Genomic DNA, 115,343 nt, shown 5'->3' with positions numbered 1-115,343 from the left:
AATCAGATGTTGGAAAAACTACCTTAACATTTTTCCATAGGTGGCCAAAGGAACCGGAAAAAACATACTTTAATGAAGTTGTAAAAGAATTTGAAAAACAAAACCCCGATATCAATATTAAAACCGAAGCAGTGCTAAACGATTCGTATAAAGACAAAATTAAAGTAATGACAGGTACGAATAATCCACCTGATGTTTATTTCTCATGGAGTGATGAATTTGCCAGTCAGTTTGTGCGAGGCAATAAAGCTTTGGATTTAACTTCTTATTATGAAAACGATCCGGAATGGTCTTCTCAACTCGTTCCATCCCAAGTCAAACCCTATACATTTAATAATAAGGTGTATGGTGTCCCCGTAACAATGGATGGGAAAATGTTTTTCTATAACAAGGATGTCTTCGAAAAATTGAACATAAACCCGCCTAAAACCTGGAATGAATTAATCGACGTGTTAAAAGTGTTAAAAAAGAATAACTACACAGCCCTTCAATTCGGCAGTCAAGACACTTGGACAATTTCACATTATTTGGGCACATTGAATCAACGCCTTGTTAGACCGGAAGTGCTGGCGATGGATTATAATCGAAAAACCGGAAAATTCAAGGATGACGACTACATAAAAGCGCTTAAAAAATTCCAAGAGTTGTTACCTTATTTTAATGAGAATACGAATTCAATAGATCACGAATATGCTAGGCAGCAATTTTCAGATGGTAAGGCACCTATGATTTATGCAGAAACGGCAGAAATCAAGCTATTTGGACCCACTAAGTTTGAACTTGGAATGTTTAACTTTCCTGAAGTAGAAGGCGGAAAAGGCAATCAAACAAATCTAACGGGTTCGCCTGAGGGCTTTATGATTTCTTCCAAGACAAAGCATCCTAAAGAGGCGATGGAGTTTTTAAAGTTTTTAACGACTAAACAGATGGGAGAGAAACTAGTCACTGATGTGGGCAAGTATAGTGCAGTTGAAGGTACAGTGAATGAAAATAATTCTTCCCCGGAACAGCTGGAAGCGGTTCAAAGCATATTAAACGCCAAGGAAATGGCCCCATGGTTTGACATGAGCATTGATGCGCGTATTGCAGATGCCTATTTAACAGGAGCACAAATGATGTTAAATGGAGATAAAACACCTAAACAAATCATGCGTGATGTTCAAAAAGCTGCCGATACTGTTAGAATCGAAGCGGGGAAATAAGGGAAATCATTTTTCCGTTTTATTAAGGGAGTGATCTTTTAATGATAAAACTCGATAAATTTGTACCTTATCTATATCTTCTTCCAGCATTAGTTTTTTTACTGTTAGTTTATATCCCCATTTTCCAGAATATTGGCGACAGTCTGTATAATTGGAGTACTTTTTCACCAAATAAAGCATTTGTAGGGTTGGACAACTACTTTACTTTGTTTAAAGATCCCGTATTTTATGAAGCTTTAAAAAATAATATTCTTTATGCAGTCATTTCAATTGTTTTCCAGGTATTTGGAGGGTTAATTGTTGCAGCTGTTTTAGAAGATAAATTAATCCGTAAATTTTCACCCATCTTTCGTACAGTCTATTTTTTACCAGTCGTCGTTTCAATGACAGTCATAGCCTTGCTGTTTTCATTTTTTTATAACCCGGAAGTGGGGTTGTTAAATCAGTTTCTTAAAATGATTGGATTGAATAATTTAGCACTGCCATGGTTGGGTGATAGTGATACGGCAATCTATGCAGTCATTGCTGTCTCACAGTGGCAATCGATTGGTTATATAGCCATGTTATATATCGTATCCATTCAAAAAATTTCACCTGAGCTATATGAAGCAGCTGAAATGGATGGAGCGAATAAAATAAAAACGTTTTTTCACATTACGGTTCCAGAAACGAAGGAAATGACATTTGTAGCTGTAATCTTAACACTGACAGGTGCTTTTACAGTGTTTAATGAGCCCTATATCTTAACCGGAGGGGGGCCGGGAACTTCTTCGGAAGTCCTAAGTACCTATTTATATAAAACGGCTTTTTCAAAAGATATGATGGGATATGCTTCAGCCATTGCAACGGTTATCTTAATTATTACGTTACTTATTTCTCTTATTCAAATGAAAATATTTAAAACAGGAAAGGAGGACTAATAATGGAGATGCCTAAATCAACGATCAGAGTACCGGAATTAGTTGTGAAAAATCTAAAATATGCAAGGAAAAGAAAAGACTATAATATGAGAGTAGCACTAGTCTATGCAGGTTTGATCGCATACTTTCTTGTTGTTGCCTATCCCTTATTATGGATGGTCATCAGTTCTTTTAAAAGCACAGAGGAAATTTTTAACCATAGTTGGTCCCTTCCTCATGCATGGTTGTTTGAAAATTATGTAACAGCCTGGAATAGTGGGATTTCTTCCTACTTTTTAAATAGTGTCATGGTTACTGGCTTGACCTGTATTCTAACGGTATTAGTAAGTGCGTTAGGTGCCTATGGATTATCTCGCTTTGATTTTCGTGGAAAGGCTTTCATTTTGGTCATATGCTTAGGGGGGTTGATGCTATCTCCCCAAGTAAGCCTGATCCCTTTGTATAATATAATTCAGAAGCTAGGTATATATAACACCCATTGGGCGTTAATTTTACCTTATGTAGCATACAGAATTCCGCTAACCATCTTGTTGATTCGGGCCTACTTCCTGTCCATTCCGAAAGAACTGGAAGAGGCTGCCCGGTTGGATGGATGCACAAACCTTGGAATCCTTTTTAGAATTTTCATTCCCATGAGTAAGCCTATTTTATTAACAACGATAATTTTAACAGCTTACTATACATGGAATGAATTCATGTTCGCGATCATCTTTATAGACGATGATAGTTTACGTACGATACCTGCCGGTTTAATGCAATTTCGAGATGCACTCCAAACCGATTGGGGAGTGTTACTTTCTGGATTAACGATTTCAGCGGCACCTATCGTCATTTTATTTTTATTCATGCAGAAGTACTTTATCCGTGGAATTGCTAGTGGAAGTGTAAAATGATAACAGGGGGAACAGGCATGAAATTAATTGGAATTGGAGATAACGTAGTAGATTTTTATAAAGATCAAGGAAAGATATATCCTGGCGGCAATTCATTAAACGTGGCAGTATTGTGCAATCGTTTAAATGATGAGCAATCTTCATATATTGGCATTGTAGGAAATGATGGGGCAGCAGACCATGTGTTAGAGGTATTGCAAAAGGAAAAGATAGAGATTAGTAGAGTAAGACAAGCAGTAGGAGAGAATGGTATGGCAGTCGTCGCGTTGGATAAGGACGGGGACCGAATTTTCATTGGTTCCAATAAAGGGGGAATTCAATCCAGATTGGGGATTGTACTGAATGACAAGGATTTGGATTATATTCGGCAACACGACCTTCTTCATACAAGTGTATATAGCCGTATAGAGCATAACCTTCCAATACTAAGCCAATTCATTGACATTTCTTTTGATTTTTCGACAAATCAAGAGGATCCCTATTTACAAAAGGTTTGTCCGTTTGTGAATTATGCATTTTTTTCCGGAAGCAATTTAAACGAGGCAGAGTGCAACGCACTGATTCAAAAGGTTCATTCGTTCGGCACAAAGGTGATATGTGTTACTCGCGGGGAAAAGGGAGCACTTTTATCAACTGAAAATCAAATATATGAACAAGCTATTATCCAAACCAAAGTTGTAGATACGTTGGGGGCGGGAGATTCCTTTATTGCTGGTTTTCTCTCATCGTACGTCCAAGGACAAGATGTATATAAAGCTTTACAAAAAGGAGCATTAGTCGCCTCCCAAACCTGTCAGGATTATGGTGCTTTTGGGTATGGCAAAGTATATAATCCTGATCATATGATGGTTTAAAATGATGCATGGATGAATAAAGGTAACGAGATCCCGGATTAGGAGGGGGATTCGTTACCTTTTTCTTGCGATATAGAACTATCAATCGTAAAGGTCACGCGATTAGCAGGATAATATAGGAAGGATGAATGGATAGGCTGCTTTTTAGCGTCATATGCCACTTTCTCCACTTTGAAAAGGGGATCTCCCACTTCGCACTCTAAATATTTTGCTTCATCTGCATTTGCCAATACCATATTTAAAAGTTTCGTGTTATGAACAGGAGTTATATTATATTTATGCTTTATGATATCATACATGGAAACAGAGTTATGGACATGCTGATTTAAATTTGGCAGAATCTTTAAGGAATAATGTGAAATTTCTAAGGTGAGAGGTTGATTATCATAGTATAAGATCCGTTGTAATTCAAGAACATCACTTTCAGGAGTAATCTCCAAGGATTTGGAAATATTAGCCGGTGCAGGCAGTATCCCAAATGAAAGGATTTTAGTTTGAGGTATCTTCCCTAATTCTGACATATATTCAGCATGACCATTTACAGCAAATAATTCTCTTTTTACTTTAGGATATTGGACAAATGTTCCCTTTCCCTGTTGGCGTATTAAAAGCCCCTCTTCCACCAAGTCCAAAACCGCTTTTCTAACAGTAATGCGACTTACTCCATATATCTCACATAATTCTGTTTCGGTTGGTAATCTTTCGCCAGAAGAGTAAATCCCTTTGTTTATATCTTCGATAATAGATTGTTTTAATTGCATGTATAATGGCGTAGAACTATTAGTGTTTAGTTTCATATTTTCCCCTTTCTCGTATTTTTCCTTTTTATTATAACGTAATGTGATGTTATAGTACAAATCATCAATTCGACAGACCGCCAGCAACTACAATCCTCGATAAAAATGTCACGGATCTTTTTGCGTGGAACTTAAAGTGGATGCCCGAATCATTAAAAGTCATAATACGACATCAAATTCCAACTTATTTCTACTTTGCCATTTTGTATAATGAGATAGAAAAATATTTTAAGGGAGTGATTGTTGTAATATGAAAAGCAGGAAAATTATTTCAACTCTAGGAGTTGCCGTTTTATCGGTGAGTATTGCTGCACCAACATTTGCAGCTAATGAAACATCACCGGGAACACCCATTCAACAAACTTATTCGGTTTCAGGTTTTACAGATCATGCTGAACTAGGGAAAAAGCTAGAACAAATTGCGAGCGATAGCCAAGGTAAAGTAAAAGTGGATGTAGCTGGATACTCCAATAGAAATAGAGAAATCTATAAAGCAACCGTGGGAACAGGCGACAAAGTCGTTTTAATTCAAAGTGAGATCCATGGAAATGAGAAAACCGGTACGGATGCCATCTTGAATATCTTGAAGTTTTTGGGGACCAACTCTCCTGAAGCGGAGAAAATTCGTAAAGAAATTACCCTTGTCGCTTTGCCTAAAATGAATCCGGATGCTGCTGAATTGAACCGTCGGGGAAATGATATGGCCTGGGCAGAGGTCGTGGAACAGTTTCCACAGTTAGCAGGAGCGAGTCCATCTTGGAACTATTATACATACAAAAATGAATCATTCGATTATGAGTCCAAACCTGGTTTCGATGTCAATCGTGACTTTAATCCTGATTTAAATTATATTCCCCAAGCTAAAGACTTCCCTGGAAAATCATCCACCCCTGGTTGGTTCATAACACCTGAATCACAAACAACACGTGATGTTTACAAGTCTCTACTGAAGCAATACGGAAAGGTGGAGATTTTTGTGGACTTGCATCACCAAGCTCCCTATTATGAAGTTGATGGAACGGATGATTTAGTCACATACTCGATTTCCGCTCAATTTGTTCCAGATCCAAGCTCGCCTTCAGGACAAGATTATGCCAAATATGCAAAAAACTATAATTATGATTTTTCCAGACAATTGAATGTAGCGGTATATAATGCAATGAAAGAACAAGGTAATTCTCCATATGGAAATATATCCTTATATCCGCAAAACCAAAACCTTCCTGGAACGGCTTTAGGAGCCTTTGCTTTAAACGGAAGTGGGACAGTGCTCTTTGAAGTTAGAGGCCAAACACAGTCCTTTGGCCAAAAGAAAAAGGGCATGCTCATTAAAGCAGTTGAAAGAGGGTTATATGGAATAATTGATGGAGTTACTGATGGCTCTGTATATAAAATCAATCCGGAACGATACGAGTCAATTCCACTGACGGAGGGCAGGCAATAATAAATATTTAGTGAGGAAATGATATTTTTATCAACTTCCAGCCTAGGTTGAAGTAACCAGACGGGTGTCCGCCTGGTTTTTCTTCATCAGGAACATTTGAATATCGCCTTTTTAGAAGTAATTCCTTTCAAGTTATATTGTGTAAAAGAAAACCTATTTGGAAACATAGTTATTTTTCACTATTAACATAAAGTAGTAAAAATGTCAGAATATTATTAATAGTTATTTTTCTGGTTATTATATTTGATAAGGAGGGTTTTTATTGAATTTTAAAAAGAAAGTTCTATCAGTTTCATTATCTAGTTTAATGACCTTAAGCGCTGTAACAGCTGTTGCGCTACCAGTCGGAGCGGTTGGAAATGGCCCCAGTGCTGGAAATGGACAAGTGACAACTTCAAATCTTCATACATATGAAAGCCTGGTAAGCTATCTTGAAACGCAGGATGCAAAACAAGAAAGGCTGGCACTGGAAGTAATCGGGGAAACGGTAAAAGGGAGGGATATTTACCTAGCGAAGTACATGTCAAATCCTAAGAATCCTACTATACTATTTTTAACTCAACAGCATGGAAATGAACAACTGACTACTGAGGGTGCACTCGAATTCATTAAACATCTAGGCACGAACAAGACTAAAGGTATTTTGGAAAATGTTAATATACTGATCATTCCCATGTTAAACGCAGATGGGGCCATGGGAGATGTTAATTTCCCTCTTGATGACTATTTAGCAAAAGGTGATCGGCACTTAACACGGGCAAATGCAAATGGAATCGACTTAAACCGTGAGCATGATAAAAAAACTGATTCCATGCAAGTAGAGGTAAAGGCTTTACACGAAAATGTATTTGCGAAATACGATATTGATTACATGATAGATTTACATCATCAAGGGACGCTAAGCGAAACAGACGGTGAACTTGTTTCAGGTTCAATTCTTTATCCTACAAACGCAAACGTAGAACCTGAAGTGTTAGAAGCGTCAAAAAAACTGGGTGCTGTTGTATATAACTCCATTGAACCAACTGGTTGGGGGCATATTGGTAGGTATGATGGCGGTTCTGGAGAAAATATAGGCCGTAATGGTGCAGCCGTCCGTTATGATATTGCTACACTGCTCTTTGAGATGCGAGGTATGTCGGATCACAATATCGAGTCAGTAGCGCTTGGACAAAAAAGTAATGGCTATCTAATAAAGCAAACAGTAACCACTTTGGATGCAGCGGTCAGAGCAATTGCCGATGATTCAATTGAAACTGCTGATGCAAGCTTTTGGGACACCCTGCCAACACAATACAATCGTCCCGGGATAGAATCGGACGAATAAATTGAAGACACATTCCATTCTTTCAGATGGGATGTGTTTTTTTATTTTCCTACACCCAAAGTAGTTTGAACTTGTTCATCAGACTATATGAAATGATTTATAGTGGAAATAGCAGGACAAGATAAAAGATTATATAGAAAAAAGGCATCTGCTTTCACTAAAAGCAGATGCCTTTTGAACGATTACAGTTTGGACCTGAAATGTCCCTTCATTAATAGTTAGTGTTTGCTCCTATAAGCTTTTTTCGGTTGAATTCTCCTTTTTTTGTTCTTCTTTTAGTTGTAAGGCTACTAAACTGGCAAAGTCATGAATGATGGTGGCTGCCAATAGTGAAGTAATTTGTGTTGGATCATACGGCGGGAGGACTTCCACCAGGTCGAACCCAATAAAGTTGAATCCTTGCAGAGAGCGTATCATCTCCAGGGTTTCAAAGCTATTTAGACCGCCGACCTCCAATGTGCCAGTTCCTGGAGCGCAGGATGGATCAACAAAATCAATATCAAAGGTCAAGAAACATGGTGTATCCCCAATGGTTTTCCTGACTTCCTTCACGACATCTTCGATTCCTCTCTTCTTCAGCTCTGGCGTAGTTATCACATTGTAGCCTAGATCTGTGCTTGAATCTATATCTCCTGGATGATTGAGCGTACCTCTGATGCCAATCTGGAAAACTTTATCCGTTTGGAGCAAACCTTCCTCATATGCACGGATAAACGGGGAACCATGCCAGTATTTTTCATCATAATAAGTATCCCAGGTATCTGTATGTGAATCAAAATGAAGAAGTGCAACAGGACCGTGTATTTTTGCGGCTGCTCTTAGATTAGCCAATGTTACTGAATGATCTCCTCCGATGCCTATTGGAATGATCCCGTTTTTCATCAAGTCTGACATAGCCTTTTCAATTAACTCATAGCTCCGATGTATATTATGGGGAATCACCGAAACATCCCCAATATCAATTGCATTACATTCGTCAAACGGAAATACCTTGTGAATGGGATGATAAGGAAACAACGTCATGGATGCTTGGCGGACTGCTTGTGGAGCAAACCGGGCTCCTACCCTGAATGAAGCAGCTGTATCAAAAGGCATACCTACCACTGCCAATTTGGCATTTTCTCTTGTAGAAGGTAAGCGCATAAATGATCCTGTGGTACAAAACTCTGGTTTAACATCAGGTGATAAAGGATATTTCATTTTTCTACTCCTCCATTTTCTTATAACTATAATAGTTTAGAACTCATATAAATGAATTCTTATAGATGATTAATCAAGCAATTATCATGCCAAGTCACAGTAAGTGATTTAATGAGGGTTTTTACCAGATAACATTGGCTTTGTGTATGCAAAGGCGAATAATTTATGGGAAATTGAATCGCCGATGGAAGAGATGCTGAAAGACTTCATTTCTATAAATCAATCATTTGCCGTTAAGAATACAGAATTAAGTAGCATTTTAGGCGTTTTTTCGTTTGTCGAAGTGAATCGAAATCATGTGGCACAGAAATTGCATTAAGGTATACAGGTAAAACTTTTAAAAAAGAGGGAGGCATGGAGATTTATCTAGTAAAGAAAATGAACCCAATAGTTTGAAAGCGGTTTCAAGGAGGAATGATAGGTGGAAAATGAGGTTACATTGAAAAGATCACTGAAATTATGGCAAATCGTTATGATGGGGTTAGCATATATGACCCCCATGGTCGTATTTGATACATTTGGCATTGTATCTGGGATTACGGGCGGCCATGTGCCGACTGCCTATATCGTTGCATTGGTGGGGATGCTTTTTACAGCTGCCAGCTATGGAAAACTTGTAAAGGTTTTTCCTACTGCAGGTTCTGCCTACACTTATACGCAAAAGGCCATGAACCCTCATTTAGGATTCTTGGTAGGATGGTCTTCGTTGTTAGACTATTTGTTTTTACCTATGGTAAATGCATTGTTAACCAAAATTTATCTGACAGCATTATTTCCAGGAGTTCCTACATGGATTTGGGTAGTAGTGTTCGTAGCAATCGTCACCATTCTCAATCTTCGGAGCGTCAATGTACTTGCTAACTTTAATGCGCTTTTTGTTTTAATTCAGATTGCCATCATGGCAGTGTTCATCATTCTTGTTGTCAAAGGTTTGAATAATGGAGAAGGTACAGGAGAAGTGTTTACAATAATACCTTTCGTAAAAGAAGGAATGGACTTCTCGGCCATAATAACCGGGGCCACGATCCTTTGTTTTTCCTTTTTGGGATTTGATGCGGTAACGACACTATCTGAGGAAACGCCGGATCCGAAAAAAACGATTCCAAAAGCGATATTTTTAACTGCACTTTGGGGTGGAATCATCTTCATTACCGCATCTTTCTTTATTCAGCTCTTTTTTCCGGATATATCCCGTTTTAAGGAACCGGATGCTGCATTACCGGAAATCGCCCTTTATGTAGGCGGGAAGCTATTTCAATCCATTTTTCTTTGTACGACTTTCGTCAATACGCTAGCCTCGGGACTAGCATCGCATGCCAGCGTTTCCCGTCTTTTGTATGTTATGGGCCGTGATAAAGTGTTTCCGGAAAAATGGATTGGATTTATTCACCCTAAGTGGAAGACACCAGCCATTAATGTACTCATAGTCGGAGTCATTTCATTGTCGGCTTTATTCTTTGATTTAGTGACAGCAACGTCACTGATCAACTTTGGTGCATTAATGGCATTTACCTTTGTAAATCTGTCAGTGATCAGCCATTTTATCATTCGGGAAAAGAAGCATCGAACGATAAAGGGGTGTATTCAATACTTAATTATGCCTTTAATTGGTGCTATAGCAATTGGCATTCTTTGGATCAACCTTGAGACAAGTTCCCTAATAATGGGGACAAGTTGGTTCATTATTGGTTTTTGTTATCTAATATATATCACAAAGGCATTCCGGAAGGCTCCGCCCCAATACCAAGTTGAAGAAATTCAGCTATGAGATTTTCCAATAAAAAACGCATCCGATAAGGATGCGTCCGACTGTAGACAAACTCGATGAAAATCAAGTTTGTCTACAGTTTTTTTTGAGGGTTTTTAAAAACTCGAACGTAGGTTTCCACTCCAGGCACTCGCTTTCCGCGGGCGGTCCGGGAGCCTCCACGGTGCCTTTGCGCCTGTGGGGTCTCCCTTGGACGCGCTTTTCCCGCAGGAGTCTCGCACACTCGCTCCAATCAACTTAGTTTAACAATGAGTTTTTTGTTTTAAAATAGAAGTATTAAACTTGAGGTGTTAAGGATGCTTTCTAACATGATTCTATTCGAGAAAAACTTGAAATGATTACTTTAGATAAACTGATACCATCGAACCATTTAGCGCGTAAATTTTGTCCTTCATTTATAACTTGGTGAAAGATATGTATTCAGAGGTAGGGCGCCCAAGTATGGATCCTGTTATTTAAGTTAACATTTATTCAATATAACTTCGGTATCCTCTCGATGCGCGACCGTTGAAGATATACAAACGAACATGGACTATCGCTAGTTTTAGGTTACTGCTTTCATGATAAAGTACCTCACTTTCTACCTTTTGAAAAAACTATGTGCGTTTCTTTAAAGACGATTGTAACACCAGGTAACACACATGATAGTAACATCCTAGAGCCAATGTGGAAAACGTGATTAGAAGAGTTGGAAAACCTAAAGCTGTTGCCGTAGATGCATCTTATTAAACACTTGCGATTACGAGATGCTTATTTGAAAATGAAATTACTTCGAAGAGGTCAACTATTCTCCATGACTGCTTTAAATCCAATAAAAAATCAAAAAAATTTCGGAATGAAACCATTCCGAAAACTTTTTATATACAAACTGACGCATCCTAATAAGGTTGCGTTTTTTATGTATTTAATCATTACTGTTTATATATGCAAATCTGAATTGCTTATGAATTAATACATATTTCCTGATGATTGCATGATGTTGTTGATGATTGGGAAATGGCGGTATATTGCTATCCACATAATATCCTCAAAGCTGGCACGAAAGTTGCTTAATAAGTTATAAGAATATAAGTGAGGTGCTAAAATGACAGAGAAAATTAAGGGTATTGAAAAACGTCAATTGGATAATCCACTGCAAGAATTCCAGGATATCTTAAAAGAAGCGATTCATGTTTTGAACTATCCAGATCAGGTTTTTGATTTTCTAAAAGCGCCAATGCGTTTTCTGGAAGTCTGTATTCCTATTCAAATGGATAATGGGGAGACAAGGATGTTTCAAGGGTATCGGGCTCAACATAATGATGCAGCCGGTCCAACTAAAGGGGGGATTCGGTTTCACCCGGATGTCACTCCCGAAGAAGTTAAGGCATTGGCCGGGTGGATGAGCTTGAAATGCGGAATAACCGATCTTCCATATGGAGGGGCGAAAGGCGGCATTGTGTGTGATCCCAGACAGATGAGTTCATCTGAGCTTGAACGATTAAGCAGAGGGTATGTCAGGGCAGTAAGTCAAATAGTGGGACCTACAAAAGATATTCCGGCACCTGATATGTATACGAATTCACAAATCATGGCCTGGATGCTGGATGAATACGATCACATCAGGGAATTCGATTCACCCGGCTTCATTACAGGAAAGCCTCTGAGATTAGGGGGATCGAAGGGCAGGGAAAAGGCCACTTCCAAAGGAGTATTATACACACTTCAAATGATATGTGATTTAAAGGGGATTCCTATTGAGGGCATGCGGGTAATCATTCAGGGATTCGGGAATGTTGGCAGTCATTTGGCCATGTATTTACATGATATGGGGGCTAAGGTTGTCGGAATAGCGGATGAGCTTGGAGGTTTATATGATCCGAATGGCTTGGACATTCCTTACCTTTTGGAGAACAGGGACTCGTTTGGGGTCGTTTCGAACTTATACAAAAATTCGTTATCCAATCAAGAATTATTGGAAAAAGAGTGTGATGTGCTGATTCCCGCAGCCATCAGCGGAGTGGTGAATAAAGATAATGCAACACGATTAAAATGTGAAATCCTGATTGAAGCAGCAAATGGTCCGACGACAAAGGAAGCAATCAAGATTCTTGATGATAAAGGTATAGTGCTAGTTCCGGATATTTTGGCGAATTCAGGAGGGGTGATAGTCTCGTATTTTGAATGGTGCCAGAACAACCAAGGTTATTACTGGACGGAAGAGCTTGTGGATGAACGATTGAAGGAAAAGATAACGGCCAGCTTTTTGAATGTCTACCATACTTCACAAAAATATTCCGTGAACATGAAAGTGGCGGCTTACATTGAAGGGATTCGCAAAATAGCTGAAGCATCCCAGCTACGAGGTTGGGTCAGGTTCTGAACGAATTAGGGCTTACAAGAAAGGAGGCAATCCGTTGAATTTTGATATTCTTTCCGAAAATAAAGAAAACCAGGCTATTCATCATTATTGCTTATTGTCACAAGATTATAGATATGATGTGACCATTGTATATTCGGGCCAGTTTTTCGGTAAAGCAATGGTGACTTCCATGCAAAGCGGAAGAATGATCCTGCTTTGTGCCAATGATATTAATTTAGATCAGTACTGGGCTCCGATCCTGGGCATTGAACAAGAAGATATACCTGAGTTCCAAAACTTTCTCAAGTTAGTGTTACAAACCCCATTTCATTTTGAAGAATACTGAAGGAAGGAATGATGTAAATGTACGTTGATGTGATTCTAAGCCCTTGTGATGGCAGGATTGAAAAAATTTCAATATCCAAAAATTCCAGGTTTTACGAATGGGAACAATTATTTCAGATTAAGAAGGCAGATGGATGTGTGGAAATCATTGATATTGGTGTCAGCGGAAAGATAGAATCATTGGAGGTATTGGAGGGCGAACCTGTTGTGGCCGGCGAGGTCCTTGCCTATTTCAGGGAAGATTTATTCGTGACCGGCAGCGATTAATATAAAAACGAAAAGAAGATGAAATGATTCATCTTCTTTTTCGGCATATCCGATAATCCACCGCTGCTCGCTTATTCATGGTCCCCTATACCCCAATTTTGCAGAAACCCGATTGCCAGTTTCCATCACATTCTTAATGAGGAAATCAAGTCTTTCTTCTGTCAGGTTAAAGCTGACAAAACCTATGCTCACCGCACCGTGAACCTCCCCAAAATGGTTCAATATCGGCACGGCAACAGAACATGTTCCCTCTGTTCTTTCACTGTGACTGATTCCATGTCCCTTCATTTTAGTCTCTTGCAATATATCCCAAAAAGCTGCTCTTTCTTGAGTTGGCAGAAGAGCATCTACAATTTTTTTCGCTTGTTTATATGGCATATAGGCGAGCATCGCTTTATTGGCGGCCCCAATATGCATAGGAACTCGTGAGCCAAGCTGGTCATAAACCCGGATTTGGCTTTTTTCACTGTCGATTCGTTCGATAACGAGTGATTCCATTCCGATTGGCTGGCTAAGATAGACGCTTTCCTCCACTTTGTTCATCAGTCTTTCCAGTTCAGGCCTTATTTGGCTGATGTAATCCATTTTGTCATACATACGTAAACCGTATTCGAGCCAAATATTCCCCAAACCATATTGTTTGGAGTGCCCGTCCTGTTGGATTAATCCATGCGAGGACATCGCTTTTAACAAACGATGCATGGAGCTGACAGGAAGATCGCACTCTTGAGAAAGTTCTGTAATTGACAGCCAGTTTTCCGATGAATTGGAAACCAGCACCTTTATAACGTTCATGGCACGGTCGATCGATTGCATAAACAAACCACCTATCTTTCATTCCAAGTTGTATATAACGCTAATTTATTTGAATATTTAAAACATATTGACATTATACCAAAACTAATTTTATAATAAAAGAAAAATTCCTATTGGCGGAAATGTTTTCCGCTATGCGGAAAAGGAGGGGGAGGCAGTGACATATTGTTCGTCCATGTACAAACCATTGGAACGTGTCATTGTAAAACATCCGAAAGAAGCTTTTATTAGTCAAGAGCATTTAAGCCAAGCATGGCGGAACTTCAACTTTGCGGAAGAGCCAGATTTCAACGAAGCGCTAACAGAGTATGGTGACTTTATTTCCATTTTGGAGAAATATGTTCCAAACATTGATTATTTGCCAGCATCTTCGGTAGTCGGGATTGACTCCTTATATGCGCATGACCCGGTCAAATTCACAAGTCAAGGGGCCATTATTTTAAAGTCAGGGAAAGAATTGAGGCAGCCTGAAGCTAATGTATACAAGGAATTTTGCAAGGAAAAGAACATACCGATTATTGGGTATTTAACGGGTGATGCGGTCGCGGATGGCGGTGATATCATTTGGCTTGATGATAAAACCCTGGTTGTCGGACATGGTTATCGTACAAACGCAGAAGCCATTCGGCAATTAAAGGAAATGACCGCACATCTTGTGGATGATTTCATCGTAGTTCAGCTGCCGCATGATCAAGGAGAGGGAGAGTGTCTCCATCTTATGTCTTTCATCAGCCTAGTCGACCATGATTTAGCCGTAGTTCATTCCCGCCTTATGCCTGTCTTTTTCAGAAAACTGCTTATTGAACGAGGCATTCAGCTTATCGAAGTGCCGGTTGATGAGTACTTGAACTTGGGCTGTAATGTGCTTGCCATCGCTCCGCGGGTTTGCGTGATATCTTCTGGTAACGCTTACACGAAGCAAAAGCTTCTTGATGCCGGAGCAACGGTTTATGAATACAAAGGAACTGAAATCAGTTACAAAGGAACTGGCGGTCCAACTTGTTTAACCTGCCCGGTGGTGCGTACAAAGGGGGATTGATAATTGTAAAAACACCAGGAAAAAGCTATGTAAATGGATTAACGGCATCCGACCTTTGCACACCTGATTATGAAAAAGTAATGAAACAGATGCGTCTTACGTGGAAGCTTCGTTTTGAAGTGATATGAAGAGACGGCCCGTCAATTGAATGAAGCTGGATATAAAACGATTGAGCTGCAAATGTCGGAGTTAAAAAATCAGGACGGTGGATTGAGCTGTTTGTCACTGCGGTTTTATATATCGGGAATTTCCGTTAAGTGTTTCTTCCTGCTATTACTCTAATATTTGATGAAAATCGGAAGGGGGATTACAATGAGTCAATTACTATGGGGTACTCCAGAAACGCTCCGTGCTTTGCTATGTGAACTTGTTAGCTGGGAAAGCCGTACTCTAACATTGGGGGAACGGACGTTTCCTTATAAGGTTCAAGAGAAATTGAGGGAGCTTGAATATTTTAAAAGGAATCCGGAGTACTTATCGCTTCACGAGGCTGATTTAGGGAGGAATTTTGTCACTGCCTTTTATAAACATCCCGATAGCAAGGAGACCGTTGTATTAATCAGCCATTTTGATACGGTTCATACTGAAGAATACGGTGATCTTGAGACTCTTGCTTTTCAGCCGGAGGAGCTCACAAAAAAACTTCATGACCGAAAAGATGATCTACCGGAAGAAGCGCGCATTGATCTTGAATCAGGAAAGTACTTGTTTGGTAGAGGAACAATGGATATGAAAATGGGGCTTGCCCTTCATATGGCTATCATCGAAAAGGCAAGCATTGAAAAATGGCCGATCAATCTCCTGCTGTTAACCGTTCCTGATGAGGAAGTGAATTCTGCGGGAATGAGGGCTGCAGTTAAAGAACTTGTGTCTTTACGTGATAAATATGACCTTTCCTATAAAATGTTTTTTAATAGTGAACCTTCCTTTTCACAGAAGCCGGGCGATAATAGCCATTATATTTATTCCGGAACTTTGGGGAAAATCATGCCCGCTGCCCTTTTTTATGGGAAAGAAACTCATGTGGGTGAGCCATTAAAGGGCATAACGGCTAACTATATAGCCTCATTCCTCACGCAGCACATGGAGTGGAACACTCTTTTTCAGGAAAGTGATCTTGGCGAGGAAACACCTTTACCAGTATCGCTTCAGCAAAAAGATCTGAAACTACAATATTCAACACAGACACCTTATCGTGCAGCAGCGCTTTATAATGTGTTCATTATGAAAAGGACAGCTGCAGAAATAATGGATTTATTCGAGCAGGTTGCAAACGAAGCCGCGATAAAATGCAATGAATCTTATAAAGCTCTTTGTCTGCGTGAACAAATTGAAGGTATAGGTGAAGTACAAGTATTGCGCTACGAAAAGTTACTTTCATATGCCGAGGGCAAATTTGGCGGCAGTTTTGTTGAGCAAATAAAGAGTGAAGTTAAAGGAAACATGGATTTGGATGAGCGGGAAAAATCATTTAGGATCGCTGAAAAATTGATGATACAATGTCAGGAGCTTTCACCCGCCATTGTATTGCTGTTCGCACCGCCATATTATCCAGCCGTCAATACGTCCGATGATCCGCTTATCATGGAATCTGTGGAATTAATGAAGGAAACTGCCAGCTTGCTTGATGAAGAAGTCAGCCAAATTCATTATTTTAATGGCATTTGCGATTTAAGCTATGTTCAATATTCTGATGAGTCTGATGGCTGGACGGCTTTTGAAAAAAATACACCGGTCTGGGGCGATACTTACAGCATTCCTTTTGCTGATATGCAAAAACTTCAGGCACCCGTACTTAATGTGGGTCCATTCGGCAAGGATGCACACCAGCGTACTGAGCGCCTTCACATCGATAGTGCCTTCGTCCATACGCCCGTTATGCTGGAGAAGTTAGTAAAGAGTATGTTTAAGTGTTTGGTTGAGAAGTGATGGTCCGACAGGAAAACTGGATTAATCGTATTAAACTTTAACTGGGGGTATTTATATGAATGACCTGCCTAATGGTCAAATCACTTCCGAGCCTCTTAATCAGAATAATAAGCCACTTAACCAACTAACGGAGTTACCGGAAAAAGGGATTAATCCTTTTGTCTTAATGTTTATCGTAATTGTAATCGTGACGGTTTTAACCTATATCCTACCTGCAGGCCAATATGAAAGAATTGAAAAGGATGGCCGAAGTGTAGTCAATCCCACTTCCTTTGAATTCGTAGAATCATCACCAGTGGGATTATTGGAAATGTTCAGCAGTATTCATGCAGGGATGATTGAAGGAGCATCAATTATCTTGTTCGTCTTTTTGTTTGGCGGAGCATTGGGAATCATGCAGGCAACAGGAGCACTGGATTCTTTCATTAAGTTTGTGGCTGTCCGATTCGGAACAAAAGAGAAATTGCTTATTCCGTTGATGGTATTGATCTTCGCTTCATTAGGGACACTGATCGGATCTGCTGAAGATGCATTAGTTTATATCGCGATCATTGTTCCGATGACGATTGCATTAGGCTTTGATGCACTTACGGGTTTTGCGATCGTCATGCTTGGGACATTGGCGACTGGATTCATTTCGGGCATTACGAACCCTTTTAATGTAGGAGTTGCGCAAAGCATTGCAGAACTGCCTATGTATTCGGGAATGGGATTGCGAATCGCTCTTCTTGCAGTGTTTTATGTCGTTACAGTATTGTACATCTATTTCCATGCAATGAAGGTTAAAAGAAACCCTGAACTGGGGGAGTATGGGAAATTCAGGCGTGAAGATCATGCACATTTTGATAAAAACTTTAGGATAAGTAAGAGACATAGCGCCGCTTTAATTATTTTATTGGTGAATTTTATCCTATTAGTATATGGAGTTATTAAATTAGGATGGTATATAAGTGAAATTGGCGGCTTGTTTTTATTAAGCGGGATCATTATGGGCATAATTGGAGGCTTAACTCCATCCAAGATGGCTAATGGTTTTATTTCAGGAGCAGGCGATATGGTTTCTGGGGCATTGATAATAGGAGTTGCGCAGACAATCCTAGTCATCATTACAAGTGGAGGATTGCTGGATACCATTTTATATTATGCTGCAGGATTGGTTGAACAACTTCCTCCCGCCATAAATGCAATTGGAATGTTCATTATCCAATTATTTCTTAACTTCATTGTTCCATCCGGAAGTGGGCAAGCTGCATTGACGATGCCGATCATGGCTCCATTAGCGGATTTAATGGGTGTGACAAGACAAACAGCAGTATTAGCTTTCCAATTAGGGGATGGGATTTCGAATATGGTATTTCCGACTTCTGGAGTGCTATTGGCTGGATTGGCAGTGGCAGGCATATCATTTACGAAATGGGTAAAATGGGTGTTTCCATATCTTCTGATTCAGTTTGCGATAGCGATTATCTTTTTGATCATTGCTCAAAGCATACAGTATGGCCCTTTTTAAAGATCTGAAAAATCTGAATATTGGCACTAAGAGGAGGCGTTTATGATGAAGACAATACAGGAGACGGTTGTGGATGAAGTGATTTCATGGAGACGTCATTTTCATGAAAATCCGGAGCTCTCATATCAGGAGCACCAGACTTCTGAATTTATCTACAGGAAATTAAAAACCTTTTCAGGATTGGAAGTGACGAGACCAACCGAAACGAGCGTTTTAGCGGTTCTTAAAGGAACTAAAAAATCTGCCCGAAAATCGAATACCATATCTTTTCGTGCAGATATTGATGCTCTCCCGATTGAAGAGGAAGCAGAAATTGAATTCAAATCAAAAAATCCTGGGGTTATGCATGCATGCGGACATGATGCACATGCTGCGATGTTATTAGGTGCTGCTAAAGTCCTATCCGGAAAAAAAGATGCGATTGATGGAGAAATCAGGTTTATTTTCCAACACGCAGAAGAGGTACTGCCTGGGGGAGCTCAGGAATTGGTGAAAAAAGGGGTCATGGAAGGAGTGGATTATGCATTTGCACTGCATGTTACTCCTTATGAACGAACAGGAACAATATGTTTAAGGGAAGGGGTATTCTGTGCTGCAGCCGATGATTTTGAAATTAAAATTATTGGTCAGGGCGGTCATGCGTCAACTCCGGAATTAACGGTAGATCCGCTGATCATTGGTGCAGAAATTACGACGAATATTCAACATATCGTTTCCAGAAAAATTTCAGCACTTAGGACACCAGTCATTTCAGTCACTCAGTTCCATTCCGGAAGTGCGCTCAATGTCATACCAGAATATGCGGAAATCGGTGGTACAATTCGTTCCTTGGACTCTGATAGCCGTGTGAAAGCAAGGGAGCATCTTGAGCAAATCGTTAAGGGGATTTCGGAAGCGCATGGGGCAAAATGTGAAATTACTTGGTATTTAGGCTATCCAGCAGTGATAAATGATAAAGCTGCTGTTGATATTTCAAGAACGGTCATGGAAGGTATTTTTGAAGAGAATAACATCATCAAGGTTGATGATCCCATGTTTGGAACAGAAGATTTTTCGGCTTTTTCCGAAATCGTTCCCTCTTCCATGCAATTTCTAGGCGTCCATAATAATGAGTTTGGAAAAGCTTATCCTCTACACCATCCTAAATTTAAAATCGATGAGAAGGCTTTAGGGTATGGAGTAAGATATTTTGTAGGAATAGCGGATAAATTGTGCAGTCATTAAAATAATTGAGAAAGCATGGGCTAAGAAGGGGCACCCGTTATAGTTTAAGAGAGGAACTCGGTTGTCTCTTCTCTAAATCATACCTATATAACTATAATTTCCGCTTCTGGAATAAAAGAAACTCCATTTAAATTACAACAGGAGCAAAAAGGTATTCCACATTTTAAAAAGATAAACTACCTATTTAGGAGGAATATATATGTTTAATCACGCGATTGTAAGAAAGATTGGAAAAAGTTTTGTAAATGGCTTAACAACATCGGATTTAGGAAACCCGGATTATGAAAAAGCGCTTGTCCAACACGAGGCTTATGTAGAAGCATTAAAACGCTGCGGTGTGAAAGTGACCGTTCTCGAATCGGATGAAAGATACCCTGATTCTACGTTTGTAGAAGACACCGCAGTGTTGACCCCGAAATGTGCACTTGTAACCAATCCTGGTGCAGATAGCCGTAATGGTGAGATTTTTGAAATGAAAGAAGTATTAAAGGACTTTTATGAAACAATCGAATATATTCAATCACCAGGTATCTTAGATGGCGGAGATGTAATGCAAGTTGAAAATCACTTCTATGTTGGCCTTTCAACCAGAACGAATGAAGCAGGTGCTCTGCAGTTCAAAGATATCATGGGTAAGTATGGTTATGATACGACCATCATTCCCCTTAAGAAATTCTTTCATTTAAAAACGGGTGTCAATTACCTGGGAGACAATAATTTATTAGTGGCAGGGGAATTCATTAATCACGAGGCTTTTTCTAGCTTTAATCAAATCACCGTAAAAGAGGAAGAAGAATATTCGGGTAACTGCATTAGAATGAACGACTGCGTTATTGTCCCAAAAGGGTTTGATGGTACAAAGAAAAAAATTGAAGATTTGGGATACACAGTGATTGAAGTGGAAATGTCGGAATTTCAAAAACAAGATGGCGGCCTTAGTTGTCTCTCATTGAGGTTCTAAGATGGTTTGGGAGAAGGCATAGGCTAATAGATAAGATAAGGACGTGATTATATGGGGTATGGACTGGAGAATAATGATCAGCTGCAACGTTCAATGAAAAGACGCCATTTATTTATGCTTTCACTTGGCGGTGTAATTGGTACAGGCCTTTTTTTAAATGCAGGCTATACAATTAACCAAGCGGGGGCAGGAGGAGCCCTGATCGGTTATCTAGCCGGCGGTCTTATTTTGTATATGGTCATGGTCTGCCTTGGCGAGCTAGCCGTTCATATGCCGGTTACTGGATCATTCCAAAAATATGCTGCCGAATATATTGGGCCTTCCGCTGGTTTCTCTCTAGGATGGATGTATTTCGTAGGTTCAGCCGCAACTGCAGGAGTTGAGTTTACGGCAGCAGGAATATTGATGAAACAATGGTTTCCCCATAGTCCTACCTGGATTTGGTGTGCTGTGTTCATAGTGATTTTATTTACATTGAATGCATTAACTACAAGAGGTTTTGCAGAGGCGGAATATTGGTTCGCTGGAATAAAAATCGTTGCAGTGATTTTGTTTATCTTGATTGGGATCGCTGGCATCTTTGGTTTTGTCTCTTTATCTGATCGTCCAACCCCATTCTTTGAGAATTTGGCTCCTTCTGGTCTTTTTCCAGCCGGCGGGATTACAATTATCTTTGTGACAATGATGAATGTAATATTTTCTTACCAAGGCTCAGAACTAATAGGAATAGCGGCAGGGGAAAGTGAAAAACCTGAAGAGAACATCCCTAAAGCCATTCGAAATGTACTATTTAGAATCATTGTTTTTTACATTTCGTCCATTATCATCCTTTCCGCCATATTCCCTGCTTCGGAATTAGGCTTATTGGAAAGTCCTTTTGTAACTTTGATGAAGATAGCGGGGATACCTTATGCAGCAGGTATCATGAATTTCATTATTTTGACAGCCATTCTTTCTGTGGGGAATTCATGTCTTTATGCTTCCACGCGTTTGCTTTGGTCGATGGCCCATGATGGAATGGCACCTAAGGTGTTTGGTCTATTGTCCAAAAGGAAAGTGCCATTGAATGCCCTTCTTTTTACGATATGCTTTTCGCTTCTATCGTTATTGACCAGCTTCATTGCGGCGGATACTGTGTTCGTGATACTCATGTCCATAGCGGGAATTTCCGTCACGATCTCTTGGATGGGAATTGCTTTATCGCAATATATGTTTAGAAGGAAGTTTATAAAAGCGGGGGGTAAAACGGAAGATTTACAATACATAGTACCATTTTACCCATTTGTCCCGTTATTCTGTTTAGGCTTTTGTTCGCTGATTCTAGTATTCCTTGCCTTTGACCCTACTCAACGAGTTGGACTGTTTTATGGAATAGGATTTTTGGTAGCCTGTATATTATTCTATAAATTTAAATTGGCGAAGAAAGTAGAGTCAAACACTAACTATGAAAATGAAAAAATATTGTAATGAAGTTCTTTATCGATTGCCGGTTCGTATTAAAAGGTCAGCCAGTTTTTACTGGCTGATCTTTTTTTAATCTTGAGGTTGCGGTCACTGTGATGATTATTTACAGAATCGGAAGGGAAATACTGACATTGTGACGAAGTAGAAGGAATATCTTACAAAAGAGGAAGGAGGAATTAACATGTCTGATAACAAAGTGACTAACAACATCACAACGGGCGTAGAGGGGCGGGATCTCGTCATGGAGCGTATATTTGACGGGCCGCGGGGCCTTGTTTTTAAAGCATTTTCAAATTCTGGGCGTTTGGCTAGCTGGTGGGGACCGCAGGGATGGCAAACGGAAATTCGGGAGTTTAATTTTAAGCCTGACGGCGTATGGCATTATTGCATGCGGTGCACAGATGAAAACCAAGGTGAATTTCATGGCCAAGAATCTTGGGGTAAAGCTGTTTATCAAGAAATAATCGTGCCGGAGAAGATTGTCTTCACGGATATGTTTGCAGATGAAGAAGGCAACGCAGCCGACGGTATGCCAGTTACACTGGTAACGTTGACGTTTGTTGAACACGAGGGTAAGACAAAACTTATCATGCGTTCTCGATTCGCATCAGTCGAGGGACTTCAGCAAGTAATGGAAATGGGTGTAGTCCAAGGGTGTGCCTCACAATTTTACCGCCTCGACGACCTTCTCGAAAAGATTCAAAAAAGATAGGGTAATAAGCAATCTATTAAACAAGTATGATTCTTCCGTAAGCGGGATCGCTTTTCTAATGTCGCTAAGGGCAGTAAAGCATTTGAAAATTAACTTTCTTACCAGATTGAAATGGAAAAGAAAACAATAATATTAAAATTGGGGGAAGTTATGAAGATCAATCACATAAATTTAACAGTTAATGATGTTACAGCTTCACGTGAGTTTTTAGAAAAATATTTTGGACTGACATGTGCAGGAAGTCGTGGAGATGGGTTCGCCGCAATGAAAGATGATGATGGATCCATATTGACACTAATGAAAGGAAGCGATATACAATACCCCAAGACATTTCATGTTGGTTTCATACAAGAAAATGAAGAACAAGTTAACAGGATCAATCAGCGGTTGAAAGATGATGGATTCAAGGTAAAACCCCCACAACACTTACACAGATATACTTTCTACGTAGAAGCGCCCGGAGGATTTAATATTGAAGTACTGAGTTAAATTGGAGTAAAAAACGCAGTTCAGTGAGGTACGGTGAACCGTATCACAAGTTAAGCATTTAACAACTGATATATTCCTTGTTTTTCAGTATCAGTCGCTTTAAAAGAAGCCCAATTCCTCAATTTAAATGGTGAGAAATTGGGCTTTTTATATTGGAATTTTCCTTAATGTTGTAAATCCGCATTTTCCTGACGCTACCCGTAATAGTGACAAAAAATTATTATATATTTAAATATAGACCTCGCTAGAATATTTAATTTAATATATACACAAAGTGGTGGTTTGTAAATATGTAAGGAGAACAAAGTGTTGACAACAAAAGAGTTAAGACAAAACATCTTTGGTAAAATTCTATGTCCATTAATGCGTGAATGGGTATTGAGTCAGCGGATTGTTACTGGTAAGGGTGTCTTCATGATCCACAATGTGATCTTTGCTTGTTTTCCCTCAGATGTCACCTCAATCTCTTTTTCCCGTTTTATCGGAGGAGACGTAAAGGATGTAAATCGGACGTTGTTCGCAAACTAAATCTATTCATGATAAGATAAATAAATCAAATACTAGTAAGGCGGGGTGGAGTCAGTCAATTCTGGCTCCTCCCTGCCTTTTTTGCCCACCCGATATTGGAGGTTTTACTTTGAATGTTATCGTAAATAAAATTAAAAAAATGGGTTACAAGCATGTTTCTTTGTACGCCGTCATAGCACTTTGTTTTGTTGCCTCTGTTTTCTTTGTTCATCACAATTATTCATTGTATGAACTTCCAATAGCCAAAGTCATCAAAACAAATCTGGAAAATACAACTGAATTGAATGATATGTATCAAAATGAAGATCGACTATTTACCCAGAGTATAATAGCTGAAATAAAAAATGGAGAAGAAAAAGGAAAACTTATTCATTTAAAGAATGAATATTCCTCATCCGGAGCTTTTGATCAAGAATATCGAATTGGAAATGATTTATTTGTTTCGATTGATACAAAGACAGAAGAAAATTCAGAGTTAACTGGAACCATAAAAGACGTAAAGCGTGATAAATTTGTGTTGATTGTAGCATGGGTTTTTATCTTCACATTACTTATCGTTGGAAAAAAGCAAGGCCTGTTTTCAATTATAAGTTTGGCAGTCAATTCCATATTGTTGTCATATGCATTAGATTTTTATTTGAATTCATCAGACATTGGTTTGGTATTGATATGCAGTATTAGTATCATTCTATTTACGGTCCTTTCCCTTTTACTCGTTAACGGTTTTAATGAAAAAACATATGCAGCTATTATTGCGACACTGTTAGGGACTTTTTTATCGCTGTTCATTACTTATCTTGTTATGTGGGTAACTTCCGAAAATGGCCTTCGATATGAAGAAATGCAATTTATCACTCGTCCTTATAAAATGGTGTTTATGGCAGGGTTATTTATCGGATCTTTAGGAGCCGTAATGGATATAGCCATTACCATGTCTTCTTCGATTTTTGGGTTGTATGAAAAGAATAACCACATACCAGTAAAAGCACTTAAAACTTCAGGATTAGAGATTGGAAAAGACATTATGGGAACCATGACAAATATTTTGTTTTTTGCCTATATAAGTGGCTCAATACCTATGATTATTTTATATTTGAAAAATGCTTCTGCATTGGGATTTACCCTTTCCATGAACCTTACATTGGAATTGGCCCGTGCCCTAGCTGGTGGTATTGGAATCGTGTTAACTATTCCGATAGGTCTATATGTCTCTATTTTTTTCATTAATCGAAAGAGGGAAAGACAATGAATGTATTAGTGTTGCTAGCGTTTATACTATTAATATTGATGATCTTGATTGGCGGAAAAAAAGGGGCACGATCATTTTTTGCTTTGTTCCTAAACTTTGGTGTGTTACTTTTTACCACCATTTTTATGACAAATCCAAATAATGATCCGTATATCTTAACATTGATTGCATGTACGGTGATTAGTTATATTAATTTATTTTTTATTAACGAAGTGAACAGTACAACAAAAACAGCATTCATTTCTACTATTATCACGATTGTTATTGTACTCATTTTTATTGTCATTGTGACGGAAAATGCGATGATACAAGGTTTCGGTGAAGAAGAAATAGAAGAGCTTAGCATCTTTTCCCTTTATATTGGAGTAGATTTTGTTAAAATTGGAGCTTCAGTAATTATTATGAGTACTATTGGTGCGATTATCGATACAGCCATGGCCATTTCATCTCCCATGCGAGAAATGTTTCTTCACCATCCATCCATTAGCAAGAAAGATTTATTCACATTTGGATTAGGTATTGGAAGGGATATCTTAGGTACATCTACGAATACACTATTTTTTGCTTTCTTTGGAGGCTATTTGGCACTGCTTATATGGTTTAAAGATTTAAACTATTCTGTTGGAGAAATCGTAAACTCAAAAATATTTAGTGCTGAAATGATCACTATATTTTGTGCTGGAACAGGTGTAGCCCTGATAATTCCTATTACTGCCTTGATTACTGCTTATTCTTTGGTGAAAAATAGAGAAAATAAAGAGAAAGTTATTTAGGCTTTATGGCAAAAAGGCTTATGAGCACTCATTTGTATAATAGGAATAAGTCATTGGGTTGTTCCGTTAAAGCATTGCAATGAGTATCCATATGCTCTGCCAAATCCTCTTAACAGTTTATATTTAGTGGAAGAACAACATATAATATTGCCTATATAAGCGTGGTAATTTGGGAAAACCAGTTAGATCAAAAAAATGGGTGGCATTAATGCCATTTTAATTCCTTCATAACGTTCATGATGTATATGGTTAGATAATAACGAAAAAGCTGACTGCAAAAGACCGTTCAAGACGGCTCCTGTAATCAGCTTTTTTTTACCCTAGTTTCCAGCCGGTCTGATAATGGATGACTGCATTCCGAAATCAAACATGTATGTTGAGTTGCTTACGGAGACGCTGCATTTCCGAAGTGAAATAGGCTTTGCTGTAATCACATCCGACAATAGCTACGATATTGCCGTCATCATCAATGATTGGCGCAAAGCTTGTTTTCCACTCACCGTACCTGTCTTCGTATATGGGAGTAACACCCGCTTTACCATTAAACGCCTGATAAGCAACATTAACCATTTCCGGGGGACCCATATATTCTTCCCCCGGTTCAATTACAAAGCCTTTGTCTGCAACGAGGTGAATCAGACGTCCATCATCCGTCATGATAAATATAAAGACCCATTCAATTACGCCTTCCTTTTCTTGAATCATGGTAAGTTTTTGTTTTAATTTCTGGGAATAGGAAGTTTGCCGGTTCATATTTTTTTGTAGACTGATAACCTCCTCAGCTGGAATTATAGCTGCGGTTACAACGGCAATGGATCGAAGCCGCTGGTTTATTTGTTCTTCTAAAATGGCCCGTTTATCCACTGGTGAAAAGCTTGCCTCTTCAATTTTATTACGTAATTTTTTATATTTCCTGCTCATCGTCGGCTGGCTGACTTCCAATACCTTTGCCGCTAGTTTTAATGATTTGTATTGTTCCATCGCCATGTTGATCAGCTGTTCCTCCACAAGGTCGACTGCTTCCTGCAAAGGCATTAGAAAATCGATGACAGGTAGTGAAGTGGGTTTGTTGGGCCCTTTAAAAGGAAGCACCTCTCTAACCAACGCAACATCCACTTCGGGTATTCCGCTAGTAATCACAAGCCTTTCAACTGTATTTTCAAGTTCGCGCACGTTGCCGGGCCATTGATAGATACATAGCAAGTCGATTGCATCCGGTGTGAAAGCTACCTTTCGATTGTACAGTGTATTGTACTTTTGTAAAAAAAACTGAACCAGGTGAGGGATTTCATCTACACGATTCCTAAGCGGCGGAAGATGGATAGGCACGACATGAAGACGATAATATAAGTCTTCTCGGAATTCTCCTTTTTTCACCATTTTTTCGAGCGATTTATTTGTTGCGGCAATCACTTGAATGTCAACAGGGTGCGAGGCCGTGCTTCCAATTGGTGTGACAATGCGCTCCTGAAGGACGCGAAGCAGTTTTACCTGAACATTAAGCGGTAACTCGCCCACTTCATCCAAGAATAAGATACCTTTATGGGCAAGTGTGAATTTTCCCTTGGCGCCGTCTTTCCGAGCGCTGGTAAAAGCCCCTTCTACATAGCCGAACAGTTCGCTTTCAATCAGGTTTTCCGGGATGGCGCCGCAATTGACAGGTATAAATGGACCGTCACTTCTATTACCCATATTATGTATGGCCCTGGCGGCTATTTCCTTTCCTACACCGGATTCCCCCAATAATAGGACGGTTGCGCTGACATCACAAACCATTTGCATTTTATGCAGAACATCAAGCATCGGTTTACTGCGGATCACAAATGGAAAAGATGGTTTCTTCGATTCCAATAAAGGCCCCGATTGCCCCCTTGATGTATCTGGATAAGAGTCTTTGAGTTCTTTGTAAGCCCAGACCCATGCCCCGGATTCAATCGGGTATGCTGTCATCAGCAGCTCTGGACCCTGCCATGAGGACTGCATGAAAGATATTTTCTCATTTTTGCCCATTATCTCTTCTGCAAAGTTTGTAGCAAATAAATCTTGTTCAACATCCTTGATGGAACCACCGGCATTGGCGGATTTGATTGTATGGAATAAGGTATTCCCAGTTCCGGTCGATTTCAGTATGATGCCATTTTTATCTGTCACAATAAGCTGATCGTAAATAGACAAGAGTGCAGAGGTGAAGTGATCCATTTATGTCTACCTGCCTTTCATTTAACTTCCTAGTTTTTATATTACAGAAATTTCACAATTGTTCAATAGTTTCAAAATTGAATATTCTTCCTATTGAAAACCCTGTTAGCATAGTATTTTCTGATTGGCATGGTTATTGCAATAAAGTAAAGAGAAGGGACTAGAAAGCATGATTGCAAAGGAGGGAGAAGCGATTTTGAATAAAGAGAATCAGTTTCAACAGAATATCAATTCAGAAGATCCCTTTATTAAAAATCTATATTCAGATTTGAATGAGCGGATCAATGCGTATGAGCAGGAAGAAGCCGTGAAAATCGACAAAATGAAATGGAGTGATGCTACAGGTTCTATTTTTTTCATGATTTTAATCATCGCCTACCTAATCTATTCACTTGTCTAATGTAGTTGTTTCAATCACCCAGAACTAAATCAGCCTTATTCCAAGTAATACAATCATTAATCTATAGTTGGGAGAGAAGCGTGTGAGCAAAGAGAATTCCTCCATTTCAAAGGATGTGGCCTTTGGGTTTTTACCGGCAAGTAAAAATGACCGGATTTTTAACCTTCGGGATTTAATTTTAGTTCAAGTTGTTATTGGCCTCTCATCTTTTGGGCTGTTAACTGGTGGATACACAGGTACAATGCTTGACGCGAAGCAGTCACTTGCAGCGATTTTATTCGGTAACGCCTTCCCTATGCTGTTGATAGTCCCCATTACCCTTTATTTTGCGCGTTATGGCATAGACACCTTTGTAGGGTTTCGAAGTTCACTTGGGTATTTAGGATCGAATATCTTTTTCTTTGTTTTTCTTATTTTAACTCTCGGCTATATTTCCATTGCTCTTTTTATGTCCGGCCAGGCGTTGGCAGAGGCGGCTAAGTGGATGGGCATGCCCGCGATTTTCTCAAGCCAAGCAACGGGAGCGCCGTTTTTCTCGATTTTGCTCTTCATCTGTGCATTCCTTGTAACGGTGAGGGGACCGGTAGCGATTCAAAAATATACCGCAGTAGCCGTTCCGGTTTTTATGGTTCTCATGTTTGGCCTTCTTGCAATAGTCTTGTTTGGACAGGGATTCACGAAAGTTGCTCATATACTTCCTTCTGAACCATTTGAAACGACTTCTCGTTCATTCGCGACAGCCCTGGAGTTAAACATCGGTCTCGGCTTTTCATGGCTTCCGTACCTTGGCCAATACAGCCGTTTATCTAAAACAGAAGGAGGAGCATTTAAAGCGGGATTCTACAGCTATGGAATCATTGTCTGTATCGCTGCTTTAGTTGGGGCCCTTGCTGCATTAGTCACTGGTTCTCTTAATCCTTCTGACTGGATGTTTTCCATCGCAGGAAGTTGGGGCGGCTTCATTGGCTTGATTTTACTTTCGGTAGGGAATGTCGGTGCAGCCATATTCCTTATGTACTCACAAGCTGTCAGCTTTAAAACTGTATTCCCGAAAAAGTCATGGATGATTGCTATGGGTACAACCGTACCGACTATCTTCTTACTTCTAAGCTCAACGTTCTACGATGCCTTTGGTTCATTCATTGCTGTCATTTCTTTTATTATGGCTGTACTTGGCGGCATTGTCGTCGCAGATTACTTTTTTGTAAAGCGCCAACGCATTTCAATAAGGGATTTGTATGACATGCAAGGCTCTTATACTTATTGGAAAGGCATTAACCCGTCGGCCGTTCTCACGGTGGTTATCGGAACGATCGTTTACTGGGCACTCTATAATCCATTGACTTTTGAAGCAAGTGACTTTTTCCTTTATACAGCTGCCGGAATTCCAACATACTTTGTCGCTTTAGTCACCTACTATGTTTCATCTAAATACATTTTTCGTTTTGAAGTTGACATGGAGCGTCCATCCGTGGAATTAAAGGAAGCTAAATAGAAAAAACCCACTTTAAAGAATCTAGGGAACGAGAGGAGATTGTTCAATGTTTACACAAAGTTTAGATTTCAAAACAACAGATTTAGATACATTCCCATTTCCATTCACTTCAGGTAACTATCGTTATTCAAACGACTTGAAAAAACTCTCAAACGTTAACTGTATTGAAGTTACACCAGAATACAAACTCCAAGTGGAAACGAAGCGTCGTCTCCTTCAAGAACAGCCGCATATAAGATTTCAATCTTTTTCACACACAATGGAAATGCAATGGGAAGTGTTGGAAATGCTCATCGACATGGCAGCTGATCGCTATCCTGAGCATTTCGAGGTCATTAAAGATGGTGACAACTGGACTTTCAAGAACCACATTTTCGGGGAATCCGATTCATTCGTGTATGGCGATGCCAGCACGCTTCCAAATGAGCCGCTTGATTATATAGGCCGCCATTTCCATAATGATTTTGTTTTAATGGTTCATCGCGATAGTAATTTCTATTTGGAAGTGGGGCAAGTTTCATACGCCGCACTCTTCTCGGCTAACTGGAATAAAGGCATGTCCTTTGATGAGATCCATGCACCTGTTCCATTTGTATCACGGAAAGGTGATGAACTGGCAGATCGGGTTCGTAAGTTTTTATTATCCATCGAACCAGGAAAGCCATGGACACGCATTAACTGGAACCTGATGGCGGACCGTTGGGATGTCAACTATGAAACGATGGATGTATGGGGACCGCAGCGTTCTGAAATAACACCGGAAAATGCAGGTAAACTTGTTCGTTTGCGTGTTGAAGAACAAAAATTTTATCGCATGCCACGAAGCAACGCTATTCTATTCGTATTGAATACCCAGTTCCTGCCGCTGGAGGATTTGACATTGCGCCAGGAGTGGTTCGATCTGACATATAGCGTACTGCAGGATATTCCGGAACCTATGGCTGAATACAAAGGAATTGCCCCGTTTCTTCCGCAATCGGTCGAATATTTGAGGAGTATTGATGAAAAACAAAAAAGTGAAGATAAACAATAAGTAGGAGGATAGAGCCTTGTACAATAGTCCAGTATTGTTTGATAAATCCATTACGATCGTAAATAAATTTACTCCCCGGAATGAACGAAGAAAGTTTGTCGTCATTTCTGATCAAGCCGGATATGAAAAGGCGAAAAGTTTCACTTCCGAAATCGCAGGAACAGTGCCTGTTGAATGTCTTTCCATTAATGGAATGGAAGATAAAGAGGAGATTAAGAGAGTCATCTTGTCACAAAAGATGGGCACCCAATTTTATATTGCGGCTGCTTGGAACAATGCCGTAATGATCTTCTCGCTCGGGGTGGAAGCTGGTCTATCTGAAGCTGAGATCCAGACGGTGATTATCGGCCCTAAACGGCGGTACGTATATTGCATGAAATGTTTCGAAGTGTCGGAAATCGCAGAAGAAGCCGAGATTGCAGAATGTGACCATTGCAGGGCCAGTCTTGAAATAGGACCTTTTTATTCAATCGTACGGGAAGGTTATATTGGTTACCCATTCATCCCAATCGGAAAAGAAGAAGTAGGGAGCTGATCATCATGCGGGTAGTAGGAAATATTCAAATGAAAGTAAACAAGATCATTCAAGAAACTCCATTCGTAAAACAGTTCGAGTTGATTCCAGTTGATGGAAAACCATTGCCGGCTTTTACTGGCGGTTCGCATTTGACCACTTTCATGCCAGCCGGGGATACGATAATCGAGAGAGAATATTCCATTATCAGTAACCCAAGGGATCGTAAAAAATATGCAATTTCCATTCGGCGTGATGAGGCGTCACGCGGAGGTTCCGCTTTCTGGCATGATCATGTAACGATAGATTCCAGATTGGAAGTCAGCTTCCCTAAAAACAACTTCCCTCTCAGCTTTCGAGCTAAGCATCATGCATTTTATGCAGCTGGAATCGGCATCACCCCATTTCTGGCAATGATGGAAGACATGGCTGCCGAAGGCCAAACCTTCGAACTTCATTATGCAGCACGCACACCGGAATTATGTGCTTTTTATGATCTGTTGAAAGCCAAATATCCTGATCAATGCACCTTTTATTTTTCGCAGGCGGAAGACAAACGCAGAATGAAGCCTGAGTCGATGATGGATCATCGCGTTGGCACGCATGTATATTTTTGCGGACCAATCGAGATGGTACAAGAGTACCGAAAAGCTGCCAGTTCATATGGTTATCCGGAACATGCGATCCACTTTGAATTATTTGCGACAAAACATGACGGGCCGCAAGAACCTTTCATTGTCGACCTATCAGACAGCGATCGGTCCATTCACGTTCATGAAGGCGAAACACTGCTTGATGCGCTTCTAAGGGAAGGCATTGATGCACCTTATTCTTGTAAAGTGGGCGGGTGCGGAAGTTGTGAGGTAGATGTTGCAGAAGGTGAAGTGGATCACCGTGATTTCTTCCTTAGCGAAGAAAACCGTCAAACACGCAACTCAATCCTGACATGCTGCTCACGTGCGAAGGACGACAGACTCGTTATAAAACTTTAATGATTCCGTACATGTAAAATTTAAAAAAATAATGAAAACCGGAGGCATAAAACATGACAATTTTAGAAACGGCAGTTTTAGAGCTTAAAAATTACATCGGCGGTAAGTGGCAGACCTCATCTTCAAATGAAGTAATCCCGGTAATCAATCCTGCAACACAGGAAGTCATTGCAAGGGCTCCGCGTGCTACCAAGGAAGATACAGAAAGGGCAATCTCAGTTGCGAAGGCAGCTTTTGAAAGTGGAATCTGGTCAGGCCTGACGGCACAGGAGCGTGCTTCCTACCTATATAAAATCGCTGATAAAATTGATGAGCGTGCTGAAGAGTTAACGATTCTTGAAACAATGGACAATGGGAAACTTAAAGCTGAGGCAGGTTTCGATATTGCCGATGCCGCCGCGTGTTTCCGTTACTACGCTGGGTTGGTTCTTCATCCAGAAGGGGAAACTTACCAAGTTCCCGCTCCAGTACAAGCAATGGTCGTTCGTGAGCCAGTAGGTGTAGCCGGTTTGATTGTACCTTGGAATTTCCCTCTTCTAATGAGTGTCTGGAAAATCGCACCTGCACTTGCGGCAGGTAACACCATTGTATATAAACCGGCTGAAGTGACACCTGTTACAGCAATGAAATTATTTGAAATCCTGGAGGAAGTAGGCATCCCTAAAGGTGTGGCTAACATGGTGATGGGCCGCGGCACTGTTGTCGGTCAAACCATTGCAGAAAGCAAGGATGTTGACATTGTTTCATTTACAGGAAGTACTGATGTTGGCCGAACAATCATGAAGGCGGCCGCGGGCAACTTAAAGAAAATTTCCCTTGAACTTGGCGGTAAATCACCTAACATCGTTTTTGCAGATGCAGATTTAGAGACGGCCGTCGATTACGGATTATTCGGAATCTTCTTCGGTGCCGGCCAAGTATGTTCATCAGGCAGCCGCATTCTTGTTGAAGAAAGTATTTATGATGAATATGTAAAACGCTATGTGGAACGCGCAAATAAAATCAAAGTAGGACCAGGTCTTGCAGAAGACAGCAACATGGGGGCAATTGTCAGCGAAGCGCAAATGAATGGCATTTTGAATTATATTGAAATCGGCAAACAGGAAGGTGCGACGCTTGCAGCAGGCGGTTACCGTCTTGTTGATGACGGCCTTGACAAAGGATACTTCATTGCGCCGACTGTATTCACCGATGTAACACCTGACATGCGCATCGTACAAGAGGAAATCTTCGGTCCAGTCGTCGTCATTCAAAAGTTTAAAGGTGAAGAAGAAGCTATTAAACTTGCAAATGATACAGACTACGGCCTTGCAGGCGGCGTCTTTACTAACGATGGGGCAAAAGGATTGCGAGTGATCAAGAAGGTACGTGCAGGCATCACATGGGTTAATGATTATCATCCAACATATGTCGAAGCGCCATGGGGCGGTTACAAACAAAGCGGGATTGGACGAAGTTTAGGAAAATACGGCTTGGATGAATACCAGGAAATTAAACAAATCAACATTAATCTCGATGTAAAACCGGTCGGCTGGTTTCCAAAATAATCATATGATTAGAGAGGAGACAAACAACTTACCTTAATTAAAACAAAGGGGTGCGGAAGTAAAAAATTCCGCACCCTTTCCTTTGGAATTTTGTCCAAGGTTAATCAATGGCAGGTTCGCTGGCTAAAGTAATCATTTCAAGTTGAACTCCCTGAATAGAATCATGTTTAATAAGCATACTCATCACCTTAAGCTCTAATCCTACTAAAAGAGTTCTATCAAAGTTGATTTGAGAGGAAGGTAGAGACTCCTGCGGGAAAAGAGTGTCGAAGGGAGACAACGAAGGCGCAAAGAGCGCCGAAAAGGCTCCCGGACCGCCCGCGGAAAGCGAGTGCCTGGAGTGGTAATCAGATCAGATTTTACAAACCCTCAAAAAAGTTCCAATTGATTTCAGAAATCCAGAAATCCAGTAAGGTTTCATTACTTATAAAAAGGTAAAAAATCATGTAGTATAACCAAATTTTCTATTAAAACCATGGGTCAGAGTGAGAGCATTCGGCCCGCCAGACAATAAACTAATTCGAAGAAAAGTCAGTTCACTTAGATTTTTTCTAAAAAACATTCCAGTTGATTGGAACGGAAAGCGAGTGCCTGGAGTGGAAAGCAACGATCAGATTTTACAAGTCATAAAAAAAACTATAGTGAAACCTAATCCAAATACGGATTAGTTTTTTTCAAACTGCCGAGAAACTTTTTAAAGCACTTAACAAATTGTTCTTACGATTAAAATAACTGAGAATTAAACAATCTCAAGGAATTAGCCATTTCGCAGGCATTTTTATTATGCAACAATAGGACAAGTTTCTGTGATGAGTGAAAATGGATTTGAGCATAAAAAACACCATAGATATGATAAAAGTAACATACCAATGCCATTCATCACTATTAATCAGAAATAGCATATTGAGATTGAATCGTTTTTACCGGTGTAGCATTTATTCTTGGTGTTGTTGATTGTCGTACATAGTATCATTAAAAAGGAAAAGACATTACATAATGCTCACAAATAGAGAGGAAGTGCCTTGACTGTCAAAGATTACTTCAATCAAGGAAGAAGTGTTCTATCAATGTTAAGACCAGTCAGGGAACACGTTAGGAGTGAAGATTGATGACTAAGTTTTATTCGGATATGACAGTGGAGGAAGCGATATCATGTTTTCCGATAGGAAGCACTGAAGTGGAAGTTTTGGATGATTCAGAGGATTTCATCGGATTTTTGACTATAGAGGCGTTATCTGCGGCAGTGCAGCAGAGTGATTTGACGAAGCCAATTTCTCATTTCATTACCGTTAATGCACCGCTGCAAAATTTACGAAATTACTCAATACCCTATGAACAATTTCAAGCATTCTTCGAGAGTGATTTATGCAGGGTTGTATTTAATGCCCTGTATGATGGCGTGTATATCACGGATGGGGATGGAACGACATTATTTATCAATCAAGCGTATCAGCGTATTACTGGAATAAGAGAAGAGGAAATCATCGGAAAACCGATGAGTTATTTAGTTGAGCAAGGCATGATATCCGTTTCAGCTTCATTGGACTCCATTCGAACGAAGAATCAAGTTACTTTAACACAAAGAATTCGAAATGGAAGAAAGATTATCGTATCGGCCACACCTATTCTATCGCCACAGAATGAAGTCATATTTGTCATTAATAGTGTTAGGGATATTACTGAATTAATCCGGATGAAGTATACGATCGACAGCCAAAAGTTATCTTTTCAACCTATTTCTCAATTATTGCCTGGCTCGGAACAGGTGAATTTACAGGAAATAATCATTGGTCCCTCTACAACTCCTTTATTCAAATTGGCTGATAAAGTAGCTAAAACGGATGCGAAGGTCTTGTTGCAGGGGGAAACGGGAGTAGGGAAGAGTTTAATCGCCAAGTACTTACATGCCAAAAGCTCCAGGAAGGAAAAAATTTTCCTTGAATTAAATTGCGGAGCCATCCCAGCGAACTTGGTGGAATCTGAACTTTTTGGATATGAACCAGGGGCATTTACCGGATCCCTTAAGAATGGGAAAATGGGGATTTTTGAGAAAGTGAATGGTGGCACGTTATTTTTGGATGAAATTGGAGATTTACCCTTAGAGCTACAGGTAAAACTTTTGAAAGTGGTAGAAGAAAACAAGTTTATGAGAGTAGGTTCTACCGAAATGAAAGAAGTGGATGTCAGGTTAATTACAGCCACCCATCGCGATCTGGCCTCCCTCGTGCAAGAAGGATCTTTCCGCGAAGATCTTTATTACCGGCTTAATATCGTTTCCTTTGAAGTCCCGCCTTTACGCCAGCGAAAGGAAGAAACGATCCCGCTTTTAGAAATGTATTTGAAAAAATTCAATGAAAAATATAATGAAAAGAAAAAGATGACACCGGAATGCTATGAATGGCTGACGAACTATTCGTGGCCAGGCAATATACGTGAGCTTGCGAGTCTTGCAGAGCGGCTGGTCGTCACGACTTATGATGATACGATTGATTTGCCTAATTTACCATCTTTCATCCAGCCGGTCTTATCAAAAAAACCGACAACACATTCTTTGAAGGAAGCCGTTTCCGAGCTGGAGCGTTCCCTGATCCTGAATGCGATGAAGAAGTATGGGACTACAAGGGCCGCTGCCATCTCTTTGGATATCAGTCAAAGCGCTTTGGTGCAAAAAATGAAAAAATTTCACATGCGATTAGAAAACGAATCAAATTAGTTTTTTTGATTTGATTTCTACTCATTATTTATACTGTTACCCATGAAAAAAAGGTTATCCCCCTTAAGAATTAAGCGTTTTCACACTTTGGCATGATTCCTGCATTAGTAAATACATGAAAGGGGAGATAACCATGAATATTTCTATTTTTTCTATGGCTAACAAATTGGTGACAGGAGCAGATTCTTTACAGCAGCTGACTGATGAGGTTACGCGATTAGGGATGAAGAATCCGTTGATAGTTACAGATAAAGTTTTAGTGGGTGCTGGGGTTGTGCAAAGGGTTAAGGATTTACTTTCTACAGAATGTGGTATTTTTTCGGATGTGAATCCAGAACCGGAAATTGAAATCGTTGAGCAATGTGTACGGTCAATCAAGGATGGAAAACATGATGGACTGATTGCGGTAGGCGGTGGAAGTGCGATGGATATTGCGAAAGCTTCTTCCGTCATGGCTACGAATTCAGGTAGCATCGAGACATATTTCGGTACGAACTTGATTGAAGTTCCAGGTCTACCTTTAATAGCCATACCGACGACGGCAGGAACCGGTTCAGAAGTGACGAATATTTCGATTTTATCGGACAAAAAAGAACAGGTTAAGAAGGGGATTGTAAGTCCGTATCTTTTACCGGATGTAGCGATTGTATCGCCTGTCATGACGTTGACTTGCCCGCCAAGTGTGACTGCTGCGAGTGGAGTGGATGCACTTGTTCATGCGGTCGAGGCTTATATTTCCAAATTTTCTTCTCCCGTTACGGATGCTTTGGCAATTGGGGCCATGAAGTTAATCGCAAAGAATTTACCAAAGGCTTATGCTGCGCCAGATAATCTGGAAGCACGGGAAGCGATGATCACTGGAAGCCTTATGGCAGGGTTAGCTTTTGGCAATGCTGGTGTTGGAGCTGTTCATGCCTTAGCTTATCCGCTTGGAGGCCGCTTCCATTTATCACATGGCGTCAGCAATTCATTATTACTGCCATTTGTCATGAAGTGGAATAAAATTGCATGTTTGGAAAGGTTCCGCGAGATTGCTGAAGCACTTGGAGAGAAAGTCAATCATTTAAATGATGATGAGGCAGCGGATAAGGCTATAGAAGCGATGACCAGAATATGCCGTTATGTTGATATACCACAGTCACTAAGTGAATTTGACATTCCTGAATCGGCTTTAAGTGAAATGGCTGCTGAGGCCATCAAACAAGTCCGTTTACTTCGCAATAATCCCCGTGCGTTAAACGTCCGGGATATCGAAAAAATCTACCGTTCAGCCTATTGCTTTTAAGTGGAGGAAACAATATGAAATGGAAAAACCGTCGCTATGGAGAAGAGACATCGTATATACCTGCGGGACCTTTTAAAATTAGACTGCCAATTGTCCATTATCGTTTTGAGTGGCCTGACTATGTTCAAGGCTTATTGATGTGCGCAGTTGACCTTGGAGCGATTACACTGCTTGCAGACCATCTGGGTATGCCTTTTGATGTGGCTCTAGCCGTCGTTGTCTTGAATGGATTATTATACTTGGCACATCATTTACTCGGGGACCCAGTTATACCAGGTTGGATTACACCTGCGGTGCCATTGCTTGTATTGTTCGTCGGGCAATTTCCCGAAGGACCTGATCGGGTCTATGCACTCGTTGCATTTCAACTAACATTAGGTATTTTATCGATATTGCTAGGAATGACCGGACTTGCCAGTAAGGTCGTGCGATTAGTGCCAAATGCAATCAAATCAGGCATTATTTTAGGAGCGGGTATAGGTGCTGTCGTTTCCATTTTTGAAGTGGGTGGAAAGTTTGATTTATTTCCTTATACAATAAGCATTTGTATCGGCTTTGCCTTTTATCTACTTTTTTCGAAAAGTTTTGGAAAATTGAAAATGCGAAATAAAGTTTGGATATTCATAGGAAATTTAGGGATATTGCCAGCAATTTTGCTTGCGGTCTTTGTAGCCCCAATTTTTGGAGAAGCAAAATGGCCTGATATCCAATGGGGATTCAGCAGTCCGGATTTTGCTACACTTTGGTCAGACTATACTGTTTTCGGTTTAGGTTTTCCTGCCTTGACCTTCTTTGTAAGTGCGATTCCAGCTGTTTTTGCTACTTATTTAGTCGTATTCGGGGATGTACTCAAAACAAAAGCGCTGCTTTCTGAATCCGATGAGATCAGGGAAGATGAAAAAGTGGACTATAATCCAAACAGAGCTCATTTAATTTTTGGTGGCCGAAATGTGATCATGAGTTTTATCGGACCCGATATAACAATGTGCGGTCCCTTGTGGGCAGCCATGCAGGTCGTGGTTGTGGAACGGTTCAAGAATGGCAAGAAAGCCATGAATTCTTTCTTCGGCGGTGCAGGCTCGTTCCGTTGGGGTACGAATACAGGTTTATTCTTATTGCCGGTAGTCAGCTTGGTGGAACCAATTCTCGGTGTGGCCTTGGCCTTAACGCTTTTGGTTCAAGGATATGTTAGCGTACGCGTAGGCGTGATGCAGGCGAAGAGCCAACGCGACCTGGGAATTGCAGGGGTCGTTGCTGCCATCCTTGTTATAAAAGGTGCTGGAATGGCGTTTGCAGCAGGAATTCTATTATGTGCCCTTTTATATGGCAAGGACTTTTTCAAAGGAGAGAATGATAAGACTTTTACAGATCATGAAGATGAAGAGGAGATTAAAGCAGGATGAAAAAAGTAGTGGAAAAATGGCCAATTTATATAAACGGGGAATCTATTCATACAGAAAGTCATTTTGTAGTGGAAAATCCAGCAACATTGGAGCCTGTGGGCTATGTTCCGGACGCTAACGAAAAAGAGGCAAAGGCTGCAGTGGATGCAGCTCAGGCTGCTTTTCTGACTTGGTCGAAAACAAGTGCATACCATAGGGCGGAATTACTTGAGAAGTGGTACACGATCATTGAGAACAGGCTGGATGAAATTGCAACGGTCATGACACTGGAACAAGGAAAGCCATTGGCAGAGGCAAAAGGTGAAATGAAATATGCTTCAAGTTTCGTGAAATGGTACGCTGAAGAAGCAAAGCGCAACTACGGGGAAATCATACCAGCCTCTGTTGCATCAAAGCGTATTTTTGTGCAAAAGCAGGCAGTCGGTGTCGTTGCTGCCATTACCCCTTGGAATTTTCCTGCTGCCATGATTACGAGGAAAGTGGCGCCAGCCCTTGCCGCAGGATGTACCGTGGTCATCAAACCAGCGGAACAAACGCCTTTGACCGCTTTGCTATTAGTTGAAAGTGCCCATGAAGCAGGCATTCCGGCAGGTGTGATAAATATTGTAACTACACAGAAACCGGGAGATGTATCAGACGTGTGGATGAATGATTCACGTGTTAAAAAGATCACATTTACCGGCTCCACTCCTGTAGGGAAACATCTAATGAAAAAAGCCGCAGAAACAGTAAAAAAAGTCTCGCTTGAACTCGGTGGATTGGCTCCGTTCATCATTGCTGAGGATGCGAATATCGAAGAAGCTGTAAATGGTTTAATTCAATCGAAATTCAGGAATGCTGGACAAACATGTATTTGTGCGAATCGAATATTCGTCCATGAGACAATCGAACAGCCGTTTTTACAAGCTTTTGAAGAAGCCGTTTTAACTTTGAAGGTTGGAAATGGAATGAAAGGAACCGATCTTGGTCCATTGATAGATGGAGCCGCAGTTAAAAAAGTTCAGCTTCAATTAGAGGATGCAGCAAGTAAAGGGGCTATCATCCATAACACTTCTAAAGTCGATGAAAAACAAGGCCATTTTATCGCACCAGCCATACTTTCCAATGTAACGGATGATATGCTGTGCATGCAGGAAGAAACGTTTGGGCCGATTGCGCCAGTCAGTACATTCAAAACCGATCAAGAAGCGATAGATCGAGCCAATAACACGAATTTTGGCTTGGCAGCTTACGTGTATACCGAGTCATTAAATAAGGCAGTTGCCTATTCGGATGCTCTTGAATATGGGATTGTCGGTATTAATGACAGTGCCCCATCCACTGCCCAAGCACCATTTGGAGGAATGAAGGAAAGTGGTTTAGGCAGGGAAGGGGGACACTATGGCATGGATGAATATTTAGAAGTGAAGTATGTATCCATGCAGCTTGGCCAGTAAAAAATCTGAAGAGTCGGCCATGATTCTTTAGGTGAAAAAAGAGTGGAAGGCACATCTAATATCGATGTGCCTTTTACTCTTTTTAAAGGTTAAAAAAGCATTTTTGCGTCCCTTCAGATATGAAGGAGGGAAGGTCATGTTTCCAAGGGTGACATCGAAGTCAGCACCGGAAGCATTGGGAACGTTACTTGTATTACCATGGAAAGTCTCATTTGCAAGTAAGGCAAAGGCCACCGCTTCCTTCGCTTCAGAAGAGTATCCCAACTCTTCTTGAGTCAAAACTTGAATAGAATTTCCAAGCAGTGATTGAATCATATTTAATAACATTTTGTTATAGCTGCTACCGCCGCCAATAATCACTTCTTCAATATAGGTTTTTGGAAAGATGAAATTTCGATAGTTCTCCACAATCGACTTTGCTGTAAACTTCGTTACTGTTGCTAAAATGTCATGACTGGGAAGTGATTCAAACATCTTTAATAGTTTTACTACATATTGCTTGCCAAACAATTCCCTGCCGGTTGATTTTGGCGGAGGGCTCATAATATAGGGGTGACTGAAAGTAGTAAGAATCGCGTTCTAAAAAACCCCCTTGCCCAAATGGACAAAGGGGTTTTTTAAAAGAATATCATCTTTCAAGTTTGAGAGTTTCCAGGGGTCGAAAAGGAAAGATACAAATAACAATCCCGAACTTTAATTATTTCGCTAAGCTTTCTGTCAATCGGTTTTCTTTCCAAATGACTGTAATGCCAAGGCCAATGACGATAATGACAGCAGCGAAAAGATAAGGGTAGTGGATGTTTACGTCAAAAAGCAATCCTCCCATAGATGGCCCGGCGATATTCCCTAAGCTCGTATAGGTGGAGTTCATTCCAGCAACGAATCCTTGTTCTTTCCCGGCAGCTTTTGATAAAAATGTCGTCAATGCCGGACGAAGCAGGTCAAATGCAAGGAATATGAAGCAAGTTACCACTAGTACTGCCAAAAAGCTAGAAATCATAGTGGACGCTACCGCAAAAATGGCACCAACGATTAAACATAATTGGATAAGCTTCTTTTCGCCGAGAATATCTACCAGCTTTCCAAACATAAATACCTGTACAACAACTCCGAAAATAGAGCTTATTGTAATGATAATTGCAATATCCTTCGGCGTGAAACCGAATTTATGATCAGAAAATAGGCTAAACACAGTTTCATAGGCTGATAAGCCAAAAGCGAGTACAAATACAATGATGAATGCAATAAAGTAAAGCGGATTTAGTGATTTTTTTAAATCGCCCATAAAGTTTGTTTGCTTTGTATTAGCAGAAACTTTTGCAAGCTGTTCCTTTGTAATCGGCTCTTTTAAAATGAATATTGATGAAAGGCATGCTAAAAAAGCAATGGCCGCCGCAAGGAAGAAGGGCAAGCGTATACCATATTCTGCAACAAAGCCACCGATCCCGGGTCCTATTATAAAGCCCAAGCTAATTGCGGCTGAAATATAGCCCATTGCTTTTGGCCTTTCCTGAACGGATGTAATATCTGCAACATATGCCGTAACACCTGGCATGATGAAGGCAGCACTGATTCCCCCAAGGATCCTTGATAAATAGAACACGGATACGTTTGTCCCTACACCGAAGATAAGTTCTGAAACACCAAAAAGGAATAAGCCGATGATGATGATTTTCTTTCTGCCGTAACGGTCAACCCAACGACCTGCGAATGGTGACATAACAAGCTGTGAAACAGCAAATACGGCAACCAGATAGCCCATCGTACTTCCTGATAAATGCATGATATTCATAAATGACGGCATAACGGGGATGATGAGACCAATTCCCAGAAAAGCAATGAATATATTGCTTAGAAGAATAATTAATACCGCCTTTTGTTCTTTAATTGGTTTATTCATGTTTTAACACCACTTTCTTTGTGAATCATTCTTGTGTTATACCTCTCCAAAACACTTTCCAAGAGGCTGCTAATTTATCCTTCAGCCGTTTCTCATCATTGCCGTATACAAGCTCAAGCAAAATGGAATCCACAACTCCCAAAAAAGCATAGGTCGGCGTTATGGCTTCATCTTCGACGATTAATTTGGCATTGATCCAATCATGGAATTTGCATTCAAGGATCGCCTGCACTTTTTCCTCGATATCCATCACTTCCTGCCCGATTTCTTTTTCAAGATGCGCTGGCGGAAAAAAGGACATACGCAGCCAAAACTTTATATGCTCATTTTCTTGGAAAAGATCGATGACCAATTGTAGGAATCCATATAAATCTTTTTCAGGATTTTTTGAATCAACTTTACTGAAATATTGGAGTTTCGAAGATAGCTCCGTCTCTTTCGCATCACGTAAAACTTGCAGAAAAAGATCATCCTTGCCTTTAAAATGAGCGTAAATGGATTGCTTTTTCATGCCGACTTCTTCAGCTATTTGAGAAAGCGACGCTCCTTCATAACCATGAATCGTAAAATATTTTAGAGCGGCGTCCTTAATTTCATTACTTTTCAATATTATCACCTCATAATTTAACGAACGTTCGTCAGTTATAATAGCAAATTAAATAAATATATGCAAGCGAATATGTTTATTAAAAGGTATTATGCCCAGACCATCATTCATAATTAGGCGATATATTTGAGAAGGACAATATTGTTGTTTCCAGCAATGGATATGCATTCAAGGCTATTCACTAAATTCCCGCATATAATTCTATATTGATAATAAAGAGACAGGTGGGATGAAGTTGGATACGCATGACATCAGAAAAGTGATTCATTACTATTACACAAAAATACAAGAAACGAATCACCCTTATTATTGGTACTGTTTGGCTGAGACTCAAAGCAGGGCCGGGTTAACAAGTGAAGCAATGCAAACGATTGATAACGCCTTGTTGTTTCCAAATCCTTATCCTTCAAGGCAGGAACTGCAAGACATGCAACTGAACCTCCAAACTGTTCTTACAAGGGAAATGAACTCCAACAGAACAGTCATAGTGACCTCAAAGCAAGGCGACATTGATGGGGACGGGATAAAGGACAATGTTTTTCTAACCGCAAACAAAACCCCTGATAGCCCTTTTTGGAGGGATATAACTTTGGTTATCCAAAATGGGAGGACTCATCAATATCAACAAGTTCCCATGAAAAATAACGCAGGATATAATCCGACCTTTTTTCTTGGTGATTTTACAGGTAATAAGGGGGATGACATTTTAGTGGTCATTGATACAGGAGGAAGCGGTGGTTCGATTTATGCGTATGTTTTTGCATATCTTAACGGTCAACTCAAGACCATTTTTAATTCAGATCCATTCAATGAAACCTATAAATACGATGTGAATTATGAAAACCATTACAAAGCAAAGGTGAACAGTACTTACCTAAAAGAAAGGTACATTCTTGACCTTACTTATAAGGATAAGGACTATTTAGCTGAAATATATAACAAGGATGGTGTACTGAAGGCGCCAATAGAAGGATGGGTCAATCCTTTATCTGGTTTATATCCGGTTGATTACAATAGGGATGGCATATATGAGCTTGAAGCGTATCAGAGGATCGCAGGGAGATTCAATGCCGACTCACTGGGATTTGTACAGACCGTTTTAAAATGGAACGGACTGGCTTTTGCTCCTGACCGGCAGAATGTGGCTATTTTTGGAGGGGAAATATAGCATAATGGAATAGAAGGTTCATGAACAAGGTACGGGCGAAATCTTCGCCCTAATGAAACCTGAAAATATTCTTGGCAATGGTTAAGCTGATTGTGTGCATTTACGAAAAGGGTACCTGTTTTTATATACGGACGTGATGGTTTCTTTACTTCATCTAAAATTAAACAAATTTTTTCAAAGGGGAGTATCGCTAATTGGAATTATTAGTAGGCAATGCCTACACGTGATTTTAAATAATCGCTACTTTTTATTTGGCTGAATGCAAATTCTGCTGTATCCGGCACGGATATTTCAACCCCATCTTCCGGCAAAAAGTCACCTTCTACACGATATATACCAACACTTTCTCCATCGGGCAAATACGTAGGACAGACAATCGTCCATTGAAGTGTTGACTGTTTAAGCATATCGTAAACTTTATGATGTTCTTTCGCTGCGCGGGTAGACTTTTGCTTTGATTCACCAGACTGATAACGCAGAGAATTGGGGGTTGTTCTGCTTTGCAGGATTCCTGCTGTTCCAATTGTTATAATTCGTTGTATTCCTTCGTTTTTCATTGCTTCGATAATCAGGGGCATACTTGCTGATAAAGTGGTTGTCCCATCAGTATTAAGCGCACTAATAACAACATCAATCCCATGCATGGCACGAACTATATCTTCTTTATTTAAAACATTACCTTGAATAATGGTTAAATTGGCATTGTTTATTCCAATCTTCTCTGGAGTGCGAACTAAAACTGTAACATGATGCTTATCTTGCAGACCATAAGTAACTAATTGACCCCCAACTCGTCCAGTTGCACCCAAAATTAAAATATTCATAGAAACGAACCTCCTTTTTTCGAATACAATCATTCCACTAACATTATAACGTCATTTTCAACTAATGAAAGCTTTAGTGCATTAAGACAACATAATTGAGAGTCTTGCTGTTAAGGAAAATATGCGTTGATGAAATACAAAATGGGCCGCTCAAATGCTTAATGAGGGGCCCATTTGTAATATAATAACAACATTTCTTAAACAAGACATTAACGACCACAATTCCTCCTCTAATATTCCTGTTCTTTTTTCGATTTTAGAAAAGAATCAACTGAGTCATCTAATAATTTCTCCCGATTAGGATCTTCATTGACATCTGTATCTACTTCCATCACTTCGTTTAATCGACTAACCTGACTTTTTTGTTGAGCTGGATTATTTTTTTCGTTTGGCATATAAACTCCTTCTTGAACAGTTATTTTTTATATAGTATGAACAATTGATCCAATATGAAATCCAATATTGTGTAAGATTATTTCAGCTTCTTTCCCGAATTGAGTCCAGTTATCTTGATGGAAGGTTAAAACAATATACATGATTTTATTTTGGGTGTTATTGACTGAATATTAAAAATATTGTAATATTTAGTTTGCGTTATTGTTTTTTAGAAACGTAGTTTTATATTTGAAACAAGTGGGTTTTCCTTGTGTAAAGTCAAATAATCTGGCAGGAGGTTTTTTTTATGAAGAAAAGAATAAGGAATACTTCTTTTGGTTTTTTGTCGGTGGTTTCAATAATTCTATCATTATCATTTTTACTTCCTTCTTTTGGCCAAACTGCTGTAAAGCAAACCGACTTTAAAGTAACCCTATTAGGAACAGGTTCTCCACTTTTAAGTACATCCCGCTCCGGTCCAGCTACTCTTGTAGAAGTTGGTAATGAAAAACTCCTCTTTGATGCTGGACGCGGAACTGCTTTACAATTATATAAAGCGAATATGTTACCAGGCAGTGTAGATAAGTTGTTTCTTACTCATTTGCATTCGGATCATACAATCGGCATACCAGACGTATGGCTTACAGGTTCTTTACCAACAGGAGGGAAAAGAGAGCAAGCATTTAACATTTGGGGACCTAAGGGAACCGAGAAAATGATGTTACATATGCATAAAGCATTTAAAGCCGATTTGGATGCAAGGGATGACTCTGGAAATGGTAACGTGGAAGGAGCAAGTATTACGGCAAAAGATATCAAGGAGGGCATTGTCTATAACAAAAAGGGAATTGAAGTAATAGCCTTCAAGGTAGACCATAAATCAATTGAGCCTGCTTTCGGTTATCGGGTTAATTACAAAGGACATTCAGTAGTTATCTCAGGTGACACCCGCTATAATGAAAATCTAATTACATTTGCTAAAGGTGCTGACGTAGTTATTCATGAGGTTGCAGCTGCAAAACCTGATAATCAATCAGAATCAATCGCCAATATTCTTGATCTTCACACTACACCGGAGGAAGCAGGTAAAGTCTTTAGCCAAATACAACCAAAACTTGCTGTGTACTCACATATAGTATTATTGGGTGGATTAACAGAAGAAAAAGCTAATTTGCTCGAAAGAACTAAAAAAACATATGGAGGAACCGTTTTAGTAGGTGAGGATTTGTTGTCCATTGAAATAGGGGACAAGGTACAAGTGCAGCAGTCAGGAAACAAGGCTTACCCGGGGAACTAAAACAGAACAGCTTCAGCTATTTCATGAAAGAGAGGGCTTACTTCAAAGGGAGGTTGCTGATGCAACCTTTTTTCTTATGTTACTAAAGGGGCAGGCAGCGATAGTTGACTCAATTGATAAAATTGGAGAAGTGTTAATTCCAGGTGAGATAGACTAACCTGAAGAGCCAAAGGAATATCATTAACGAAAAGGGCGCTTTAATTTAATAAAAGGAAAGCACATATTATACGTGACTAATATGTGCTCTTCTTTATAGGAATTTATAATGTTGTAGGTCTTAAAATCTAATGCTCTAATACCATTCACATGTTCTGAAGGTATATTGAATAAGGAAGTATAAATTAAAGATACCCATTTAATACTGTGCCAAAAAGATCGAATTCAGGATCTTTTGACGGAGTTATTGGAGGGGCTTCGGATCGCCCTATTGAAGAGTTGAAAACAGGCTTACCTTCATCTGACTCTACAGAGTTTTCGTCATTCTTTTTATACAATGGGTTATCAATCATACCCAAAATCAACTCCTTTTAATAAGATTAACGAATGGTAAGTTATTAGTTCCCTAAATATTTTGATTTTATGCTAGGATTCGTTGAAATGAACGGGTAAAAACTTGTAACCAATCGTGCTAAAATTTTTATTACAGGATGCTTAATGATTATTTTATGTTTATAAAAAAAATTGGTACCGATTCTTTGATAAGATGATGGGTGTAATGAAATTCCAAGCAGGATCATTATCGATACCTGTACACGAGTTTTTTTGTGCATCGCCCTTCTTAGTAGCAAAAGGATTGAAAACATCATTCCATCCCTCCGATATACATTGTTACAGGACGCTCAAGCGATTGGACAAGTTCTATTCCTTTTGACTAAGAAGATCAAAGTGGAGTGAGAATCCTTTGCTTGTTAACAAAGAAAGCCCACTCAGAAAAGCCGATTTCCTTTAGTCTTTTTTTTACTTGTTCAAATTCATCTCCAATACGTTCAGGTGTATGTGAATCTGATCCAAATGTTACCTTCACATTATAGAAAAGAGCTCGTTCTAAAATGTCATCTGCAGGATACCACCCACCGCAATCTTTTGTTTTACCAGAGGTATTGATTTCAATGGCGATATCTTCTTGACTAATGATTTTTAACGTTTTTTCAATACTGTCAGTTTCAATGGATGAAAAGGCTGGGTAAAACCCTTTCATTGCATCAATATGGCCTAAGATTTGAAACACTCCGCTTTTTGCAGATTGCTGTATTAAATCATAGTATTCATCCTTTATTCTTGACTGTTCTTTAGAGGTCAAACCATTCCAACGCCCTCTTTTAAAAATGCTAATGTCATGAACATAATGAACAGATCCAATTATGTAGTCAAAAGGGTGTAAAAGATATTGATCACGGTAAACTTCAATGTGATCAGGGAAGAAATCACTTTCCATTCCTAATAACACGTGAATTTTACCTTCATATTTCACTTTTAAACGAAGTACTTCTTCAATATAAGGAACAAGTTCACTTTTTGCCATTGCAATAGTTGGGTAGAGATGGTCGTCCTCGCTATAAAAATATGGAGAATGATCAGAAATCCCAATATAATGCAAGCCATATTCAATGGCTTTCTTTACATAATCCTCAATTGTGCCGATAGCATGTCCACAGCGTTGATGGTGAGTGTGCAGATCAAATTTTATTGAATTCGTCATTTCCTTAGGCCTCCTAAAATGAACAGATTGTCTGAACAGATTGTCTTGTTTTATCATATCCAAAAATCACACTCTTTCCCACGAATTGAAGGAAGATTTATACCTTCCTTTCAATTGCCTAGGAAATATGAAAAAAGTTTGATGATACCCCGCCAAAACAAATTTCTTTTTAACAATTTAATCTTATACATATCAATTAATGATATTTTAGTTCGAGTAATTGTATAAATGTTGAATTTCCTAGGCAAACTTAAATGATCAAATATGTAAAAGGAAAGGAAGGATACAGAATGACAAAGGTATTGTACATCACGGCTCATCCTCATGATGACAAGCAATCTTACAGTATGGCCGTTGGAAAAGCATTTATTGACAAGTATAAAGAAGTAAATCCTAGCCATGAAATTGTGAATATTGACCTTTATAAAGAAAATATTCCTGAAATTGATGTGGATGTTTTCAGCGGTTGGGGGAAACTTCAATCTGGAAAGGGCTTTGAAGAACTCTCGTCGGAAGAGAAAGCAAAAGTTAGTCGACTTTCAGAGTTATGTGAGCAATTTATAGCAGCCGATAAATATATATTTGTAACACCTTTATGGAATTTTTCATTCCCGCCAGTAATGAAGGCATATATTGATTCCGTTGCTGTTGCAGGTAAATCATTTAAATACACCGAACAAGGCCCAGTTGGTCTTTTAACTGATAAGAAAGCCTTGCATATTCAAGCTCGTGGTGGTATTTATTCAGAAGGACCAGCAGCTGAACTGGAAATGGGTCACCGATATCTAAATATCATTATGCAATTCTTCGGAGTGCCTTCCTTTGAAGGTGTATTCGTTGAAGGACATGCAGCAATGCCTGATAAAGCACAAGAAATAAAAGAAAATGCAATAGCACGAGCAAAAGATTTAGCTTCTACTTTTTAAATCAAAGGGCCAACAACTTGTTGGCTCTTTTTTGTCATAATGAAATGGTTAAATGTGGATTAATTCTCACTTCACCAATCGGTTTTATTTAGTCGGTTAGTTGTTAAGCGGTGCCTTGGTAATAAATATTGTGCTCAAAAAGTTTTGAGATCCCAAATGAATTCATTTTTAATGAAAATAGCTGGTAGGGTAGTGTCAATGATAGATGATGGAAAAGTTAGAGATAATAGGATTTTCCACTATTATGAAAAAATAGATCAATACTTAGATATAAGAAGAAACTAAAAAAGACCCATTAAAGGGTCCCGTGATTAGCTAAATTGATTAGTTTAGAATACATAGTTATCTGTTTAATGAGTTAGGCGTTAATGCCAAGTTGGCGGAGAATGTCATGCGATTCAACATGAGAAGATCTCTTGTTGAATCGCATCGCTTCATAAAAACGAGTCACTAATTCCTTATTTGCTTCAACTGACATGATGTCTCTCCTTATCACCAACAATTATAATGTGTAGGATTCACCATCATCTGGTACTAAAACAGAAGAAAAAATTTCTTTTTCATCAATAAAGCGTTTTAATTCTTCTCTTGATAATTCCCAGTGGTTGACAGCTTCCATATGGACTACAATAATTTTGGCGTTAGGGGCAGCCATGTACACTTCATAGATATCCTCTTTCCCCATGACGAGAGAACCGCCTTCAAAGAATTGATTATTTCCACCATTTACAACAATGATTTCTGGTTTGTGTAAATCAATGACTTCTTGGATTGCGTCATACCATACCGAATCTCCAGCTATATATAACGTTTTTTCATTTGAGTGTTTGAAGACCACCCCACATACTAAACCAGCAAGTTTTAAGATTTCTCCTCTTCCATGCTCGCCTTTTGTTTTTACTAATTGAATGCCTTCAAAGGCGGTATCTTCTTGTAATACTTCTATATTTTTGAAACCAGCTTTTTCAACTTCTGTGGCATCAACTTCGTTCTGGACAAACATTTTGATATCTTTCGGCAATACTTCTTTGGCCACATCATCAAAGTGGTCTAGATGCAGGTGAGTGACAATGACGGCATCTATATCATGAATGATATTTTCTATTAATGTTGGTAAACTAACTAATGGATTAAATTGATCTTGTCTTAATGAATTTGGGAAGGGTGGGTACGCACCTTTCTCAGCTAACATCGGATCTATTAAAAACTTTTTGCCTGCATATTCGACAACGAGTGTGGCATTTCTAATTTGTTTAATATTCATCTTTATCTCTCCTTTTCTTTGAACTGCATATAGTTTATACTATGGCCAATTGCCAAATACATATATAAAATCAAGTCTTTTGGCCATTTGACTTGATAATTGAAAGGATTTGAATAAATGTTAGATAATACGGATGCGGGTATCTTGAATGAACTATCCAAAAACAGTCGAATCACGATGAAAGAATTGGGGGAGAAAGTCCATTTGACTGGTCAAGCAGCTGCATCTAGAGTTGCCAAATTAGAGGATAATGGAGTGATTGAAGGGTATACCATTCAAGTTAATCAAGTAAAATTAGGATGTTTCATACATGCTTTTATTACAATCATTATACAAAGCACTTATCATCAACCTTATTTGACGTTCATAAAAACACAGAAACAATACATAATACATAACCATAAAATCAGTGGAGATGGTTGTTACCTTCTAGAATGCAAATTTCCATCTAATGAAGTATTAGATGAATTTTTAGGAGACTTAAACAAGCATGCGAATTACAAATTATCGATTGTAATCAATAGTGCATCAATTAATACTTAAACAACGATTTTGAACACCGTCCGAATAAGAGGACGGTGTTTTGTGTGGTTTATGAAACAAAGTTTAAAAACTTTATAAAGGAGAAAGAAGGGAAGGCACCACAAATAGTATGTTCCATCAAAGGAAGCTATCCCTTTTGAAAAATCCAGCCCACTTCATTATACGAACAGTAAAATTAAACAATTTGGATTTCTTTATTATAAGTATAACGGTTGTATAAAAAATCAGAAAAATATAAAATGTATTTAAATTAGAGTTTTTTTATTTTCAAATTGTAATTTGGAAGACTATTAAAACATCTATTTTTCGAAGCATTAAATTTATTAAGAAAAGAGTGAGTTTAATAATGAAAGACATTAAAAATATCTATTGTGTAGGTCGAAACTATGCCTTGCATGCAAAAGAGTTGAATAATGAAATACCAACTTCCCCTTTTTTATTTTCAAAACCGACTCATTCGCTTGTGGAAGCTAATGGACAGTCAATCACGTTGCCGAGTAATCAGGGTTCCGTTCATTTTGAAACTGAACTTGTCATACATATCGCAAAACAGTACGAATCAGGAATGAAAGTAGATGAAATAGTAGATGCCATGGCCATTGGGTTGGATTTAACACTTAGAGATGTTCAATCACAGTTAAAACAAAAACAGCACCCTTGGCTTTTGGCTAAAGGATTCAAAAATTCAGCAGTTGTAAGTGGTTTTATTTCGTTTCCAGGTGTCGAAGCATGTAAACAATCAGATTTTTCCCTTTTAAAAAATGGAAAGCGTGTACAAGTCGGAAATATTAAAGACTTACTTTTTGATTTGCAAACCATTATAGAATTTACAGCAGAGCATTTTGGGCTTGGAAAAGGAGATATAATTTTTACCGGTACTCCAAGCGGCGTCGGTCCTCTTTCAGATCAAGACAAGCTTTCACTTAACTGGGGTGGAAATGAATTAGGATCCTGTTCAGTTACAATGCGTTAATGAATAAAAGCAGTCATTTAGACTGTTTTTTTTTTATGGAATAACTCAATCTTAGACAAAAAGAAGAAACTCGTCTAAAATGAGAAGAACCATATAACATACATGGAAACGGCCAATATGGCACGCACTTTTCAAATAAGTATGACCATTAAATTCTGGTTTTGGAGTATTTTTAGAACTATTTATATGCCTTATGAAAATCAATTTAAGTGCCATATTTTAATTATATAGGATAGAACAGGGTGGAATGTGCATGAAAAACAACCAAGAAAAGAAGTATTTAGATAATTGGCTATCTCTTACTAATATTCAAATGAGCATTACGAATGAGCTGGAAAGTGCTTTGCAAAATAATCATAACCTTTCGTTAAAAGAATTTTACGTTCTTTACTTTTTATCCAAAACAAGCGATAAACAATTGAGGCTGCAACAATTACAAGAGATGGTAGGATTAAGCCAAAGTGCTATATCTAGGCTGGTAGTCAGGCTAGAAGCAAAAAGCTGCGGCGTATTACAAAGGCAAATATGTGAAGATGATCGTAGAGGTATCTACACAAGTTTAACTACAGTAGGAGAAGAAAAACTACAAATTTCCTTAAATACGGTTCATGAAATTCTGCACTCTGCTCTTTCAAAAGGAAACCTTCAAGAGGAATTACAATCCTTAATCAGGAAATTATAATATGGATCTTATATCTCTTAAGTAATAAGTGAAGGCGGTTATTTCTATATCTGGGATAGGAATATCCCTTTAGCCAGTAAGGCAACTATGAACGGATCAGTTGAGAAAGAGAGAAGTGATAATACGTAATTAAATGTAAGCGCATGCATTTAAGGGGATGAAAGGGGTTTGTTTGACCAGCGAGGATAAGTTAGAGGCCATGGCTATAAAGTAATGGGGAAATCGGGAATTTGACCATTTCAAAATAGCTTATCAAAGATGATGTTCTTGTTTTTAAAGTACTTTCAAAATTGTTAGCCCCTGGCATTTTTTTTGAGCGAAAATTAAACTCTCTCTATATGCTTCGTCGTACAGTTGCTGGTTTTCACCATAAATAAACAATAATCTATATTATTCGCATCACTTTATTCCTTGTTCCTCAAATAAGTATCTTTCTTTCTATCATGTCCCTTTTTTGCGCTGGAGAAGAGAAGAGTGATACACCATTTCACCACATTCAATCGATAAAAGGTTTATCAAAGGTTAATTCGATAAGAACCAAATATCACTTGTGTTTGTACATAATAGCCATGCATCACCAATGCATTATACAACCGTCTTTCAATGGGTGACCCTAACTTGCTGTATTCAGTCAGTGGGACATCCTTTGGTTTTTCACCTATTTCATGAAAAGTAAAGTCCAATAGTCCATCACCACCATCATCAGAACAAAGATGATGTACTCCATTATCATCTGAAGATCACCTACTGCGATAAAATCATTTGAAACCAATTTCATTTTTCGACGTAATACTATCAGGGATAATTAAGAAATCTCATGAAATACAAATAGATTTCTTGTCTTTTCTTATTACGCCCCATTTTACATATAAATACTAATAGAGGTTTGACGAAGGGAAGAGGAAGCATGTTCAAAAAAATATTAGCAAGCTTAGGAAAAGGAGCAGCAACTGTAGATTTACAATATGATAATCGTAATTATCAAGCTGGAGATAGCATTGTAGGGGAGGTAGTCATTCAAGGTGGTGAAGTGGAACAGAAAATCAATCAATTGACTGTCCGGTTGATGATGAGTGTGGTATTAAAGCAAGGAAGCGTTTCTAAGGAAGTTGCCCATATACCATTAGTTAATCGAGAGTGTATTCACCCCAAAGAACGTAAGGTCATTCCGTTTCATTATGTCCTACCTACGAATATACCTATTTCAAGGGGAACTGTTTCATACTATCTGGATACACATCTTGATATTGAGGGCGGAGTTGATCGTAAAGATGTAGACCGGCTGGTCATCCAATCCCAGAAATCTATCACATCCATTTTTAATGCAATGGCTCAATTAGGTTTTCGCGAGACAGCAAACTCGGGTAAACTCGACCAATATGGACAGGAATTTGCTTTTTTTCCCACTCAACAATTCATGGGACAGGTAAATGAAGTTGAAATGCGGTTTGCCAATGAAGAATCAGGTATCCGGGTCTGGATGGAAGTTGACTGTAAAAGCGGCTACAAGGAAATTGAAGCAAAACGTGAGTTTTATTTAAATCAGAATGATCTCGAGAATGAAGCCGATCTTCATAAACTACTTGGAAAATATATATCGGAAACTATTGATCAGCCTTATGCTTTTACACAGCCGTTCTCTTATTCCACAAACCATCATCATGGTCGCGCTTCCCAGTTAGGAAACGCTTTACCAGGAATGGTTGGTGGATTAGCAGTGGGTGTTTTAGGGTCGATGTTATTTACTGAGATGATGGATGGTTTTGATGTTGAGGAAATGTTTGAAGAAGCAACAGAAGATCTTGATGGGGGATTTGATTCATTTTTTGATAGTGGGGATGGGGAATCCTAAAAATAATTAGGTTGTTTTTTATAGAATAAAAAAAGTCCCACTAATCAGTGCTTGGGTAAGAATTGGTAGACAAGCGTTACTTACTTTGATCAGTAAGTAACGCTTGTTTTAATGTTGTTTTGCCAGGAGGGCACATTTAATAGTGCAACTTGCTTCCTTTTGCATATGCTCCGATTTTCCTCTAAACCGTAGTTTTTTTGCCTATTAATACTCCTATATTAAGACAGGTTTTATCAACAGCCTGAAATCTCCATTCTTCACCGTAGTAAAGCGTTCATCTCCTGCATATAACCCTTCGGTTTTTGATTTTGCGTGAAAAAAATGAATAAACAATCATATAAAGCCAATTCTATATACAAGAATGATAAAAAGGAGATTACATCGTGAAGCCATATGAAATAAAAAATATGATTATTGATGACGAGTTTGATGGTGAAGAATCGGTTACAGCTGATTTTACTCACAATGATAAAGATTATAGCATTACTTTTAAAAAAGAAGATCTTGAAATAATTAATACATGGGTTTTTGAGGATGGTTCATCTCTTCCAGCAAATTTATCAGGTACAATCATTGAATCGATAAGGGAAGATATTAAAAAGAAAATCTAGTCATTTGCACTAGATCTTTTTTGTGGTCATTTTCTTAATCGAAGAAAAATTTAGCCTTGTTTATTATTGATGAAAAAAGATAATGAAGAATTATTGCTTGTGGTGCAATACCAATAAGAGTGGAATAAGCATTATATAACTAAAATGTTTACTTCAGAAACTATCGTGGACAAGGAATCTTAACTGTTTTGTTAACTAAATTAGTCGATGTAGCAAAAGGTAATTGGGAAATATGACTTAATGAACAAGAGACAAGCCCTTAATTGATGAAAAAAGGGCTTTTTCACAGTTAATTACCTAAAAGACCCATTAAGGTAACTAACTAAAGTTTCTCTTGAGGATCTTTAATTTTAAAAATACGATGCGAAAGTTAATTCACTGGTATTTTTTTAAAACGATTGCTGCATTATGTCCTCCAAAACCAAATGAATTGGATAGACCAGTACTTATTTCCACCTTACGGGCAATACCCGGTACATAATCTAAATCACATAATGAATCAGGCTTTTCTAAGTTGATGGTTGGAGGAATAATTCCTTCCTGTAAACTTTTTGCCAAAGCAATTGCTTCCACGCCTCCGGCTGCTCCTAACATGTGACCAAGCATAGATTTATTAGCTGTTATTGGGATTTGATAAGCTTTTGATTCAAATAGTTTTTTAATTGCTAGTGTCTCAGAACGATCTCCAACTTCTGTACTTGTTGCATGAGCGCTAATGACATCAATCTCTTCAGGAGAAATTTTTGCGTTTTTCAAAGCCATTTTCATTGCAAGATAGGCTCCTTTGCCTTCTGGGTGTGTAGCTACCATATGATAGGCATCAGAACTTGCACCATACCCAATGACTTCTGCATAAATTTTTGCATCTCTGCGTAAAGCATGGGACAAAGATTCCAAGATTAAAATTCCTGCTCCTTCTGACATGACAAATCCATCTCGATTTACATCAAAAGGACGGCTAGCTTTAGTTGGATTATCGTTTCTCGTTGATAATGCTGTAGCATTGCCAAAACTAGCTAAAGATAAATCTGTTATAGCTGCCTCTGCTCCTCCTGCAAAAACGGCATCAGCTTCTCCAAAGCGAATAAGTCTGAATGCTTCACCGATAGCTGTATTACCGATCGCACAAGCAGAAACAGGTGACATAGTAGGCCCCATTGCGTTCCATTTGATACTAATTTGGGCTGCAGCAGCATTAGAAATCATGGCTGGTACCAGGGTGGGACTGACCCTTCTTGGACCTTTCTCTCGAAGGGTGTCCACATTATCAATCAATGTTTCAATTCCTCCTATCCCCGAACCAACATATACGCCAAGTCTTTCTAGATTGATATCATCAATATCTAATTTAGAATCAGTCCAAGCTTGTTCAGCAGCAGCCAAAGCAAATTGAGAAAAGCGATCTAGACGGCGGGCTTCATTTTTTCCTAAAGTATCATCTGCATTAAAATCACGAATAATTCCTGCAATTTTTGCTTTATGGTTGCTTACGTCAAATGTATCAATAGAGGAAATGCCTGACTTACCTTCAGTCAGATTTCTCCAAAATTTTTCTACGTTGTTTCCAATAGGAGAGACTACTCCCATTCCGGTAATAACGACTCTTTCCATTTTTCATCACCCCAAATGAATAGTATACTTGTATTATACTTTGGGGTTATCCTATTACAAGTGAGTGTTTATCCTGGTATAATAACTACCCGGTTAAATTGTTATGATGGAGGATTTAGAAATGAATGATAAAACCAGACTTGAAGCTTTGTCTTCATTTTTGAAAACGAAGCGATCCCAAATTAAGCCTGAATCTATAGGTATACCTGCTGGTACACGGAGAAGAACACCTGGCTTACGAAGAGAAGAAGTTGCACATTTGGCGGGAGTTAGTACTACTTGGTATACGTGGTTAGAGCAAGGTCGGGATATAAAGGTCTCTACAAGCGTATTGGATTGCATATCTACAGCTCTGCAATTAAATAATGATGAACGGGAGTATCTATATGATTTAGCTTTAGAAGTGAAATCATCCATTATTCATCAAAAGAAGGATCAGCCAAAACTTAGTCCTTCTTTGGAGAGAATTTTAGCTGAGTTAACGTATTGCCCTACTATCATTACAGATCGACATTGTCATATTGTAGGGTGGAATAATGCTGCTTCTCATGTATTTTTAGATTTTGAACAACTCCCGGACGACCAACGAAATTTGATCCATCTAATATTTACAAGAAAAGAATTAAAAGCATTGGCTGTGAATTGGGAGCATTTTGTTAAAGGATTTCTTGCCATTTTTCGTGCCTATTATGGTCACTACTTAGGGGATGAATGGTATAGCCTATTTATTAATGAAATGAGTGATTCTCACCCGGAATTTCAATCTTTATGGCAAGAAAGTCAAGTGAGCAAAGCTCCAGAAATGATGATTGAATTTAGACATGCCAAAGCCGGAAAGATGCTGTTTAATTTAACTTCTCTCCAAGTCCAGGGGGACATGGACTTAAGGTGCAGTATCTATACACCAGTAGAGGGAACAGCTACGGAAGATAAATTAAAACGATTAATGAAGAAAATCTCCATTGAAAGTTCATAAACCAGCATATCTACTGTCTTTGAAATAATATTCACAAAATACTTCAACTAACAGGTGCTTTACTTCAATAAGGCAAGTTGCTGAGGCAGCCTTTTTCTTATGGCACTAACGGGACAGTTAGTTTTATAAGTTCAAATGATAAGATAAATAAATAATGGCGAATATAGGGGCGATTCAAAATGGATAACTGGAGAAATAATACGGTTTGGTTTGAACAAATGCCAGATAATATTCAGTCTTACTTAAACTTAAAAGAAGATAAGTTTAATGAGATGCAGCTTGAAAAATATTGAGTAGTTAACTTTTTGGCATCATAAAAAGAATAAGCTGGGCAACTTTGTTGGTATTCCTGAAAATCTCCTCTAACTAGAATTAAACTGGTCTAATATACAAGATTTCCTTGGGATAGAAAAAATGAATAAATTAAAGCGTTTAGAATTACATTATTGTACAAATTTACAAGATGATTTTGGTATGTCTGGATTAGCCAATACGCTAGAACATTTACATATTAATCAATCAAAGAAGTTTGTACCAAATGAAGAATTATTTTCTCTGACAAATCAAAAAGGTGAACCAGTAATTTTTACTGGTCAACCTTATAATACGGACGCACCCGTTAGTTCATTAACAATTGAGTTAATAAATATATCTAAAAGTCTCATATTTTCCATACTTGATAACAGTTTTAAATTCTTCTCCACCATTTTTATCCTTTAACAAAGCATCCATCTTATCATCTTTAATATTGTAATGTCTCTTATTCAGAAAGCCTACACTTCGGATTGTTGGATGGTCTAAAATTGGTGATAAGTCACCATCTAGCACATTAGTATCAACAAATCTAAAGTCAATTAGGTTAGGGAATTAATTTAAAAATTTCAAATTATCAAGATTACCGCAAGAATTAAGGCCCAGAACCCGTGAAGGTCTTTTTTGTTCGTAGATCAGTTACATAGTAAACCCTTAATGGCTAAAGAAATGAAACCTAAAATTGTACATAGTGTGGATTTAAAGTAAATTCACGTTGTTTATAAAAAAAATGCGATATTTTGAATAAAGTCGCTATGTTTGCAAAATTTTACGATGATTTGCCCCTTTGAATGGTTATCTAAAGGGGTTTTCTTATAGGGAAAGGAGAGTACATATGAATCAAAAGGTGGATTAGGGAATTGTTGAGTAATAGTAGAGTTGTTCCGTTAAAGGGCCATTTTCTTGAACAAAATTTTAAAGAAATCTCTAAAAAAAGATCATTAATTCATAAGTCTGATAAAAATATATAGGAAATTTTTACCTTATAATCCATATTTTTAATCTGTAAACTAATACTTAGTTGAAAAAATTATTTTTTGGGGAGGAAAGGAGAGAAAATGAATTTATCCCTCAAGGAACTATAAGAGCTGTTACTGTTTATTTTATGCCCTTCAATGCTTTTTGCATTTTCGGCACAGTCTAAGGAACAAAAAGCATCATCCCCTGACAGGTTTCATATAAACGGTTGAGGAGCTAAACGGTATTCATTCATTGGTTTACAGTCCGAAAATATATTGGGTCAAAGATTTATTTATGTTGGGTAAATTAAAAAAGACAATGCACTAGGGGTCTTTCTGATTTAGTTAATTTCAGAATATTCAGCATTCATGTTGTTTGGTGTTAATTTCCATTTATGCTTTTGATTGGTACTAACTAGTTGCTATTAGAAAATAACAATTGTAAAGGAGTTGATTTAATGACATTAACTCAAGGATTTTGACAATATTTCTTTGGATGGGAACCATGATATCGTATATAGGTTAAATTAATATTTTTATAGAGGTGATTATCACGTTGAAAAATAAAGTAAAAAGTATATTGAGTTTTTTATTGATCTTTGCAATGATTTTCGGCGGAATTGGGCAAGCGGTGGTTGCCAAGGGCAATAATTCTAGTGAGCAAAATGTAAAACAGTGGTTAAGTGAATATGAATTCTATGAGGACACCAGAATTGCAAAAATCTATGATCAAATTGCAATAAATGAATTAAAGCGTTTCTCGACAGTCATAAAAGAAACGAATGCTAAGTTCGATTCTAAACTGATAGCGGAATTTGATGAAATCGGAGACTATAAACAAAAAGATATTAATGAACTTGATGTACTTCAACAATTGATTAACCAATATGAACAAGCTGTTCAAGAGGAGTATATACATGAGTCGGTTCTTAAAAGTGATCGGCTCTTGGAAATCAAACATAAGTTAACCATATGTCTATGGGGGTATGTAACAAAAAACGATTTTAATGAACCAACTGAAGTATTACTTGCAGATATACTCTTTAATTTTTACTTATCGGATAAAATTGTCAATAAAAATGCTATCGGCATCTTAAAGGATATCTCCGATCAAGCAGATCACAAAGGAAATAAACTAAAAGCTCATTTGAATAACGCTGGGAAAATGTCTGAAAAAGGTAATGAGTTTCTAGAAAAAGATCTAGCTGTCCCTGCATCAAAATCCTATCAAAATGCATATAAACAAGTGTTATTCGGACTTGAAAAAGCAGGCTATTCAATTAACACAGAATTCTTTGAATCTACCTCTGAAACGGATGGTGATACTATAACAGATGGAATAGAATTCCTAGAGGGAATGAATCCATTTAAAAAGGATACAGATGGTGATGGATTGCAGGACAATATTGAATATGAGGTTAAATCATTTATTTCCCCGACAAAATATGATTCAGATCGTAATGGCATAAGTGATGCAGATGAAGATATCGATGAAGACGGCCTGAGTAATAAAGACGAGCAAGCTAATCAAACAAATTTGATTAAGGGAGATTCAGACCAAGATGATTTAACTGACGGATTTGAAGTACATCAGTTCGATTCGTTACCTAATAAGTATGATACAGATAACGATGGGTTAAGTGATGGAGATGAATATGCTTTAAAGACAAATCCGAATGCTGCAGACGGCGACAATGACGGAAGCGAGGATTCACAAGAACTCTATAAACAATCGATCAGTAAATCATTGATTCAGCCTGATAAATCAGAAATTAAAAGCGTAGAAGTTGGGTTTAGTGCAAAGGATAACATTAATAAAACGACTAGAATTAGCAGCACAAACAACATAAATATTAAAACAACTAATTTACACGGTAGTATTGGTTCTCCTGTAAGCATCAATACGCAATCAGAATTTGAGAAAGCAAGCATTCAGTTTACTTATGATGAAGCGAAGCTTGGAGACACGTTGGAAGATGATCTAGCCATCATTCGGTACAATGAAGACGAGGAAATGTATGAAAGCATTAACGCTGTGCTAGATACTAGTAAAAATACAATAAGTGTGGAAACTACTCACTTTGGTGAATATCTGGTTGTTGATAAGGCAAAATGGTTGGAGCTATGGAATCGGGAAATAGACTACTCAAGGACGCGAGATGTAGATAAAGCTCTGCTTAACAATCTTGCAACGAAGACAGTAGGTGATGTAGGAAGAGATGCCGAAGATGGTATATCAGGTGATGTAGAAATTGATATAACAGATTCGGATGGGGATGGCCTATACGACATCTATGAAATTGAAGGAATGAAAACACCGTACGGTATAATTTACTCAGATCCTAACAAGAAAGATAGTGACGGAGATGGATTAACCGATGGGCAAGAAATGGGGCAATTAAAATCATTCACCGTAGAAATTTTTGGAGTTGAAATTCATTTTGAAGGTTTCTTTCCAACCAGTTTTCCTGACCGAAAAGATAGTGACGGAGATGGAAAGTTTGATAATGAGGATTTGAGACCGTTGTACTCTGATTTTACCGATACAGAAATTTATCAATCAGATAGACCAGAAGGCTATGATGAAAATGGAAATGTAGCGAATGATATGAAAACAAATGATTATACAGAGGATGAAATAAAAGACATTAGCTGGATGTTCAGACTCCAATTACTTGAATCTTATTTCCCAAGTATTCTCTTTTATGAGTTCGAGGATATGACAACAAGCTTGTTTTCCATGGGAGATATGGAAGATGTTATTTTAGATATGATTAATCATTTTAGAGAGGGAACTGGTAAAGAGTACAGAAACCAGACTTTAACTAAAGAAGCGAGTGAGCATGAAACAACGAAAGCCTATGTTGAATTTGTCAAAAATGCCTTAGTTGATGAGCTAAAGAAAAATGGAGGTAATTTGGCAGCACTTAAGTTGGATAAAAGTACAAAGAATACAAATGAATTTTATAATTTGATACAGAGAAATGCTAGTTATCCGACGTTTAGCACATGGAGTGATCGAATAGGTGGACTTACAATTACAGTAAATGATACTTGGGGGAATACGGTATCCGTAAAAGATTTTTCTGTAGAGAATAATCACTTTAAAGGAGTCATGCGTGTTCGTTTATATGATCATTTTGGGTTGGATCGGCCAGATGTTGAGAAGGAGTATGTCAACTTAGCAGGATTCCGTTCCTGGTTTGTCTTACAGCATTATGATGAATATAATGGGAAATATAAGCCCTTTGTTACTGTAATGGAAATGGATGTACCATTTGAGGGGAAATTGAGTGATTAAAGTTAATATAAAAATTATAGTTTTAATGATTTGTATATTCTTAATTCCCTTAAACTTAATTGGATGTAAAAAGAATGATGAATCAAGTGGGAAAACAAAGATTTTCGAAATTGACAATACAGAAGAGATCTTTGGTAAAAAAGATGAAGAAGAGGTGACTGTTAAAAAGCATTATATGATTCTAAATCCACCAAAAGATCTAATAGAATTGAAAGAATTAGTTGAAAAATACAGTAAGGAACATCCAGTTGAAGAAGAAGTGAAAGTAATAGAAGGCAAAAACAGGATTTTTGATATGTCCTTTTATAGGGAAAGTGAGGATTTGCCAAGAGACTGGCAGCTTGATGAAAGTTACATGAATACAGATCGGCTGGAACATCATAAGAATGATCTAATTGCATATATAATTTGGTCAGATGCTGAACCACAAAAAGAATACAATGTTTATGATAAAAATAAGGAAGGGAAGGTAATTAAGAGGATGCATTTTATTGAGGATCAGCTTGTTGAGTGATACACAATCCATAAACTAAAAAATAAAAAAATGGAAATTGCTTTTCTTAATGAACTAAAGGGTGCGTTAGCTTTAGGTCAGAGCTGTCTTTAAGGCAGCTTTTTCTTATGGAACCAAGAAGGATTTAATACAATTTCATACTTAATTATTAATAGTGCCTCGCCCATTTGGATTGAAGGCACTATTTAGTGATTTAAGAAAAAAATGAGCCCACTTAATGAACTTTGTGAATGATTGACCTTAAACTAAAGGGTGCGTTAGCTTTTAGATCAGAGCTGTCTTTAAGGCAGCTTTTTCTTATGCAACAATCGGGCAGTTTAGTTGAAAAAGAAAGCATGGTAAAAATTCATAATAAGATTGAGGTGAGTGTATGAAATATACTTGTCCTTGCTGTGGATATAAAACATTTGACGAAGAACCAACCGGTACATATGCAATTTGCAAAATATGCTTTTGGGAAGATGATGGTGTTCAATTTCGAGACCCAGATTACGAAGGCGGGGCTAATGAAGTTTCATTAAGGCAAGCACAAAAAAACTTCGTTAAGTTTGGGGCATGCGAAGAAGGCTGTATTGGGTTTGTAAGAAAGCCAAATGAGAAAGAAATAATAGACCCTAATTGGAATCCGTTTATTTAGAGAAAGTATTTTAGCTGAAGAACGGAGCTGTCTTTAAGGCAGCTTTGTGTTATGGAACTAATGGGGCAGAATAGTTCCATAACACAAATTGGAAAATGTTTTTTTACTTGGACTAGAAACTGTAATTAAGATAAAACAAAAAAATCCCAACAATTAAGTAGGGAATGAATTTTAACTGGTGAGATGTGTTAATTAGAATATGGCTTCACGCATTTTATGTGTTTCTGTTTTTTATATTTCGGGCATATAGTTTCTTTGTTGAGCAAAGAAGCCTTTTTTTTATGGATATATTTTTGTCCAATTACTGTTCGTGTTGCAGATTCTGATCAAGAATCTTTCCTTGTACTTTTAATATTTCATCTTATTTAGTAACATAAGCTACTTCTTTATATTTTCTAATGCTCTATAAGCATTTGCTTCTCCTGAACCAAATAAAGCATCTTGTCCTTTCTTTCCATAGTCAAGAGCTGTTTGCTTAATGCGTGCCGTGACTTGGGCAGGTTTATACTCCGGATGAGCTGCCTTAATAACTCCTGCAATTCCAGCTACTTGAGGAGTGGCCATAGAAGTACCAGCATTAAACTCATATGAAGTACCTAAATAGGTAGGCCAAGTACTTAGTATTAAGTTACTTGGATCAGCCGTCGCAGGATCATTGGTTTCTGCATATTTAGGCCCATAATCTCCTCCAGGAGCTGCCACGTCAATAGCACTGTTTCCATAATTAGAGTAGAAAGCAAGCTGTTGAGTTGACCATTTTGTGGAGGCAGACACATTAATAACTCCTGGCATTTGTGCTGGTACCACAGTTGCAGGCCCTTTCACGCTCATTCCATATGGTTCATACATTTTATTTAAAAATTCGTTTACTTCCTTCTTGTCATCTAAATTTAAACTTTCATTACCACTGCCGGCTACTACAGTTACTCCATTCTTTACTGCATATTGAATTGCTCTCTTCCAAAGTAACGTTTCAGCGACTGATTTATAACTTTCTCCCTCAATTGTCATTTTGGTATTATTATAGAAACGAAGAGACATATTAATAACATCTACCTTGTCATTTGTTGCTGCAATAATTCCATTTATAATCCAAGTTGGTAATCCAAGGGCTTGCTTTGAGTATAATACGCGATAGGATTTGATTCCTAAATCTGGTCCTACACCGTTTACTTTACCATTTGCTCCAATGATTCCGGCAACGTGAGTACCGTGCCCATTGCGATCTTTTATATCAGTAGGATCACCTGTTTCAGATTCATCCATTCCAGCAGGAACAAGATTACGTCCACCTATTATATTATTCTTTAAGTCAGGATGAGACTCATCAATTCCAGTATCAATTACTCCCACCACTGCTTTATGAGTGATACTACCATCTTTATTTTTATATCCGCCTGTTTCTAAATCATATGATTTCCCGTCGTTGGTCACCCTTTGAATATCCCATTGGGAGTCCCAATAACTCTCTGAATTTTGCTGGCTGATGATACTAGACTCATAGTTATAAGGGCTGTCTGCTGTTTTGTCTAAGGTTAGGGGAATTTCTCTGTTAGCAGCTTCTATTGAAGAATTACCTTTTAGGTTTTTAAGAAAAGAAGGCTCGTCAGATTGAGCTTCTATTCCTCCAACTTCGGGAAGAACTTTGATTACTTTACCACCAGCTTTCCGTATTACCTCTTGATAATTCTCTGGTAATCCACTTTTAAAAGCTATTGCGTATGTGTCATTCATCTCCTGATTTTGACTCTTAGCTTGGGTAGGAACACCACCAACGGATAGTATCCCTGCTCCTACTGCAATCGAAAGTACCGTATGTAGAATTTTCTTTTTCATATGTCTCCTCCTATATATGGAAAATATTCATCATATACTATCTTAATATACAACAACTTAAATTCCAAGTTTTTCTAATAAATCTCATATTTAACCAAGCTAGGGTTAGATTTGAAATTTGGCACGAAAATGAAGAAAGGCATGAATTTTTGGAAGCTACCGAGTGGAAAATATAATTTGACTAAAAAATTTGCAACACAAGGTATTTACCATGTAAAAGTACATTATGAAAAAGATGACAAACATGGACATCAAGAAGAGTCCATTGAAGTAAAATAAAGTAATACTTATAGTAGAAAGACTAATGGTTGTTAAGGGTCCCGCCATTAGTCTTTTAAATCGGAAGTAGGAAAGCGAGCCGTGACCCAAGGATATAATCAAGGGCTAGTCATAATTTGAAAATATAAATCCTTTAGTATACTAATACACTAAAAAATATCGTTGACATTCATTTTTATATTGTGTTAACTTTATCTTACGATAATTTACCACTCTAATACATTAGTAAACTAAAGTACACAGAGTAATACTTAATCCAAAGGTGGTTTTTTAATATGAAACGTATAGCGACAATTATGCTGACAATAGTAGCCGTGTTTTCACTTCTTGCAGCATGTTCTTCCAAACCGGAGGAAAAAGATGAGACGTTGGTGATAGGCATCGACGATAAATTTGCACCCATGGGATTCCGAGATGAGAATAACAAAATCACTGGTTTTGATATTGACTATGCCAAAGCTGCTGCAGAAAAAATGGGGATAAAGGTTAAATTTCAGCCCATAGACTGGAAAACAAAAGAATCCGAACTAAGCAGTGGGCGTATAGACCTCATTTGGAACGGGTACACCATTACTGATGAGCGTAAAGAGAAGGTTCTTTTTACGATGCCCTATTTAAAAAATGCACAGGTGGTTGTTACACGTGAAGATTCGAAGCTTACTAAACTTGATGATTTAAAAGGAAAAGTAGTAGGTCTTCAATCGCTTTCTTCTGCATCAGATGCATTGAATGCTAATCCGGTTAAATCTAAAATCAAGACGATCACGGAATTCTCCGATAACGTATTGGCTCTAAGTGACCTTAAATCTGGCCGTGTGGATGCTGTCGTCATTGATGAAGTTGTTATTAAATATTACATGTCCAAAGAAGAAGAAACCTTTAAGATTCTTGATGAATCGCTAGCACCAGAGGAATATGGAGTAGGCGTGAAAAAGGGGAACGAAGAACTTCTGAAACAGCTTCAAGGGGCCCTTGATGAACTGAACGAGGACGGCACTGCCGCTAAAATCTCTGAGAAATGGTTCGGGGAAAATAAGGTTTTAAAGTAATTGAACGTACAAAATTAAGCTAACAGGATTTCCTTAGGAAACCCTGTTTTGTTTTTGGGGGAATCAATTCATGTCAGCAGATTATCTTTTATCAATACTAAAGCCTATGCTCGAAGGGGCACAGATGACTGTCCTCTTATTTTTGATCGCCATTGTCTTGTCCATTCCTTTGGGCTTCTTGCTAACTCTGGCTGTAAGAAGCAAAATCAAGCCTTTAGCCTGGCTTGCCCATACCTATATTTACTTGATGCGTGGTACACCGTTGTTGCTTCAATTGTTATTTATCTGTTTCGGGCTTCCGATGATTCCCGTGATTGGCGAATATATGGTTTTGGATCGCTTTGTAGCTGCATGTTTGGGCTTTATTTTAAATTATGCCGCGTATTATGCTGAAATTTTCCGCGGAGGTCTGCTTGCTATCGAGAAAGGTCAATATGAGGCCGCCAAGGTACTGGGTTTGACTAAATGGCAGACAATGAGGAAAATCATTCTGCCTCAAATGTTCCGCGTGGCGCTTCCGGCCGTTTCCAATGAATCGGTGACACTTGTCAAGGACACCGCGTTGCTTTATGCCGTAGCTGTACCGGAACTATTACACTTTGCGCAGACAGCAGTGAATCGTGACTTTACGATTGTTCCATTTTTCATGGCGGGAATCATTTATCTCCTTATCACGCTCGTATTAACGATGATCTTTAAATGGCTCGAAAAACGATTCAAAATTGAATAGAAGGAGTGGTGAATGTGGCTATCCTTGAAGTATCCAACCTCAAAAAGTCATATGATAAGATTGATGTACTAAAACAGATTACTTTTGATGTAAATAAAAACGATGTGATTGCAGTGATCGGCCCTTCTGGATCTGGTAAAAGTACGATGCTCCGCAGCCTCGTCCACCTAGAAGAAATAGACGGCGGCAGTATCGTGGTATCTGGCGAATATATGGTGAAGGACGGAGTCTACTCCAATACGCAAGAGCTCAAACAAATCACCTCTAAAATGGGGATGGTTTTTCAGCACTTTAATTTATTCCCTCACCTGACGGTTAAAGAGAACCTGGAAATCGCACCTAAAATGGCGAAAAAGGAGACAAGTGCGGTTATCCAGCAGCGAAGTGCCGAACTGCTGGAGAAAGTGGGGCTCTCCAATCGGTCGACGGCATACCCTGCCAATCTCTCCGGCGGCCAAAAACAAAGGGTGGCCATTGCCCGGGCCCTTATGATGAACCCGGAAATCCTGCTGTTTGATGAACCTACTTCTGCCCTTGATCCGGAACTGACAGGTGAAGTACTGAAGGTCATGAAGGATCTGGCTGAGGAACACATGACGATGATCGTCGTGACGCATGAGATGGAGTTCGCAAGAGAAGTGGCAAATCGGGCCATTTTCATGGACAATGGAGAAATCATTGAATCCGGCGACCCGGAAGAGCTGTTAACAAATCCACAGTTTGACCGGACAAAAGCCTTCTTGAAACGTAGTTTGTAATAATTCATTATGCTTTAAAATGTAAATTAAATTAGATTTAGCTCACAGTGTTAAATTTTTTTCAATTCTAGCCCTTCAGTTTGAAGGGCTTTTTTATGAAAAGATCGTCATATGCTAGTAGTACCTTGAAGGATTGGAGCTTCATTAAGTCGAAAGTTATAGATGGAAATATCCCCCGAGGGGGGATATAATGACGATATAGAGGAGTAAGTGATCCTTTCTTTTTTTTAGATACCTTCTGATATTAATTGGGTGGTATTTTTATTTTTGTTTCTCCTAAGGAATTTTTTTGGGAAGTCACTCAAAAAGTATTTGGTTATAGTTACATAGAGTAAATTGATGTCATTTTATGAAAACATTGTACTAATATTGAAGTCTATTACAGACAAGATGGACAAACTCCGTAAACTTCAAACTTATGATCATAAATTAAGTAATCATTAAGGTAGGTATCCATTTTTTCCATTGGACACACGTTTAGATCGGTCGTATTCCCACATTCTGTACAAATGAACTTATATTCATGAGTATTTATTTCATTTTTTAAATGGAATAGGCTCTCCCCATCCTGAAAAGTAAGGTCCATGATACCGATGTCCTTGAATAATTGAAGGTTTCGATACACCGTATCGGAACTGACACTTCCCATTTTATTTTGTAAATGATCTGTTACAGATTTGGCTGTCACAAATCTGTTTTTTTGCCCTATAAAATAAGATAATATACTCGATCGTTGAGGGGTGCATCTGTAACCATTATCTTTTATGTAATCTAGATATATTTCTAAATTCAAGAAATTCAGCCCCATTTAGTTTTTCTTTGATTTAAATCTGAAATAAAAGGTTCAGTTCATAAATTCTCCATGGAAACCACTAATAACGTATAAAGCTGTTAATGGTTAAGTAGTATTTTCCTACATAAACTAAAGGGTATTGTATTCCTTCACATCTTTTAAAATTTTATCTAATGCTTGCCAAGTCATTAACGCACAATTATGTCGTGCTTTTAACTGATGGACTCCTTGTAGAGATAAACTATCACCTAGATCTACCCCATTTGGATTCACTCCATTTCGAATTAACTGCTCAAATGCTTTTCTTAGGGAAGAAATCTCTTTTAGGGACTTGTTTTCGATAAGTTCTGTCATCATAGATGCAGATGCCATGCTAATGCTGCAGCCTTCACCAAGGAAGGCTGCTTTTTTGACTTGATTATGTTCAAGTTCTATAAATAAAGTCATGACATCCCCGCATGAAGGGTTTTTATAATGTACTTTCCGTACATATTCTCCTTTTAATTCTTTAAAATTTCTTCTTTGTTTATAATGATCTATGATAACTTGTCGATAAAGGTTATCCAGCATAGTAAGGAAGTACCCCTTTTCATTTTGAATGTAAAGACTAAAATTGGGCGCTTTCTCTTTTAGACGAAAAATAGATTTTTGGGGAGTGTAATGAAAACAGTATGTTAGTTCGCTATGCAATTTTTAAATTGCTGCTCTAACTCATCTTTGTTTAAGTCCCTTCCAATAAAAACAAGTTCACTTATTCTTGTTTCGCTGTCTTTCCATTTCCGATCTGGTCTTCCTGAAAATAACATATGAAGTCCCTGGAATACTATTCGTTGTTGGATTCCTTGTATATGAAGAATTCCCTTATAGCGTAATAGATCTTCCCCTTTTTCTTGAACAAGGTAACTCATCCATTCATTTACCTTATCGAAATCGAGTGGCTTCTCTTCACGAAAGGCAATCGATGACACCTTATCATCATGATGGTGATGGTGATGATCTTCTAAGAAATGAGGGTCAATTTCAAGCTTGCGTTTCACATCAAACGTATTAATTCCTAAAATATCCCTTAAATTTATATTGCAATTTTGAGCATGCATTCTCTTAGCTGCTGGATTCATGTTGGTAAGTCTTCGCTCCAACGTATTCAGGTCGTCTTCAGATACTAGATCTGTTTTATTTAGAATGATCACATCAGCGAAAGCAATTTGTTCTTGTGCCTCATCATGACTATCCAAATGCCTGCTAACATGCTTGCTATCTACTACAGTGACAATACTGTCCACTTCGAATTTTTCGGATAGTAATTCATCCATAAAAAAGGTCTGGGCAACCGGTGCCGGATCAGCTAAGCCCGTTGTCTCAATCAAAACACGATTGAATTTTGTCTTCCCCTGTTCACTTGAAAAAACCAGAGTTCGAAGGATGCGAATTAAATCCCCCCGAACCGTACAACAGATGCAGCCATTGTTCATCTCCAAGATTTCCTCATCAGCATCAACTACTAACTGGTTGTCTATCCCAACTTCTCCATACTCATTAACGATAACCGCGATCTTTTGATTGTGCTTTTCTGTTAGGATCCGATTTAAAAGCGTTGTTTTACCTGCACCTAAATAGCCAGTCAGAATGGTGACCGGGATTTTGTTTGTTTCTATCAAAGTCATATTTTTTCTCTCCATTTATTTTATTTTTGATACTCTGATTACTTTTTCCTTGTCTTTTGTTACCCCGGCGACAACTCCTTCTGCGCGTTCAAAACCGTACCCAAGAAATGAGTGGCTTACTTTATCTGTATAATCCTCATTAGCAAGGAGTGAATCGACAAAGGGGGAGGCATCCTCAGGTTTTAAATCCTTATACCATGTTCCTTTGGGGTAGGCGATTACAACGCACTTATCATGGCATCTTCCATTACAACGCGTGCGAGTTGTGTGAATGGTGTCGTCTACCTGTCGGTCTGAGATTTCTTTACGAATTGCTTGAGTCAGTTCCTCTGATCCTACCTCATTGCAACTGCTACCGTTACATATGAGAACATGATGCTTCGTATTATTTAAATTCCATGTGGCCATATTTAATTTTACCTCCAGATAAATCGTAATAATTACGATTTAAAATCAATTATTGTCTCATTTTTAACTTTCTAAACGAATAAATTCACTTAATTACAGAGTAAGCATTTTCAGAGCTATATCCAACTGGATTTTTGATGCCTGTATTTAACTATTCTCGGTGTTGCTTCTGTTTTTTTCTCCTTTCTCATATTGTATAATCGCGCAAAGCGTAATCATTACGATTTGAATGATATTATTTTAACCCTTTTTTAAGCGATGTGCAAATACTAAAACGTTCAGCAAAAGTTAATGTTCCAAGGACATGCTATTTTTCACTAAATTATTCAGTGTTTTCTGTAGGTAGCAGTGATCTAATCCATCCCCGATAAACACTAGAATATTGTTCATCTTTAAACCTGATTTTGTATGGAAGGGCATGCCATAAGCATATTGGAAGAGAAATGTTTCCCGTTTACCTGTAAAACGGATATACCCTTTAATTCGATAAATTGAGTCAGGCATTGCTCTTAAGAAGTCGTCAAATAGTTTCTCGTTAATAGGGTGAGAGAAGGTATGAACATATGTCTTGATATGCAGGTGATCAATAGCATGTGTTTTCTGATGTCCACCTTTTCTTTTTCTTTCAAAATATTGGATCCTACTCAAATTGATGTTGGCAAATTTAGTCGGAATAATCTTACCAGTTGGATTAATCATAGATAATTCCTTTTCAATAATCATTTGGCTTTCATCTGAAATTCGATCAATTTTATTCAATACGATGGTATCAGCATGTTTTACTTGCTCCGTAATTAGCTTTCGAAGAGTAATCTTTAATTTATGGCGTTCCATCCAGCAGGCAGCATCTAATAGAGTAATAATCGATTGTATCCTTACCTTGTCAGCTAGCAGAGGAGATAAACAGGCATCTAACACTTCAACTGGATGGGCAACCCCAGTCGTTTCAATGTAAATCGCATCCAATTCAAACTGATTTAGGAGTTCCGATAATTGGACTTCGAGTTTATCTGATAGTGTACAGCAAATACAGCCATTTAGTAATTCTTTTAAAGGAACATTTTTTGGAACCGCATCTGAATCTATCGAGACTCGTCCCATTTCATTCATAATTACAGCCACTTTCCTGTTATTTACTTGTTCCTCATTCATAATCCTTTGGAGCAGAGTCGTTTTACCTGCTCCTAAAAAGCCTGCCAGAATATAAATCTCCACACTTCTCATTGAAATCATCCCCTCAACTATTAATTGAATTTGTCGTAACAAAGTCTAACTTCATCCTGATTAGTAAATAAGTATTTAGTAAGTTTCGTAAAAAGTAATGATTACGATTTATAATTATAAAGTGAATGAAACGTTTCTACAATGAGGTGTACCATAAATCTTTTGGATAAGAGATTCATGCTAAGTTCATTTGAACTTAAGGGTTATACATATATGGACTATTGAAATAAGATGAACATCAAGATTATAGAACTTTTTTTGTCACTGTGGTCGTTTTAAACAATAGATATTTATTTCCCTTTTTTTAAAATACACTTGTTCTTTTTTAAAAAAAGTGTTAAATTATCAATGGCTTCTCACAAATCGTAATAATTACGATTTGTGAGAGAGATGTACAATTGGGTTTGATCAAAGAAAAGGGGAGAAAAATGAATCTATATAAAGTAAGAGCAATATTAGTAGCCTTGGTTTGTTTTACAGTCATGATGGGATGTAGCAATGTAGAAGAGGTTAACAATCCGGAGGAAAAAGAGTCTGCAAATGAAAAAATACATATCGTAACGACCTTTTATCCTATGTATGAATTTACTAAAAACATTACAAAAGATAAGGCCCAAGTGGACCTCTTGGTTCCATCAAATATTGAACCCCATGATTGGCAACCTACTCCTAAAGATATGGGAGCTATTCAAAAAGCAGATCTTCTTGTTTATAACAGTCCATTTATGGAAACATGGCTTTCTCCTATCCAAAAAAGTTTGGATAAAGACGGACCACTATTTATAGAAGCAAGTGAGAGGATTCCTTTAATGGAAGGAACCGAAGAGGAGTCAGATCACGATAACGAGGAATCAGACCATCATGATGAAGACCATAAACAGTTAGATCCGCATGTATGGTTAAGCCCAGTACTTGCTCAAAAGGAAGTTCAAACGATCACTGATGCGATAGTCAAACAAGATCCGGAAAACAAGGATTATTATGAAAGCAATAGTCAAGACTATATCGAACAATTGAAAGAGTTAGATGAACTTTACCGTACAACGCTCGATAAAGCTTCCAATAAGGAAATGATTACACAACATGCTGCTTTTGGATATTTAGCAAAAGAATATGGTCTTACACAGGTTCCCATTGCAGGACTATCTCCATCAGAAGAGCCAAGTCCAGCAAAACTTGCTGAACTCAAGGAATTTGCTAAGGAGCAACAAATTAACGTAATTTACTTTGAAGAAACTACTTCTCCTAAGGTTGCCCAAACATTAGCTGGAGAACTGGGAGCTGAAACAGAGGTATTAAATACGTTAGAGGGGTTAAGTAAGGAAGATCAAGAGAAAGGCCTAAGTTATATTGAAGTTATGAAGAATAACTTAAAGTCTCTTGAAAAATATTTTGTGAATAAATAGAACTATGCTGAATGAACTTTAAAAAGTGTGCGCCTTAAGTAGGAAAGGACGCACACTTTTTATAATCATATCAGAGAGGAGTGGAAAAATGAAACTCGTTTCTTTGCATAATATTGTTTTTGGTTATACCCATTCACCTTCATTAAATGGGGTATCCTTTGAGATACAGAGTGGAGAGTTTGTTGGAATTACGGGACCCAACGGAGCTTCCAAATCAACGATGCTACGAGTAATGCTAGGATTACTAAAGCCTTGGGAAGGCACGATTACAATAAGTAAAAAAAACTCCGAAGGAAAACGTCTTACAATTGGGTACGTTCCTCAACAAATTGCCTCTTTTAATACGGGTTTTCCAAGTACAGTTATAGAGCTGGTACGATCTGGGAGATTTCTTAAGGGCAGATGGTTAAAAAGATTAAATCATGAAGATGAAGAAAAAATAGAAAATTCCTTGAAAATGGTAGGAATGTGGGAGTTTCGTCATCACAAAATTGGCGCCTTATCTGGAGGTCAAAAACAGAAAATTATTATAGCGAGAGTGCTCGCAACCGATCCAGACTTATTGGTATTGGACGAACCGACAACAGGAATGGATGCTGAGAGTAGAAAAGGGTTTTATGAATTTATGTACCATCAAGTAAAAAAACATCATCGGACCGTTGTGATGGTCACCCACGAACAGGATGAAGTGCAGGGATATTTGGATAAAATTCTTCGCTTAGAGAGGGGGGAGCAAGGGGGATGGAAATGTTTAACTTGGAATTCATGCAGCGAGCATTTTGGGCAGGTGGATTAATTTCCATTTTTGCTCCTATTTTAGGAGTATTCCTAGTATTAAGAAAACAAGCTTTAATGGCGGATACATTGTCCCATATATCTCTGGCTGGGGTAGCAATCGGTTTCTTTATTCATACAGATATTACGTTATCTAGTATTCTTGTCGTAATAGTTGGGGCAATAGGTATTGAATACATGAGGCGAGCATATCGAACGTATTCAGAGGTTTCAATTGCTATTCTAATGGCTGCGGGATTGTCATTCGCCTTATTTTTATTAAGTCTAAGTGAAGGCGGAATGACAACCAATATCGAGCAATATTTATTTGGGTCCATAGTAACGATCAGCCGGGAACAGCTTTATGTCATGGGCGGAGTAACCACAATTACACTTCTCTATTTCTTTTTTTTAAAGCGACCGTTATATTTAATGACATTTGATGAAGATACAGCCTTTACAAGTGGCATCAATACAAACCTATTGTCCCTATCCTTTAGTATTTTGGTTGGTTTAGCTATTTCAGTCATTATACCAACGATCGGAGTTCTTTTAGTTTCAGCTCTATTGGTCTTGCCAGCTGCATTTGCGATAAGATTCATGAAAGGTTTTAAAGTGGTGATTGTGACTGCTGTTCTTATTGCCATGTTTAGTATCTTTTTGGGATTGGTCTCTTCCTATACATTAGGAACTCCACCAGGCGCTACCATTACTTTATTATTGGTCATCATCTTATTTATTGGTTTTCTTATTCACAAATTAGTAGTAAATTTCAATAGAAAAATTAAGAAAAGAATACGTCAGGAAAGCTTATAACGATCATCGCAATATCAGAAATTATGGATTCGGGGGGTACAACTATTGTGATTCTGTCTAATAAAACAATCTTAAAGAAGATAAAGGAGCAAGAGCTTATCATTGAACCACTGAAACAATCCCAACTACAATCAGCTTCTATTGACTTGAGGCTAGGAAATCATTTTTTGACGATTGATGAATATTCCACACCTCTTATTTCACTGGACAAACCAGCTGCTTATAAAGAAATTTACAAAGATCATATTATTATTCCGCCTCAATCTTTTGTAATTGGAACGACCATGGAAGTTATTAAGTTACCAAATAATATGTCTGCTTTCGTCGAAGGCAGAAGCTCTATTGGAAGGTTAGGTCTGTTTATTCAAAATGCTGGATGGGTTAATCCTGGGTTTGAGGGACATATTACATTAGAACTTTACAATGCAAACCGTGTGTCAATTGAGTTAAAGGCAGGGAGACGGATATGCCAGGTAGTTTTAGCTTCTTTGGATCAAGAAACTACTCCTTACATAGGAAAATACTATGGTCAAAATAAAGCAACTGAAAGCCAAGTCGATCGTGATGAGGAGGCTGAGGATGAGAGTCTGAAATCAAAATGGAAATTTAAAGAATTTGATTAATTTTTAGGTTTACTCCAGCCTTAGAATTTTAAATTATGTCAGCTATATTCCAAACTTTCATTAGTTCATACATTCAAAGAAAAGAGGGAAAATAATGAGTGTTAAGCAACATAAGGAAGAAGCGCCTAAAAAGGTGAATTGTAAAGTCATCACAGTAAGTGACACACGTTCAAAAGTGACAGATAAAAGTGGGAGCTTGATTATCAAGATGTTAGAGGATGCTTTACACTCTATACAAGATTATGAAATTGTGGCAGATGACCATGAGGCTATCTATGAAGCTATAAAGGCGGGATGTTTAGACAAACGAATTGATGTCGTATTGTTGAATGGAGGAACAGGCATAGCAAACCGAGACGTTACAATTGAGGCTGTTCAAAGTTTGGTAGAGAAGCAACTTACAGGATTTGGTGAGATATTCCGGATGCTAAGTTATTTAGAGGATATTGGATCTGCAGCGATTTTAAGTAGATCTATTGCTGGTGTTTCCCATGATACAGCCATTTTTTCTATGCCGGGATCTAGTGGGGCGGTCAAATTAGCCATGGAAAAGATTATTATTCCTGAGATATCTCATGTAGTGAGGGAAATACGAAAAGACTTAAGATAGAAGATAATAGCAGAGTGAGTAAATGAATTTTATTAAATAATTGTTGTGATTAATCAATTTTTAAATGATAGGGTGGGTTATAAAACGTTATTACGTTTTGAGTTTCGGATAAATTCCTTTAGATTTTTATAAGATAGATTAGGAGAGTGATCTGGAAATGAACGCGTGGTATGAAGAACATTTTCAAACGGACTATTTAAAAATTTATCAACATAGGCATAGTGAAGCAGGTAGTGAGTTGAAGGATCTACTTGAATTAATCCCCAGGAAGAAAGGTCAATCCGTTCTGGATTTGTGCTGTGGTTACGGAAGACATTCTCGCTATCTTGCTCAGCTTGGTTGGAGAGTTACTGGAGTGGATCTCTCCGCACCCCTTCTTCAAGAGGCTATCAACCTGTCATTGAACATGCCTATTCAATATATGAGGTGTGACATGAGGAAGATTCCGTTTCGCAAGGAAATGGATCTCGTTGTAAATATGTTTACAAGCTTTGGTTATTTTGACAGTGATGATGAGAATGAGAAGGTGATTGAGGGAATAAGCCATTCTTTGAAGGATGGAGGTTACTTTATTATGGATTATCTTAATCCTACATTTGTTAAAGAAAATCTTATTCCGTATTCAAGAGAGGAAGTTGGATCAGCGGAACTGATTCAATATAGGAAGATAGTAGGGGAACATGTACATAAAAAAATCATCATTAAATCCGGTAACGATGAAAAACGATATGAAGAGGTTATTAAGTTATATCATAAAGAAAAAATGCTATCTATGCTAAATTCACATGGACTTATCGTTCAGAACATCTTGGGTCACTATGATGCAAGTTGTTTTAATTCACAGCAATCACCCCGTATGATCTTTATTTGCCAGAAAGGTGTAAAAAAAATATGAAATGAATGATGAAAAAACCTTTTTAGTATCAACACCATTCTCGGCAAGATGAGTGACGTATTTATTGAAAAAGAAGAAAAGGAGTGAAAGAACAGTGTGAAAGCTGTAAAGTTGTATCAAATTAGCCGAAAAGTGTTCTAACATTGGCAGGTGTATCCTTAATCCTGCGTCATTATCTGGTTATTGTATGGTGGGCTATACTCTTTATAAGCGTCCAGTGGCAAAAAAAATGATAAAAGTTGGAGATTTAGCGCCCATTACGTTCACTGATAAAGCTATATGTTCATTAGTTACCGTTTACTTACTATAAGGAGTGTAATGCATGAATAATTTTAAACTTCCCCCAAAGAATGAACGGTTAAAGCTGTTTGGCTCTATAGAACCTGGAATAAAAACGAAGCCAAGCGAAAAAGAAAACATGTTGGATTTACAAAATATGAAAGAAGATTTCTTATTTGAACTCGATGCCGTTGGCATTACAAACGTCAAGACTCCTGTTTCCGTTATCTCAACTTTAGAGCCAATAACGCAAACAACCATAGCTACCTTTACGTTAACTTCCACTATTCCTCATGATGTAAAGGGAACAAATATGAGTCGTTTTACCGAACAATTGGAGCTGTATCGCAGGCAAGGATTTACCTTAACCTTTTCACAACTATCCGATTTTATAAAAGAATTATCCGAACGTTTAGGTCAAAAAGATGCAAAGCTGGAAGTAAGTTTCCCTTGGTTTTACGAACAGCCATCACCTGTGACTTTTCTTGCAGGTTTGAACTATGCTGAAGCAAGAATTTTGTTATCTTATCATCATGGAAAGATAGAAAGAACGGTTGAATTAACCTGTGCTGTAACCACCTTATGCCCTTGTTCGAAGGAAATTAGTGAGTATAGCGCTCATAATCAACGGGGTTTCATTAAAATGCATGCATTGTTAACTGATGATTATGATGAATCTGTTGATTGGAAAGCTGTACTTTTACATGCGGCTCAATCAAACGCCAGTGCCATAATTCATCCAATTTTAAAACGCCCGGATGAAAAAATAGTGACTGAAAAAGCTTATGAAAATCCCCGATTTGTCGAGGACATGGTTCGGCTTGTAGCTTCTGATCTATATGAAGCACCATTTATTCAATCCTTTACAGTGGAATGCCGTAATGAAGAATCTATCCACCTTCATGATGCCTATGCCTCAGTAACATTCGATAAAACCAATAAAAAAACTTTCACTCGTATTTAATAGAGTGAAGGGTGAGTGATGACAAATCAATTGAAAAAATTGAATATCGATAAGAAATTTATAAATCCATCTTAAAAGATCGTACTAGGAGATGTCGAGCTGGAAACGGGTGAAATTAATATGTTTACTGCTTGCCACCCAGATAGTTACGTTCTAATCCTAGGGTTCGTAAATTATTAGAACATTCCCATCAAATTTCCAAGTATCATATTAAAAGTTATCTAAATTATATACTAATTGAGTAAGACGAAGAATATAGATTAACATCTTTGCAAAAATATTGGATCAGACAAGGAGTAAAACCAGATGTTGTTTCAAGTCTTTCGGGTAATTTTGAAAAGGAAAGAAAACTAGTGGTTTTTGCTGAGATTATGTCTATAGATTGTCTCTAAACTTTATAATGTAAATCGTAATTGTTTCGATTTATAGAGAAAGGAAAAATAGAAAATAGGATTCATAATAAACGAGATTCATTTAGCAGTAGTAATAAACTTTTTATAAAAGGAGGAATATACATGATTACGATTATTGGAGGAGGCCCAGCAGGGATTGGTATGGGTGTTCTATTAAAGCAGAATGGGATAGATGATTTTATTATTTTAGAGAGGGATCAAGTTGGTTCAACATTCTTTCAATGGCCTGAAGAAACAAGATTTATCACACCATCTTTTACTGCTCATGGTTTTAGTTATTTAGATTTAAACGCGATTTTACCTGATACGTCACCTGCATATACTTTTGGAAAAGAACACTTATCAGGTGAGGAATATGGCGAATATTTATGTATGATTGCTGAACACTACAAGTTGCCAGTCAGTGAAAATACACAAGTACATATAGTAGAAAAAAGGGAAGAAAAGTATTGGGTACAAACAAGCGAGAAGGGTGATGGTTTTTTCTCAGAATCAGTTATTATTGCTTGTGGCGAATTCCAATTTCCAAAACGTCCTTTTAAATATGGTATACATTACGGCGATGTTACCTCATGGAATGAAATTAAAGGGGATAGAATCATTATTGGTGGTGGTGAGAGCGCAGCGGATGCGGCCTATCACTTAAATAAAGATGGGAGAAAAGTGGATGTATATTACTCTGCGAAACAGTGGTTTGATATTGATGTAGATCCTAGTAGGACCTTATCACCATTTACAAGAGAAAGGCTTGAATCAACAAAAGAGCTTAATGGAATCTTTGAACATCCAATGAGTAGAGCAATCTCCGTCGAAAAGGACGATGAAAAAGACATGTTTCTCATTCAATTAGAGAATGGTGATGTTGTAGAAACTAAATGGGAACCAATTATCTGTACTGGTTTTGGGAGCGGTGCGAAGCAATTCAAGGAGTTATTTGAATGGAACGAAGAAGGACTACCAATCTTAACTGAAAAGGATGAGTCCACGCTAGCCCCTTCAGTATATTTGATTGGACCGAATGTAAGGCAAAGTAATACAATTTTTTGTTTTATTTATAAATTCCGCCAAAGGTTTGCCATTATTGCTGAGGATATCATTTTCCATCATAATCTTCCTCGCAATCAAGATATTTTTGAATTGTATAAGAAGTCTGCCATGTACCTTGATGACTTATCTTGTTGTGAGAAAGGGTGCGCCTGTTAGGAGATTAATATGAAAATTGTATTATTAGGTTTAGAATCATCGGGAAAAACAACGCTACTTAAAGGATTATTACAAAAAAATTTCCCTACTCAGGGATCTAATGTTAAAGGATCTACTTCTACAATACTAGAAGTGAATGAAAATCAGACCCGGTATATGGATACACCTGGAATCCGTATAGGAAGTGAATTAGTCTCAAGTCAATATACAAGAAAAAAGATAAAATCTGCAGATCAATATTGGTTTATAGTTAGAGGCACCCACTTTAAAGAGGAGATTGAAGTCTTAACAGAAGTTTTCCCTTTTGAAGATAAGCCGATTGCTATCATAGTTAGCTTTGAAGATAAAATGGATCAAGAATCACTAAATGAATTAAATGATTTTAAAGAAAAAAACAAATTCCCTTTATTTATAATGGACACACGAAGAGTTGATTCAAGATTTGGGGATAAAATACGTGAATTAGCAAGATCAGTTACTTTTGCAGAAAGTGTGGAAATTAATAATTTACGTATAAAAAAAATAAAGGACTTAAAATCACTGTTCCAAGTGCGAATCTTAGGGTCATATGTGGCTCTAATAACTTTACTAGTTATCTATTCCCTCCCAATCTTTTTAGCCTACCAGTTTTCAAAAAGAGTAGAGGGTATTGTAGAATCAACCATTGTTAATTCTCTTATTAGATGGAGTGGAGGGGCTCCTGAAACCTTAAAGACTGTGCTCTTTGGAGATTTTGGAATACTATCATTGGGAATCTACTCCTTCATTTGGGCTTTTCCGGTTGTGATTTTATTCGGCTTAGCTATTGCGATTACAGAAGAAAGTGGATTAAAGGATCAAATTACAGATGCTCTTGATCCCCTTATGAGAAAATTTGGTTTAACCGGACATGATCTTGTTCCTATCATTAACGGTTTTGGATGCAATGTTGTTGCAATACAATCTAGTCGAAGTTGCAACATTTGTACTAGGAAGAACTGCATTTCAGTTATTTCCTTTGGCTCAGCCTGTAGCTATCAGCTAGGAGCGTCTCTATCTGTCTTTGGTGCTTCAGGACATATCTTTCTTATTATCCCGTATATATTCATCTTGATATTAATATCACTTATTCACGGAAAAATTTGGAATAAAAAAACATTGGTTCCAATGTTTAAAAAAAGAGAGACTTTCTTGCAATGGCCATCCGGACAAACTTTATCCTATAGAATAAAGCCTGTTTTAAGTCAATTTCTTGTCCAAGCTATGCCAATTTTTTTAATTATCTGCCTGGTTGCATCATTATTTGATTTTCTGGGATGGATGGAAATTTTAAAGGAGTTTATAGCACCATTATTGGTTGTTATTGGCTTATCTACTGATATAGCCCCTGCATTTGTTGCAAGTTTATTCCGTAAGGACGGAATATTATTATTGAATGAAGGTTCCGGAATTATGGCAGAACAAATAGCAGTAGGAGAACTATTTATTGCGGTTTTCCTTTGTAGTACATTTACTGCCTGTTTAGTAACCTTAGTAAAAATTATGAAAGAACTTTCTTTTAAAGAGGCATTCTTATTAGCTGGAAAACAAATGATAACAAGTATTTTAAGCGTTATTTTGTTTTCCATTCTTTTATCGTTGTACAATTAAGTTTCTCACTTACGATCATAAATAGGGAACCAATGATGTAGTTAGTACAATGTCAAATGCTTTGTTCAGAAAAATGCAACATTAAGTAAGTAGAATTTATAAGGATTTAGAACTCTAAAGAAAGAGATGAAAGAATTTATATATATATAAAACTTGTGAATAGTAATCGTTACGATTTATAATGATATAGCACCATAGCGGGAGAGAAAAGCAAACCTTAATAATAAAGTATAGCTGTGTATTATTACATATTAAATCGTAATAGTTTCGATTTGTACACGTGATTATATACAATTTATTATATATGGGTGCTTTTTGAACGGAGTGAAAATGTGGGTTCGAAAATAATTCCAGTTACGGTACTAAGTGGTCATCTTGGTTCAGGAAAGACAACATTACTAAATCACATTTTAACTAATCGGGATAATCTTAAAGTAGCTGTCATTGTCAATGATATGAGTGAAGTAAATATTGATGCTGCCTTGTTGAAAAAAGGGGGATTTTCTAAAACTATCGAGAAACTGGTAGAAATGCAAAATGGCTGTATATGCTGTACGCTTAGAGGAGATTTACTGATTGAAGTGGAAAAGCTTGCACAGCTAGGAGATATTGATTATATCGTTATAGAATCAAGTGGAATAAGTGAACCAATACCCGTAGCTCAGACCTTCACCTATGTTGATGAAAGTTTGGGAATAGATTTGTCTAGATTATGTAAGCTGGATACTATGGTCACCGTTTTAGATGCTAATCGTTTTTGGCATGATTACGCATCAGGAGAAACTCTATTGGATCGTAAGCAGGCAGTTGATGAAACTGATGAGAGGGAAATAGCCGATTTATTAATTGATCAAATTGAATTTGCTAATGTGATTGTACTGAACAAAGTCGATTTAGTATCGTCAACAAATGTTCAAGAACTAAAATCGGTTTTACAAAAATTCAATCCAGAGGCCCGTATTATTGAGAGTGAATATTCACGTGTACCACTTACTCAAGTTCTAAACACAGGACTTTTTGATTTTGAGACCTCCAGTCAGGGGGCAGGGTGGCTTAAAGAATTAAATGAAGAGCACGTCCCAGAAACAGAAGAGTATGGGATAGCATCATTTGTATATCGCCGCAATAAGCCATTCCACCCAGAAAGGCTAATGAATTGGGATACATACTTGGCCAGTAGAGGTGGTACGCTCTAAAGGATTTCTTTGGTTAGCTACACGGAACGACATTTCCGGACTTCTCTCGCAAGCTGGACCTTCTCTAACTATTCAGGCAGCAGGAAATTGGATAGTGAGTTATCCCGAAGAAGAGCGAATGCAAATTTTAAAAGATGAACCAGAACTCTTGGATAGTTGGGACGAAACATTTGGTGACCGTTTAACCGAATTGGTTATGATTGGAATTAATATGAATCAAAAAGAAATTGAAAAAAACTTGGACGAATGCTTACTTACGGAAGCAGAAATGAATCAAGATTGGTCGGAATTTAAAGACCCACTACCTTCTTTTTAACAAATATGAGTGAATATAAAACAATGTAGGAGGAAAAAAGATGAGAATTAATATTACATTAGCATGTACGGAAACTGGAGATCGCAATTATATTACTACAAAGAATAAACGAAATAACCCGGATAGAATTGAACTAATGAAATATTGTCCACGATTAAAAAAACGTACGTTACACAGAGAAACCAAATAAAGCATTAAGAGCATAAATTAAAAAAGCACAAGCATTTATAATAAAACGTAATCGTTTCGATTTGTAGAAGGAGAATTATTATGGCGAAAAAATCAAAAGTTGTTAAAGAACAAAAAAGGCAGGAGATGGTGATGAAATATGCAGCCATTCGTGCAGAGTTAAAAGAAAAAGGTGATTTTGAAGCACTAAGAAAACTTCCTAGAGATTCTTCACCTACACGGCTTAAGAACAGATGTGAAGTAACTGGAAGGCCAAGGGGATATTTAAGAAAGTTCAAAATGTCTAGGATTGCTTTTAGAGAGTATGCTCACAAAGGTCAAATACCGGGTGTGAAAAAAGCTAGTTGGTAAAATATTCAATCTTTCAACTACCGGATGTTAAAATCTGGTAGTTGGTGTTTTTATGTAAATATTAAGGGGTGAAAATATGGAGCGGATTAATCCTATCTTAATGGAATTTTTACTTCGAAGTGTTATCAAAAAATTACCTGATATACACAGAGAAGTTTACCAGTATATTGAGAGTATGGAATATCAATTAGAGGAAGTTTCTGTGGATGAAAAACAATTTCTTCAGTTAATGATTGAGAAATCTCCATTTAAAGCTGCAGCAGACCACTTCTCACTCCATATCTCTACAATAAAGGAAATAATGGATGAGGCACAAATGGAAATAGATAAATCTATAGATGAACGGTGTAATCGAATTAAATGGATTGATTATACCGATAAATTTAAGCAATCCGATAAAACTACCCAGCGAGCATTTATCTTCTTATCTTAACCTTAAAACCATCTGCGCAAAAGATAACTGAACCTTTCTAATTAAAGTTTTGAGTTATTTTCCAATAATACTTCATTAATTTCCTTTTGAGATAAGGGAAAAAGACTAATCTGGTGACTAGTTCAATATCATTATGCAGGGGCACTTTTACCCTCACAATTTAAGATTGGATGCATGCCATAAACTCAATTATATAGATGAAAAACAACAAATGGAGAGATATTTGCATACAAGGATTGAGTCTTCTTACAGTAAGTAATTATGATATTGATTATACATAAGGAGGTAGTTATGTTTAAGTGGATTATTGTTGGAGGCGGCATACAGGGAACCACATTAGCCACATTTTTATTAAAGACTGGCAAGGTAACCATTAATGAGTTAGCTATTATTGATAAAAATGCTAGGCCTTTGGAAAAGTGGAAAAAACGAGCTGATATCATATCTATGCCGTACCTACGGTCACCGGTTGTACACCACATCGATGTTAAACCAGATAGTTTAAAAAGCTACGTGAAAAGAAACAAAAATGAATGGCCTACAGCTCTGTACGGATATTATAAACGTCCTTCACTTGATGCTTTCAATGAACACTGTAATAAGCTTTTGGAAGAAGTAGCAATAAAAAAAGCCTGGATACAAGGAGAAGCATTAACCCTTGAAAAGACTGATGATCGTTGGTCTGTTTCCTTAACTAATGGGCAGAAGGTATATGGAAAAAATCTTGTCTTAGCTTTGGGGATAGGTGATCAACTTATGTGGCCTGAATGGGCAAGAGATTTGAAGAAAAAAAACCCAGATAAGGTATTACATATTTTCGATGATAAAGCACTGGATTTCACTTCAATTATGGCACCTATTGCTATCATAGGTGGTGGCATTACAGCTGCACATCTAGCTGTAAAGATGTCAAACCATTTTCCTGCTGAAGTTACAATAATAAAAAGGCACCCCTTTCGAATCCATACCTTTGATAGTGACCCAGCGTGGCTTGGACCAAAGAATCAGACGGGTTATCGAAAAATAACGGACTACCGAATGCGAAGAGAACAAATCAAAAACGCCAGACATAGAGGGTCACTTCCGCAAGATTTATATGCAACCTTAAAAAATAGAATAAGAAAAGGAACAATCCATGTTGCCGATCATAAAGTGATGGCGATAAAAGCAGAAGATAAACGTGTGCACTTATTCGACGATAAAAATAATAAAATTGGAACCTTTGGAATGGTAATATTAGCTACTGGTTTTGAATCTTCTTTACCTGGTAAATCTCTAATACAACCTATTATAGAAAAATATCATTTAAGGTGTGCAGAATGCGGTTATCCTATTGTTTCAAAAAATTTACAATGGGGAGAAAACTTATATGTGACAGGCGCATTAGCAGAACTTGAAATGGGTCCTATAGCACGTAATATTTCTGGTGCACGTCAAGCTGCAAGTTTAATCGTAAATTCTTTATGCTAAAACATAGAATGTAAATCGTAATGATTACTATTTATTAGATGGTGAGGGAAATAAAATGAAAAAAATTCCGGTGACCGTATTAAGTGGTTATCTAGGGGCAGGAAAGACAACTTTACTGAATCATATTTTAAAAAATAGCCTAGGATTAAAAGTAGCTGTGATAGTAAATGACATGAGTGAAATAAATATTGATAGCGAACTGGTCAAACAAGGTGGTCATGTTTCTCGGGTAGAAGAGAGGCTTGTTGAATTGTCCAACGGCTGCATTTGCTGTACATTACGTGAAGACTTGCTTCAAGAGGTAGAAAAGTTGGCTAGAGCAGGAGATATTGACTATATTCTCATTGAATCAACGGGGATTAGCGAGCCTATTCCCGTGGCACAAACATTTTCATATATAGATGAGAATATGGGTATCGATTTAACTAAATATTGCCGATTGGATACTATGGTTACGGTTGTAGATGCGAATCGATTCTGGCATGATTTTCATTCAGGGGATTCCTTACTGGATAGAAAGGAAGCAGTAGGTGAGAGTGATGATAGAAATATTGCTGATTTATTGATAGATCAAATTGAATTTTGCGATGTACTCATTCTTAATAAATGTGACTTGATAGAGGATGAAAACTTAAATCAATTAGAGAATGTATTACGTAAATTACAACCTGATGCTAAGCTGATCCGTACAGAAAATAGCCAGGTAGATGCAAAACACATTTTGGATACTAGACTGTTTGATTTTGATAAAGCAAGCTCCTCAGCAGGTTGGCTTCAAGAATTAAATGAAGGGCATGCTGCACATACACCCGAGACCGAAGAATATGGAATATCATCGTTTGTTTATGCAAGAAGATTGCCTTTTAATTCAGAGAAATTTTCAAATTGGATACATTCAATGCCTAAAGAAACAGTACGAGCTAAAGGGATTGCATGGTGTGCGACCAGAAATAATGTCTCTTTGCTATTTTCACAAGCAGGGCCATCAGTGACACTTGAGCCATTGTCTTATTGGGTTGCATCTCTATCGGAACTACAACAAGAGGAGATATTTAAAAATGAACCACAAATCCTTAAGGAATGGGATATTGAGTATGGAGATCGTCATACTAAGCTCGTCTTCATTGGGATGGATATCAACACAAGAAAACTCACAAAAGAATTGGATGCGTGCTTGTTAACGGTAAGTGAGCTAGAAAGCAACTGGGCAGGACTTCCAGACCCATTTACTTGGAATGTATAAGATATATCTTTTTATGAATAGGTAAGATTATATGATAAGTATTCAATTTTGCGGAAATAAGTTTATTTAAAATGAGCAAACATGAAAACCTGGTAAAAAGGAAAACAAAAGTTTGCATCAAATAAAGACATATTATTACTAACATAATTTTAAAGTAACATGTTTATTAGGAGTAGTTAAAATGGCCAAGTAGAGGTAGTTATCATAAGTGGATTTCTCGGAAGTGGAAAAACTACTTTGTTGCAGAATCTATTAATGGATGAAAAAGGTAGCGGAAGAAAAGTGGCAGTTTTAATGAATGAATTGGGCGAGAAATCCGTTGATACAGACATTATAGGTGACAAGGTTCCTCTACAGGAATTGTTGAATGGATGTATCTGTTGCACGGCTAAAGATGAATTGGAAATCTCTTTATTAACATTATTCCATATGCATTAACCTGATGTAATATACATAGAGGCATCTGGTGTGGCCCATCCTATTGAAATCCTGGATGCTTGTCTGTCTCCTGTCATTGCTGACCGTATATCCATACGCTCAATCATAACAACGGTTGATGCAGACAGATGGTTACAAAAGAGCAGAAATAGTCCTCAACTGAATCGCTTATATGAAGAGCAAGTAAAACATGGAGATACCTTGATCATCAATAAAACTATTCGGTTAAGTAAAAAAGAATTACAGCAAATTAAAGCTGATTTAAAATCAATAAATCCAGGTGCAACTCTTCATATAACCAATTTTTCGAACATATCATTATCTGGTATTCCTTATTCCAATCGTAATTCCATTTGTAAATTTGAGAAGTTGAATGTTCATCAACGTTTGCATATCCAATCATTAACGTATACCTTTACGAATGAAATTAAAAAAACAGATTTTGAAAATTGGTTAATGAAACTTCCTGAGACAATTCACCGAATAAAAGGCTTTGTTCGATTCGAGGAAGAAAAAGGGAAAGTTAATCTATTCCAATATACATACGGGGTACCTTCTTATTATCCACAAGATATTGCTTTTAAAAATCATTTCGTTGATATTGGAGAAAATCTAGACAGTAGGGAAGTTTACTCTCAATTAAAAGATCTCGAAAATAAATATTAATAAGTCGTGAACTTAAAAAACTTCTATATTAAGATCAGAGCTGCCTTTAAGGCAGCTTTTTAATTACTCAAATATCGGGAAAGAGCGCGATAAAGATAATAAAAAACCGCTTTAGATGCGGTTAAGGATACAAATTTACTAATAGTCCAATACGACTCTAGCCATTTAGCTCACTAGTTGGATGTCAATTTTTTATTAGTTCATTTTTTCATTCTTCAGTTGTAACCGTTATTAATGGAATCATATTAATAAATGACTTAATAACATTAAATCAAACTGTGTATCATCATTTTCAACCATTATTTCCTTAGCCTTTGCAGGTGAGAACCCAGAACGGTATGAACGGGTAGATGTTAAAACATCAAATGTATCAGTAATCCAAATAATCTGAATTTTCCTAAAGCGATGCCGCCACATGCCTCTTGTACGTGTTATGTAAAAACATCAAAAAGCCCATCGAGCAAAACTAATTACTTTCTCTCTGTATTATTTTTTAACTTAGTTTTGAGGTTGTTTATGATCATTTATTTCTTTATTTAATTGATCTGGATTTTTACCATCTGGTTTAATACCAATTTTTTTAGCTTGGCTTTGAAGAGCTTTGCCATTATTAATTTCTTTCTTTAATTGATCCGGATTTTTACCATCTAGTTTAATACCAAGTTTTTTAGCTTGTTTTTTTTGTCTCCCACACTGCTGTTAAGCCGATAGATTGAGCGCTGATGTTTTGGTCTTTTCCTTACCAATTACACACTTTTTGGAGAGTAGTAGTATCAGTATGTCCGAGTTTGATAAATTTCTTACACCAAACCTAATCTTTACAATTTTTAATAAATTATTTTAAAAAAATTAATACCATCTTTACTTTCAATTGCTAAATTTAATATGTGGCTTGGAAAGGCCCTATTTAATAGGTTAATAGACGTAGTACATACAGAGTCTATTTCCATTTTGCAGAGAAGATGATTTTGGCTTCAAAATAGGATGGAACTTAGTACAGAATGAAGCTGATGATGAGTGAGAAATTCTTGAAAATAGAGGCCTAAGTTTTCAAGAACAATAAAGGAGGACATCATGGAAAACAAAACGTTAAATAGACGCACCTTTTTAACATGTATTGGAACAGGAGCTACTGCCCTTGCAGTCGCCACTTCTGGTTTAGGTATTTTAAGCGAGACAGTTAATGCGGAAACCGACAGCCTGTTAAATGTAAAACCGAAGAAAAAGGGCTTTAAGTTTACTCCGATTGAAGCTACAAATAAGGACGAACTCATTCTTCCAAAAGGATTTAAATATGATGTTGTAGCCGCTTATGGCGATATAATCAATGGTAAGGGAGACACATTTGGTTTTAATAATGACTTCACCCTTTACTTTCCTATTCAAAATTCCAATGAACGAGGATTATTATGGGTAAACCACGAATATACAAATCCTCTGTACGTGGAAGGAGAAAAAGTAAACGGCAAGTATGCTCCTACACAAATTGAAAAGCTTCTTTATAACCAGGGCGGTTCCATTATTGAAGTGTACTATGACAAGAAAGAAAATAAATGGAAAATGGATGCTGCTTCCACTTATGCCCGACGAGTAACAGGATTAACATCTTTTGCACTTACCGGGCCGGCCAAAGGAACAAAAGTGGTAAACGGCGCAACAAGCGTTCAAGGAACATTCGCTAACTGTTCTGGTGGAAAAACATTATGGAATACGGTTTTATCCTGTGAAGAGAACTTCGAAGAAACCGCTAAGGATGCCGGATTAAACCAAACACATTACGGCTGGGTAATCGAAGTTGACCCGTTCGATCCAAATTTTGCGGTTCGCAAACATACCGCTCTTGGACGTTTCAACCATGAAAATGCCTCAATGGGAATTGCCAAAGACCAGCGTGTCGTCGTTTACATGGGAGACGATAAAAAAGATGCTTGTGTCTATAAATTTGTTAGTAAGGATAAATATGTACCTGCATTAGGAAAAGCAAATTCCCGTCTTCTTGAGGAAGGGAATTTATATGTAGCGGACTTTAAAAAAGGAAGTTGGATAGATCTGACAATTGAGGCCGTACAAAAAGCGGCGGCTGGCAAACCGGAACTATTGGAAAAGTTCCAAACGCAAGGTGATGTTGTTACTAACTGTCACGAAGCAGCCCTCCTTCTTGGCGGAACACCGACTGACCGACCGGAGGATGTGGAAATTTCACCATTTGATAACACGATCTTTATTGCACATACGAATAATGATAAGCACGGAAACTTACATGGACACATTACCCGTTTTATCGAAAAAAACGGTGACCATGGAGCAACTGAGTTTGAATATGAAATTTTTGCAGCCGGCGGACGTCAAAGCGGATTCAGCGCACCAGACAACTTAACCTTTGACAGCAACGCGAATTTATGGACCGTAACGGATATTTCATCGAGCAGCTTAAATCAAGGTGCATGGACAAGCTTTGGAAACAACGGAATGTTTGTCATTCCTACTGTTGGTCCAGATAAAGGGATTGCCTTGCAATTTGCCTCTGCTCCTATGGAAGCTGAATTAACCGGACTTGGTTTCACTCCGAATGAACAGACACTATTCGTATCTGTTCAGCATCCTGGTGAAGAAACTGAAGATATCAACAATCCTACAAGTACATGGCCACACCGTAAAGGTGAAAAGATGCCACGCCCGGCAGTTGTGGCTATTACAGGATTTAAATTTTAAGGAGGGAACATAATGTTGCAAAATATTGGAATACCTGGATTGATTTTGATTTTGGTCATTGCCCTCATCATATTTGGTCCATCTAAGTTACCCGAAATTGGACGTGCTTTTGGTAGCACATTAAGAGAATTCAAAAACTCCACTAAGGATTTAATTTCTTCAGACGAGAAAGAAGAAAAGACACAATCCAAGTAATTTTGAAGAAGATGTAAGCAACTAGCTTACATCTTCCTCTTATTTTGAGAAAAGGAGGAACTGTATGAATAATCAAGAAATGCTTCTAGTTGAGCACCTTGAGGAACTCAGGAAACGGATCATCTATACTTTGATTGCTTTTCTGCTTTTTTTATTCGGATCCTTCATTTATGTAAAGGACATTTACACATGGCTTATTCGTGATCTCGACCATCAGTTAGCTGTATTGGGACCAAGTGAAATCCTCTGGGTATATTTTATGATTTCCGGCGTGATTGCGATTGCTCTTACTATTCCAATTGCCGCCTATCAAACGTGGCTATTTGTAAAACCGGCGCTCTCTGAAAAAGAACGAAAAACGACACTAACGTACATTCCTGGACTGTTTATCCTTTTTGTTGCTGGTTTATCATTCGGTTATTTTGTCGTGTATCCAACCGTTCTTGGTTTTTTACTGTCTTTGTCTGAAGGCCAATTTGAAACGGTGTTTACGTCTGAAAAATATTTTAAATTCATGATTAACTTGACACTGCCGTTTGGATTTTTATTCGAAATTCCGCTTGTTGTCATGTTTCTCACGTCTCTTGGTGTCGTTAATCCCATGATTCTTTCAAAAGCGCGAAAGATATCTTACTTTTTGCTTGTCGTTGTATCCATTTTAATTACACCACCTGATTTCATGTCAGACATATTAGTTACCGTACCTCTTTTAGTTTTATACGAATTTAGTGTGACATTGTCAAAAATCGTCTACCGAAAAAAACTCAAACAGCAATCGGATAACGTAAGTGAAATGAGGAAAATGTCTTAAACAAAAACGAACTTCTGTTTATAAGGAGTTCGTTTTTTATTATTTTAAATTTGGGGTAACCATCCCATGCTCACCAAGCTATGTGAGGATTACCCATGCGAGAAATATAGGACATGTTATCCGTGGAGTGATATTTATATATCAATAAAAGATTCTGGATATTCATTCACCCATTCGTAAAAGTATTAAAAATATTTACGAACGTTCTTCGTTTTACTTATACATTTACGAACGTTTTTATTAGAATAAAAGAAAGGAAATAGAAAGATTAGTAAAAAAATGGATGTTCGTAAATTTGGGTACATACGAGTTAGTAGCAAAAATCAAAATGAGGGACGACAACTACAGGCCATGAAAGAAAAGAAGCTTGATGAACGTGATATCTTTATGGATAAACAAAGTGGGAAAAATTTTGACCGAGAACAATATCAACTATATTAAACGGATGATCCGGAAAGGGGATGTCTTTATATTCATTCACTCGATCGTTTTGGTCGAAACAAGGAAGAGATACTGCAGGAATGGAATGACATTACCAAAAATATTCAGGCAGATATCATGGTGATGGATATGCTTTTGCTGGATACTACACAATTTAAGGGTAGCCTCGGCACTTTCATTGCCGATTTAGTTTTGCAAATTCTTTCCTGGATGGCAGAAGAAGAACGCGGCCGCATTCGAAAACGGCAGCGTGAAGGGATAGATGTGGCTTTGCAATACAGTATAGCTTTTGGTCGACCGAAAGCTACTGTAACAGAAGAGTTTAAACATGTCTATAATCGATGGAAAGCAGGAGAGATAACAGCTGTGAAGGCCATGGGAGAATTAAGCGTTAAAAAGACGACTTTTTATAAGTTGGTTAAAGAATACGAAAGAGACTTTCAAAATAGTTCTATATATATAGAAGAAACTCGTCAAAAATTAGCCTTTGCTCAACGGGAGCAAGGCTAATCAAATTTAGGGGGATACTTTATCAGTTTAACCTATTTTATAGATTTATAACATCTCACAAGTGTTACAAATTATTTTTCAACATATAAAATCATCTCAATAATTAGGTAGGCGTGAGATTGCACCTTCGGTTAGTTTTTATAGATAAAGAGGCGGTCTATCCGGATATAGTTATCATCACACTTGCAAATGAACATGACGGGGCAAGCTGGAATAAAAAGAAGCCATGTATGTATATGACCGTGACGGTTCCTGTGATGGATATCGCATAGAGTAGAAATAATCCACCCGAGCGGGCTAACTCAAAGATGGAATTTTTTTTGTTGTGCCTGCCCATATTCCTAAAGAATTTTCAAATCAGAAACTAAAGTGGCTTGCGCCTGAAGTAAATATCTTAAACTGAATAAAGAATTACATTGTTTTATTCAAGAATATTAGTTATATGTATTTGTTTATAAAATCAGTTAATGATTGAAACTTTAACGAACTTGACGCCCCAGTTCAGAGCTGTTTGTTCTTCTGGGAAAAAGATATCAATTTCATTCCCATCAATTGCTCCTCCAATATCAGCTGCAGTAGCATAACCATATCCTTCAACATACACTTTTGAACCAAGCGGGATAACATTCGGGTCTACCGCAATCACCTTTTCATTGGGATTTTGTCTAAGGTTGACACCGGTTTTAGTAACCCCTGAACAACCTTCACAGTATGCAGTATAAGCTGTTGATTTTACAGTAACAGTTTTTCCAGTGGATTCCTTTTGTCGCTCGACAGATTCCCTAGATCCTTGTAAAGAGTTAAAAGCAATTTTCTGTTCCGGAAAAATCAAATCTGTTTGCAAATGATTCCATTCTTTTAAGTTAGCAACTGACACTCCGTTCTCTTTTGCAATCCTCCAAAGTGTATCGTCTTTTTTAACGATGTATTGTTTTCTTTCTGGTAAGACTTTTAATTGCTGATTAGGATAAATGATATCCGATGATAAATGATTCAAGATTTTTTACTTGCTCTACAGAAACCTTATAACCCCGGGAAATACTCCATAGGGTATCTCCTTTTTTTACGGTTACCTCTTGTGCGTCTGCTTTTGCACCGGTTGTTCCTGTAAGTGCAGCTACAGCAACAAAAGAAAATATTGCTTTTCTCATTATGTAATCCCCCACCTGTCCGTTATTTACATTATCATAACACGGATAATTCCTACATAAAGAACAGACAGGTTATATTTCATTTGCGAATATGTCATCACTACAACAAGCAAGTTACATACTTATTCTACTAATTCTACGATTTTTTACAGAGAAACACGTAAAACCCATGTCACAACTGACTTTCTAGTGCATTTGGTGCATTATGTAAATGTTAAGTTTTAACGTTCACCCTCATAATTGGTGAGGATTTATCGAATATTGAGTTATATTTATTTATAGATAACTTCATAAAATATCTAAATCGTAATAATTACATAGTACAATTTACGGTTCTGGTGCAAATATGACCTGTTAGAAACATAGAATCTCAATATCCTTTTCATCTATGAATTATAAGGCTACTAATAATTTATGTATGAATTCAATCTCACTTTGGACAGACTTCACCCCTTGTTGAAGTTGTCCTTTTTTCAGCATACGCATCACCTCCACTCCACAGATGATTTGTTTGGCTGTTCGAAATGCTTTTAATCCTTGCATAGAACGGACTCGCTTCTTTATAAAGTGATGATCTTGCTCCACTATGTTATTCAAGTACTTCTGTTGTCTAAGTTGCATACCATCAGGTATGCTTTTCTCTTTTTTCAACTCTTCAATTGCTATAGGATAAGCCGGATTCTTATCGACCGTCATGACCCGAGGCTTGGATACATGAAAAGACCGCAAAGCTTTCTTGAAGAAGTGATATTATCCCCTCTAGGTAGACAGTGTAAAAAGATCACTTTTCATAAGTGAGTGTTACACTAAATTTGGAGGGGATTTTCTTTGGCTAAAAAAGGGCAAACATTCAACCGTATCCTCGATAATCATGGCTTATGGTTGGCTTTTCTTTTCTTCAGTTTATGGCGTTCTATGTTTTTTGGCTATCTATATTCCGATATTAACCCGAACGCTATTTCCTAAGAAAAGCTGAGAGTATGAAAAACTTTATACCATCTAAAACATAACACCGCTTCAATTTTGGAACGGTGTTATGTTTTAAATTATAGATTAAAAATAGAATCACCAACTATGCGAAAAATCTGCTCATTTACAATATTGGAAGCCTGTTTTACGGTTTAATGTGGATCTTTTTAGGCGTGGACTATATTTCATCAGTACTAATCCGTCCGGGTTGTTTCTCTTGTTTTTTGACGTAATGAAATTACGGTCTCCTGTTTTAGTACATGTTAATTTTTACTATCCTCCTAATAATCCTTTACATTACTCTAAAATTGTTTTAAGATTTAAAACGTAATAATTACGATTTAAAAACGGAAACCTTCTATACTGGAGTTGGGATTGAAGGTTTTGCAGAAAAAGCAGCTGAAACCGAAAAAGGCAAACGTAAGTATTTTAAAAGCAGCAGAAAGAATTGAGCTTATAAACCCAACTTATTCTGACGAACATGAACATGAGGGCGAAGAAACACACTCTGACGAACTTGAACACGAAAGCGAGGAAGGGGCAAACGAAGATCATGTGCATGAAGACGATGGCCATGACCACGGAGATTTTGATCCATATGTATGGTTAGAGCCTGTTCTTGCCATTGACTCTGCTAACAATATTAAAAATTCGTTAAGTGATATAATGCCAGAACATGCTTCAGAGTTTGAATCTAATTTTCTTCAAATAAAAAGCGATTTAGAAAACCTAAATCAAGATATTAAATCAACCGTCGACAACTCCAAAACGAAGTATTTATTAGTATCTCATGTTGCATAGGATATTGGGAAAGAGGTTTATCTCCTTCACAGGAGCCTTCTCAGAAAGAATTACAAGAAATCGTTCAGGAATCAACAGAACCATGGCGTCCATTATGTGATTTTCGAGTAGAATCTAACTCCAAAAGTTGCAGAGATGATTCAAAAAGAAATCGGTACGAAGTCTCTTACTCTTCATAATCTAGAAGCGATAACAGACGAGAATATAAAAGAAGGTGATGATTATTTTAGCATCATGAGAAAAAATCTAGAAACCATTCAGAGCATTAAATGAATAAAATCAAACATAGTATAAGAGAAAAAATATTTTACATAGCTAGAATCCAAAACTTTCATAATCCTTCCATCTTTTTGTGGCAGGGCTTTCTTTACTATTAGTCATGTGAATTTAATTGTTAAAGTTTGCTATATATTATTAAGTAAATCTTTCATTCATACTCTATAACTTTCTAATATATTTTATGGAAGAAGCACTATATTATATTTTAAGGGAGGTACCTATGATTCGGATTATTCGAGGTTATATGATAGATATAACCGGTATTATCATAATAGCGCTAGCTCTTTTCATGTTTACTTTCAGTTCTAGTATAAAAGATACCTTTGTTATTCCACCGTCATTGTTAAATTTAAATACTATTTTTCTAAGTATTTTAATAGAAGCCCTGCCCTTTGTTTTAATTGGGGTCCTCATCGCTGGAGTGATCCAAATCTTTGTTACTGAGGAACATATTCAAAGGTGGATACCAAAGAATAAGGTTATGGCCGTAATCATGAGCTGTATTGTAGGAGCACTGTTTCCTGCCTGTGAATGTGGAATCGTCCCCATTGTTCGACGTTTAGTTGTAAAAGGAGTACCTATTCATGCTGCGATGGGTTTTATGTTAACAGGCCCTCTTATCAACCCGATTGTTATTGTTTCTACATATATGGCATTTGGAAATGATTTTAAAATCGCTGGATTACGTATGGGGTTAGGTTTTCTGGTGGCTATAATGGTTGCCTTTGCTGTCAGTTGGATTTTTAAAGGCAATCAATTTAAGGCTTCCATCATTTCAACCCATATTCACAGTAAAAATCAATCACTTTCCAAGCGTTTTTGGTCGATGCTCACACATTCAATTGATGAGTTTTTTGATATGGGGAAATACCTGGTTATGGGAGCTTTTTTAGCTGCTTTTGTACAAACCTATATGCCAGCAAAATCCTTGTTGGAGGCTGGAAACGGTCCGGCTTCTTCTTTATTTGTTATGATGGGATTGGCTTACGTTTTATCTCTATGTTCTGAAGCAGACGCGTTTATAGGAGCTTCCTTTAGCAGCATTTTTCCAGTTTCATCAATCCTTGGCTTCTTAATCTTCGGACCCATGATGGATTTAAAGAACACACTTATGATGCTGAGCGTTTTTCGATTTAAATTTGTTATGGTTTTGCTAGCATTGGTTGTTTCTATGGTGTTTATCACTTTAATGCTGATACAAAGCTTTTTATAGGAGGGGAAAATCATGCAAATCCAATTTCAGCAAGCTACTAGAGCTTTAATTTTACTAGCTTTTTCGGCCCTCATATTTAAGCTTCATTTCACCGGTGAAATTACAAAGTTCATTAACCCAAAATATGAAAGTTTAAGCCAAGTAGCTTCTGTAATATTTTTGATTTTGTTTTTTATTCAAATTACAAGGACATGGAAAGTAAAGAAAAGCAGCGATCATCATTGTGATCAGCACGACCATGACTGCGACCATAACCATGATCATGGAGATTCTTCTTTTAACACAAAAAAACTAATTTCGTATTTTATTATTGTGTTTCCATTACTAACTGGGTTTCTGCTTCCAGCCAAAGTACTCGATGCTTCTATTGCCAATAAGAAAGGGGCAATGCTGGCACTGTCAAACCAAAAACAAGCACCTAAAGAAGACAAAAATAAAGAAAACAGTAACCCTCCAGAAGAAATGGAAGAGAGTAACATAAATGGTCAGGCTAATCCCTCTATAGATGACAACCCTGTAGACCCAGCTCTTCTAGAAAACCAGCAGGAAGAAATCTCAGAGGAAGAATATAATCAACTGATACAACAGTTAGAACAAAACCAAAATATTGAGATGAATGACTATGTTTATGCAGCCTATTATGAAGAAATGAGTAAAGATATTAATAAGTTTAAGGGAAGAAAAATCGAATTAAAGGGCTTTGTTTATAAAGAAGATGGATTTGCTCAAAATCAGCTGGTGATTTCAAGATTTTTAATTACTCACTGTGTCGCAGACGCAAGTATTATTGGATTTCTTTCAGAGTTCCCAGAGGCTTCTTCCCTAGACAAGGATACATGGATCAAAGCAAATGGTGTAATAGAAATTACGACGTATAACGGGAAGGAGCTTCCTGTAATCAAAATTACTGATTGGGAAAAAATCAGTGAACCTAATGAGCCTTATCTCTATCCGATTAGTGTAAAAGTATTATAAAACATTTGCAAAAAGAAGCTGATTTCATCAGCTTCTTTTAATTTTATTTAACTTTTATAGTTTATGCAACTTGTTCGTCAATTGAAAGAAATAAGGTTTAAAATAAGAGTTGTTTTATAACTATTTTTTTGTATTACCATTTAATTGATAATAGGTTAATTAAAACATTTTGGAAGTATCTAATGAAAAATAAACAAGTTGATTGGTTTTTTTCTTGTCCGATGTTTGGAATTTATCTTATTAATGTGACTCTTTTGTGATTTTTGAGCAAAATGGGCGCTTAATTGAATAAGGATCACAGAAATGATCAATCTTTTTTATAAAGTTACAAATGTTAAGAAAAGAATTACAAAGAAATATTTGATTATTTAGAAAATTCGTGATAATATTTACGCATAAAAGAATCAATCGGCAATGGCGCCTGTTTCAATAGCTAATAACGAGCTATTGGTCAGGCGTCTTTTGCATTTTTCAGGGGGGATAATATGAATAATAGAACCAAATTAAAGACTTTATTTGGCATGATCGTTATTTGCTTGTTTTTGTCTGCTTCCTTAGGAGCGGCTGCAAGCGGAAAAGCAGTTTCGACTCCGCAAAAAAGGGAGGGCCATTGTATTCAAGTGTTGGATAAAGGAAAATGGGCTCCTGACACCTATAAGTCTGTTCAAAACCTAATTGATAAGCATGGTGCCGGAAGTAAAGGATACGATCCAAATCGAAAACCTTATGTTGTTTTTGATTGGGATCATACTAGCATCATGAATGATACGGAGGAGGCCCTCTTTCTTTATCAAATTGATCACTTGGCATATAACATGCAACCGGAAGAGTTTTATGAAGTGATCAAAAAGAATGTGCCGAATGGACCCTTTTCACACGAGTTTAAAAATCTTCAAGGAGATGCAGTCACTCTCAAGCAAATCGCCGAGGACCTGAAGCGCGATTACGAATTTCTTTATTCCAACTATAATGGGATGAATGGAAAAGAGCGGTTAGAAACGCTACATTCAACTGATCAATTTAAAGATTTTAAAGCGAAAATGTACTTTCTTTATGAAGCAATTGGGGAAACATACGGTGTTGAAATCGGATATCCATGGGTGCTTTATTTATTTGCCAACATGTCGACCGAGAAAGTTCAGCAGCTTGCAGAGGCTTCAAATGATTATAATTTAGGGGCGGAAATGGCATCGGTGACGCTTATAAGTCCTGGGTCCATGTTAGGAAAAGCCGGTACTGTTCAAGTTACCTATACAACAGGACTGCGTCTGGCCTCGGAAATCGCAAACTTAATGCATACTTTTATGGAGAATGGGATTGACGTTTATGTTATTTCGGCTTCGATGGAAGAAGTGGTGGAGGTATTTACGTCAAATCCAAAATACGGCTACAACCTTCCAAAGGAAAATGTCTTTGGGATGAGATTAAAAACGAAGGAAGGAATTACTCAAGCAGAATATGAAGACAATTGGCCGATTACTGCTCGGGAAGGTAAGGTGGAAGTGATCGAACACGCCATCTCCAAAACGCGGGGCGGATACGGTCCGATATTCGTAGCGGGAGACAGCAGCACAGATTATGAAATGCTGACAATTAAGAGTTTGAAACTCGGTTTAATTATCAACCGCCTCAAAACAGGTGATATCGGCAAGCTTGCGAAAACAGCTGCAGAACGGATGGGCAAAAACAACCCGAAATATGTTCTCCAAGGAAGAAATGAGAATACAGGCTTATGGATACCGACTGAATACACGATCAAGCTTGGGTCAAATGAAGAAAAATTGTTGGCGAATCCATAAAAAGATTCGTCCCAGTAAATTCAGTCACACTCGGAGTATAAAATAAAGATTGATGATGACATCTTACACTCACTTTTATACATTCAAGTTTCCAAAACATAACCAAAATCAGTGTAAATCATGCACATTTAAGGGGCATTTAATAATGGAATAAGACTTACAAACAAAACTGGATATTTATATTAATATTGGTGTGAGAATGTGAAAAAATGTACTTAAACCAAAGGGGCTGCTTAGTGCAAAAGGACATATTTAAATGTTTAATAAAAAATAACAGTTTTGTTTTCCTTCTTTTAGAAGATAATGAAGAATCACTTGGATAAAAATATGTTGACTGAACAGTATGCTTCCGCGTACAATGAGATAAGTTATTAGTTAATTCAGAAAATTTAAAAAGAAGAGCTTGACAGAGGAGCCTGACACCAGGCAATCATTTACGAGTTTACAGAAAAAAAAGAGGAAGAATCCTCATAAAAAAGCGATCCAATGCGAATGAATTGGCGTTATGGAAAAGGAAAAGTCCGTTTAATGGAGTTGCAAAAAATTGTAGAAAACCACATTTAAATAATTAAAAGCCTATAGTTATATAGTGAAAATAGGGGGCTGTATTGATGACGGGATCCGTCTGTCAATATGGCCTCCTTTTTATTGTTTTAAAAAAGAATGAGGGGGTGTAGGAAATGATTGTGTGACGGGCGAGTCCTTAACAATTAAAGAGACGAAAAAAGTATTATATGGTAATGCGTTTGTCGGCTTCAGCCGAGGAGGATTTAAGTTTTTAAAACTAAATTAATTTGAAAGCGTTTACTTTTTTCATCTTTTTATATGACTAGTTTTTTAAAGATTTTTAAAGAACAATACGAGGGGGGATTATTTTTGGAAGAGTTCGTTAATGGATTAAATGGATTGTTATGGAGTACTCCTGTTATTTATGCGTTAATGGGTGTTGGGGTATTTTTTTCAATTTTAACACGTTTTGTGCAGGTCAGACGGGTGCGTTAGCTGAAGATCGGGGCTGTCTTTAAGGCAGTTTTTTCTTATGGGGGTGTCATCAAAAAGGTCGGGCAAATACTGCCCGACCTTTCAACTATACCACACCACATAGTTAATGGGATATTTATAATAATATAAAAATATCATTCCTCAATATGTATGTAGATTAGTTTTACTTTGCAAATAAGTGGTTGCCTATTCTAATGACTGTTTTCCTTGTGAAAATCCATTCATCTGTTGCCGAGAACGGATTATAATAATAAACAGAACCATGAGTAGGATCCCAACCTTGTAAGGCATCAATAACAGCACGATAAGAATAGCTATTTGGGGTCAAATAATATTGCCCATCATGCACAGCTGTAAAAGCATTTGTCTGGAAAATAACATCGTAAGTATTTTTAGGAAAACCTGGCGTTGACATTCGGTTCAAAATTACTGCAGCGACAGCTACTTTTCCTTCATAAGTTTCTCCTCGAGCTTCTCCATAAACAACCCTGGCCATCATTTCAATACTATTTAATTTTTGTTGTGTTTGGAATCCGAAAACTCCATCTGGTAATATTCCAGAATCTAGTTGAAGTTTTTTCACTGCATGATCAGTAATTGATCCATAATACCCTGTTGGTTGACTGTTAAAGTAACCCATTTTCTTTAAATTTTCTTGTAAGTCATAAACTGCTTGTCCTTGACTTCCATTGTGCAAAATTTCTTGAGCATAGATTGAATTTGGTATAAAAAACATGAAACAAATAAAAACAACAAACGACATTTTTTTTACATTTAACATCAAATAGTACCACATCCTTCGATTCATTTTCCTACTATTCTACTTTATCATACAAGAAAAATAGATTTATCTTACATTATTCCTATTTTAAACCAAAACTTAAGAAATTTTCAGACGAATTTGTCTGTTTATTGGGGTACCGCCTATCGCCATCAAGCTAAGAAAAAGATTATACCCATAACGAAAAAATAAGCTATTCTTTCTGTAAATGCTGCTGAAGATAGCTTTTTTCGTTTTGGGGTATAAAGACATTTTATCTTGATGGGCATGCGGCAAGACCCCTTATGCAACTGATATGAACGAAACTGTCAACCCACCACACACCCAAATGTTTTAAATGGTGTTTTATTCAGCTATGAATAGAGTTATTCCTTGTTCAACTTATAAACCAAATATCCTTTCGAATTTAGCTTGTCAAGGGCGTACTTTCCCTTGATAAGCTAAATCGAAATGGATACAATTCTAAAAGTTGAAAAAGGATAACCTTAAAAACTTGGCACGAAGGCAAAAACGTTGACGGTGGTATACAAACTGATATGCGTGGGTTGGTTACCACATTTCACTCCATCCGTCACGGAGCTGCCTCGGACTAACAGTCCCTAGACCTAGTGCATAGTTGCACATGAGGGTTCTCCTTCCCGGGGGGTTGCCTTCGAGCCAAATCTTCAATTCTAAATCACAAAATTATGATTCGATAAAATCATTTTTTACATAATCTTACTTTCAATCTACTTAAGCAACATTCGATACACTTACTTGCTTATTCTCAATGGCACAACCGATAGCCCAAATAAAATCAAGTAATTCTCTGGCTACTGCAACAACAGCTACTTTTCCACCTTTTCCTTTAGCAGAGATGCGATGATATTTCATATGAAGACGGTGTTGAGCTTTCCAAGCAATACGTTTTGCCTCTGGATCTTGACCTTCTTGACGTTTAAGCAATTCACCTTTAAGAGATGGTTGATGGCGATAAGACCAACAAACTTGTACTATGGAACGACGAATTTGGGAGTTTCCGGTTTTCGTAATGGAACCTTGCCAACGACTAGACCCACTCGAGTATTCCTTTGGAACAAGTCCAGCATAGGACATCAGTTGTCTTGGGTTTGAAAAGCGAGAAAACTGTCCAATTTCAGCTACCAAAGTAACAGCTGTGACTTCTGCGACTCCTCTTAAAGTTTGAAGAGCTTGAATTACCGGAGCATGTTCACTTTGAAGGGCTTCTTCATGGATCTGAGCTTCGATTCGTTTCATACGATCTTCAACCTCATTGATTGCATGAAGATATTCTTGAAAAACAATACGTTGAGAAGCTCTTTCAAACGTTAATCGTTTTAACCATTCACGATGTTTTACGGACCAATTTCTAACTCCTTGCGGAGGACGTATTCCATGGCGAAGTAAGAAGTGAATAAGTCTCTGGCGAGAACTTTGTAAATCCTCACGAGCATCATGACGAGCACGAATTAAGTCTCTCAATGCTTCATGATCTTCATCTGAAACCCATACAGAAGTAAGCTCTCCAGCGCGAAGTAGCTGAGCTAATCTAATAGAATCTCTTTTATCTGTTTTCACACGATCGCCCGATCGCTTTGGAATAAGGGAGGGTGCGACAACCATACAATCAATGTCCATAGATAGAAGAAATCGATAAATTCCATACCCAGAAGATCCTGCTTCATAACATACTAATAGGCTTTCAGGCTTCCCTAACTTTTTCATCAATTTGCGAATATCCTCTGGTTTATTTTGAATAGTTCCATGAAATCTAGGTTCACCACGACCAGAATCAGCAATCGCAACAGCAATTGAATCTTTAGATACGTCTAAACCAACAAATTTTTGAACATCCTTCATAATATAGGCTCCTTTTCGAGTGTAGCTCTACACTTGGTTTTTTATTTTTGGTAGTAACATTATGACCAAGTGCAATCTACGTTAAGCGATGGGAGCCGTTTTCGTTCATTATGACTATCGGGGCAGGTTAGTTGAACAAGGTTAATGGATAACGCTCATGATACTATTTAGTTAATAAGAGTAATCTAGATAGAGAGGAGCTTTAATAAGTGCTCAAAAATAGAAAAGTAATCGTAACAGGCGCGGCTTCTGGAATAGGCAAAGAAATTGTCAAACAATGCTTACATGAGGGGGCTTCAGTAATTGCATGCGATATTAATGAACATTCCTTATATGATTTAAAACGATCAACTGATGATTGCTGTGTTTTACATACATATCAGTTAGATGTAAGTAACCATGAAGAGGTCGTTAAATTTTTTGTATATGTTGAAGCAGAACATGCTGATGTAGATGGTTTAGTTAATAATGCGGGGATTTATTTGGCGAAAAATATACTAGATTATCAAGTAGATGAAATTGATAAAGTCCTAGATATAAATGTTAAGGGGTTTATTTATCTCTCACAAATGTTCGGTAAAAAATTGTTCCAAAGCCAACGTAAGGGAGTTATCATTAATATGTCTTCAGTGTCAGCAATGGAGGGTAGTTCAGATGCAATTTATGGGTTATCAAAGGCTGCCATATTAAGTTTAACTAAAAGCTGTGCAATGAATTTCTCACCATACATCCGAGTTAATGCTGTTGCTCCTACGATGGTTAATACTCCCATGATGGGTACAATACCTGATTGGAGAAAAGAGGAGTATTTAAGTAACCAACTTATCAATACGCCTGTCCTGCCTGAAGATGTGGCTGATACTGTTGTCTTCTTATTATCAGATAGAGCCAAGCATTATACAGGCTCAACATTCGATATTAATAATGGAGGATATCTAAGATAGTTCTGCTGCTTGTTAAACTACAGGTACGTTTGTTGAGATCCCGGGGCTGCCATTTGGTGGCCTTTTTGCTTAATGAACTAACGGGGCAGGATTGTTGAACAAAAGGTATCATATTCTTGTATTTCATTTAGGAGGCTTAGATATGAATGATTACGGATATTTTGACAATAAAAATTATACGGGTAACCACCTACATATAGACAATTACAAAAACGAGTTTACTCCTTATATCGAGGCCATTGCTTGGGAAAGACAAGATAAAACAATGGATATATTTTTCGATGATTTTGAAAATGAAAAGGAGTTTAACACATTATTTGGAGCTAAGGAACGTTATTATGATGACTTTATGGGGGTATTTTTAGGTAATGTAAAAACAGACGAACAAGCTTATGAAATGTTTCGTAATTGGGTCGATACAGTGCTATATCCGTTTAGAAATGGAACTAATAAAATGTAATTTAGTTAAACTTACGGGTGCTTTAGCTGAAGATCAGAGCTGTCTTTAAGGCAGCTCTTTCTTTATTCAACAATTGGGCCATTTAATGGAATAAGGCTTATTGAACGGGTAGATTTTAAAAAAGTATTATTAAATACTTCATAAAACATAAAGGTAAATTGTGGTAATATGGATAAAATACTTAGAAGTCCAAGGAGAGTGTTATTAGTTGCTTGATTATAAGCGTTCTTTGTCGTTAGATTTCGAGGAATCTTCGTATATTGAAAAGGATGGTTATACGCTTAGAGATGTGTCTTATTTAAGTCCGTATGGTGGTAAAGTACCCGCATATCTGGTCGTTCCAAAAACAGACGGACCTTTCCCAGCAGTTGTTTTTATGCATCCAGGTCAAGGCAACCGAACAACATTTTTGTCAGAAGCTGAAGCTTTAGCTTTAAAAGATATAGTTTCTCTTTTAATCGCTGCACCTGTCATGCGAAACGATTATCCAAAAGATTTATCTGAGGAACAGATGTTAAATCTCATGGTAGAGACAATAACTAATATTGGACAATATACTCAGACAGTTATTGACATTCAAAGGGGAGTTGACCTTCTTTGTAGTTTAGAAAATATTGATATAAATCGTCTTGCCTATATTGGACATAGTTTGGGGGCTACTTGGGGTGGAGTTCTCGCTGGCGTCGAAGAACGTATTAAATCATATGTTTTAATGGCTGGATTCTCTAGTGTGTCTGAGTGGCATAAAACGAGTGAGCATCCATTAGCGACACTGATTCGTGCCAAGCTTTCAAGTGAGCAGTTTAATAAATTTATTTCAGAATTGGAACCATTAGATGCAATTCATTATATAAATAAAGCTACGCCTGCATCACTGTTATTTCAATTTGTTCATGATGACGAATTTGTACCAAAACATCAAGCAGATACATTCTATTCTGTTGCAAGTTCACCAAAGGAAATTTCTTGGTATAAAACTGATCATCTGTTTACGAGTTGCGATTCTGCCTATCAAGAGCGTACAAAATGGATTATCAAGCAATTAGGACTTAACAATAATTAATCTATTTGAGACTTTTGAACCCGTTTCAACGATCTAAGTATTCCAGAATAGGGGGCGATTCTGGAATAAGTTTCGCTTTTCTTAAGGAACTAACGGGGCAGGTTACTTCAATAAGGGTAACAACTAAAAGAGATGTTAAAATGGAAATATTAAAGTGGAAAATCCTTGTGGGGAGGTATATAAATTGGGCAGAGAAATACATTTTGGTGAAAATGAACTTATCTTAAAGTTAACAGGTTTAACTGGATACTTTGCTTTGAAACGAAAAGTTCAAATTCCTTACCACACAATAAATGATGTATTAGTTGATTATTTTGACGCACCACAATGGATGCTAAGGATGCCTGGTACTTCATTTTCCCCATTAAATATTTTTGAGGGTAGTTTTAAATATTCGGATGAATGGTACTTCTTATCCTATGAATGTAGGGAACCACTAGTCATAATTGAGTTGAATGGACATAAAAAGTATAAATATGTCATTTTTCAAATCCATAACCCAACTGATGCTGCCTCAGAACTAAGGAAACGTTTAAGAGATAATTAAAGAAATCCAAAAATGTTCATCTCTCTTATTGAACAAACGGGCGCGAGAGTTATAGATTGGGATCGCTGCGGTGATCCCTTTTTTACTGCACTAACGGGGCAGATTAGTTCAAGAAGACATCTCTGTACTGTTTATATAAAATTAGATTAAAAACGAATAGGGGATAGCAACTTGGAAGTTGAATATTTTAGATTTTATGAAAGACCAATTAAAGCAGTAGACCTTATGAAACTTTATAATGATGCAGGTTGGTGGGAGGAAAGAAAAGAACAAGATATTGAAGAAATGTTAAAACGGGAAATCTCAATCGGTGTTTGGAAAGACGGTACTCTTATTGGGTTTGCAAGAGCTGTTTCAGACGGTAAATTTAGAGCCTACATTGAAGATGTTGTTATACATAAAGCATTTCAAAAGTCTGGTATTGGAAGGAACCTTGTATCAAAATTGTTAGACGAACTATCTCATATTGATGTTATTAGCTTGTTTTGCGAAGAAAATTTAATTCCTTTTTACGAAAAAAATCACTTTAAATACAGTAAATCACAATTTGTATTACATAGAAAATGATAACAACTTATAAAGCAAAAGGGTTCTTTACAATGACTGGGGTTGCTGTGACAGCCTGTTCCTTAATGAACTAACGGGTGCTTTACTTCAATAAGGGAGTTGCTTTGGCAGCTCTTTTTATTATGGAGCTAAAGGGGGGATAGTTAAAGATAAGCTGGAACTATTATGTAATGTTAACGTCTAAATTTATGGAGGTGTATGATGAAAAAGATAATAAATTTTACTTCTCTTTTTGTCTTTATGGTGTTATTGGTCGGTTGTATGGGGGAAGAAAAAGGACAATTAACAAGAGTAGATGTTCAAAAAATTTCAATAGAAGGAAATTACGAAGATGTTGTAATGATAACAGATAGTGAATCAATAGAGCTGTTAAGGCAGTCATTTGAACAAATCAAATGGGATGATAAAGTGGTTAAAATGGCTAGAAAACCAGATGTAAAAGCTACTTTGTTTTATACTTTTGATAAAGTAATCAATCTTCGTATGTATATTGAGTTGCTTTTTCATTACCAGGGACACCTCTCTGATTTGGAAGATCGTATAGTGGAGTGGCCCTGGCAAATGAACTGGAAGAATATAAGATCATCCAATCGATTTCCGGTATAGGAGAAAAAATCGCAGCCACGAATATCTCTGAAATTGGTGAAATCGATCGGTTTAATCATCCGAAAAAACTGGTTGCCTTCGCTGGAGTAGATCCAAGCAGGTAAGTTTACGGCAACCATTAATCGTATGACTAAAAGAGGTTCGAGCAGATTACGTCATTCTCTGTATCTTGCCGTATTATGCGGCATAAGAAGTTCAAGGAACAAAAAGCTTAAAGCCTTCTATGATAAGAAAAAATCAGAAGGAAAACCGGCCAAAGTGTCAATCGTTGCCTGTATGAATAAGTTACTTCATTGGATTTACGCTTTATTAAAGAGAAAAGAAGCATTCCTAGATTTAGCCTGATTAACGATTTTGTGAAACAGAGAAAAATCCTTCCAAAAGGGTTTTGGAGGGTTATTTGTCATGAACAAAAATAGTATATCATAAGGGAAATGAAAATTTTAGAGAAAGATATTGACATCCTATTAGCTGGTTTAGTTCATTAAGGATCACAAAATGATTCATCTTCTTTATAAAAGAATAATCCAATTTAATAGTATAAGGGCATGTTTTGTTTTGATTAATATTTTTTCAAAACATGCCTTTTCTATTTATTCATTTATCAAGGTTTCTTGGATTAATTTGATCAAACTTTGTTTCAAATCTACAATAAGATAGATTTTATTAGGAAGAATAATGAACGTGAATGATAACAAAAAAACTTATTTCAAAGCGCTATGACATGTGTTCAGAAAAGGACGAGATTTTTAGAACATAGATGGCAGATGTACAACCTAAAAAATGCACGTTGTGAAATCAAACAATAAAGTCATTGAGATTTACTATTAAAATGTAAAGAAGGCACTGCTTAAATTGTGGTACCTCCTTTTAAAGTTCAATAAAAGTAGTCAACTTTAATTTTGAAATCAGAGCAGATATTAAAGTTTTTTAAACAATAATAAAACTTTTTAAAAATGTTCACATGTTATTCCCAGAATCGGGCCATTTAATGGGGTAAGAGGTTGGATATTACTTCTATTTTTTATGTAGCTAACATTGTTCTAAAGTAGCCGAAAACGTTGATTTATCAGAGATGTATAAAATCCTACATAAAAAAGTTCCTTTTACTTCTTGACTACAAAATTTAACCTATATCACGACTTAATTTGTTATGATGCAGTTAATTATTCTTTCTATATTATTAATTTATTTAACAATACCATGTTGGATAATCTCCACATCTACCTTTGATTTGAATTTAACATCTTTAAAATAGTTTGTCTTATCTTTTTCTTTCCAGGTATCATGGTGAAAAGCGATCAGTCTTCTTCCAATACCAAACGCATCACAGTTGGCTTCTTGTAGTTTTTTAATCACTCCTTCAGCATTATTAGTAAAGATATTTGATAATTTTTTGTTTAGTTGATCAACTTTCTTAGGTACATTCCCTATAGGATATTCTTCTACTATTACTTTTAAATGTAAGTTTAAATTTACAAAAACTTCTCCTCTGTCATTCACAGAAACATTTAAAGTCTGTTTAATATGATCGACATTCAGAGAAATAAAATTCACCATTTTTAATTCTTCAATTCCGTTTACATTTTGTGTAAAACGCGCATATTTCCCTTGCTTATTATTTAGTAAAAGAAAAAGAGTGGATTCTACTTGAGATAGAGTTCCTGATAATTTCCTCTCATCAAATAATGCTACACCTGCCACATCTATAGTAGTACCATTACGACCTATCTCTAATAAGGGAAGAACAATATCTTCACCTGGATCAAGTAACTCTGAAGCCAGAGTCTGGATGCTTTCTTCAGGAATGATTGTATTTGTTTCAGTACTTCGGATTAGATATAAGATGTTTTGACTAATGTTTGATTCTACTCTAGGTTGAATACTGAGTGTATCAAATGCTTTTCCTTTTACAACTGCTAATTTAGCACTTAAGGAACTTCGGGGATCGCGCCAAATTACATCTAAAGAAGGATAAATGTCACCTTTTGCAAATTGTTCACCGAATAATACAAGTTTATTTTTCGAAGAATCTAAATTACCGGGTATCTCTGTATTTAATTTCAAGCGTCCTTCTCTTGGAGTATTTGCCACTGTAGATAAATTTTCACTATTAATAGCTTCAGTTTCTTGTCCTGAATCAATTGAGTTTCTATATATATTTGGTATTGCAAATCCTAATAAAAATTCCCCTTCATCAGTCTGATCAAAAGTTATAGTTTGTATTAAAGTAGCATCTTTCATTAAATTTTGATCCCAGCATCCTGTTGTTAACAATAAACATATACTAATCATAAATAACCTTTTGATTTTCATACATTATAATCTCCATGTCTTTTATTAGGAAGGAAAAATGAAAGCAAAAATAAACATAATGGTATGACCACAATAAAGCTAAAATGTGCAGGTTCCATAAGCTTATTAAATTTTTCAAGGTCAGTTTCATTGTCGGGAAGAAGAGCAATAATAAAAATAATCCCGGCAGTGTATGGAAGAAATGCAGCATGATTGGCACGTTCAAAAAGGTATTTAAGGCCATGTGAAGAAAGAAAAAGCCAGGTTGCAATAGATGTAGCAACAGATATGATCCAGATAGATAAGAAAAATAAATCGATTCGTTCGATGATTTGAAAGGAATAGGCTTTGATCATATACAATAAAGGCTGTGGAGTAAGATATAGATCTTGCCTATTTTCGAAAAAGACCAGACTAGCAAACACCAGATATGTATAAAATAGAGTTACGAAAAGGTGGGCAGATGAAATCGCAATTAGTTTACGGGTTTCAGATGCTTTTACATAAGGGTAGAGAAAAAGCATAAACTCAAACCCTAACATCGAAAATGTTGCTTCTTTAGAACCCTTTATCATATTTGATATGCCGGATTGACCAATTGGCAATAGATATAAAAAATTAGCATCTTTTAGCGAATATGTAATTAGACCAAATAGAATAATTAACATTGGAGTAACGAGTACATAAAAACGAGCCATGCTTCGTAAATTATCTTTAACAAGATATACGCAAACTCCTAACATTAATAAAATTAATATCCAGTTTGGCGTCCTTTGTAAGATCCATATATCGATGATTTGACTAAAACGGGATAAAACTAAACTACCTGTAACAACAAAGTACAGGGTGTAACATAAAATGACGGCCTTTCCTAGCCTTTTCCCTAGTATATGAGGAATGATTTCATAAATTGTTAAAGATGGAAATCTTCTGCAAAGCCCCCATAATACCAAAATAATGACTTGTATGATTAGTCCTGCAATTAAAATAGATATCCACCCATCATTCTTAGAAATTAACGAGACATCATGAGGTAATGATAAAATTCCAACTCCGATTTGAGATTGAATGATCATAAAAAAAAGCTGTGTTTTTGAAATACTACTTTCTTTTGTTATCATTGGATTTCCATCCCCTTGAAAAATTTTGTTGTTTAATATGTTTAGGATGTGAATCTAAAGGTCTTGTATTCAATTTCCAAATTGGCAAACGCAAAAAAGTATCCTTGATGTCTTTTATTCTAAGTGGAGCAAGTGGAGCAAAGTAGGGTGTACCAAATGACTCTAACTTGCATAAATGAGCTAAAAGCACAATAAAACCAAAGACTATTCCAACGAATCCAAATGAGGCAGCCAGAAACATGAACGGATAACGTAACAATCGAACTGCGTCGCTCATTCCATGTGATGGAACACAAAAAGAAGAAATAGCAGTTAAGGCAACAACGACAATCATTGTAGTCGAGATAAGCCCTGCTTGAACGATGGCGTCCCCAATAACAAGGCCTCCAACTATCCCAATTGTTTGGCCAATTCTTGAGGGAAGACGTATTCCAGCTTCGCGAATCAACTCAATGGTTAATTCCATAAGTAATGCTTCGATTAATGGGGGAAAAGGAATTTTATTAATTGAACTTCCGACAGGGTTTACAAGTTCGTCAGGCAGCACTTCAAAGTGAAATGCAATAACAGCAATATAAAAAGCTGGCAATAGAATCGAGATCAAAAAACTTGCATGTCGAATTGAACGGATAAACGTACCAATCATCCATCGAGAATTATAATCGTCAGGTGATTGATAAAAAGCAAAAAATGTAACCGGCAAAAGTAAAGCAGTTGGGTTTCCATCCATGAAGACAGCAACTCTGCCTTCATTTAAATGTCCAATTACACGATCTACTCTTTCTGTATTTAATAATTGAGGAAAAGGTGATATTGTAGAATCTTCTATTAATTCCTCCAAGAATCCAATATTTAAAACGTTATCCATCGAAATGGAATTTAATCTGCGTTCAAATTCAAAGATTACTTCTTCATTTGCAAGATTATTTAAATACACAAGTGCTATTTTTGATTTAACTTGTATTCCAACTGGGAAATATTTCATGAGTAGATTAGGACTTTTCATTGTTTTTCTAAGTAAATGTAGGTTCGTTAAAAGGTTTTCAATAAATCCATCATGAGAACCCTGGACAATCTTTTCGTTTTCTGGTTCTGTAACAGAACGGTCCTTAGACATAGAGACATCAACTAAATAAAGCTTTTCATAACCATCTAAACTCAAAACACAAGAGCCTTTTAAAAGTGCATCCTCGACCTGATTGAAAACTGTTGTAGCCTGAAAATTAGTACTAAGCACCTTTTGAATTGTTTCTGAATTCGATTCTAAACAAGGTTTCAAAGCGTCTCTTAGTATTTTTTCCTTATCTACCATAGTTTCGAGATAAATAAGTACACCTCGTACTGTTTCCGTTTTTAATTCCTTTACAACTAAATCTTCTGTGTTAGAAAAGATTTGTTTTATTGTGGAGATATTTTCATTAACTTTAGAGAAAACTTCTTTAGAGGGTTGAGGTATTTGCTTTGAAGGAAGATAGTCATTATTTACCTTGTTATATTTTAGTAAATGTTTAATGAACTTCATTAAATTTAAGCTCCTATATTTATTTATAGGGTATTTTCTCCAATAATTATCAATGTATGTACCAAATAATAATAATGAATGGATTTTGATATGATTCCTTGTGTCAAAATCTTCATTGTTTAATTAAGCAGCACGAGACAGTCTTGTTATTGAATAAAATAAACTCTAGTCTAGCAACGAATAATTATAGTTGCTGAGTTTGAACGTGATCTAATTAAAGATAGAACTACTGAGGGACGTAAAGGGAGGGATGAGGAAGGACGTTAAGAAGTCGTTAAAGCTCTGATGAAAGTGAATCTAACCGTTTAAGTGTTAATGATATAGCTAAAATGACTGGCGTTCCACGTTCCACTATTAACGCTAAAGTGAAAGAGATGACTAGCAAATAGCTAATCGTCTTTTTTGAACTATCGGGGCAGGATAGTTCAAGAAGCTGATAATACTAATAAGCCAGCGAAAACAATGGTTTCACGTGGTAATATAATTAAAATAAACTATTCGAACCTTTTAAGAGAGGCGATTAAAATGAAAGTAGAAATAAGCTACTTCCCTCCCGAAAAAATAATAACTGTGCCGGGGGAAGAAGCCACTTATCCTTTTGAGATTAACGGTGAGTTCCAATATATCGTAGAGTTTTCTTGTTATACTGATAGTGATTATACAAATACCCATGAAGAATTTTTTTTCAATTGGATGGATAGCCCAGATTATTACCCTATTTATTCGCTTGCGGAAATCTATGATTTTCAACAAGCAGAGTACGAAGAGCTGTTTAAGATGCAAAATATAGAGTTTAATTATATGAAGGGGAGTCGTAAAGACACGTTCTTTGTAAAGGCAATTATACGCAGCCCGCAACAATTTAAAGAATATTATCCTTATTTATACGGGAATGGAAGCATGTTGAACTTATCATTATGGTCCCTAAAACAGGATGTATTCAGACTAGAGGAAAGGGAATATGAGTCACCTTATCCTGTAAAAAAGACTAAAAAAAACCGAACCAGACTAGTTAAATTAAAGTGGATAGCCAATACCCCGATAGCAACTTTAACTGAAAGTTCCACTATGTTTTGGGTTGGGTATGATGGTGACTATATTACCGCGTTCTCAAATGATGAACACTTTTCAACAATAGACTCTCTTCAAAAAATAATACCAGAAAAGGTCGAGCTGGTAACTGATGATTAGGAGGAAGAGTAGTGTTCTCCCATTCCATAACCTTATTGAACTAAAAGGTGTTTTACTTCATTAAGAGGGTTGCTTTGGCAGCTCTTTTTCTTATGGAACTAACGGGGCAGTTTAGTTGAACAAGGAATCCGAAAATTTTGTTAAAATATAGAAGAATAGTACCGTACATTCGAGGGGAATGGTTTTGAAAAAATTTTTACAGGTAATGTTTTTGTTATTTATTTTAATAATTGGTTTAATTCTATTAAGATTCGGAAGTGCATTGTTTCAGGAGGGGAATCCTACACCTATACTTACATCAATAATGAATCTAGAATTGGAAAAAAGTGATTACGAACTGTTTTCTGAAACAAATATTCATAATAAGTATGTATCAGACAATACAGGAATTTATCGATACGATGTAATAAAGGGGTTTATGAAGGAAAAGGGATGGGATTTTAAAGAACAAATGGGTTCGGGACTTGTCTTTAAGAAGGATGAACAGACCATTGTAGTAGAAACCAGACAATATTCAAAACATTATATCCTTTGGAATATTCCAAAGGAGGTTTTAAGCTAACGGGTGTTTGAGTTGAATACCAGGGGTGCTGCGGCAATCCTTTTCTTATCGACTAAACCAGCTAATAGTTAGTCAACATTTTTCAATGAAAACTTAAAATATTTCATGCTATACTAAATTTGTGCATGCCAAATAACCTTCCAATGAACCGTATTTGGAAAGTTTTGTGCTATTTAGTTATACTTTTAAACTAGGTTAGATCTTGGAAAGT

103 protein-coding genes and 10 pseudogenes (1 of these 113 running past the window's edge) are annotated in these 115,343 nt (G+C 37.2%); 85 read left to right on the top strand and 28 right to left on the bottom strand.

From position 1 onward, the window contains the following. The 4 genes from ACIQZD_RS00565 to ACIQZD_RS00550 all read left to right on the top strand — a co-directional run. Nucleotides 1-1,202: the 3' portion of an ABC transporter substrate-binding protein gene (locus ACIQZD_RS00565; protein WP_402897240.1), read on the top strand. Its footprint begins 85 nt before the window's first position; only the last 1,202 of its 1,287 coding nucleotides appear in the window; the start codon falls outside the window, past its left edge; its stop codon occupies nucleotides 1,200-1,202. 41 nt (nucleotides 1,203-1,243) lie between these two features. Continuing rightward, on the top strand, nucleotides 1,244-2,122 hold the full coding sequence (locus tag ACIQZD_RS00560; protein ID WP_402897238.1) for a carbohydrate ABC transporter permease: 879 nt from the start codon (nucleotides 1,244-1,246) through the stop codon (nucleotides 2,120-2,122). Nucleotides 2,123-2,208: 86 nt separating this feature from the next. Continuing rightward, nucleotides 2,209-3,015, top strand: a complete 807-nt coding sequence (locus ACIQZD_RS00555) for a carbohydrate ABC transporter permease (protein ID WP_402899828.1) — start codon at nucleotides 2,209-2,211, stop codon at nucleotides 3,013-3,015. A 17-nt stretch (nucleotides 3,016-3,032) separates the two neighbouring features. Further along, nucleotides 3,033-3,869: a PfkB family carbohydrate kinase gene (locus ACIQZD_RS00550; RefSeq protein WP_402897236.1), complete on the top strand. Its 837-nt coding sequence runs from the start codon at nucleotides 3,033-3,035 to the stop codon at nucleotides 3,867-3,869. Nucleotides 3,870-3,907: 38 nt separating this feature from the next. Here ACIQZD_RS00550 and ACIQZD_RS00545 read toward each other — a convergent pair whose 3' ends face one another. Further along, complete coding sequence (locus ACIQZD_RS00545) at nucleotides 3,908-4,666, bottom strand: GntR family transcriptional regulator (protein WP_402899825.1); 759 nt, start codon at nucleotides 4,664-4,666, stop codon at nucleotides 3,908-3,910. A gap of 250 nt (nucleotides 4,667-4,916) precedes the next feature. Between ACIQZD_RS00545 and ACIQZD_RS00540 the strand changes: the two genes are divergently transcribed. Further along, a complete protein-coding gene (locus ACIQZD_RS00540) occupies nucleotides 4,917-6,110 on the top strand; it encodes a M14 family zinc carboxypeptidase (protein ID WP_402897234.1) in 1,194 nt (397 codons plus the stop codon). Nucleotides 6,111-6,372: 262 nt separating this feature from the next. Further along, the gene (locus ACIQZD_RS00535; RefSeq protein ID WP_402897232.1) at nucleotides 6,373-7,437 is read left to right on the top strand and encodes a M14 family zinc carboxypeptidase; all 1,065 of its coding nucleotides are present in this window, start codon (nucleotides 6,373-6,375) and stop codon (nucleotides 7,435-7,437) included. A gap of 231 nt (nucleotides 7,438-7,668) precedes the next feature. On the opposite strand, the gene speB is transcribed toward ACIQZD_RS00535, so the two are convergent. Next, nucleotides 7,669-8,637 carry an agmatinase gene (gene speB, locus ACIQZD_RS00530; RefSeq protein WP_402897231.1) on the bottom strand — a complete coding sequence of 323 codons (969 nt, stop codon included), beginning with the start codon at nucleotides 8,635-8,637 and terminating at the stop codon, nucleotides 7,669-7,671. A gap of 421 nt (nucleotides 8,638-9,058) precedes the next feature. Between speB and ACIQZD_RS00525 the strand changes: the two genes are divergently transcribed. The 4 genes from ACIQZD_RS00525 (at nucleotide 9,059) to ACIQZD_RS00510 (ending at nucleotide 13,358) form a co-directional block, all read left to right on the top strand. Then, on the top strand, nucleotides 9,059-10,405 hold the full coding sequence (locus tag ACIQZD_RS00525; protein ID WP_402897229.1) for an APC family permease: 1,347 nt from the start codon (nucleotides 9,059-9,061) through the stop codon (nucleotides 10,403-10,405). Between the two features lie 1,084 nt (nucleotides 10,406-11,489). After that, nucleotides 11,490-12,767: a Glu/Leu/Phe/Val family dehydrogenase gene (locus ACIQZD_RS00520; RefSeq protein WP_402897227.1), complete on the top strand. Its 1,278-nt coding sequence runs from the start codon at nucleotides 11,490-11,492 to the stop codon at nucleotides 12,765-12,767. 34 nt (nucleotides 12,768-12,801) lie between these two features. Next, nucleotides 12,802-13,092: an SAV0927 family protein gene (locus ACIQZD_RS00515; RefSeq protein ID WP_402897225.1), complete on the top strand. Its 291-nt coding sequence runs from the start codon at nucleotides 12,802-12,804 to the stop codon at nucleotides 13,090-13,092. A gap of 17 nt (nucleotides 13,093-13,109) precedes the next feature. Next, nucleotides 13,110-13,358 (top strand): biotin/lipoyl attachment domain-containing protein, encoded by a 249-nt coding sequence (locus ACIQZD_RS00510; protein WP_137019971.1) that lies wholly within the window; start codon nucleotides 13,110-13,112, stop codon nucleotides 13,356-13,358. A 75-nt stretch (nucleotides 13,359-13,433) separates the two neighbouring features. Here the strand turns inward: ACIQZD_RS00510 and ACIQZD_RS00505 are convergent, their stop codons facing one another. Then, a complete protein-coding gene (locus tag ACIQZD_RS00505) occupies nucleotides 13,434-14,174 on the bottom strand; it encodes an IclR family transcriptional regulator (protein WP_402897223.1) in 741 nt (246 codons plus the stop codon). Between the two features lie 175 nt (nucleotides 14,175-14,349). Between ACIQZD_RS00505 and ACIQZD_RS00500 the strand changes: the two genes are divergently transcribed. The 12 genes from ACIQZD_RS00500 to ACIQZD_RS00445 all read left to right on the top strand — a co-directional run bounded on the left by ACIQZD_RS00500 (nucleotide 14,350) and on the right by ACIQZD_RS00445 (nucleotide 26,052). Further along, nucleotides 14,350-15,213, top strand: a complete 864-nt coding sequence (locus ACIQZD_RS00500; protein ID WP_402899822.1) for a dimethylarginine dimethylaminohydrolase family protein — start codon at nucleotides 14,350-14,352, stop codon at nucleotides 15,211-15,213. Then, nucleotides 15,210-15,341 carry a hypothetical protein gene (locus ACIQZD_RS00495; protein ID WP_402897221.1) on the top strand — a complete coding sequence of 44 codons (132 nt, stop codon included), beginning with the start codon at nucleotides 15,210-15,212 and terminating at the stop codon, nucleotides 15,339-15,341. The genes ACIQZD_RS00500 and ACIQZD_RS00495 overlap by 4 nt, the downstream gene beginning before the upstream one ends. 184 nt (nucleotides 15,342-15,525) lie before the next feature. Further along, the gene (locus tag ACIQZD_RS00490) at nucleotides 15,526-17,142 is read left to right on the top strand and encodes a M20/M25/M40 family metallo-hydrolase (protein ID WP_402897219.1); all 1,617 of its coding nucleotides are present in this window, start codon (nucleotides 15,526-15,528) and stop codon (nucleotides 17,140-17,142) included. A gap of 166 nt (nucleotides 17,143-17,308) precedes the next feature. Continuing rightward, nucleotides 17,309-18,652 (top strand): YfcC family protein, encoded by a 1,344-nt coding sequence (locus ACIQZD_RS00485; RefSeq protein ID WP_402899819.1) that lies wholly within the window; start codon nucleotides 17,309-17,311, stop codon nucleotides 18,650-18,652. A gap of 45 nt (nucleotides 18,653-18,697) precedes the next feature. Continuing rightward, nucleotides 18,698-19,876: an amidohydrolase gene (locus ACIQZD_RS00480; RefSeq protein WP_402899816.1), complete on the top strand. Its 1,179-nt coding sequence runs from the start codon at nucleotides 18,698-18,700 to the stop codon at nucleotides 19,874-19,876. Between the two features lie 199 nt (nucleotides 19,877-20,075). Next, entirely contained in the window at nucleotides 20,076-20,837 is a 762-nt protein-coding gene (locus ACIQZD_RS00475) for a dimethylarginine dimethylaminohydrolase family protein (RefSeq protein WP_402897217.1), read from the top strand. Nucleotides 20,838-20,888: 51 nt separating this feature from the next. Further along, nucleotides 20,889-22,304: an amino acid permease gene (locus tag ACIQZD_RS00470; RefSeq protein WP_402897215.1), complete on the top strand. Its 1,416-nt coding sequence runs from the start codon at nucleotides 20,889-20,891 to the stop codon at nucleotides 22,302-22,304. Nucleotides 22,305-22,482: 178 nt separating this feature from the next. After that, nucleotides 22,483-23,013 (top strand): SRPBCC domain-containing protein, encoded by a 531-nt coding sequence (locus ACIQZD_RS00465; protein ID WP_402897213.1) that lies wholly within the window; start codon nucleotides 22,483-22,485, stop codon nucleotides 23,011-23,013. A 150-nt stretch (nucleotides 23,014-23,163) separates the two neighbouring features. Beyond that, the gene (locus ACIQZD_RS00460) at nucleotides 23,164-23,502 is read left to right on the top strand and encodes a VOC family protein (protein WP_402897211.1); all 339 of its coding nucleotides are present in this window, start codon (nucleotides 23,164-23,166) and stop codon (nucleotides 23,500-23,502) included. A gap of 309 nt (nucleotides 23,503-23,811) precedes the next feature. Continuing rightward, the gene (locus tag ACIQZD_RS00455) at nucleotides 23,812-24,030 is read left to right on the top strand and encodes a hypothetical protein (protein ID WP_402897209.1); all 219 of its coding nucleotides are present in this window, start codon (nucleotides 23,812-23,814) and stop codon (nucleotides 24,028-24,030) included. Nucleotides 24,031-24,139: 109 nt separating this feature from the next. Further along, nucleotides 24,140-25,279 (top strand): YibE/F family protein, encoded by a 1,140-nt coding sequence (locus ACIQZD_RS00450; protein ID WP_402897207.1) that lies wholly within the window; start codon nucleotides 24,140-24,142, stop codon nucleotides 25,277-25,279. Continuing rightward, nucleotides 25,276-26,052, top strand: a complete 777-nt coding sequence (locus ACIQZD_RS00445) for a YibE/F family protein (protein WP_402897205.1) — start codon at nucleotides 25,276-25,278, stop codon at nucleotides 26,050-26,052. Before ACIQZD_RS00450 ends, ACIQZD_RS00445 begins: the two co-directional genes overlap by 4 nt. A 363-nt stretch (nucleotides 26,053-26,415) precedes the next feature. Here ACIQZD_RS00445 and ACIQZD_RS00440 read toward each other — a convergent pair whose 3' ends face one another. Next, on the bottom strand, nucleotides 26,416-28,251 hold the full coding sequence (locus ACIQZD_RS00440; protein ID WP_402897203.1) for a sigma-54 interaction domain-containing protein: 1,836 nt from the start codon (nucleotides 28,249-28,251) through the stop codon (nucleotides 26,416-26,418). Between the two features lie 169 nt (nucleotides 28,252-28,420). Between ACIQZD_RS00440 and ACIQZD_RS00435 the strand changes: the two genes are divergently transcribed. The 10 genes from ACIQZD_RS00435 (at nucleotide 28,421) to ACIQZD_RS00390 (ending at nucleotide 41,069) form a co-directional block, all read left to right on the top strand. Next, a complete protein-coding gene (locus ACIQZD_RS00435) occupies nucleotides 28,421-28,651 on the top strand; it encodes a hypothetical protein (protein ID WP_137019981.1) in 231 nt (76 codons plus the stop codon). A gap of 82 nt (nucleotides 28,652-28,733) precedes the next feature. Next, nucleotides 28,734-30,146 carry a purine-cytosine permease family protein gene (locus tag ACIQZD_RS00430; protein ID WP_402897200.1) on the top strand — a complete coding sequence of 471 codons (1,413 nt, stop codon included), beginning with the start codon at nucleotides 28,734-28,736 and terminating at the stop codon, nucleotides 30,144-30,146. A gap of 46 nt (nucleotides 30,147-30,192) precedes the next feature. Then, complete coding sequence (locus ACIQZD_RS00425; protein WP_402897198.1) at nucleotides 30,193-31,179, top strand: heme-dependent oxidative N-demethylase family protein; 987 nt, start codon at nucleotides 30,193-30,195, stop codon at nucleotides 31,177-31,179. A 16-nt stretch (nucleotides 31,180-31,195) separates the two neighbouring features. Next, nucleotides 31,196-31,714 carry a hypothetical protein gene (locus ACIQZD_RS00420; protein WP_402897196.1) on the top strand — a complete coding sequence of 173 codons (519 nt, stop codon included), beginning with the start codon at nucleotides 31,196-31,198 and terminating at the stop codon, nucleotides 31,712-31,714. 5 nt (nucleotides 31,715-31,719) lie between these two features. Continuing rightward, the gene (locus tag ACIQZD_RS00415; protein WP_402897194.1) at nucleotides 31,720-32,685 is read left to right on the top strand and encodes a PDR/VanB family oxidoreductase; all 966 of its coding nucleotides are present in this window, start codon (nucleotides 31,720-31,722) and stop codon (nucleotides 32,683-32,685) included. A gap of 53 nt (nucleotides 32,686-32,738) precedes the next feature. Then, nucleotides 32,739-34,232 (top strand): aldehyde dehydrogenase family protein, encoded by a 1,494-nt coding sequence (locus ACIQZD_RS00410; protein WP_402897192.1) that lies wholly within the window; start codon nucleotides 32,739-32,741, stop codon nucleotides 34,230-34,232. 1,108 nt (nucleotides 34,233-35,340) lie between these two features. Then, on the top strand, nucleotides 35,341-36,945 hold the full coding sequence (locus tag ACIQZD_RS00405) for a sigma-54 interaction domain-containing protein (protein WP_402897190.1): 1,605 nt from the start codon (nucleotides 35,341-35,343) through the stop codon (nucleotides 36,943-36,945). Between the two features lie 133 nt (nucleotides 36,946-37,078). After that, nucleotides 37,079-38,230 carry an iron-containing alcohol dehydrogenase gene (locus tag ACIQZD_RS00400; protein ID WP_402897186.1) on the top strand — a complete coding sequence of 384 codons (1,152 nt, stop codon included), beginning with the start codon at nucleotides 37,079-37,081 and terminating at the stop codon, nucleotides 38,228-38,230. Between the two features lie 14 nt (nucleotides 38,231-38,244). Then, entirely contained in the window at nucleotides 38,245-39,633 is a 1,389-nt protein-coding gene (locus ACIQZD_RS00395) for a hypothetical protein (protein ID WP_402897184.1), read from the top strand. After that, nucleotides 39,630-41,069, top strand: a complete 1,440-nt coding sequence (locus ACIQZD_RS00390) for an NAD-dependent succinate-semialdehyde dehydrogenase (RefSeq protein ID WP_402897182.1) — start codon at nucleotides 39,630-39,632, stop codon at nucleotides 41,067-41,069. The genes ACIQZD_RS00395 and ACIQZD_RS00390 overlap by 4 nt, the downstream gene beginning before the upstream one ends. Nucleotides 41,070-41,189: 120 nt before the next feature. Here ACIQZD_RS00390 and ACIQZD_RS00385 read toward each other — a convergent pair. The 3 genes and pseudogenes from ACIQZD_RS00385 to ACIQZD_RS00375 all read right to left on the bottom strand — a co-directional run. Next, nucleotides 41,190-41,627: pseudogene (locus ACIQZD_RS00385) on the bottom strand (anhydro-N-acetylmuramic acid kinase); the annotation flags it as partial. A 139-nt stretch (nucleotides 41,628-41,766) separates the two neighbouring features. After that, complete coding sequence (locus ACIQZD_RS00380; RefSeq protein WP_402897180.1) at nucleotides 41,767-42,969, bottom strand: MFS transporter; 1,203 nt, start codon at nucleotides 42,967-42,969, stop codon at nucleotides 41,767-41,769. A 25-nt stretch (nucleotides 42,970-42,994) separates the two neighbouring features. Beyond that, nucleotides 42,995-43,585, bottom strand: coding sequence for a TetR/AcrR family transcriptional regulator (locus tag ACIQZD_RS00375; RefSeq protein ID WP_402897178.1), 591 nt, complete (start codon nucleotides 43,583-43,585; stop codon nucleotides 42,995-42,997). 418 nt (nucleotides 43,586-44,003) lie between these two features. Between ACIQZD_RS00375 and ACIQZD_RS00370 the strand changes: the two genes are divergently transcribed. Further along, on the top strand, nucleotides 44,004-44,744 hold the full coding sequence (locus ACIQZD_RS00370) for a VCBS repeat-containing protein (RefSeq protein ID WP_402899813.1): 741 nt from the start codon (nucleotides 44,004-44,006) through the stop codon (nucleotides 44,742-44,744). 203 nt (nucleotides 44,745-44,947) lie between these two features. On the opposite strand, the gene ACIQZD_RS00365 is transcribed toward ACIQZD_RS00370, so the two are convergent. Together ACIQZD_RS00365 and ACIQZD_RS00360 are read right to left on the bottom strand one after the other, a co-directional pair. Next, nucleotides 44,948-45,568, bottom strand: coding sequence for an NAD(P)-dependent oxidoreductase (locus ACIQZD_RS00365; protein ID WP_402897176.1), 621 nt, complete (start codon nucleotides 45,566-45,568; stop codon nucleotides 44,948-44,950). A 230-nt stretch (nucleotides 45,569-45,798) separates the two neighbouring features. Next, on the bottom strand, nucleotides 45,799-45,963 hold the full coding sequence (locus ACIQZD_RS00360) for a hypothetical protein (protein ID WP_402897174.1): 165 nt from the start codon (nucleotides 45,961-45,963) through the stop codon (nucleotides 45,799-45,801). Between the two features lie 287 nt (nucleotides 45,964-46,250). On the opposite strand from ACIQZD_RS00360, the gene ACIQZD_RS00355 reads away from it, so the two are divergent. After that, complete coding sequence (locus ACIQZD_RS00355) at nucleotides 46,251-47,240, top strand: MBL fold metallo-hydrolase (protein ID WP_402897172.1); 990 nt, start codon at nucleotides 46,251-46,253, stop codon at nucleotides 47,238-47,240. 341 nt (nucleotides 47,241-47,581) lie between these two features. Here the strand turns inward: ACIQZD_RS00355 and ACIQZD_RS00350 are convergent, their stop codons facing one another. Together ACIQZD_RS00350 and ACIQZD_RS00345 are read right to left on the bottom strand one after the other, a co-directional pair. Further along, the gene (locus ACIQZD_RS00350; protein WP_402897170.1) at nucleotides 47,582-47,755 is read right to left on the bottom strand and encodes a hypothetical protein; all 174 of its coding nucleotides are present in this window, start codon (nucleotides 47,753-47,755) and stop codon (nucleotides 47,582-47,584) included. A 365-nt stretch (nucleotides 47,756-48,120) separates the two neighbouring features. After that, entirely contained in the window at nucleotides 48,121-48,939 is an 819-nt protein-coding gene (locus tag ACIQZD_RS00345) for a histidinol-phosphatase (protein WP_402897168.1), read from the bottom strand. A 290-nt stretch (nucleotides 48,940-49,229) separates the two neighbouring features. Here ACIQZD_RS00345 and ACIQZD_RS00340 point away from each other — a divergent pair, with 290 nt between their 5' ends. Next, nucleotides 49,230-49,865, top strand: a complete 636-nt coding sequence (locus tag ACIQZD_RS00340; RefSeq protein ID WP_402897166.1) for an FMN-dependent NADH-azoreductase — start codon at nucleotides 49,230-49,232, stop codon at nucleotides 49,863-49,865. Nucleotides 49,866-50,367: 502 nt separating this feature from the next. Here the strand turns inward: ACIQZD_RS00340 and ACIQZD_RS00335 are convergent. Beyond that, nucleotides 50,368-51,129, bottom strand: coding sequence for an MBL fold metallo-hydrolase (locus ACIQZD_RS00335; protein ID WP_402897164.1), 762 nt, complete (start codon nucleotides 51,127-51,129; stop codon nucleotides 50,368-50,370). A 117-nt stretch (nucleotides 51,130-51,246) separates the two neighbouring features. Here ACIQZD_RS00335 and ACIQZD_RS00330 point away from each other — a divergent pair, with 117 nt between their 5' ends. From ACIQZD_RS00330 to ACIQZD_RS00320, 3 genes are all read left to right on the top strand, one after another. Further along, nucleotides 51,247-51,672, top strand: a complete 426-nt coding sequence (locus ACIQZD_RS00330) for an Lrp/AsnC family transcriptional regulator (protein ID WP_402897162.1) — start codon at nucleotides 51,247-51,249, stop codon at nucleotides 51,670-51,672. A 346-nt stretch (nucleotides 51,673-52,018) separates the two neighbouring features. Beyond that, complete coding sequence (locus ACIQZD_RS00325) at nucleotides 52,019-52,645, top strand: fumarylacetoacetate hydrolase family protein (protein WP_402897160.1); 627 nt, start codon at nucleotides 52,019-52,021, stop codon at nucleotides 52,643-52,645. 253 nt (nucleotides 52,646-52,898) lie between these two features. After that, nucleotides 52,899-53,327 carry a MarR family winged helix-turn-helix transcriptional regulator gene (locus ACIQZD_RS00320; protein ID WP_402897158.1) on the top strand — a complete coding sequence of 143 codons (429 nt, stop codon included), beginning with the start codon at nucleotides 52,899-52,901 and terminating at the stop codon, nucleotides 53,325-53,327. Between the two features lie 515 nt (nucleotides 53,328-53,842). On the opposite strand, the gene ACIQZD_RS00315 is transcribed toward ACIQZD_RS00320, so the two are convergent. Then, nucleotides 53,843-54,010 (bottom strand): hypothetical protein, encoded by a 168-nt coding sequence (locus tag ACIQZD_RS00315; protein ID WP_402897157.1) that lies wholly within the window; start codon nucleotides 54,008-54,010, stop codon nucleotides 53,843-53,845. A gap of 224 nt (nucleotides 54,011-54,234) precedes the next feature. Between ACIQZD_RS00315 and ACIQZD_RS00310 the strand changes: the two genes are divergently transcribed. Together ACIQZD_RS00310 and ACIQZD_RS00305 are read left to right on the top strand one after the other, a co-directional pair. Further along, nucleotides 54,235-55,179 (top strand): sporulation protein, encoded by a 945-nt coding sequence (locus tag ACIQZD_RS00310; protein ID WP_402897155.1) that lies wholly within the window; start codon nucleotides 54,235-54,237, stop codon nucleotides 55,177-55,179. Between the two features lie 383 nt (nucleotides 55,180-55,562). Continuing rightward, complete coding sequence (locus tag ACIQZD_RS00305) at nucleotides 55,563-55,790, top strand: hypothetical protein (RefSeq protein ID WP_214788956.1); 228 nt, start codon at nucleotides 55,563-55,565, stop codon at nucleotides 55,788-55,790. 375 nt (nucleotides 55,791-56,165) lie between these two features. Here the strand turns inward: ACIQZD_RS00305 and fabF are convergent, their stop codons facing one another. Further along, complete coding sequence (gene fabF / locus ACIQZD_RS00300) at nucleotides 56,166-57,401, bottom strand: beta-ketoacyl-ACP synthase II (protein ID WP_402897151.1); 1,236 nt, start codon at nucleotides 57,399-57,401, stop codon at nucleotides 56,166-56,168. A 121-nt stretch (nucleotides 57,402-57,522) separates the two neighbouring features. Here fabF and ACIQZD_RS00295 point away from each other — a divergent pair, with 121 nt between their 5' ends. From ACIQZD_RS00295 to ACIQZD_RS00275, 5 genes are all read left to right on the top strand, one after another. Further along, the gene (locus ACIQZD_RS00295; protein WP_402897149.1) at nucleotides 57,523-58,377 is read left to right on the top strand and encodes a helix-turn-helix transcriptional regulator; all 855 of its coding nucleotides are present in this window, start codon (nucleotides 57,523-57,525) and stop codon (nucleotides 58,375-58,377) included. A 414-nt stretch (nucleotides 58,378-58,791) separates the two neighbouring features. Continuing rightward, the gene (locus ACIQZD_RS00290) at nucleotides 58,792-59,097 is read left to right on the top strand and encodes a hypothetical protein (RefSeq protein WP_402897147.1); all 306 of its coding nucleotides are present in this window, start codon (nucleotides 58,792-58,794) and stop codon (nucleotides 59,095-59,097) included. A 1,107-nt stretch (nucleotides 59,098-60,204) separates the two neighbouring features. Then, nucleotides 60,205-62,949 carry a DUF3289 family protein gene (locus tag ACIQZD_RS00285; RefSeq protein ID WP_402897145.1) on the top strand — a complete coding sequence of 915 codons (2,745 nt, stop codon included), beginning with the start codon at nucleotides 60,205-60,207 and terminating at the stop codon, nucleotides 62,947-62,949. Further along, nucleotides 62,942-63,463, top strand: a complete 522-nt coding sequence (locus ACIQZD_RS00280; RefSeq protein ID WP_402897143.1) for a hypothetical protein — start codon at nucleotides 62,942-62,944, stop codon at nucleotides 63,461-63,463. The genes ACIQZD_RS00285 and ACIQZD_RS00280 overlap by 8 nt, the downstream gene beginning before the upstream one ends. A gap of 370 nt (nucleotides 63,464-63,833) precedes the next feature. Next, nucleotides 63,834-64,100: a CPCC family cysteine-rich protein gene (locus ACIQZD_RS00275; RefSeq protein WP_402897141.1), complete on the top strand. Its 267-nt coding sequence runs from the start codon at nucleotides 63,834-63,836 to the stop codon at nucleotides 64,098-64,100. A gap of 378 nt (nucleotides 64,101-64,478) precedes the next feature. Here ACIQZD_RS00275 and ACIQZD_RS00270 read toward each other — a convergent pair whose 3' ends face one another. Beyond that, on the bottom strand, nucleotides 64,479-65,936 hold the full coding sequence (locus tag ACIQZD_RS00270; protein ID WP_402897139.1) for a S8 family serine peptidase: 1,458 nt from the start codon (nucleotides 65,934-65,936) through the stop codon (nucleotides 64,479-64,481). Between the two features lie 554 nt (nucleotides 65,937-66,490). On the opposite strand from ACIQZD_RS00270, the gene ACIQZD_RS00265 reads away from it, so the two are divergent. The 3 genes from ACIQZD_RS00265 to ACIQZD_RS00255 all read left to right on the top strand — a co-directional run bounded on the left by ACIQZD_RS00265 (nucleotide 66,491) and on the right by ACIQZD_RS00255 (nucleotide 68,752). Further along, complete coding sequence (locus tag ACIQZD_RS00265; protein ID WP_402897137.1) at nucleotides 66,491-67,264, top strand: amino acid ABC transporter substrate-binding protein; 774 nt, start codon at nucleotides 66,491-66,493, stop codon at nucleotides 67,262-67,264. 70 nt (nucleotides 67,265-67,334) lie between these two features. Further along, a complete protein-coding gene (locus tag ACIQZD_RS00260; RefSeq protein ID WP_402897135.1) occupies nucleotides 67,335-67,994 on the top strand; it encodes an amino acid ABC transporter permease in 660 nt (219 codons plus the stop codon). A gap of 14 nt (nucleotides 67,995-68,008) precedes the next feature. Then, nucleotides 68,009-68,752 (top strand): amino acid ABC transporter ATP-binding protein, encoded by a 744-nt coding sequence (locus ACIQZD_RS00255; protein ID WP_402897133.1) that lies wholly within the window; start codon nucleotides 68,009-68,011, stop codon nucleotides 68,750-68,752. A 379-nt stretch (nucleotides 68,753-69,131) separates the two neighbouring features. Here ACIQZD_RS00255 and ACIQZD_RS00250 read toward each other — a convergent pair whose 3' ends face one another. From ACIQZD_RS00250 to ACIQZD_RS00230, 5 genes are all read right to left on the bottom strand, one after another. Next, the gene (locus tag ACIQZD_RS00250; protein WP_402897131.1) at nucleotides 69,132-69,545 is read right to left on the bottom strand and encodes a Fur family transcriptional regulator; all 414 of its coding nucleotides are present in this window, start codon (nucleotides 69,543-69,545) and stop codon (nucleotides 69,132-69,134) included. Between the two features lie 129 nt (nucleotides 69,546-69,674). Then, nucleotides 69,675-70,115 (bottom strand): Fe-S cluster assembly sulfur transfer protein SufU, encoded by a 441-nt coding sequence (gene sufU / locus ACIQZD_RS00245; RefSeq protein ID WP_402897129.1) that lies wholly within the window; start codon nucleotides 70,113-70,115, stop codon nucleotides 69,675-69,677. Between the two features lie 104 nt (nucleotides 70,116-70,219). Further along, nucleotides 70,220-71,209 carry a CobW family GTP-binding protein gene (locus ACIQZD_RS00240; RefSeq protein ID WP_402897127.1) on the bottom strand — a complete coding sequence of 330 codons (990 nt, stop codon included), beginning with the start codon at nucleotides 71,207-71,209 and terminating at the stop codon, nucleotides 70,220-70,222. Between the two features lie 15 nt (nucleotides 71,210-71,224). Continuing rightward, nucleotides 71,225-71,617, bottom strand: a complete 393-nt coding sequence (locus ACIQZD_RS00235; RefSeq protein WP_402897125.1) for a (2Fe-2S) ferredoxin domain-containing protein — start codon at nucleotides 71,615-71,617, stop codon at nucleotides 71,225-71,227. A gap of 288 nt (nucleotides 71,618-71,905) precedes the next feature. Next, nucleotides 71,906-72,841 carry a CobW family GTP-binding protein gene (locus tag ACIQZD_RS00230; protein WP_402897123.1) on the bottom strand — a complete coding sequence of 312 codons (936 nt, stop codon included), beginning with the start codon at nucleotides 72,839-72,841 and terminating at the stop codon, nucleotides 71,906-71,908. A gap of 428 nt (nucleotides 72,842-73,269) precedes the next feature. On the opposite strand from ACIQZD_RS00230, the gene ACIQZD_RS00225 reads away from it, so the two are divergent. The 22 genes and pseudogenes from ACIQZD_RS00225 to ACIQZD_RS00120 all read left to right on the top strand — a co-directional run bounded on the left by ACIQZD_RS00225 (nucleotide 73,270) and on the right by ACIQZD_RS00120 (nucleotide 93,696). Continuing rightward, nucleotides 73,270-74,247, top strand: a complete 978-nt coding sequence (locus ACIQZD_RS00225; protein WP_402899810.1) for a metal ABC transporter substrate-binding protein — start codon at nucleotides 73,270-73,272, stop codon at nucleotides 74,245-74,247. A gap of 88 nt (nucleotides 74,248-74,335) precedes the next feature. After that, nucleotides 74,336-75,043 carry a metal ABC transporter ATP-binding protein gene (locus ACIQZD_RS00220; protein WP_402897121.1) on the top strand — a complete coding sequence of 236 codons (708 nt, stop codon included), beginning with the start codon at nucleotides 74,336-74,338 and terminating at the stop codon, nucleotides 75,041-75,043. Next, complete coding sequence (locus tag ACIQZD_RS00215; protein ID WP_402897119.1) at nucleotides 74,989-75,837, top strand: metal ABC transporter permease; 849 nt, start codon at nucleotides 74,989-74,991, stop codon at nucleotides 75,835-75,837. The genes ACIQZD_RS00220 and ACIQZD_RS00215 overlap by 55 nt, the downstream gene beginning before the upstream one ends. A gap of 47 nt (nucleotides 75,838-75,884) precedes the next feature. Continuing rightward, a complete protein-coding gene (gene dcd, locus ACIQZD_RS00210) occupies nucleotides 75,885-76,460 on the top strand; it encodes a dCTP deaminase (RefSeq protein WP_402897117.1) in 576 nt (191 codons plus the stop codon). A 94-nt stretch (nucleotides 76,461-76,554) separates the two neighbouring features. Continuing rightward, a complete protein-coding gene (locus tag ACIQZD_RS00205) occupies nucleotides 76,555-77,070 on the top strand; it encodes a MogA/MoaB family molybdenum cofactor biosynthesis protein (protein WP_402897115.1) in 516 nt (171 codons plus the stop codon). A 157-nt stretch (nucleotides 77,071-77,227) separates the two neighbouring features. After that, the gene (locus tag ACIQZD_RS00200) at nucleotides 77,228-77,965 is read left to right on the top strand and encodes a class I SAM-dependent methyltransferase (RefSeq protein ID WP_402897113.1); all 738 of its coding nucleotides are present in this window, start codon (nucleotides 77,228-77,230) and stop codon (nucleotides 77,963-77,965) included. A 322-nt stretch (nucleotides 77,966-78,287) separates the two neighbouring features. Next, nucleotides 78,288-79,208, top strand: a complete 921-nt coding sequence (folE2, locus tag ACIQZD_RS00195) for a GTP cyclohydrolase FolE2 (protein WP_402897111.1) — start codon at nucleotides 78,288-78,290, stop codon at nucleotides 79,206-79,208. Nucleotides 79,209-79,723: 515 nt separating this feature from the next. Then, a complete protein-coding gene (locus ACIQZD_RS00190; RefSeq protein ID WP_402897109.1) occupies nucleotides 79,724-80,824 on the top strand; it encodes an NAD(P)/FAD-dependent oxidoreductase in 1,101 nt (366 codons plus the stop codon). 9 nt (nucleotides 80,825-80,833) lie between these two features. Continuing rightward, nucleotides 80,834-82,453: a nucleoside recognition domain-containing protein gene (locus tag ACIQZD_RS00185; protein ID WP_402897106.1), complete on the top strand. Its 1,620-nt coding sequence runs from the start codon at nucleotides 80,834-80,836 to the stop codon at nucleotides 82,451-82,453. Between the two features lie 332 nt (nucleotides 82,454-82,785). Beyond that, nucleotides 82,786-83,965: pseudogene (locus ACIQZD_RS00180) on the top strand (GTP-binding protein). A gap of 40 nt (nucleotides 83,966-84,005) precedes the next feature. Continuing rightward, complete coding sequence (gene rpmG / locus ACIQZD_RS00175; RefSeq protein WP_251428333.1) at nucleotides 84,006-84,155, top strand: 50S ribosomal protein L33; 150 nt, start codon at nucleotides 84,006-84,008, stop codon at nucleotides 84,153-84,155. A gap of 80 nt (nucleotides 84,156-84,235) precedes the next feature. Continuing rightward, a complete protein-coding gene (gene rpsN, locus ACIQZD_RS00170) occupies nucleotides 84,236-84,505 on the top strand; it encodes a 30S ribosomal protein S14 (protein ID WP_214795881.1) in 270 nt (89 codons plus the stop codon). A gap of 76 nt (nucleotides 84,506-84,581) precedes the next feature. Then, nucleotides 84,582-84,938, top strand: coding sequence for a hypothetical protein (locus tag ACIQZD_RS00165; protein ID WP_367234935.1), 357 nt, complete (start codon nucleotides 84,582-84,584; stop codon nucleotides 84,936-84,938). Nucleotides 84,939-85,229: 291 nt separating this feature from the next. Further along, on the top strand, nucleotides 85,230-86,408 hold the full coding sequence (locus ACIQZD_RS00160) for an FAD/NAD(P)-binding protein (protein ID WP_402897101.1): 1,179 nt from the start codon (nucleotides 85,230-85,232) through the stop codon (nucleotides 86,406-86,408). A gap of 55 nt (nucleotides 86,409-86,463) precedes the next feature. After that, entirely contained in the window at nucleotides 86,464-87,651 is a 1,188-nt protein-coding gene (locus tag ACIQZD_RS00155) for a GTP-binding protein (protein WP_402897099.1), read from the top strand. A 195-nt stretch (nucleotides 87,652-87,846) separates the two neighbouring features. Then, nucleotides 87,847-88,365: pseudogene (locus ACIQZD_RS00150) on the top strand (GTP-binding protein); the annotation flags it as partial. A 93-nt stretch (nucleotides 88,366-88,458) separates the two neighbouring features. Continuing rightward, nucleotides 88,459-88,755, top strand: coding sequence for a CobW C-terminal domain-containing protein (locus tag ACIQZD_RS00145; protein WP_402899807.1), 297 nt, complete (start codon nucleotides 88,459-88,461; stop codon nucleotides 88,753-88,755). A gap of 1,074 nt (nucleotides 88,756-89,829) precedes the next feature. Further along, nucleotides 89,830-91,467, top strand: a complete 1,638-nt coding sequence (locus ACIQZD_RS00140; RefSeq protein ID WP_402897097.1) for a PhoX family protein — start codon at nucleotides 89,830-89,832, stop codon at nucleotides 91,465-91,467. A 12-nt stretch (nucleotides 91,468-91,479) separates the two neighbouring features. Continuing rightward, nucleotides 91,480-91,662, top strand: coding sequence for a twin-arginine translocase TatA/TatE family subunit (locus ACIQZD_RS00135; protein ID WP_111616182.1), 183 nt, complete (start codon nucleotides 91,480-91,482; stop codon nucleotides 91,660-91,662). Nucleotides 91,663-91,726: 64 nt separating this feature from the next. Beyond that, a complete protein-coding gene (tatC, locus tag ACIQZD_RS00130; protein WP_402897094.1) occupies nucleotides 91,727-92,473 on the top strand; it encodes a twin-arginine translocase subunit TatC in 747 nt (248 codons plus the stop codon). A gap of 279 nt (nucleotides 92,474-92,752) precedes the next feature. Beyond that, a pseudogene (locus ACIQZD_RS00125) lies at nucleotides 92,753-93,424 on the top strand (recombinase family protein). Nucleotides 93,425-93,543: 119 nt separating this feature from the next. Beyond that, nucleotides 93,544-93,696 carry a hypothetical protein gene (locus ACIQZD_RS00120; RefSeq protein ID WP_402897092.1) on the top strand — a complete coding sequence of 51 codons (153 nt, stop codon included), beginning with the start codon at nucleotides 93,544-93,546 and terminating at the stop codon, nucleotides 93,694-93,696. Nucleotides 93,697-93,884: 188 nt separating this feature from the next. On the opposite strand, the pseudogene ACIQZD_RS00115 reads toward ACIQZD_RS00120, so the two are convergent. The 3 pseudogenes from ACIQZD_RS00115 to rpmG (ACIQZD_RS00105) form a co-directional block, all read right to left on the bottom strand. Beyond that, nucleotides 93,885-94,575, bottom strand: a pseudogene (locus ACIQZD_RS00115) (3D domain-containing protein). 393 nt (nucleotides 94,576-94,968) lie between these two features. Continuing rightward, nucleotides 94,969-95,319: pseudogene (locus ACIQZD_RS00110) on the bottom strand (DDE-type integrase/transposase/recombinase); the annotation flags it as partial. A gap of 345 nt (nucleotides 95,320-95,664) precedes the next feature. Next, a pseudogene (gene rpmG, locus ACIQZD_RS00105) lies at nucleotides 95,665-95,811 on the bottom strand (50S ribosomal protein L33); the annotation flags it as partial. 108 nt (nucleotides 95,812-95,919) lie between these two features. Here rpmG (ACIQZD_RS00105) and ACIQZD_RS00100 point away from each other — a divergent pair. The 6 genes and pseudogenes from ACIQZD_RS00100 to ACIQZD_RS00075 form a co-directional block, all read left to right on the top strand. Continuing rightward, complete coding sequence (locus ACIQZD_RS00100; RefSeq protein ID WP_402897090.1) at nucleotides 95,920-96,345, top strand: metal ABC transporter solute-binding protein, Zn/Mn family; 426 nt, start codon at nucleotides 95,920-95,922, stop codon at nucleotides 96,343-96,345. 129 nt (nucleotides 96,346-96,474) lie between these two features. Further along, nucleotides 96,475-96,618, top strand: a pseudogene (locus ACIQZD_RS00095) (metal ABC transporter solute-binding protein, Zn/Mn family); the annotation flags it as partial. Between the two features lie 226 nt (nucleotides 96,619-96,844). Continuing rightward, nucleotides 96,845-97,837 carry a permease gene (locus ACIQZD_RS00090; protein ID WP_402897088.1) on the top strand — a complete coding sequence of 331 codons (993 nt, stop codon included), beginning with the start codon at nucleotides 96,845-96,847 and terminating at the stop codon, nucleotides 97,835-97,837. A 12-nt stretch (nucleotides 97,838-97,849) separates the two neighbouring features. Continuing rightward, nucleotides 97,850-98,812, top strand: a complete 963-nt coding sequence (locus ACIQZD_RS00085; protein WP_402897086.1) for a TIGR03943 family putative permease subunit — start codon at nucleotides 97,850-97,852, stop codon at nucleotides 98,810-98,812. 485 nt (nucleotides 98,813-99,297) lie between these two features. Next, nucleotides 99,298-100,611: an HAD family hydrolase gene (locus ACIQZD_RS00080; RefSeq protein ID WP_402897084.1), complete on the top strand. Its 1,314-nt coding sequence runs from the start codon at nucleotides 99,298-99,300 to the stop codon at nucleotides 100,609-100,611. Between the two features lie 825 nt (nucleotides 100,612-101,436). Further along, nucleotides 101,437-101,610, top strand: a pseudogene (locus ACIQZD_RS00075) (hypothetical protein); the annotation flags it as partial. A gap of 166 nt (nucleotides 101,611-101,776) precedes the next feature. Here ACIQZD_RS00075 and ACIQZD_RS00070 read toward each other — a convergent pair. Continuing rightward, nucleotides 101,777-102,394, bottom strand: coding sequence for a cell wall hydrolase (locus tag ACIQZD_RS00070; RefSeq protein ID WP_402897082.1), 618 nt, complete (start codon nucleotides 102,392-102,394; stop codon nucleotides 101,777-101,779). Between the two features lie 732 nt (nucleotides 102,395-103,126). Beyond that, complete coding sequence (locus ACIQZD_RS00065) at nucleotides 103,127-104,254, bottom strand: IS110 family RNA-guided transposase (RefSeq protein WP_402897080.1); 1,128 nt, start codon at nucleotides 104,252-104,254, stop codon at nucleotides 103,127-103,129. Nucleotides 104,255-104,463: 209 nt separating this feature from the next. Here ACIQZD_RS00065 and ACIQZD_RS00060 point away from each other — a divergent pair, with 209 nt between their 5' ends. From ACIQZD_RS00060 to ACIQZD_RS00035, 6 genes and pseudogenes are all read left to right on the top strand, one after another. Continuing rightward, complete coding sequence (locus ACIQZD_RS00060; protein WP_402897078.1) at nucleotides 104,464-105,198, top strand: SDR family NAD(P)-dependent oxidoreductase; 735 nt, start codon at nucleotides 104,464-104,466, stop codon at nucleotides 105,196-105,198. Nucleotides 105,199-105,340: 142 nt separating this feature from the next. Then, on the top strand, nucleotides 105,341-105,658 hold the full coding sequence (locus ACIQZD_RS00055; RefSeq protein ID WP_402897076.1) for a hypothetical protein: 318 nt from the start codon (nucleotides 105,341-105,343) through the stop codon (nucleotides 105,656-105,658). 208 nt (nucleotides 105,659-105,866) lie between these two features. After that, entirely contained in the window at nucleotides 105,867-106,721 is an 855-nt protein-coding gene (locus tag ACIQZD_RS00050; RefSeq protein WP_402897074.1) for an alpha/beta hydrolase, read from the top strand. A 184-nt stretch (nucleotides 106,722-106,905) separates the two neighbouring features. Further along, nucleotides 106,906-107,268, top strand: coding sequence for a hypothetical protein (locus ACIQZD_RS00045; protein ID WP_402897072.1), 363 nt, complete (start codon nucleotides 106,906-106,908; stop codon nucleotides 107,266-107,268). A 225-nt stretch (nucleotides 107,269-107,493) separates the two neighbouring features. After that, nucleotides 107,494-107,835 carry a GNAT family N-acetyltransferase gene (locus ACIQZD_RS00040; protein ID WP_402899804.1) on the top strand — a complete coding sequence of 114 codons (342 nt, stop codon included), beginning with the start codon at nucleotides 107,494-107,496 and terminating at the stop codon, nucleotides 107,833-107,835. A 414-nt stretch (nucleotides 107,836-108,249) separates the two neighbouring features. Further along, a pseudogene (locus tag ACIQZD_RS00035) lies at nucleotides 108,250-108,786 on the top strand (transposase); the annotation flags it as partial. A gap of 843 nt (nucleotides 108,787-109,629) precedes the next feature. On the opposite strand, the gene ACIQZD_RS00030 reads toward ACIQZD_RS00035, so the two are convergent. From ACIQZD_RS00030 to ACIQZD_RS00020, 3 genes are read right to left on the bottom strand one after another with little or no spacing between them, the layout of a single operon-like run. Next, nucleotides 109,630-110,757 carry a Ger(x)C family spore germination protein gene (locus ACIQZD_RS00030; protein WP_402897070.1) on the bottom strand — a complete coding sequence of 376 codons (1,128 nt, stop codon included), beginning with the start codon at nucleotides 110,755-110,757 and terminating at the stop codon, nucleotides 109,630-109,632. Then, the gene (locus tag ACIQZD_RS00025; protein WP_402897068.1) at nucleotides 110,754-111,857 is read right to left on the bottom strand and encodes a GerAB/ArcD/ProY family transporter; all 1,104 of its coding nucleotides are present in this window, start codon (nucleotides 111,855-111,857) and stop codon (nucleotides 110,754-110,756) included. Before ACIQZD_RS00025 ends, ACIQZD_RS00030 begins: the two co-directional genes overlap by 4 nt. Further along, complete coding sequence (locus ACIQZD_RS00020) at nucleotides 111,838-113,379, bottom strand: spore germination protein (RefSeq protein WP_402897066.1); 1,542 nt, start codon at nucleotides 113,377-113,379, stop codon at nucleotides 111,838-111,840. The genes ACIQZD_RS00025 and ACIQZD_RS00020 overlap by 20 nt, the downstream gene beginning before the upstream one ends. 329 nt (nucleotides 113,380-113,708) lie before the next feature. On the opposite strand from ACIQZD_RS00020, the gene ACIQZD_RS00015 reads away from it, so the two are divergent. The 3 genes from ACIQZD_RS00015 (at nucleotide 113,709) to ACIQZD_RS00005 (ending at nucleotide 115,132) form a co-directional block, all read left to right on the top strand. Further along, a complete protein-coding gene (locus ACIQZD_RS00015; protein WP_402899801.1) occupies nucleotides 113,709-113,768 on the top strand; it encodes a hypothetical protein in 60 nt (19 codons plus the stop codon). Between the two features lie 136 nt (nucleotides 113,769-113,904). Then, nucleotides 113,905-114,570 carry a hypothetical protein gene (locus ACIQZD_RS00010; RefSeq protein WP_402897064.1) on the top strand — a complete coding sequence of 222 codons (666 nt, stop codon included), beginning with the start codon at nucleotides 113,905-113,907 and terminating at the stop codon, nucleotides 114,568-114,570. A gap of 184 nt (nucleotides 114,571-114,754) precedes the next feature. Beyond that, nucleotides 114,755-115,132: a hypothetical protein gene (locus tag ACIQZD_RS00005; protein WP_402897062.1), complete on the top strand. Its 378-nt coding sequence runs from the start codon at nucleotides 114,755-114,757 to the stop codon at nucleotides 115,130-115,132. Nucleotides 115,133-115,343: the final 211 nt, after the last annotated feature.

The organism is Peribacillus sp. NPDC096447 (assembly GCF_044762725.1).
GTDB lineage: Bacteria > Bacillota > Bacilli > Bacillales > DSM-1321 > Peribacillus.
The sequence above is the reverse complement of the archived record's forward strand: the minus strand, read 5'-3'. Positions and strand labels throughout refer to the sequence as shown.

Excerpts from the sequence above, each read along its gene's own strand:
- ACIQZD_RS00560 (WP_402897238.1), top strand. The coding sequence starts at position 1,244 with ATGATAAAACTCGATAAATTTGTACCTTATCTATATCTTCTTCCAGCA.
- ACIQZD_RS00555 (WP_402899828.1), top strand. The coding sequence starts at position 2,209 with ATGAGAGTAGCACTAGTCTATGCAGGTTTGATCGCATACTTTCTTGTT.
- ACIQZD_RS00550 (WP_402897236.1), top strand. The coding sequence starts at position 3,033 with ATGAAATTAATTGGAATTGGAGATAACGTAGTAGATTTTTATAAAGAT.
- ACIQZD_RS00545 (WP_402899825.1), bottom strand. The coding sequence starts at position 4,666 with ATGAAACTAAACACTAATAGTTCTACGCCATTATACATGCAATTAAAA.
- ACIQZD_RS00540 (WP_402897234.1), top strand. The coding sequence starts at position 4,917 with ATGAAAAGCAGGAAAATTATTTCAACTCTAGGAGTTGCCGTTTTATCG.
- speB (WP_402897231.1), bottom strand. The coding sequence starts at position 8,637 with ATGAAATATCCTTTATCACCTGATGTTAAACCAGAGTTTTGTACCACA.
- ACIQZD_RS00520 (WP_402897227.1), top strand. The coding sequence starts at position 11,490 with ATGACAGAGAAAATTAAGGGTATTGAAAAACGTCAATTGGATAATCCA.
- ACIQZD_RS00510 (WP_137019971.1), top strand. The coding sequence starts at position 13,110 with ATGTACGTTGATGTGATTCTAAGCCCTTGTGATGGCAGGATTGAAAAA.
- ACIQZD_RS00505 (WP_402897223.1), bottom strand. The coding sequence starts at position 14,174 with ATGCAATCGATCGACCGTGCCATGAACGTTATAAAGGTGCTGGTTTCC.
- ACIQZD_RS00500 (WP_402899822.1), top strand. The coding sequence starts at position 14,350 with ATGTACAAACCATTGGAACGTGTCATTGTAAAACATCCGAAAGAAGCT.
- ACIQZD_RS00490 (WP_402897219.1), top strand. The coding sequence starts at position 15,526 with ATGAGTCAATTACTATGGGGTACTCCAGAAACGCTCCGTGCTTTGCTA.
- ACIQZD_RS00485 (WP_402899819.1), top strand. The coding sequence starts at position 17,309 with ATGTTTATCGTAATTGTAATCGTGACGGTTTTAACCTATATCCTACCT.
- ACIQZD_RS00480 (WP_402899816.1), top strand. The coding sequence starts at position 18,698 with ATGAAGACAATACAGGAGACGGTTGTGGATGAAGTGATTTCATGGAGA.
- ACIQZD_RS00475 (WP_402897217.1), top strand. The coding sequence starts at position 20,076 with ATGTTTAATCACGCGATTGTAAGAAAGATTGGAAAAAGTTTTGTAAAT.
- ACIQZD_RS00470 (WP_402897215.1), top strand. The coding sequence starts at position 20,889 with ATGGGGTATGGACTGGAGAATAATGATCAGCTGCAACGTTCAATGAAA.
- ACIQZD_RS00465 (WP_402897213.1), top strand. The coding sequence starts at position 22,483 with ATGTCTGATAACAAAGTGACTAACAACATCACAACGGGCGTAGAGGGG.
- ACIQZD_RS00460 (WP_402897211.1), top strand. The coding sequence starts at position 23,164 with ATGAAGATCAATCACATAAATTTAACAGTTAATGATGTTACAGCTTCA.
- ACIQZD_RS00445 (WP_402897205.1), top strand. The coding sequence starts at position 25,276 with ATGAATGTATTAGTGTTGCTAGCGTTTATACTATTAATATTGATGATC.
- ACIQZD_RS00440 (WP_402897203.1), bottom strand. The coding sequence starts at position 28,251 with ATGGATCACTTCACCTCTGCACTCTTGTCTATTTACGATCAGCTTATT.
- ACIQZD_RS00435 (WP_137019981.1), top strand. The coding sequence starts at position 28,421 with ATGATTGCAAAGGAGGGAGAAGCGATTTTGAATAAAGAGAATCAGTTT.
- ACIQZD_RS00425 (WP_402897198.1), top strand. The coding sequence starts at position 30,193 with ATGTTTACACAAAGTTTAGATTTCAAAACAACAGATTTAGATACATTC.
- ACIQZD_RS00415 (WP_402897194.1), top strand. The coding sequence starts at position 31,720 with ATGCGGGTAGTAGGAAATATTCAAATGAAAGTAAACAAGATCATTCAA.
- ACIQZD_RS00410 (WP_402897192.1), top strand. The coding sequence starts at position 32,739 with ATGACAATTTTAGAAACGGCAGTTTTAGAGCTTAAAAATTACATCGGC.
- ACIQZD_RS00405 (WP_402897190.1), top strand. The coding sequence starts at position 35,341 with ATGACTAAGTTTTATTCGGATATGACAGTGGAGGAAGCGATATCATGT.
- ACIQZD_RS00400 (WP_402897186.1), top strand. The coding sequence starts at position 37,079 with ATGAATATTTCTATTTTTTCTATGGCTAACAAATTGGTGACAGGAGCA.
- ACIQZD_RS00395 (WP_402897184.1), top strand. The coding sequence starts at position 38,245 with ATGAAATGGAAAAACCGTCGCTATGGAGAAGAGACATCGTATATACCT.
- ACIQZD_RS00390 (WP_402897182.1), top strand. The coding sequence starts at position 39,630 with ATGAAAAAAGTAGTGGAAAAATGGCCAATTTATATAAACGGGGAATCT.
- ACIQZD_RS00380 (WP_402897180.1), bottom strand. The coding sequence starts at position 42,969 with ATGAATAAACCAATTAAAGAACAAAAGGCGGTATTAATTATTCTTCTA.
- ACIQZD_RS00370 (WP_402899813.1), top strand. The coding sequence starts at position 44,004 with ATGCAACTGAACCTCCAAACTGTTCTTACAAGGGAAATGAACTCCAAC.
- ACIQZD_RS00365 (WP_402897176.1), bottom strand. The coding sequence starts at position 45,568 with ATGAATATTTTAATTTTGGGTGCAACTGGACGAGTTGGGGGTCAATTA.
- ACIQZD_RS00360 (WP_402897174.1), bottom strand. The coding sequence starts at position 45,963 with ATGCCAAACGAAAAAAATAATCCAGCTCAACAAAAAAGTCAGGTTAGT.
- ACIQZD_RS00355 (WP_402897172.1), top strand. The coding sequence starts at position 46,251 with ATGAAGAAAAGAATAAGGAATACTTCTTTTGGTTTTTTGTCGGTGGTT.
- ACIQZD_RS00345 (WP_402897168.1), bottom strand. The coding sequence starts at position 48,939 with ATGACGAATTCAATAAAATTTGATCTGCACACTCACCATCAACGCTGT.
- ACIQZD_RS00340 (WP_402897166.1), top strand. The coding sequence starts at position 49,230 with ATGACAAAGGTATTGTACATCACGGCTCATCCTCATGATGACAAGCAA.
- ACIQZD_RS00335 (WP_402897164.1), bottom strand. The coding sequence starts at position 51,129 with ATGAATATTAAACAAATTAGAAATGCCACACTCGTTGTCGAATATGCA.
- ACIQZD_RS00330 (WP_402897162.1), top strand. The coding sequence starts at position 51,247 with ATGTTAGATAATACGGATGCGGGTATCTTGAATGAACTATCCAAAAAC.
- ACIQZD_RS00325 (WP_402897160.1), top strand. The coding sequence starts at position 52,019 with ATGAAAGACATTAAAAATATCTATTGTGTAGGTCGAAACTATGCCTTG.
- ACIQZD_RS00320 (WP_402897158.1), top strand. The coding sequence starts at position 52,899 with ATGAAAAACAACCAAGAAAAGAAGTATTTAGATAATTGGCTATCTCTT.
- ACIQZD_RS00310 (WP_402897155.1), top strand. The coding sequence starts at position 54,235 with ATGTTCAAAAAAATATTAGCAAGCTTAGGAAAAGGAGCAGCAACTGTA.
- fabF (WP_402897151.1), bottom strand. The coding sequence starts at position 57,401 with ATGGAAAGAGTCGTTATTACCGGAATGGGAGTAGTCTCTCCTATTGGA.
- ACIQZD_RS00295 (WP_402897149.1), top strand. The coding sequence starts at position 57,523 with ATGAATGATAAAACCAGACTTGAAGCTTTGTCTTCATTTTTGAAAACG.
- ACIQZD_RS00290 (WP_402897147.1), top strand. The coding sequence starts at position 58,792 with ATGAATAAATTAAAGCGTTTAGAATTACATTATTGTACAAATTTACAA.
- ACIQZD_RS00275 (WP_402897141.1), top strand. The coding sequence starts at position 63,834 with ATGAAATATACTTGTCCTTGCTGTGGATATAAAACATTTGACGAAGAA.
- ACIQZD_RS00270 (WP_402897139.1), bottom strand. The coding sequence starts at position 65,936 with ATGAAAAAGAAAATTCTACATACGGTACTTTCGATTGCAGTAGGAGCA.
- ACIQZD_RS00265 (WP_402897137.1), top strand. The coding sequence starts at position 66,491 with ATGAAACGTATAGCGACAATTATGCTGACAATAGTAGCCGTGTTTTCA.
- ACIQZD_RS00260 (WP_402897135.1), top strand. The coding sequence starts at position 67,335 with ATGTCAGCAGATTATCTTTTATCAATACTAAAGCCTATGCTCGAAGGG.
- sufU (WP_402897129.1), bottom strand. The coding sequence starts at position 70,115 with ATGCTGGATAACCTTTATCGACAAGTTATCATAGATCATTATAAACAA.
- ACIQZD_RS00240 (WP_402897127.1), bottom strand. The coding sequence starts at position 71,209 with ATGACTTTGATAGAAACAAACAAAATCCCGGTCACCATTCTGACTGGC.
- ACIQZD_RS00235 (WP_402897125.1), bottom strand. The coding sequence starts at position 71,617 with ATGGCCACATGGAATTTAAATAATACGAAGCATCATGTTCTCATATGT.
- ACIQZD_RS00230 (WP_402897123.1), bottom strand. The coding sequence starts at position 72,841 with ATGAGAAGTGTGGAGATTTATATTCTGGCAGGCTTTTTAGGAGCAGGT.
- ACIQZD_RS00225 (WP_402899810.1), top strand. The coding sequence starts at position 73,270 with ATGAATCTATATAAAGTAAGAGCAATATTAGTAGCCTTGGTTTGTTTT.
- ACIQZD_RS00220 (WP_402897121.1), top strand. The coding sequence starts at position 74,336 with ATGAAACTCGTTTCTTTGCATAATATTGTTTTTGGTTATACCCATTCA.
- ACIQZD_RS00215 (WP_402897119.1), top strand. The coding sequence starts at position 74,989 with ATGGAAATGTTTAACTTGGAATTCATGCAGCGAGCATTTTGGGCAGGT.
- ACIQZD_RS00205 (WP_402897115.1), top strand. The coding sequence starts at position 76,555 with ATGAGTGTTAAGCAACATAAGGAAGAAGCGCCTAAAAAGGTGAATTGT.
- ACIQZD_RS00200 (WP_402897113.1), top strand. The coding sequence starts at position 77,228 with ATGAACGCGTGGTATGAAGAACATTTTCAAACGGACTATTTAAAAATT.
- folE2 (WP_402897111.1), top strand. The coding sequence starts at position 78,288 with ATGAATAATTTTAAACTTCCCCCAAAGAATGAACGGTTAAAGCTGTTT.
- ACIQZD_RS00190 (WP_402897109.1), top strand. The coding sequence starts at position 79,724 with ATGATTACGATTATTGGAGGAGGCCCAGCAGGGATTGGTATGGGTGTT.
- ACIQZD_RS00185 (WP_402897106.1), top strand. The coding sequence starts at position 80,834 with ATGAAAATTGTATTATTAGGTTTAGAATCATCGGGAAAAACAACGCTA.
- rpmG (WP_251428333.1), top strand. The coding sequence starts at position 84,006 with ATGAGAATTAATATTACATTAGCATGTACGGAAACTGGAGATCGCAAT.
- rpsN (WP_214795881.1), top strand. The coding sequence starts at position 84,236 with ATGGCGAAAAAATCAAAAGTTGTTAAAGAACAAAAAAGGCAGGAGATG.
- ACIQZD_RS00165 (WP_367234935.1), top strand. The coding sequence starts at position 84,582 with ATGGAGCGGATTAATCCTATCTTAATGGAATTTTTACTTCGAAGTGTT.
- ACIQZD_RS00160 (WP_402897101.1), top strand. The coding sequence starts at position 85,230 with ATGTTTAAGTGGATTATTGTTGGAGGCGGCATACAGGGAACCACATTA.
- ACIQZD_RS00155 (WP_402897099.1), top strand. The coding sequence starts at position 86,464 with ATGAAAAAAATTCCGGTGACCGTATTAAGTGGTTATCTAGGGGCAGGA.
- ACIQZD_RS00140 (WP_402897097.1), top strand. The coding sequence starts at position 89,830 with ATGGAAAACAAAACGTTAAATAGACGCACCTTTTTAACATGTATTGGA.
- ACIQZD_RS00135 (WP_111616182.1), top strand. The coding sequence starts at position 91,480 with ATGTTGCAAAATATTGGAATACCTGGATTGATTTTGATTTTGGTCATT.
- tatC (WP_402897094.1), top strand. The coding sequence starts at position 91,727 with ATGAATAATCAAGAAATGCTTCTAGTTGAGCACCTTGAGGAACTCAGG.
- ACIQZD_RS00090 (WP_402897088.1), top strand. The coding sequence starts at position 96,845 with ATGATTCGGATTATTCGAGGTTATATGATAGATATAACCGGTATTATC.
- ACIQZD_RS00085 (WP_402897086.1), top strand. The coding sequence starts at position 97,850 with ATGCAAATCCAATTTCAGCAAGCTACTAGAGCTTTAATTTTACTAGCT.
- ACIQZD_RS00080 (WP_402897084.1), top strand. The coding sequence starts at position 99,298 with ATGAATAATAGAACCAAATTAAAGACTTTATTTGGCATGATCGTTATT.
- ACIQZD_RS00070 (WP_402897082.1), bottom strand. The coding sequence starts at position 102,394 with ATGTTAAATGTAAAAAAAATGTCGTTTGTTGTTTTTATTTGTTTCATG.
- ACIQZD_RS00065 (WP_402897080.1), bottom strand. The coding sequence starts at position 104,254 with ATGAAGGATGTTCAAAAATTTGTTGGTTTAGACGTATCTAAAGATTCA.
- ACIQZD_RS00055 (WP_402897076.1), top strand. The coding sequence starts at position 105,341 with ATGAATGATTACGGATATTTTGACAATAAAAATTATACGGGTAACCAC.
- ACIQZD_RS00040 (WP_402899804.1), top strand. The coding sequence starts at position 107,494 with ATGAAACTTTATAATGATGCAGGTTGGTGGGAGGAAAGAAAAGAACAA.
- ACIQZD_RS00030 (WP_402897070.1), bottom strand. The coding sequence starts at position 110,757 with ATGAAAATCAAAAGGTTATTTATGATTAGTATATGTTTATTGTTAACA.
- ACIQZD_RS00025 (WP_402897068.1), bottom strand. The coding sequence starts at position 111,857 with ATGATAACAAAAGAAAGTAGTATTTCAAAAACACAGCTTTTTTTTATG.
- ACIQZD_RS00020 (WP_402897066.1), bottom strand. The coding sequence starts at position 113,379 with ATGAAGTTCATTAAACATTTACTAAAATATAACAAGGTAAATAATGAC.
- ACIQZD_RS00010 (WP_402897064.1), top strand. The coding sequence starts at position 113,905 with ATGAAAGTAGAAATAAGCTACTTCCCTCCCGAAAAAATAATAACTGTG.